This window comes from Agrobacterium radiobacter, from assembly GCF_040801995.1.
GTDB classification, from domain to species: Bacteria; Pseudomonadota; Alphaproteobacteria; order Rhizobiales; family Rhizobiaceae; genus Agrobacterium; species Agrobacterium radiobacter.
Genome location: NZ_JBEGHX010000001.1, coordinates 1,496,500 through 1,606,186 on the forward strand (window position 1 = coordinate 1,496,500; position 109,687 = coordinate 1,606,186).

General features: G+C 59.4%; 119 protein-coding genes, 1 tRNA gene and 1 riboswitch (2 of these 121 running past the window's edge). Of the genes, 42 read left to right on the forward strand and 78 right to left on the reverse strand.

The features are described 5' to 3' along the window. The 8 genes from rpe to MRBLRC7O_RS07570 all read left to right on the forward strand — a co-directional run. Positions 1-667: the 3' portion of a ribulose-phosphate 3-epimerase gene (gene rpe, locus MRBLRC7O_RS07535; protein WP_003507931.1), read on the forward strand. 11 nt of this gene lie to the left of the window's left edge; 667 of the gene's 678 nt are visible here — the last part of the coding sequence; its start codon lies beyond the left edge, outside the window; the stop codon is at positions 665-667. Between the two features lie 61 nt (positions 668-728). Continuing rightward, positions 729-1,235 carry a hypothetical protein gene (locus tag MRBLRC7O_RS07540; RefSeq protein ID WP_080866248.1) on the forward strand — a complete coding sequence of 169 codons (507 nt, stop codon included), beginning with the start codon at positions 729-731 and terminating at the stop codon, positions 1,233-1,235. An 81-nt stretch (positions 1,236-1,316) separates the two neighbouring features. Beyond that, positions 1,317-2,624, forward strand: a complete 1,308-nt coding sequence (purB, locus tag MRBLRC7O_RS07545; protein WP_003507924.1) for an adenylosuccinate lyase — start codon at positions 1,317-1,319, stop codon at positions 2,622-2,624. Positions 2,625-2,705: 81 nt separating this feature from the next. Then, complete coding sequence (locus MRBLRC7O_RS07550) at positions 2,706-3,269, forward strand: alpha/beta hydrolase (protein WP_003507920.1); 564 nt, start codon at positions 2,706-2,708, stop codon at positions 3,267-3,269. Positions 3,270-3,472: 203 nt separating this feature from the next. After that, a complete protein-coding gene (purC, locus tag MRBLRC7O_RS07555) occupies positions 3,473-4,237 on the forward strand; it encodes a phosphoribosylaminoimidazolesuccinocarboxamide synthase (protein ID WP_003507919.1) in 765 nt (254 codons plus the stop codon). A gap of 36 nt (positions 4,238-4,273) precedes the next feature. Further along, a complete protein-coding gene (purS, locus tag MRBLRC7O_RS07560; RefSeq protein WP_003507918.1) occupies positions 4,274-4,516 on the forward strand; it encodes a phosphoribosylformylglycinamidine synthase subunit PurS in 243 nt (80 codons plus the stop codon). A 20-nt stretch (positions 4,517-4,536) separates the two neighbouring features. Continuing rightward, entirely contained in the window at positions 4,537-5,208 is a 672-nt protein-coding gene (purQ, locus tag MRBLRC7O_RS07565) for a phosphoribosylformylglycinamidine synthase subunit PurQ (protein WP_003507917.1), read from the forward strand. Between the two features lie 33 nt (positions 5,209-5,241). Continuing rightward, the gene (locus tag MRBLRC7O_RS07570; protein WP_003507916.1) at positions 5,242-5,691 is read left to right on the forward strand and encodes a hypothetical protein; all 450 of its coding nucleotides are present in this window, start codon (positions 5,242-5,244) and stop codon (positions 5,689-5,691) included. Positions 5,692-6,049: 358 nt separating this feature from the next. On the opposite strand, the gene MRBLRC7O_RS07575 is transcribed toward MRBLRC7O_RS07570, so the two are convergent. Further along, complete coding sequence (locus tag MRBLRC7O_RS07575; protein WP_080866250.1) at positions 6,050-6,355, reverse strand: DUF1127 domain-containing protein; 306 nt, start codon at positions 6,353-6,355, stop codon at positions 6,050-6,052. 93 nt (positions 6,356-6,448) lie between these two features. On the opposite strand from MRBLRC7O_RS07575, the gene MRBLRC7O_RS07580 reads away from it, so the two are divergent. The 3 genes from MRBLRC7O_RS07580 (at position 6,449) to MRBLRC7O_RS07590 (ending at position 10,506) form a co-directional block, all read left to right on the forward strand. Further along, the gene (locus tag MRBLRC7O_RS07580; RefSeq protein ID WP_003507913.1) at positions 6,449-7,867 is read left to right on the forward strand and encodes an aminotransferase-like domain-containing protein; all 1,419 of its coding nucleotides are present in this window, start codon (positions 6,449-6,451) and stop codon (positions 7,865-7,867) included. Positions 7,868-8,021: 154 nt separating this feature from the next. Next, positions 8,022-10,256, forward strand: coding sequence for a phosphoribosylformylglycinamidine synthase subunit PurL (gene purL / locus MRBLRC7O_RS07585; RefSeq protein ID WP_003507910.1), 2,235 nt, complete (start codon positions 8,022-8,024; stop codon positions 10,254-10,256). Positions 10,257-10,272: 16 nt separating this feature from the next. Then, the gene (locus tag MRBLRC7O_RS07590; RefSeq protein WP_003507909.1) at positions 10,273-10,506 is read left to right on the forward strand and encodes a BolA/IbaG family iron-sulfur metabolism protein; all 234 of its coding nucleotides are present in this window, start codon (positions 10,273-10,275) and stop codon (positions 10,504-10,506) included. Between the two features lie 138 nt (positions 10,507-10,644). Here MRBLRC7O_RS07590 and MRBLRC7O_RS07595 read toward each other — a convergent pair whose 3' ends face one another. Beyond that, complete coding sequence (locus MRBLRC7O_RS07595; protein ID WP_003507908.1) at positions 10,645-11,793, reverse strand: hypothetical protein; 1,149 nt, start codon at positions 11,791-11,793, stop codon at positions 10,645-10,647. Positions 11,794-11,903: 110 nt separating this feature from the next. On the opposite strand from MRBLRC7O_RS07595, the gene MRBLRC7O_RS07600 reads away from it, so the two are divergent. From MRBLRC7O_RS07600 to MRBLRC7O_RS07615, 4 genes are all read left to right on the forward strand, one after another. Beyond that, a complete protein-coding gene (locus tag MRBLRC7O_RS07600) occupies positions 11,904-12,152 on the forward strand; it encodes a hypothetical protein (RefSeq protein WP_003507906.1) in 249 nt (82 codons plus the stop codon). Next, complete coding sequence (locus MRBLRC7O_RS07605) at positions 12,149-12,580, forward strand: hypothetical protein (RefSeq protein WP_003507905.1); 432 nt, start codon at positions 12,149-12,151, stop codon at positions 12,578-12,580. The genes MRBLRC7O_RS07600 and MRBLRC7O_RS07605 overlap by 4 nt, the downstream gene beginning before the upstream one ends. 154 nt (positions 12,581-12,734) lie before the next feature. After that, entirely contained in the window at positions 12,735-13,070 is a 336-nt protein-coding gene (gene grxD / locus MRBLRC7O_RS07610) for a Grx4 family monothiol glutaredoxin (protein WP_003507904.1), read from the forward strand. 137 nt (positions 13,071-13,207) lie between these two features. After that, the gene (locus MRBLRC7O_RS07615) at positions 13,208-14,416 is read left to right on the forward strand and encodes a multidrug effflux MFS transporter (protein WP_031234083.1); all 1,209 of its coding nucleotides are present in this window, start codon (positions 13,208-13,210) and stop codon (positions 14,414-14,416) included. 234 nt (positions 14,417-14,650) lie between these two features. On the opposite strand, the gene MRBLRC7O_RS07620 is transcribed toward MRBLRC7O_RS07615, so the two are convergent. From MRBLRC7O_RS07620 to rpsD, 5 genes are all read right to left on the reverse strand, one after another. Then, positions 14,651-15,475 (reverse strand): inositol monophosphatase family protein, encoded by an 825-nt coding sequence (locus MRBLRC7O_RS07620; RefSeq protein ID WP_003507902.1) that lies wholly within the window; start codon positions 15,473-15,475, stop codon positions 14,651-14,653. A gap of 30 nt (positions 15,476-15,505) precedes the next feature. After that, entirely contained in the window at positions 15,506-16,333 is an 828-nt protein-coding gene (locus MRBLRC7O_RS07625; RefSeq protein WP_003507900.1) for an inositol monophosphatase family protein, read from the reverse strand. 16 nt (positions 16,334-16,349) lie between these two features. Further along, on the reverse strand, positions 16,350-17,276 hold the full coding sequence (ttcA, locus tag MRBLRC7O_RS07630) for a tRNA 2-thiocytidine(32) synthetase TtcA (protein ID WP_003507898.1): 927 nt from the start codon (positions 17,274-17,276) through the stop codon (positions 16,350-16,352). A gap of 61 nt (positions 17,277-17,337) precedes the next feature. Continuing rightward, a complete protein-coding gene (locus MRBLRC7O_RS07635) occupies positions 17,338-18,267 on the reverse strand; it encodes a glutaminase (protein ID WP_003507897.1) in 930 nt (309 codons plus the stop codon). A 69-nt stretch (positions 18,268-18,336) separates the two neighbouring features. Further along, entirely contained in the window at positions 18,337-18,954 is a 618-nt protein-coding gene (rpsD, locus tag MRBLRC7O_RS07640) for a 30S ribosomal protein S4 (RefSeq protein ID WP_003507896.1), read from the reverse strand. Positions 18,955-19,405: 451 nt separating this feature from the next. Between rpsD and MRBLRC7O_RS07645 the strand changes: the two genes are divergently transcribed. Further along, complete coding sequence (locus tag MRBLRC7O_RS07645) at positions 19,406-20,389, forward strand: TerC family protein (RefSeq protein ID WP_003507894.1); 984 nt, start codon at positions 19,406-19,408, stop codon at positions 20,387-20,389. 39 nt (positions 20,390-20,428) lie between these two features. Here MRBLRC7O_RS07645 and MRBLRC7O_RS07650 read toward each other — a convergent pair whose 3' ends face one another. The 7 genes from MRBLRC7O_RS07650 to MRBLRC7O_RS07680 all read right to left on the reverse strand — a co-directional run bounded on the left by MRBLRC7O_RS07650 (position 20,429) and on the right by MRBLRC7O_RS07680 (position 26,750). Then, the gene (locus MRBLRC7O_RS07650) at positions 20,429-21,946 is read right to left on the reverse strand and encodes a helicase HerA domain-containing protein (protein WP_003507892.1); all 1,518 of its coding nucleotides are present in this window, start codon (positions 21,944-21,946) and stop codon (positions 20,429-20,431) included. 126 nt (positions 21,947-22,072) lie between these two features. After that, the gene (locus MRBLRC7O_RS07655; RefSeq protein WP_080866252.1) at positions 22,073-22,960 is read right to left on the reverse strand and encodes an EamA family transporter; all 888 of its coding nucleotides are present in this window, start codon (positions 22,958-22,960) and stop codon (positions 22,073-22,075) included. Between the two features lie 37 nt (positions 22,961-22,997). Further along, on the reverse strand, positions 22,998-23,636 hold the full coding sequence (locus MRBLRC7O_RS07660) for a LysE family translocator (RefSeq protein ID WP_003507888.1): 639 nt from the start codon (positions 23,634-23,636) through the stop codon (positions 22,998-23,000). Between the two features lie 187 nt (positions 23,637-23,823). Further along, a complete protein-coding gene (locus MRBLRC7O_RS07665) occupies positions 23,824-24,063 on the reverse strand; it encodes a hypothetical protein (RefSeq protein WP_003507887.1) in 240 nt (79 codons plus the stop codon). Positions 24,064-24,455: 392 nt separating this feature from the next. After that, complete coding sequence (gene murI / locus MRBLRC7O_RS07670) at positions 24,456-25,277, reverse strand: glutamate racemase (protein ID WP_080866253.1); 822 nt, start codon at positions 25,275-25,277, stop codon at positions 24,456-24,458. Next, positions 25,261-26,103 carry an RNA methyltransferase gene (locus tag MRBLRC7O_RS07675; RefSeq protein ID WP_020810916.1) on the reverse strand — a complete coding sequence of 281 codons (843 nt, stop codon included), beginning with the start codon at positions 26,101-26,103 and terminating at the stop codon, positions 25,261-25,263. Before MRBLRC7O_RS07675 ends, murI begins: the two co-directional genes overlap by 17 nt. 116 nt (positions 26,104-26,219) lie before the next feature. Continuing rightward, positions 26,220-26,750 (reverse strand): hypothetical protein, encoded by a 531-nt coding sequence (locus tag MRBLRC7O_RS07680; protein ID WP_031234015.1) that lies wholly within the window; start codon positions 26,748-26,750, stop codon positions 26,220-26,222. Between the two features lie 215 nt (positions 26,751-26,965). On the opposite strand from MRBLRC7O_RS07680, the gene MRBLRC7O_RS07685 reads away from it, so the two are divergent. Further along, complete coding sequence (locus MRBLRC7O_RS07685; protein ID WP_080866254.1) at positions 26,966-28,180, forward strand: NADP-dependent isocitrate dehydrogenase; 1,215 nt, start codon at positions 26,966-26,968, stop codon at positions 28,178-28,180. Positions 28,181-28,530: 350 nt separating this feature from the next. Further along, on the forward strand, positions 28,531-29,157 hold the full coding sequence (locus tag MRBLRC7O_RS07690) for a glutathione S-transferase family protein (protein WP_003507880.1): 627 nt from the start codon (positions 28,531-28,533) through the stop codon (positions 29,155-29,157). Positions 29,158-29,245: 88 nt separating this feature from the next. Here the strand turns inward: MRBLRC7O_RS07690 and alaS are convergent, their stop codons facing one another. Further along, on the reverse strand, positions 29,246-31,909 hold the full coding sequence (gene alaS / locus MRBLRC7O_RS07695; protein WP_003507879.1) for an alanine--tRNA ligase: 2,664 nt from the start codon (positions 31,907-31,909) through the stop codon (positions 29,246-29,248). A 230-nt stretch (positions 31,910-32,139) separates the two neighbouring features. Then, positions 32,140-33,231: a recombinase RecA gene (recA, locus tag MRBLRC7O_RS07700; protein WP_020012874.1), complete on the reverse strand. Its 1,092-nt coding sequence runs from the start codon at positions 33,229-33,231 to the stop codon at positions 32,140-32,142. 246 nt (positions 33,232-33,477) lie between these two features. On the opposite strand from recA, the gene MRBLRC7O_RS07705 reads away from it, so the two are divergent. Together MRBLRC7O_RS07705 and MRBLRC7O_RS07710 are read left to right on the forward strand one after the other, a co-directional pair. Continuing rightward, entirely contained in the window at positions 33,478-34,419 is a 942-nt protein-coding gene (locus tag MRBLRC7O_RS07705; protein ID WP_003507876.1) for a carbohydrate kinase family protein, read from the forward strand. Positions 34,420-34,448: 29 nt separating this feature from the next. Continuing rightward, on the forward strand, positions 34,449-35,372 hold the full coding sequence (locus MRBLRC7O_RS07710; protein ID WP_003507874.1) for a pseudouridine-5'-phosphate glycosidase: 924 nt from the start codon (positions 34,449-34,451) through the stop codon (positions 35,370-35,372). Between the two features lie 184 nt (positions 35,373-35,556). Here the strand turns inward: MRBLRC7O_RS07710 and MRBLRC7O_RS07715 are convergent, their stop codons facing one another. Beyond that, complete coding sequence (locus MRBLRC7O_RS07715) at positions 35,557-37,824, reverse strand: OmpA family protein (protein ID WP_080866602.1); 2,268 nt, start codon at positions 37,822-37,824, stop codon at positions 35,557-35,559. 341 nt (positions 37,825-38,165) lie between these two features. Here MRBLRC7O_RS07715 and MRBLRC7O_RS07720 point away from each other — a divergent pair, with 341 nt between their 5' ends. From MRBLRC7O_RS07720 to MRBLRC7O_RS07740, 5 genes are all read left to right on the forward strand, one after another. Continuing rightward, the gene (locus MRBLRC7O_RS07720; protein WP_003507867.1) at positions 38,166-38,939 is read left to right on the forward strand and encodes an ABC transporter substrate-binding protein; all 774 of its coding nucleotides are present in this window, start codon (positions 38,166-38,168) and stop codon (positions 38,937-38,939) included. Positions 38,940-39,051: 112 nt separating this feature from the next. Continuing rightward, positions 39,052-39,855, forward strand: a complete 804-nt coding sequence (locus tag MRBLRC7O_RS07725) for an ABC transporter permease (RefSeq protein ID WP_003507866.1) — start codon at positions 39,052-39,054, stop codon at positions 39,853-39,855. Beyond that, the gene (locus MRBLRC7O_RS07730; protein ID WP_003507864.1) at positions 39,852-40,682 is read left to right on the forward strand and encodes an ABC transporter permease; all 831 of its coding nucleotides are present in this window, start codon (positions 39,852-39,854) and stop codon (positions 40,680-40,682) included. Before MRBLRC7O_RS07725 ends, MRBLRC7O_RS07730 begins: the two co-directional genes overlap by 4 nt. A gap of 169 nt (positions 40,683-40,851) precedes the next feature. Further along, complete coding sequence (locus MRBLRC7O_RS07735; protein WP_060723297.1) at positions 40,852-41,118, forward strand: usg protein; 267 nt, start codon at positions 40,852-40,854, stop codon at positions 41,116-41,118. Between the two features lie 84 nt (positions 41,119-41,202). After that, a complete protein-coding gene (locus MRBLRC7O_RS07740) occupies positions 41,203-42,027 on the forward strand; it encodes a class I SAM-dependent methyltransferase (RefSeq protein ID WP_080866255.1) in 825 nt (274 codons plus the stop codon). Positions 42,028-42,297: 270 nt separating this feature from the next. On the opposite strand, the gene MRBLRC7O_RS07745 is transcribed toward MRBLRC7O_RS07740, so the two are convergent. The 4 genes from MRBLRC7O_RS07745 to MRBLRC7O_RS07760 all read right to left on the reverse strand — a co-directional run bounded on the left by MRBLRC7O_RS07745 (position 42,298) and on the right by MRBLRC7O_RS07760 (position 45,338). After that, positions 42,298-43,263: an aliphatic sulfonate ABC transporter substrate-binding protein gene (locus tag MRBLRC7O_RS07745; protein ID WP_003507847.1), complete on the reverse strand. Its 966-nt coding sequence runs from the start codon at positions 43,261-43,263 to the stop codon at positions 42,298-42,300. A 285-nt stretch (positions 43,264-43,548) separates the two neighbouring features. Beyond that, positions 43,549-44,037, reverse strand: coding sequence for an Lrp/AsnC family transcriptional regulator (locus MRBLRC7O_RS07750; RefSeq protein ID WP_003507846.1), 489 nt, complete (start codon positions 44,035-44,037; stop codon positions 43,549-43,551). A 70-nt stretch (positions 44,038-44,107) separates the two neighbouring features. Then, a complete protein-coding gene (locus MRBLRC7O_RS07755) occupies positions 44,108-44,752 on the reverse strand; it encodes a uracil-DNA glycosylase family protein (RefSeq protein ID WP_003507845.1) in 645 nt (214 codons plus the stop codon). Then, positions 44,745-45,338 (reverse strand): thermonuclease family protein, encoded by a 594-nt coding sequence (locus tag MRBLRC7O_RS07760; protein WP_003507843.1) that lies wholly within the window; start codon positions 45,336-45,338, stop codon positions 44,745-44,747. The genes MRBLRC7O_RS07755 and MRBLRC7O_RS07760 overlap by 8 nt, the downstream gene beginning before the upstream one ends. Positions 45,339-45,445: 107 nt before the next feature. On the opposite strand from MRBLRC7O_RS07760, the gene pdhS2 reads away from it, so the two are divergent. Beyond that, complete coding sequence (pdhS2, locus tag MRBLRC7O_RS07765; RefSeq protein ID WP_080866256.1) at positions 45,446-46,981, forward strand: two-component system sensor histidine kinase PdhS2; 1,536 nt, start codon at positions 45,446-45,448, stop codon at positions 46,979-46,981. Between the two features lie 39 nt (positions 46,982-47,020). On the opposite strand, the gene MRBLRC7O_RS07770 is transcribed toward pdhS2, so the two are convergent. Beyond that, positions 47,021-47,425 (reverse strand): diacylglycerol kinase, encoded by a 405-nt coding sequence (locus MRBLRC7O_RS07770; protein WP_003507839.1) that lies wholly within the window; start codon positions 47,423-47,425, stop codon positions 47,021-47,023. An 8-nt stretch (positions 47,426-47,433) separates the two neighbouring features. After that, the gene (gene cobT / locus MRBLRC7O_RS07775) at positions 47,434-48,468 is read right to left on the reverse strand and encodes a nicotinate-nucleotide--dimethylbenzimidazole phosphoribosyltransferase (RefSeq protein ID WP_020012887.1); all 1,035 of its coding nucleotides are present in this window, start codon (positions 48,466-48,468) and stop codon (positions 47,434-47,436) included. Between the two features lie 152 nt (positions 48,469-48,620). Between cobT and MRBLRC7O_RS07780 the strand changes: the two genes are divergently transcribed. The 4 genes from MRBLRC7O_RS07780 (at position 48,621) to ribB (ending at position 51,393) form a co-directional block, all read left to right on the forward strand. Further along, on the forward strand, positions 48,621-49,406 hold the full coding sequence (locus MRBLRC7O_RS07780) for an adenosylcobinamide-GDP ribazoletransferase (protein ID WP_080570344.1): 786 nt from the start codon (positions 48,621-48,623) through the stop codon (positions 49,404-49,406). Between the two features lie 19 nt (positions 49,407-49,425). Next, positions 49,426-49,617 carry a DUF1289 domain-containing protein gene (locus tag MRBLRC7O_RS07785; protein ID WP_003507833.1) on the forward strand — a complete coding sequence of 64 codons (192 nt, stop codon included), beginning with the start codon at positions 49,426-49,428 and terminating at the stop codon, positions 49,615-49,617. Next, positions 49,614-50,321 (forward strand): TIGR02281 family clan AA aspartic protease, encoded by a 708-nt coding sequence (locus MRBLRC7O_RS07790; protein WP_080866257.1) that lies wholly within the window; start codon positions 49,614-49,616, stop codon positions 50,319-50,321. Before MRBLRC7O_RS07785 ends, MRBLRC7O_RS07790 begins: the two co-directional genes overlap by 4 nt. Before the next feature lie 159 nt (positions 50,322-50,480). Then, a riboswitch (FMN riboswitch) is annotated at positions 50,481-50,631 on the forward strand. A gap of 120 nt (positions 50,632-50,751) precedes the next feature. Then, positions 50,752-51,393 (forward strand): 3,4-dihydroxy-2-butanone-4-phosphate synthase, encoded by a 642-nt coding sequence (ribB, locus tag MRBLRC7O_RS07795; RefSeq protein WP_080866258.1) that lies wholly within the window; start codon positions 50,752-50,754, stop codon positions 51,391-51,393. A gap of 75 nt (positions 51,394-51,468) precedes the next feature. Here the strand turns inward: ribB and MRBLRC7O_RS07800 are convergent, their stop codons facing one another. The 6 genes from MRBLRC7O_RS07800 to MRBLRC7O_RS07825 form a co-directional block, all read right to left on the reverse strand. Next, entirely contained in the window at positions 51,469-52,230 is a 762-nt protein-coding gene (locus tag MRBLRC7O_RS07800; RefSeq protein WP_003507827.1) for an ABC transporter permease, read from the reverse strand. Further along, a complete protein-coding gene (locus MRBLRC7O_RS07805) occupies positions 52,227-53,153 on the reverse strand; it encodes an ABC transporter ATP-binding protein (protein WP_060726423.1) in 927 nt (308 codons plus the stop codon). Before MRBLRC7O_RS07805 ends, MRBLRC7O_RS07800 begins: the two co-directional genes overlap by 4 nt. Positions 53,154-53,258: 105 nt before the next feature. Further along, positions 53,259-54,080 (reverse strand): sulfite exporter TauE/SafE family protein, encoded by an 822-nt coding sequence (locus MRBLRC7O_RS07810; protein WP_080866259.1) that lies wholly within the window; start codon positions 54,078-54,080, stop codon positions 53,259-53,261. An 86-nt stretch (positions 54,081-54,166) separates the two neighbouring features. Beyond that, complete coding sequence (locus MRBLRC7O_RS07815) at positions 54,167-54,370, reverse strand: hypothetical protein (RefSeq protein WP_035213155.1); 204 nt, start codon at positions 54,368-54,370, stop codon at positions 54,167-54,169. 206 nt (positions 54,371-54,576) lie between these two features. Beyond that, complete coding sequence (locus MRBLRC7O_RS07820; protein WP_003507821.1) at positions 54,577-55,860, reverse strand: extensin-like domain-containing protein; 1,284 nt, start codon at positions 55,858-55,860, stop codon at positions 54,577-54,579. Positions 55,861-56,199: 339 nt separating this feature from the next. Next, on the reverse strand, positions 56,200-58,014 hold the full coding sequence (locus MRBLRC7O_RS07825; RefSeq protein ID WP_035213153.1) for a methyl-accepting chemotaxis protein: 1,815 nt from the start codon (positions 58,012-58,014) through the stop codon (positions 56,200-56,202). Positions 58,015-58,256: 242 nt separating this feature from the next. On the opposite strand from MRBLRC7O_RS07825, the gene MRBLRC7O_RS07830 reads away from it, so the two are divergent. Further along, positions 58,257-58,571 carry a DUF1883 domain-containing protein gene (locus MRBLRC7O_RS07830; RefSeq protein ID WP_060723301.1) on the forward strand — a complete coding sequence of 105 codons (315 nt, stop codon included), beginning with the start codon at positions 58,257-58,259 and terminating at the stop codon, positions 58,569-58,571. Positions 58,572-58,683: 112 nt separating this feature from the next. Here the strand turns inward: MRBLRC7O_RS07830 and MRBLRC7O_RS07835 are convergent, their stop codons facing one another. Continuing rightward, the gene (locus MRBLRC7O_RS07835) at positions 58,684-60,000 is read right to left on the reverse strand and encodes a replication-associated recombination protein A (RefSeq protein ID WP_080866260.1); all 1,317 of its coding nucleotides are present in this window, start codon (positions 59,998-60,000) and stop codon (positions 58,684-58,686) included. Beyond that, on the reverse strand, positions 59,997-61,403 hold the full coding sequence (locus MRBLRC7O_RS07840; RefSeq protein ID WP_080866261.1) for a DegQ family serine endoprotease: 1,407 nt from the start codon (positions 61,401-61,403) through the stop codon (positions 59,997-59,999). Before MRBLRC7O_RS07840 ends, MRBLRC7O_RS07835 begins: the two co-directional genes overlap by 4 nt. Positions 61,404-61,589: 186 nt before the next feature. Between MRBLRC7O_RS07840 and MRBLRC7O_RS07845 the strand changes: the two genes are divergently transcribed. Then, on the forward strand, positions 61,590-61,940 hold the full coding sequence (locus MRBLRC7O_RS07845) for a lysozyme inhibitor LprI family protein (protein ID WP_003507804.1): 351 nt from the start codon (positions 61,590-61,592) through the stop codon (positions 61,938-61,940). 16 nt (positions 61,941-61,956) lie between these two features. On the opposite strand, the gene MRBLRC7O_RS07850 is transcribed toward MRBLRC7O_RS07845, so the two are convergent. Then, positions 61,957-62,958: a serine hydrolase domain-containing protein gene (locus tag MRBLRC7O_RS07850; protein WP_003507802.1), complete on the reverse strand. Its 1,002-nt coding sequence runs from the start codon at positions 62,956-62,958 to the stop codon at positions 61,957-61,959. Positions 62,959-63,187: 229 nt separating this feature from the next. Between MRBLRC7O_RS07850 and MRBLRC7O_RS07855 the strand changes: the two genes are divergently transcribed. After that, on the forward strand, positions 63,188-63,547 hold the full coding sequence (locus MRBLRC7O_RS07855; RefSeq protein WP_080570342.1) for a GNAT family N-acetyltransferase: 360 nt from the start codon (positions 63,188-63,190) through the stop codon (positions 63,545-63,547). Positions 63,548-63,732: 185 nt separating this feature from the next. Here the strand turns inward: MRBLRC7O_RS07855 and ilvD are convergent, their stop codons facing one another. Further along, complete coding sequence (ilvD, locus tag MRBLRC7O_RS07860; RefSeq protein WP_003507800.1) at positions 63,733-65,568, reverse strand: dihydroxy-acid dehydratase; 1,836 nt, start codon at positions 65,566-65,568, stop codon at positions 63,733-63,735. Positions 65,569-65,880: 312 nt separating this feature from the next. On the opposite strand from ilvD, the gene msrP reads away from it, so the two are divergent. Then, positions 65,881-66,822, forward strand: coding sequence for a protein-methionine-sulfoxide reductase catalytic subunit MsrP (gene msrP / locus MRBLRC7O_RS07865; protein ID WP_003507799.1), 942 nt, complete (start codon positions 65,881-65,883; stop codon positions 66,820-66,822). A gap of 2 nt (positions 66,823-66,824) precedes the next feature. Continuing rightward, positions 66,825-67,472, forward strand: coding sequence for a protein-methionine-sulfoxide reductase heme-binding subunit MsrQ (gene msrQ, locus MRBLRC7O_RS07870; RefSeq protein WP_003507797.1), 648 nt, complete (start codon positions 66,825-66,827; stop codon positions 67,470-67,472). Here the strand turns inward: msrQ and MRBLRC7O_RS07875 are convergent. After that, a complete protein-coding gene (locus MRBLRC7O_RS07875) occupies positions 67,426-67,854 on the reverse strand; it encodes a ribosomal maturation YjgA family protein (protein ID WP_035213151.1) in 429 nt (142 codons plus the stop codon). The two genes, msrQ and MRBLRC7O_RS07875, sit on opposite strands and share 47 nt — an antisense overlap. A 55-nt stretch (positions 67,855-67,909) precedes the next feature. Here MRBLRC7O_RS07875 and MRBLRC7O_RS07880 point away from each other — a divergent pair, with 55 nt between their 5' ends. After that, positions 67,910-68,782, forward strand: coding sequence for a DUF817 domain-containing protein (locus MRBLRC7O_RS07880; RefSeq protein WP_003507793.1), 873 nt, complete (start codon positions 67,910-67,912; stop codon positions 68,780-68,782). A 199-nt stretch (positions 68,783-68,981) separates the two neighbouring features. Here MRBLRC7O_RS07880 and rplQ read toward each other — a convergent pair whose 3' ends face one another. From rplQ to rpsL, 31 genes are all read right to left on the reverse strand, one after another. Then, complete coding sequence (rplQ, locus tag MRBLRC7O_RS07885; protein ID WP_003495230.1) at positions 68,982-69,407, reverse strand: 50S ribosomal protein L17; 426 nt, start codon at positions 69,405-69,407, stop codon at positions 68,982-68,984. Positions 69,408-69,525: 118 nt separating this feature from the next. Then, complete coding sequence (locus MRBLRC7O_RS07890) at positions 69,526-70,536, reverse strand: DNA-directed RNA polymerase subunit alpha (protein WP_003495228.1); 1,011 nt, start codon at positions 70,534-70,536, stop codon at positions 69,526-69,528. A 194-nt stretch (positions 70,537-70,730) separates the two neighbouring features. Beyond that, entirely contained in the window at positions 70,731-71,120 is a 390-nt protein-coding gene (gene rpsK, locus MRBLRC7O_RS07895; RefSeq protein ID WP_003495225.1) for a 30S ribosomal protein S11, read from the reverse strand. A 138-nt stretch (positions 71,121-71,258) separates the two neighbouring features. Next, positions 71,259-71,627: a 30S ribosomal protein S13 gene (gene rpsM / locus MRBLRC7O_RS07900; protein ID WP_003507791.1), complete on the reverse strand. Its 369-nt coding sequence runs from the start codon at positions 71,625-71,627 to the stop codon at positions 71,259-71,261. Positions 71,628-71,926: 299 nt separating this feature from the next. Next, on the reverse strand, positions 71,927-72,517 hold the full coding sequence (locus MRBLRC7O_RS07905) for an adenylate kinase (RefSeq protein WP_003507790.1): 591 nt from the start codon (positions 72,515-72,517) through the stop codon (positions 71,927-71,929). Then, positions 72,514-73,854, reverse strand: coding sequence for a preprotein translocase subunit SecY (gene secY / locus MRBLRC7O_RS07910; protein WP_003507789.1), 1,341 nt, complete (start codon positions 73,852-73,854; stop codon positions 72,514-72,516). The genes MRBLRC7O_RS07905 and secY overlap by 4 nt, the downstream gene beginning before the upstream one ends. 331 nt (positions 73,855-74,185) lie before the next feature. Next, complete coding sequence (gene rplO, locus MRBLRC7O_RS07915; protein WP_003507788.1) at positions 74,186-74,665, reverse strand: 50S ribosomal protein L15; 480 nt, start codon at positions 74,663-74,665, stop codon at positions 74,186-74,188. A gap of 16 nt (positions 74,666-74,681) precedes the next feature. Further along, positions 74,682-74,888, reverse strand: coding sequence for a 50S ribosomal protein L30 (rpmD, locus tag MRBLRC7O_RS07920; RefSeq protein WP_003495212.1), 207 nt, complete (start codon positions 74,886-74,888; stop codon positions 74,682-74,684). Positions 74,889-74,899: 11 nt separating this feature from the next. Further along, complete coding sequence (gene rpsE, locus MRBLRC7O_RS07925) at positions 74,900-75,469, reverse strand: 30S ribosomal protein S5 (protein ID WP_003495208.1); 570 nt, start codon at positions 75,467-75,469, stop codon at positions 74,900-74,902. A gap of 119 nt (positions 75,470-75,588) precedes the next feature. After that, complete coding sequence (gene rplR, locus MRBLRC7O_RS07930) at positions 75,589-75,951, reverse strand: 50S ribosomal protein L18 (protein ID WP_003507787.1); 363 nt, start codon at positions 75,949-75,951, stop codon at positions 75,589-75,591. Positions 75,952-75,963: 12 nt separating this feature from the next. Then, positions 75,964-76,497 carry a 50S ribosomal protein L6 gene (rplF, locus tag MRBLRC7O_RS07935; protein ID WP_003495204.1) on the reverse strand — a complete coding sequence of 178 codons (534 nt, stop codon included), beginning with the start codon at positions 76,495-76,497 and terminating at the stop codon, positions 75,964-75,966. Positions 76,498-76,540: 43 nt separating this feature from the next. After that, positions 76,541-76,939, reverse strand: coding sequence for a 30S ribosomal protein S8 (rpsH, locus tag MRBLRC7O_RS07940; protein ID WP_003507786.1), 399 nt, complete (start codon positions 76,937-76,939; stop codon positions 76,541-76,543). 12 nt (positions 76,940-76,951) lie between these two features. Continuing rightward, the gene (gene rpsN, locus MRBLRC7O_RS07945) at positions 76,952-77,257 is read right to left on the reverse strand and encodes a 30S ribosomal protein S14 (RefSeq protein ID WP_003507785.1); all 306 of its coding nucleotides are present in this window, start codon (positions 77,255-77,257) and stop codon (positions 76,952-76,954) included. Between the two features lie 33 nt (positions 77,258-77,290). Continuing rightward, positions 77,291-77,845, reverse strand: a complete 555-nt coding sequence (gene rplE / locus MRBLRC7O_RS07950; RefSeq protein WP_003507784.1) for a 50S ribosomal protein L5 — start codon at positions 77,843-77,845, stop codon at positions 77,291-77,293. Beyond that, complete coding sequence (gene rplX, locus MRBLRC7O_RS07955; RefSeq protein WP_367727407.1) at positions 77,838-78,146, reverse strand: 50S ribosomal protein L24; 309 nt, start codon at positions 78,144-78,146, stop codon at positions 77,838-77,840. Before rplX ends, rplE begins: the two co-directional genes overlap by 8 nt. A 12-nt stretch (positions 78,147-78,158) precedes the next feature. Further along, complete coding sequence (gene rplN, locus MRBLRC7O_RS07960) at positions 78,159-78,527, reverse strand: 50S ribosomal protein L14 (protein ID WP_003495199.1); 369 nt, start codon at positions 78,525-78,527, stop codon at positions 78,159-78,161. Positions 78,528-78,762: 235 nt separating this feature from the next. Beyond that, positions 78,763-78,999: a 30S ribosomal protein S17 gene (gene rpsQ / locus MRBLRC7O_RS07965; protein WP_003495195.1), complete on the reverse strand. Its 237-nt coding sequence runs from the start codon at positions 78,997-78,999 to the stop codon at positions 78,763-78,765. An 11-nt stretch (positions 79,000-79,010) separates the two neighbouring features. Beyond that, on the reverse strand, positions 79,011-79,211 hold the full coding sequence (gene rpmC / locus MRBLRC7O_RS07970) for a 50S ribosomal protein L29 (protein ID WP_003495193.1): 201 nt from the start codon (positions 79,209-79,211) through the stop codon (positions 79,011-79,013). A gap of 12 nt (positions 79,212-79,223) precedes the next feature. Then, positions 79,224-79,637 (reverse strand): 50S ribosomal protein L16, encoded by a 414-nt coding sequence (rplP, locus tag MRBLRC7O_RS07975; protein ID WP_003507774.1) that lies wholly within the window; start codon positions 79,635-79,637, stop codon positions 79,224-79,226. A 38-nt stretch (positions 79,638-79,675) separates the two neighbouring features. Continuing rightward, a complete protein-coding gene (gene rpsC / locus MRBLRC7O_RS07980; protein ID WP_003507773.1) occupies positions 79,676-80,407 on the reverse strand; it encodes a 30S ribosomal protein S3 in 732 nt (243 codons plus the stop codon). Then, positions 80,407-80,796, reverse strand: coding sequence for a 50S ribosomal protein L22 (gene rplV, locus MRBLRC7O_RS07985; protein ID WP_003495184.1), 390 nt, complete (start codon positions 80,794-80,796; stop codon positions 80,407-80,409). The genes rpsC and rplV overlap by 1 nt, the downstream gene beginning before the upstream one ends. A gap of 2 nt (positions 80,797-80,798) precedes the next feature. Next, the gene (gene rpsS / locus MRBLRC7O_RS07990) at positions 80,799-81,077 is read right to left on the reverse strand and encodes a 30S ribosomal protein S19 (RefSeq protein WP_003507772.1); all 279 of its coding nucleotides are present in this window, start codon (positions 81,075-81,077) and stop codon (positions 80,799-80,801) included. Positions 81,078-81,092: 15 nt separating this feature from the next. Beyond that, the gene (gene rplB / locus MRBLRC7O_RS07995; protein WP_003507771.1) at positions 81,093-81,929 is read right to left on the reverse strand and encodes a 50S ribosomal protein L2; all 837 of its coding nucleotides are present in this window, start codon (positions 81,927-81,929) and stop codon (positions 81,093-81,095) included. A gap of 43 nt (positions 81,930-81,972) precedes the next feature. Beyond that, on the reverse strand, positions 81,973-82,266 hold the full coding sequence (locus MRBLRC7O_RS08000) for a 50S ribosomal protein L23 (RefSeq protein ID WP_003495178.1): 294 nt from the start codon (positions 82,264-82,266) through the stop codon (positions 81,973-81,975). After that, a complete protein-coding gene (rplD, locus tag MRBLRC7O_RS08005; RefSeq protein WP_003495173.1) occupies positions 82,263-82,883 on the reverse strand; it encodes a 50S ribosomal protein L4 in 621 nt (206 codons plus the stop codon). Before rplD ends, MRBLRC7O_RS08000 begins: the two co-directional genes overlap by 4 nt. A 12-nt stretch (positions 82,884-82,895) precedes the next feature. Then, complete coding sequence (gene rplC, locus MRBLRC7O_RS08010) at positions 82,896-83,537, reverse strand: 50S ribosomal protein L3 (RefSeq protein WP_003507769.1); 642 nt, start codon at positions 83,535-83,537, stop codon at positions 82,896-82,898. A 204-nt stretch (positions 83,538-83,741) separates the two neighbouring features. Next, positions 83,742-84,050 (reverse strand): 30S ribosomal protein S10, encoded by a 309-nt coding sequence (gene rpsJ / locus MRBLRC7O_RS08015; RefSeq protein WP_003507767.1) that lies wholly within the window; start codon positions 84,048-84,050, stop codon positions 83,742-83,744. Between the two features lie 311 nt (positions 84,051-84,361). Then, entirely contained in the window at positions 84,362-85,537 is a 1,176-nt protein-coding gene (tuf, locus tag MRBLRC7O_RS08020) for an elongation factor Tu (RefSeq protein ID WP_003507684.1), read from the reverse strand. 65 nt (positions 85,538-85,602) lie between these two features. Next, complete coding sequence (fusA, locus tag MRBLRC7O_RS08025) at positions 85,603-87,702, reverse strand: elongation factor G (protein WP_003507762.1); 2,100 nt, start codon at positions 87,700-87,702, stop codon at positions 85,603-85,605. 34 nt (positions 87,703-87,736) lie between these two features. Further along, entirely contained in the window at positions 87,737-88,207 is a 471-nt protein-coding gene (gene rpsG, locus MRBLRC7O_RS08030) for a 30S ribosomal protein S7 (RefSeq protein ID WP_003507761.1), read from the reverse strand. A gap of 77 nt (positions 88,208-88,284) precedes the next feature. After that, a complete protein-coding gene (rpsL, locus tag MRBLRC7O_RS08035; protein ID WP_010969193.1) occupies positions 88,285-88,656 on the reverse strand; it encodes a 30S ribosomal protein S12 in 372 nt (123 codons plus the stop codon). 526 nt (positions 88,657-89,182) lie between these two features. Between rpsL and MRBLRC7O_RS08040 the strand changes: the two genes are divergently transcribed. From MRBLRC7O_RS08040 to MRBLRC7O_RS08050, 3 genes are all read left to right on the forward strand, one after another. Next, positions 89,183-89,476: a hypothetical protein gene (locus MRBLRC7O_RS08040; protein ID WP_003507722.1), complete on the forward strand. Its 294-nt coding sequence runs from the start codon at positions 89,183-89,185 to the stop codon at positions 89,474-89,476. Positions 89,477-89,487: 11 nt separating this feature from the next. After that, positions 89,488-89,838: a VOC family protein gene (locus MRBLRC7O_RS08045; RefSeq protein WP_003507721.1), complete on the forward strand. Its 351-nt coding sequence runs from the start codon at positions 89,488-89,490 to the stop codon at positions 89,836-89,838. Positions 89,839-89,936: 98 nt separating this feature from the next. Next, entirely contained in the window at positions 89,937-91,022 is a 1,086-nt protein-coding gene (locus MRBLRC7O_RS08050; RefSeq protein WP_080866262.1) for a helix-turn-helix transcriptional regulator, read from the forward strand. 154 nt (positions 91,023-91,176) lie between these two features. Here the strand turns inward: MRBLRC7O_RS08050 and rpoC are convergent, their stop codons facing one another. From rpoC to tuf (MRBLRC7O_RS08105), 11 genes are all read right to left on the reverse strand, one after another. Beyond that, complete coding sequence (gene rpoC / locus MRBLRC7O_RS08055) at positions 91,177-95,385, reverse strand: DNA-directed RNA polymerase subunit beta' (protein ID WP_080866263.1); 4,209 nt, start codon at positions 95,383-95,385, stop codon at positions 91,177-91,179. A 181-nt stretch (positions 95,386-95,566) separates the two neighbouring features. Next, positions 95,567-99,703: a DNA-directed RNA polymerase subunit beta gene (rpoB, locus tag MRBLRC7O_RS08060; protein ID WP_080866264.1), complete on the reverse strand. Its 4,137-nt coding sequence runs from the start codon at positions 99,701-99,703 to the stop codon at positions 95,567-95,569. Positions 99,704-99,966: 263 nt separating this feature from the next. Next, positions 99,967-100,344 (reverse strand): 50S ribosomal protein L7/L12, encoded by a 378-nt coding sequence (rplL, locus tag MRBLRC7O_RS08065; protein ID WP_003507708.1) that lies wholly within the window; start codon positions 100,342-100,344, stop codon positions 99,967-99,969. Between the two features lie 59 nt (positions 100,345-100,403). Then, positions 100,404-100,922, reverse strand: coding sequence for a 50S ribosomal protein L10 (gene rplJ / locus MRBLRC7O_RS08070; protein ID WP_003519348.1), 519 nt, complete (start codon positions 100,920-100,922; stop codon positions 100,404-100,406). Between the two features lie 355 nt (positions 100,923-101,277). Further along, complete coding sequence (gene rplA, locus MRBLRC7O_RS08075) at positions 101,278-101,973, reverse strand: 50S ribosomal protein L1 (RefSeq protein WP_003507704.1); 696 nt, start codon at positions 101,971-101,973, stop codon at positions 101,278-101,280. A 2-nt stretch (positions 101,974-101,975) separates the two neighbouring features. Then, positions 101,976-102,407, reverse strand: a complete 432-nt coding sequence (rplK, locus tag MRBLRC7O_RS08080) for a 50S ribosomal protein L11 (RefSeq protein WP_003507702.1) — start codon at positions 102,405-102,407, stop codon at positions 101,976-101,978. A gap of 144 nt (positions 102,408-102,551) precedes the next feature. Further along, on the reverse strand, positions 102,552-103,082 hold the full coding sequence (nusG, locus tag MRBLRC7O_RS08085) for a transcription termination/antitermination protein NusG (RefSeq protein WP_003507690.1): 531 nt from the start codon (positions 103,080-103,082) through the stop codon (positions 102,552-102,554). A gap of 23 nt (positions 103,083-103,105) precedes the next feature. After that, a complete protein-coding gene (gene secE / locus MRBLRC7O_RS08090; protein ID WP_003507689.1) occupies positions 103,106-103,306 on the reverse strand; it encodes a preprotein translocase subunit SecE in 201 nt (66 codons plus the stop codon). Positions 103,307-103,489: 183 nt separating this feature from the next. Further along, a tRNA-Trp gene (locus MRBLRC7O_RS08095) sits at positions 103,490-103,565 on the reverse strand. Positions 103,566-103,690: 125 nt separating this feature from the next. Then, on the reverse strand, positions 103,691-104,584 hold the full coding sequence (locus tag MRBLRC7O_RS08100; protein ID WP_060723319.1) for an NAD-dependent epimerase/dehydratase family protein: 894 nt from the start codon (positions 104,582-104,584) through the stop codon (positions 103,691-103,693). A 142-nt stretch (positions 104,585-104,726) separates the two neighbouring features. After that, positions 104,727-105,902 carry an elongation factor Tu gene (gene tuf, locus MRBLRC7O_RS08105; RefSeq protein WP_003507684.1) on the reverse strand — a complete coding sequence of 392 codons (1,176 nt, stop codon included), beginning with the start codon at positions 105,900-105,902 and terminating at the stop codon, positions 104,727-104,729. A 402-nt stretch (positions 105,903-106,304) separates the two neighbouring features. On the opposite strand from tuf (MRBLRC7O_RS08105), the gene MRBLRC7O_RS08110 reads away from it, so the two are divergent. Beyond that, entirely contained in the window at positions 106,305-106,937 is a 633-nt protein-coding gene (locus MRBLRC7O_RS08110) for a TerC family protein (protein WP_003507682.1), read from the forward strand. Positions 106,938-107,407: 470 nt separating this feature from the next. On the opposite strand, the gene MRBLRC7O_RS08115 is transcribed toward MRBLRC7O_RS08110, so the two are convergent. After that, complete coding sequence (locus MRBLRC7O_RS08115; RefSeq protein WP_003507680.1) at positions 107,408-107,776, reverse strand: MliC family protein; 369 nt, start codon at positions 107,774-107,776, stop codon at positions 107,408-107,410. Between the two features lie 640 nt (positions 107,777-108,416). After that, the gene (locus tag MRBLRC7O_RS08120) at positions 108,417-108,866 is read right to left on the reverse strand and encodes a hypothetical protein (protein ID WP_003507679.1); all 450 of its coding nucleotides are present in this window, start codon (positions 108,864-108,866) and stop codon (positions 108,417-108,419) included. A gap of 299 nt (positions 108,867-109,165) precedes the next feature. Between MRBLRC7O_RS08120 and MRBLRC7O_RS08125 the strand changes: the two genes are divergently transcribed. Both MRBLRC7O_RS08125 and MRBLRC7O_RS08130 read left to right on the forward strand, forming a co-directional pair. After that, the gene (locus tag MRBLRC7O_RS08125) at positions 109,166-109,492 is read left to right on the forward strand and encodes a BA14K family protein (protein ID WP_080866265.1); all 327 of its coding nucleotides are present in this window, start codon (positions 109,166-109,168) and stop codon (positions 109,490-109,492) included. A gap of 117 nt (positions 109,493-109,609) precedes the next feature. After that, positions 109,610-109,687: the 5' end (the start) of a hypothetical protein gene (locus MRBLRC7O_RS08130; RefSeq protein WP_003507677.1), read on the forward strand. It continues 117 nt past the right edge of the window; only the first 78 of its 195 coding nucleotides appear in the window; it begins with the start codon at positions 109,610-109,612; its stop codon lies beyond the right edge, outside the window.

A 109,687-nucleotide genomic window follows, 5' to 3' on the forward strand; every position in this document is an offset into this window, starting at 1 on the left:
CATCCGCATAGCCCCTTCCATTCTGGCCGCCAATTTCGCCAAGCTCGGACAGGAAGTCGCCGATGTCACGGAAGCAGGCGCGGACTGGATCCATCTCGATGTGATGGATGGCCATTTCGTCCCCAATATTTCCTTCGGCCCTGATGTCATCAAGGCGCTGCGCCCGCACAGCATGGCGTTCTTCGACTGCCATCTGATGATCGCACCCGTTGATCCCTATCTCGAAGCCTTCGCCAAGGCCGGCTGTGACAGCATCACCGTGCATGCGGAAGCAGGGCCTCACCTGCACCGCTCGCTGCAGACGATCCGCGGGCTCGGCAGGAAGGCCGGCGTGACGCTGAACCCCGCCACGCCGCTTTCGGTTATCGAGAACGTGCTTGATGATGTCGATCTCGTCCTGATCATGAGCGTCAATCCCGGTTTCGGCGGACAGAAATTCATTCCGGCCATGCTCGACAAGATCCGCGCGGCAAAGGCAATGATCGGCGACCGGCCGATCGAACTGGAAGTGGATGGCGGCGTGACGGCGGAAACCGCGGGCGCAATCGTTGCCGCCGGTGCGAATGCGCTGGTGGCCGGCTCGGCCGTCTTCAAGGGCGATGGCGTCGCCGACTACCGCAAGACCGTCGCTCAGTTGCGTGCGGCGGCGGAAGCCGGGCGGACGTAACCCGCCACCGCTGAATGCGGACAGGCCGGAGACGGCACAGCAAGGCGTTGGGGGGATTTTCATGGGAAGCGACAGGCGGGGTTTCCGTGACACGGCTTCGGCAGCGCTATTTAAGCTGCTCGGCGCGTTTGTCTGGGCCCTCTGCTCAGCCGCGGCCGCCGCCATCGGCCTCTATGTCAGGAACCGGCTGGAAACCGACCACGCCACCGACATAATCACGCTTTTCTTCGCGGGCGGCCTTTTCGGCTGGCTGCTGGCCATGGCCGCGTTGCACTTCCTCCCCCCGTCCACCGCCCTGCCGCTGCGTTTCGCGACGGCCTGTCTTGCCATCGCTTTTTTTACGCTGGCTGTCGCGGCGGCGTTCTTCGCTTTCGAGTACCGGATTTTCTATGCGCAATGGCACGCGCCGGCATTCTCCCGCATCTGGTTTTTCCAGCAGCTCTTCACATCGCTCGGCGCGATTTACCAGTTCTGCGTTCTGGGTCTTGGATTGTATTTACCCTTTGCCGCCGTTCCACTCCTGCCTGCGGGTGCATTCCTTTGCCGACGTGCGCAACGAGCAACATAGGCATGTGGCTTGATAGATTGAGATTACCGGAACACTTTGCTAAACGGGCAGCAAAATTCCTCCACAAAGAAAGTCATTGCCATGATCCCTCGTTACTCCCGGCCGGAAATGGTCGCCATCTGGTCGCCGGAAACAAAGTTCCGCATCTGGTTCGAGATCGAGGCACATGCCTGTGACGCGCTGGCCGAACTCGGCGTCATCCCCAAGTCGGCTGCCCAGACGATCTGGGAAAAAGGCGGCAGCGCCACCTTCGACGTCGCCCGCATCGATGAAATCGAAGCCGTCACCAAGCACGACGTCATCGCCTTCCTCACCCATCTTGCCGAATTTGTCGGCCCTGACAGCCGTTTCGTGCATCAGGGCATGACCTCTTCCGACGTGCTCGACACCACGCTCAACATCCAGCTCGTGCGCGCCGCCGATCTGCTGCTCGCCGATATGGACCGGGTGCTGACGGCGCTCAAGACCCGCGCCTTCGAACACAAGAACACGGTGCGCATCGGCCGCAGCCACGGCATCCATGCCGAGCCGACCACCATGGGCCTGACCTTTGCCCGCTTCTATGCCGAGATGCACCGCAATCGCGAGCGCCTCGTCAATGCCCGCGCCGAAATCGCCACGGGCGCGATCTCCGGCGCCGTCGGCACCTTCGCCAATATCGATCCGCGCGTCGAAGAACATGTCTGCGAAAAGCTCGGCCTCATCCCCGAGCCGGTCTCCACGCAGGTCATCCCGCGTGACCGCCACGCCATGTTCTTCGCGACCCTCGGCGTCATCGCCTCGTCGATCGAAAACGTCGCCATCGAAATCCGCCACATGCAGCGCACCGAGGTTCTGGAAGCGGAAGAGTTCTTCTCGCCGGGCCAGAAGGGTTCGTCCGCCATGCCGCACAAGCGCAACCCGGTTCTGACCGAAAACCTCACCGGCCTTGCCCGGCTGGTGCGCATGTCCGTCGTTCCGGCAATGGAAAACGTTGCACTATGGCACGAGCGCGATATCAGCCACTCCTCGGTCGAGCGCGCCATCGGCCCCGACACGACCGTCACGCTCGACTTCGCGCTGAACCGTCTGGCCGGCGTCATCGAAAAGCTGGTGATCTACCCGGACAACATGCTGAAGAACATGAACAAGTTCCGCGGCCTCGTGCATTCGCAGCGCGTTCTGCTGGCGCTGACGCAGGCAGGCGTTTCCCGCGAGGACGCCTATCGTCTCGTCCAGCGCAACGCCATGAAGGTGTGGGAACAGGGCGCCGACTTCCTTGAGGAACTGCTGGGCGACGAGGAAGTGCGCGCCGCACTTCCCGAAGAGGTCATCCGCGAAAAGTTCGACCTCGGTTACCACACCAAGCATGTCGACACGATCTTCACCCGCGTCTTCGGCAACGCCTGAGACTTGAGCTGAGTAAGAGACCTTGAAGTTAATGTCGCCGCGACCTTGATCGCGGCGGCATCACAACACAGATATGGGCGCATGAAAGTTTCAGAAGCAGATATCCTGATCGTCCCCGGTTATACCAATTCCGGCCCCGACCACTGGCAGAGCCGCTGGGAGCGCAAGCTTTCCACCGCCCGTCGCGTCGAGCAGGCCGAATGGGCCAAACCCGTGAAGGAAGATTGGGTCGCCCGGCTGGTGGAAGAGGTCAACGCCTCCACCAAGCCCATCGTCCTCGTCGCCCATTCCCTTGGCGTGCCGACCGTCATCCACGCCCTGCCGGAAATCGGCAAGAAGGTGTCCGGTGCGCTGTTCGTTGCGCCGCCCGATGTCGCCAATCCCGATATCCGGCCCAAGCACCTGATGACCTTCGGGCCTTACCCGCGCGATCCGCTGCCTTTCCCGACGATCACCATCGCCAGCCGGAACGATCCTTTCGGCTCCTATGAACACGCCGATGACATTGCCGCCGCCTGGGGTTCGTTGCTGATCGACGCCGGCATGTCCGGCCATATCAACAGCGAGTCCGGCCATGGTCCGTGGCCGGAAGGCGGCATGGTGTTCGCCCAGTTCCTGAGCAGGCTGAAGGCTGTCGAGCCCTGACGGCGGCGGCCGTGCGGGCCGCCTCCCCTTCGATCTGCCCCGGAAGCCTATTTTCCGGGTGCCGCGGTTTCTCCGGCCTGTCACAAGAATTGAAGGGAAATATGCGAGCCGCATTGTAGAATGCACTCTTTTCCTTTATGGGACCGCTTCAAAGACCAAACGCAACGCCACCAGAATCGGCGTCAACCAAGAGACCTGCAATTATGAACCGTCGCCGCCGTATTTACGAAGGCAAGGCCAAGATCCTCTACGAAGGTCCGGAGCCAGGCACGCTTATCCAGTTCTTCAAGGACGATGCGACCGCCTTCAACAAGAAGAAGCATGAAGTCATCGACGGCAAGGGTGTGCTGAACAACCGTATCTGCGAATATGTCTTCACGCATCTGAACAAGATCGGCATTCCCACCCACTTCATCCGCCGCCTCAACATGCGCGAGCAGCTGATCAAGGAAGTGGAGATGATCCCGCTTGAGATCGTCGTGCGCAATGTCGCCGCCGGCTCTCTCTCCAAGCGCCTCGGCATCGAGGAAGGCGTGGTGCTGCCGCGCTCGATCATCGAGTTCTATTACAAGTCGGATGAGCTGGAAGACCCGATGGTCTCGGAAGAACACATCACGGCGTTCGGCTGGGCCAATCCCGCCGAGCTTGACGACATCATGGCGCTCGCCATCCGCGTCAACGACTTCCTGTCCGGCCTGTTCCTCGGCGTCGGCATCCAGCTCGTCGATTTCAAGATCGAATGCGGCCGGCTCTTCGAAGGCGACATGATGCGCATCATCCTCGCCGACGAGATTTCGCCAGACAGCTGCCGCCTGTGGGACATCGAGACCCAGAAAAAGATGGACAAGGACCTGTTCCGCCGCGATATGGGCGGACTTGTGGAAGCCTATTCCGAAGTGGCGCGCCGTCTCGGCATCATCAATGAAAACGAACCGATCCGCGGCACTGGTCCGGTCCTCGTAAAGTAATATTGGCCTCGTAGGGTAAAATCAGGAGAAGATCAAGTGATCAAGGCACGGGTGACTGTTACGCTGAAGAACGGCGTTCTCGATCCGCAGGGCAAGGCAATCGAAGGCGCGCTCGGCAGCCTCGGTTTCGGTGGCGTCGGCCATGTCCGTCAGGGCAAGGTCTTCGACCTGGAGCTGGAAGGCGCCGACAAGGCCAAGGCCGAGACCGACCTGAAGGCGATGTGCGAAAAGCTCCTGGCCAACACGGTCATCGAAAACTACGCTATCGCCATCCTCTGAAGCCGCAGGAGCCGCCGTCCATGAAATCCGCTGTCGTCCAACTTCCCGGCCTCAACCGCGACCGCGACATGATCGCGGCGCTGACGAAAATCTCCGGAAGCGCGCCCGTCACCATCTGGCAGACGGAAACGGATATTCCCGATGTCGACCTGATCGTCATTCCGGGCGGCTTCTCCTATGGTGACTACCTGCGTTGCGGCGCCATCGCCGCGCGCATGCCGGTCATGCAGGCCATCCGCGAAAAGGCCGAAAAAGGCGTCAAGGTTCTCGGCGTCTGCAACGGCTTCCAGATTCTGGTCGAAGCAGGCATGCTGCCCGGTGCGCTGATGCGCAACGCCTCGCTGAAATTCGTCTGCCGTGAAGTGAAGCTCGAAGTCGCCAACAACGACACCGATTTCACACGCGCTTACGACAAGGGCCAGATCCTGCGCTGCCCAGTCGCCCATCATGACGGCAACTATTTCGTCGAAGCCGAAGAGCTGAAGGCGCTGGAAGGCAACGGCCAGGTGGTGTTCCGTTATGCCGAGGACACCAACCCCAACGGCTCGCTGAACGACATTGCCGGCGTCATCAACGCCAAGGGCAATGTTCTCGGCATGATGCCGCATCCGGAAAACCTCATCGAAGCCGCCCATGGCGGCAATGACGGCCGCGGCCTCTTCGCTTCGGCGCTCGGCGTCATCGCAGCCTGATAGACCGGGCGGGCTTCAGGCCCGCCTTTTTTGATGCCGGCTTTCGGCGCTGTTTCGGCTTTTCTTCTGGATGACCTGATGCCCCGTCTTCTTCGACACAATGCCTATAAAGCCGCCGGATTGATCCTTGCCGCGGCGGCGCTCGCCGCGTGCCAACCGAAACCGCAGCCGGCTGCCTCCGTCTCCCGCGCGGCCCTGCCGACCATGGAACGGATCGCGCTTGGCGCGAATGCCTGCTGGTTCAAGTCGGGCGATGCGGCCTTCAAGGCCTATCGTCTGGCCCCTGAACTCAACTCCTTCTCCGGCCGCCCGCGCATCCTGCTCGTGCCGCGCAACAGCCCGGAATCGCGCCCCATGCTGGTGGTTCAGGCCGAAGGCAATCCGGCAAAGCTCGACGCTTTCGGACCCGTGATGAACGAAGCCATTTCCGGCCGCATCGCAACCGACGTCAAGCGCTGGGCGAACGGCGGCAAGGGCTGCTGATCGACAAGCGCGGAAACGGTCCGCGGCGGGCGCATCGGTTAGTTCTTAGCTTGGGATGCATCGTTTCTATCCTCATCCCTGTGCTTGTCACAGGGATCCAGCCAGCCCAAGTCCCTGGGCTGAGGGGAGTCCTTCCGCCGCGCAGACGCGCATCGGCTGGATTCCAGTGACAAGCACAGGAATGAGGGAAACGGATGTGCCCGGCGCAAGAAATCCCTGTAACGTACTTGTCGATTTGGCAAAGAGGCTCTCGGCAAGCCAATAAAAAAACCCGCCAGCGCCGGTTGGGAGTGGCGTGGCGGGCTGCCGAATGGCTTGATGGCGCCGGGGAAAGAAGGCACCGCTCTCCGACAAAAAATCAAAGCGACTGGGAGGGCCAGGAGAGAAGTCGCGATTTTGCGGCCTCGTTGAGGGCCTCATCCCGCGTAACGCCGATATCCTCCAGAAGATCGTCGGACAATTCCCGCAAAGCGAGCCGTCCCTGCCGTTTCCGGTGCCAATTGAACATGCCCGCAATCAGGCGACCAATAAGCGTGTGACCGATCTTGGCCGGAAAGGGCGCCGGTGCGACCATGTCGCCGGCATCGCGGAACACGCGTTCCCGTTCGTAGCCATCAGGATAGAGTGTATCCGCTGTCGAAAGGTATTGATCCATCTTGCGCATATTGCACCTATTGTCTCCGTTCGTTGATCCTCAATTAATGCAGACAATAAATACAATTGACTTCCAGACAGATACAATGCATAAATTGTCACCATGACAAATTGGCTTCCCGACATCACCGAGGGCGACGGCCCGATTTATCTTCGCCTCGCCGACAGTATTGAAGGCGCGATTTCCGACGGCACCCTGCAGGCCGGCTCGAAACTGCCGCCGCAGCGCAATCTTGCTTACGATCTCGGTGTGACAATCGGTACAATCAGCCGGGCCTATGCGCTCATCCACGAACGTGGCCTCGTCAGCGGTGAGGTCGGACGCGGCACCTATGTCAATGAGCGCAAGACCCCTGCCCCCTCATTGCCCCTGGAACCGGCAGCGGCGGCCTTCGGCAGCACACGCCACGCCATCGACAGCAGCGCCGAATTCAGGCTGAACACGACGGCGGCACCGGATGTCGGCCAGAGCGGGCTGATCGCCCGGCACATCGAGGCCGTCACCCGTGAGCATGCGTACGATATCACCAATTACGCCCGCTCCTTCCCCGACAGCTGGTGCATGGCGGGCGTTCGCTGGCTTTCCCAGAACGGCTGGTCGCCGAAACCGGAAAACATCGTCTCGACGCTCGGCGCCCATGCGGCGGTGATGAGTGTGGTGACGGCGATGACCGCGCCGGGCGACCGTATCGTCTTCGAACCCGTCACCTATTCCCACATCAGCCGCAGCGCCGCCCTTGCCGGTCGGCGGGTGACGCTGGTGGAAGCGGATGAGAACGGCATTGTCCCTGATGATTTCGAGCGCGTCTGCGCCCAGCAGCATCCGAAGATGATCTTCCTGATGTCGGCCGGCCAGAACCCGACCTGCGCCACCCTGCCGGAAGAGCGCCGCCGCGCGATTGCCGATATTGCCCGCCGTTACGGCGTGTGGATCATCGAGGACAATCTCTACGGCGCGATGACCCGCGAGGCGATCCCGCTGATCGCCGAATTTGCGCCCGATATCACCTTCGTGGTCGGCGGCCTGTCGAAATCCGTCGCCGCCGGCGTGCGCGGCGGCTGGGTCGCCTGTCCAGCGCAATATTCCTCTCGTATCCGCATTTCCCACTCGATGCTGACGGGCGGCCTGCCCTTCATGCTGGCCGAGTTGAACGCGCGCCTCGTCAATAGCGGCGACGCCGATGACATTCGCAAGGACTGCATCGCAGAAATCAATCAACGCGAAGCGATTGCCCGGCGGGCCTTTGCCGGACTGGATTTCAATTCGCTGCCGGATATCGCCTTCCTGTGGCTGAGACTGCCCGAACCCTGGCTTTCCGGCACCTTCCGCAATGCGGCGATGAAGGAAGGCGTGCTGATCGACGACGAGGACGAGTTCAAGGCCGGACGGACGGACAAGGTTTTCCACCGCGTCCGCATCAGCTTTTCAGGCCCCTCCACCCGCGAGGAACTGACGCATGCCTTCGGCGTCCTCCGCCACCTGCTCGATAATGGCTCCGCCGGATATGAGAGCGTGGCATGACCCGATGTGCGTTGGCGCGCAGACCGTGCGCCGCCAGCGAATAACGGCATAAACCGCCAATTAACCGGCAAAACAGCGCATTTTCCTGTCGCGCCATTGAGCCTCTTGCGCTAAAGAACCGGAAACTTTCCTCGGCTCGAACCGCGTGAGACCTATGTCTATCTCAAACTCCATCAAGATCACCCCGGAACTCGTTGCATCCCACGGGCTGAAGCCCGACGAATACCAGCGTATCCTCGACCTGATCGGACGGGAGCCCAGCTTTACCGAGCTTGGCATTTTCTCGGCCATGTGGAACGAGCACTGCTCCTACAAGTCTTCCAAGAAGTGGCTGAAGACCCTGCCGACAACAGGCCCCCGCGTCATTCAGGGCCCCGGCGAAAACGCTGGCGTTGTCGATATCGATGATGGCGACTGCGTCGTCTTCAAGATGGAAAGCCACAACCACCCGTCCTATATCGAGCCCTATCAGGGTGCGGCAACCGGCGTCGGCGGTATCCTGCGTGACGTCTTCACCATGGGCGCACGCCCGATCGCGGCCATGAACGCGCTGCGTTTCGGCGCACCCGATCATCCGAAGACCCGCCACCTCGTGGCTGGCGTCGTCGCCGGTGTCGGCGGTTACGGCAACTCCTTCGGCGTGCCGACGGTTGGCGGCGAAGTGGAATTCGATCCGCGTTATAACGGCAACATCCTCGTCAACGCCTTTGCAGCCGGCCTTGCCAAGTCCGACGCGATCTTCCTCTCTGAAGCCAAGGGCGTCGGCCTGCCGGTCGTTTATCTCGGTGCAAAGACCGGTCGCGACGGCGTCGGCGGCGCGACCATGGCGTCTGCCGAATTCGACGAGTCGATCGAAGAAAAACGCCCGACCGTTCAGGTTGGCGACCCCTTCACCGAAAAGTGCCTGCTGGAAGCCTGCCTCGAACTGATGAAAACAGGCGCGGTCATCGCCATTCAGGACATGGGGGCCGCCGGCCTCACCTGCTCGGCCGTTGAAATGGGCGCCAAGGGCGATCTCGGCATCGAACTTGATCTCAACGCCGTGCCGGTGCGCGAAGAGCGCATGACGGCTTACGAAATGATGCTGTCGGAAAGCCAGGAGCGCATGCTCATGGTTCTCGAGCCCTCCAAGGAAGAAGTCGCCAAGGCGATCTTCGTCAAATGGGGCCTGGACTTCGCCATCGTCGGCAAGACCACCGACGACCTGCGCTTCCGCGTGCTGCACAATGGCGAGGAAGTCGCCAACCTGCCGATCAAGGATCTCGGCGATCAGGCTCCGGAATATGACCGCCCGTGGACGCCGGCCAAGGTTCAGGCACCGCTTTCGGAAAACGACGTACCTTCGGCCGATATTGCCGATGCGCTGGTGTCGCTGGTCGGTTCGGCCAACAACTCCTCGCGCCGCTGGGTCTACGAACAGTACGACACGCTGATCCAGGGCAACTCCCTGCAGCTGCCGGGTGGCGATGCCGGCGTGGTCCGTGTCGAAGGCCATGACAAGAAGGCGCTCGCCTTTTCCTCCGACGTGACCCCGCGTTACGTCGAGGCTGATCCCTTCGAAGGCGGCAAGCAGGCCGTTGCCGAATGCTGGCGCAACATCACCGCAACCGGCGCCCTGCCGCTCGCGGCCACCGACAACCTCAATTTCGGCAACCCGGAAAAGCCCGAGATCATGAGCCAGTTGGTCCATGCCATCAAGGGCATCGGCGAAGCCTGCCGCGTGCTGGAATTCCCGATCGTTTCCGGCAACGTCTCGCTCTACAACGAAACCAACGGTCAGGCGATCCTGCCCACCCCCACCATCGGCGGCGTTGGCCTGCTGAAGGATTGGGGCCGCATGGCGCGCATCCGTTTTGCTGCCGCTGACGAAGTGGTGCTGCTCATCGGCGCGCCTGCCGGTCTCGGCACCCACATCGCCCAGTCGGTTTACATGCGCGACATTCATGGCCGCATCGATGGCCCGGCACCGCATGTCGATCTGGCTGCCGAGAAGAAGAACGGCGATTTCGTCCGCACGCTGATCACCGATGGTCTTACGACAGCCGTTCACGATTGCTCTTCGGGCGGTCTGGCGCTTGCGGTTGCCGAAATGGCGATTTCTTCCGGCATTGGCGCCACGATCGATGCGGTCGAAGGCCATAATCCGATCCTCACCTTCTATGGCGAAGACCAGGGCCGTTACGTTCTGACGGTGAAGAAGGCCGATCTCGACAAGGTGCAGGCAGCGGCGAAGGCGGCGGGCGTTTCCTGCCCGGCAATCGGCGTTACCGGCGGTGCAAGCGTAAAGCTGGGCACGGCGCGGGCTGTCGAGATTAAAGAATTGCACTTGGCCTATGAATCGTGGTTCCCTCAATTCATGGACGGCGAAACTTTGCTCGCCGCAGAATGAATTAAGGAGAAACACCATGCCCATGAAACCCGGCGACATTGAAGACATGATTAAGGCGGGAATTCCCGGGGCAAAGGTCACGATCCGCGATCTGGCCGGTGACGGCGATCACTACGCGGCGGAAGTCGTTGCGGAAGCATTCAAGGGCAAGACCCGCGTGCAACAGCACCAGATGGTCTATGATGCGCTGAAGGGCAATATGGGCGGCGTTCTGCATGCCCTTGCCCTGCAGACTTCGGCTCCCGAATGATTGCGCCCGTGAAAGCGGTGTCGGCAACAGCACGTCTCTGTCCGATCTGCGGCAGAGCGTGAAGACTGCGGATTAAATCAAAGGCCCGCGTGCTCTCACGCGGGCCTTTTCATATTGGGCAGAATGCACGAACGCCGCTTACAAAGCGGGCGGGCTCTGCGAATCCAGATCGGCGAAGGATGCGGCCGGCAAAGGCCCCGCCGTCAGCAGGGTAAAATCGTAACCGGATTTGCGATCCGGCCCCAGAACATATTGCCGGTGCATGCGCAGGAAGTTGCGCTTGTTCTTTTTATAGCGTTCCGATGACAGCGAATGCTTGAAACGGATCGGTACGATTTTCGGCTGCGGCGCATCCTTATGGCCGGTCAGCGCAACCGTGTTGCAGCGGTAGAGGTGGATCGGATCGGTCAGGCACTGGATATCGAACCATGTCACCTCAGGGTGACGTGCAATCACGCCGACGCTCTCACGCAGCCTGTCCGCACTCGACAGGAACGCACATTGCAGCGCTGCGCCGCCCAGCGTTGCAAAGGACAGCTTCCGGCCATCCAGCGCATCCGGCCTGAGTTCCAGCACGCGGCCGATCACGGCGAGCGCAAGACTGGCGCCCATGCTGTGCGAAATGACCAGAACCTCGTCCGAGGGCTGCTCAAGCGCCGTCAGAACAAGTGCGGCCCTCTCTTCGATCCAGTCGCGGGCAATCGCTTCATCGCGGCCGACAGCGAGCGCGAAGCGCCAGTCCGCATAAAGATGCAGGGTGTGAAACCGCTCCGCAAAAGGCAGAAACGCCTTCACGAAAAACAGGGCGGCGGCGGGAAGGCTGATTGCGAAGAGCCAGAGAGGCAAACCGAGCAGCGAAGGCGAGAGCGCAATAGCCGCAGCAACAGCACCGCCGACCAGCATCAGCAGGAACGGGAAGATGAAGAACAGACCAAAACGCCAGGCATGGCGGAAGTAGCGCGCCGCACCGCCCTCGGCGATAATGCCTGCACCGGCTTTGAAACCAAGCCAGATCTGCTGCCGGACCGGCGCATCCCGTAACTGCGATATCACCGCATTATGATCGTAAACGAAAATGTCGGAGCGCGTCCGCCAGTCGCCCGCCGAAGCCTCCACCGTGAATGTTTCACCCGCCGGCGTGTTCGTGAGCGGTCCCACCGCATAGTCGACATCCCAAGTCTTGCCGGCCAGCGCCGCCGCCCGCTGGTAACGCAGATGATGGGCCGCCGCATCGAGCGGATCGAAACCGGGGAAATAAAGAACAAGGCGTGACTTGACGGTCGGCATGCATAAACCTTCGGGCTGGAGGCACCCGAAAGGATCGCTTGATACAGTGGGCGATGCACGTATAGTAAAAATCGCGACCGAAATATGATTTATTTATTGGCGAGGGAAATTTGTCTGGCATCGTCGATCAATTGCTCAACGGCGTCGTCAAGGGCGCTCTGGCCGAAGTGCTGACCAAGACCGGTATCCGCAAGACCCGAAGGGCCCGCCGGACGAAAAGCGCCGGTTCCCTTGCCGGCGGCATCGTCGGCTCGGTCCTGGAAGCCGCGATCAACGCAGCCGTCAAACCCAAGCCAGCCAAGAAGCAGGTGAGCAAAAGACGCACGGCCGCTGCGCGCAGCCGACAGAGATATCGATGATCCGCAACGAGCGGCTTTGCCTGTTTTTCGCCTGCGCCCTCCTGTTTCTTTCCGCAACACGCATGGGCTTCACCGACGACAGAAGTAACAAAGAGATCAAAATCGGCTTCGCCGTGCTGCTTCATGATGCTGATCCGATAGCCGGCACCGCGCTTTGCAAAATTGGTCAAACCTGCCGTCTGCTTAAACAGGAAGAGCCTAAATTAATTGTCGATCTCAAAATCGACCACCAAAACGACCGACTGGTGAGTGAAATGCAGGTGGATTGCGAACGAGATTGTTCGCTAGCGACCGGCCGCTCAGTGATGACACTCCAGAACCAGAAAGAACTCGATCTTTTCGCTGACGAGACAGGCATATTAGTCCCGCTCGTCTCCAGACCGCGAAAGACGATCGGCAAAATACTTCTGGTCTATCCCGACACCTGACCCGCTGCGACGTGGACGCGAAATTTCGATCCCTCTCCAATGATGCCACACCCGCAGTTTTTTACGCTTCCCGGGTGGAAATCGCGCCGCGACATGTTATCTAGGAACAAACGGAAAGCAGCGGCCTTGAACCGCATGTGAAAGGAATAGGCCTATGAGCGGCATTAACGACATGATCGACAGCGAAGTGAAGAGCAACGACATCGTTCTTTTCATGAAGGGCACCCCGCAATTTCCGCAGTGCGGTTTTTCCGGCCAGGTGGTACAGATCCTCGATTATCTCGGCGTCGACTACAAGGGCATCAACGTGCTTGCCGATGCCGACATCCGTCAGGGCATCAAGGACTATTCCAACTGGCCGACAATCCCGCAGCTCTACGTCAAGGGCGAATTCGTCGGCGGCTGTGACATCGTAAGAGAGATGTTCCAGTCCGGCGAACTGCAAAGCCACTTCCAAGAACAGGGTATCAGCGTCCGCGGCGCGGCCTGATTTCGGCCGGTTCATCCGGCCCACCCTGATTGTCAGAAAACTATGCCAGGCGTTGCTTCATGCAACGCCTTTGCCGTTCTTTTTGGGGCAATCCTGTGACAGAACTTTCACAATCCACCGCTTCGCGCGCAGGCTCGATGGGGCGCACGGAATTCATCGCGCTCGCCGCGATGCTGATGGCGCTGAACGCGCTTGCCATCGACATCATGCTGCCGGGTCTTCAGGAAATCGGCGCATCGCTTGGCGTCGTCAATGAAAACCACCGCCAATATGTCATTTCCACCTATCTTCTCGGCTTCGGCGTCGCGCAGCTTCTGTACGGTCCGATCTCGGACCGTTTCGGACGCCGCAAGCCGATGCTCGTCGGACTTGCGATCTATATCGTTTCAGCCCTCGCCGTAGTCTTCGTACCGTCATTCTCCGGCCTGCTGATCCTTCGTTTCATTCAGGGCATCGGCTCGGCGGCGACACGCGTCATCACCATCTCGATCGTGCGTGACATCTATGGCGGCCGCCAGATGGCGGAAGTCATGTCGCTGATCATGATGGTGTTCATGGTCGTTCCGGTTATCGCACCCGGCACCGGTCAGATCGTGCTGTTTTTCGGTAACTGGCATCTGATCTTCGCCTTCATGGCGGGAATTGCCGCCGTGGTGACGGCCTGGATGTATTTCCGCCTGCCGGAAACCCTGCATCCGGACGATGTCCGCCCCTTCACCGCCCGTTCTATCCTTGGCGGTTTCAAGATCGTGCTCACCAACCGCATCGCGCTTTGTTACACGCTCTCCAGCACCTTCATCTTCGGTGCGCTGTTCGGCTTCATCAATTCGGCCGAACAGGTCTACAAGGGCATCTACGGGCTGGGCGCATGGTTTGCGGCGGCCTTTGCGGGCGTGGCGCTGTTCATGGCCTTCTCGTCCTTCATCAATGCAAGGCTTGTCGGCCGGTTCGGCATGCGCAAGCTGTCGCACGGATCCCTGCTGGGCTTCATCGCCATCACCTTCATCTGGCTGGTGGTGCAGGTGCTTGGCCCGGAACCGATGCCCTTTGCGATCTTCATTGTGTTCTTCGCGCTCGCCATGTTCCAGTTCGGCTGGATCGGCTCGAACTTCAACTCGCTCGCCATGGAACCGCTCGGCCACGTCGCCGGCACGGCCTCGTCCGTTATCGGTTTCATGGGAACGGTCGGCGGCTCGCTGATCGGCGCCGCCATCGGCCAGGCTTTCGACGGCACCGCACTGCCCATGGTGGCCGGCTTCTTCGTCGTCTCCATCATCGGTCTGATCTTCGTGCTGATCGGGGAAAAGGGCGTGTTGTTTCAGGCCCACAACAAGCCGACACGGTAAGGGCCGTTAGAAAAATAAAAGGGCGCGGAATTTTGCTCCGCGCCTTTTTTGTTGACTACGAGTTCATGTCATCCGCAGCCCGTCACCCCGGACTAGATCCGGGGTCTAGCCAGCCCAAGTCTTTGGGCTGAGAAGACTCTTTCCACCGCGCAGACGCGCGGCTACTGGATGCGGGATCAAGTCCGGCATGACGGGAGAAAGCCTTCCCGCCCAGCCCCACATTAATTCGCCGCCTCAAACCGTAAAAATCTTCTCGCGCAGCAATTCCCACGTCTCCTGATTGGGTGCCAGCAACAGCCCGCCATCCACATGCCGCGGCAGATAGGGCGAGCCGTCGAGACGCGCCGCATAGGCGCCCGCTTCCTGCGAAAGCAGCGTGCCGGCCAGATGGTCCCAGGGCATCAGCTTGTTATACATCAGGAAATGCATGTGGCCGCCGCAGAACAGGCGGTATTCATGCGCCGCGCAGCGATAGCTGGTGAACAGCCGCACATCGGCGAGGTTCGTCAGAATCTTGCGCCGTGTCTCAACGTCGAAATAGCCGGTATTGGCGATGCCCACCATCTGCGACAGTTCAGGCGCCGGCACGACCGACATCTCGGTCTGCGAACCATCAGCACTGCAAAGCCATGCACCGGAGCCTTTTTCGGCGATCGCCCAGTCATTGCCCATCGGATCGAAGATGAGACCGGCAACGGTCTCGCCCTTCGAGATAACGCTCATCATCACGCCGAAAAGCGGCAGGCCGGAGGCGAAATTATAGGTGCCGTCGATCGGATCGACCACCACGGCAAGATCGGCATCGGCAAGCTTGCCGAGCAGCGAGGCGTCCGCCGCCACCGCCTCTTCGCCGATGAACAGCGCATCAGGCATGATTTCCTGTACACGGGCGCGGATAAGCCGCTCCGCAGCCTCGTCGGCCTCGGTCACAAGGTCGATCGCCTCGCTCTTTATCCGCACATCGCCCTCGCCCAGATTGCGGAACCGCGGCAGGATTTCCACTGCCGCCGCCTCCTGAAGCGCGTTGGCAAGAGAGGCGATGTCGAGTTCGAGAGCCATGGGCGATATCCTTCTTTCTGAGCGTAACGACTATAAAGCGACGATTTCCCGTCGCAGCATCTTCCAGCTTTCCTTGTCGGGAGCGGACAGGATGCCACCCTCCGTTTGTCCCGGCCGATAGGGCGTATTGTCGAAACGGGCCGTATAACCACCCGCCTCCTGATGAACAAGCACGCCGGCGAGATGATCCCACGGCATCAGCTTCTCATGGCCGATGAAATGCAGCTTGCCGGCCGAGGCGAGCCAGTATTCATGTGCCGAGCAATTGATTGAAAGCGCCATCTTTATCTTCGCCATATTGGCGGCGATCACCGGACGGCGATCCTGATGGCTGTGGCCCCAGGAGAAAATGCCGACCATTTCGGACAATGGCACGGGATCGGCGACCTTGAGCTTCGCCTGCGAACCGTTCCTGCGGTTGAGAAACGCGCCCTCGCCTTTCAGGGCGACGATGGTGTCACCCATGACAGGATCATGAATGAAACCCGCCACCGTCTCGCCCTTGACTGTAACCGCAAGCAGCGTGCCGAAAGCGGGAAAACCGGAAGCATAATTGAAAGTGCCGTCGATGGGATCGATCACGAAAGCAAGCGGCGCATCGGCAAGCGCCGGAATGACGGATTGGTCCGCCTCATAGGTCTCTTCGCCGACTATATGGGCCTTCGGGAACCGCTGCAGCAGAGCGGCTGTTATTGCTTTTTCAGCGAGAACATCCGCCTCGGTAACGAGATCGACGGCGGAGGTTTTTTCCGAGATAGCGCCGGCGCTCAGGTTTCGGAAGCGGGGAAGAATTTCGTTCGCGCCGGCAGCGGCAACGGTGGAAATGAGAAAGTCGATATCTTTATCGGAAAGGGTCATCGGGCGGGGCACTTCTTCATAAGGGGGAGTTGGCCTCCCTACGCTCTTCAGGTGACGCCCCGGTGACAGAAAGCGCCGAGAAATCAAAAAGCTTCGGATCGAGCAGATGCGACGGATTGACGTGGGCAAGCGCCCGCAGCATCACGTCCTTGCGGCCGGGCATACGCCTTTCGATGTCTGCCAGCATCTCCTTCATGGCATTGCGCTGAAGCCCGTCCTGCGAACCGCAGAGGTCGCAGGGAATGATCGGGAATTCCATCGCCGCCGCGAATTTCGCCATATCATCTTCGGCGCAATAGGCGAGCGGGCGCAGCACCATCAGGTCACCCTCGTCATTCATCAGCTTTGCCGGCATGCCTGCAAGGCGACCACCATGGAAGAAGTTCATGAAGAAGGTTTCGAGAATATCCTCGCGGTGATGGCCGAGCAGCAATGCGTCGCAACCCTCTTCCCGCGCGATGCGGTAAAGATTGCCGCGCCGGAGCCGCGAACAGAGGGAACAATAAGTCCCGCCCGAGGGCACCTTCTCCTTCACCACCGAATAGGTGTCGCGATATTCGATGCGATGGGCAACGCCGATCTTCGCCAGATATTCCGGCAGCACATGCTTCGGGAAATTCGGCTGGCCCTGATCGAGATTGCAGGCGATCAGCTCTACCGGCAGCAGACCGCGCCATTTGAGATCAAGCAGCAGCGCCAGAAGACCATAGCTGTCCTTGCCGCCGGAAAGGCCGACAAGCCAACGCTTCTGGCCCTTCAGCATGCCGAAATCTTCAAAGGCCTGACGGACATTGCGCAGAAGCCGCTTGCGCAGCTTGTTGAACGAGACTGAGCGCGGTGCATTGTCGAACAGGGGATGCGAGCTGCCGTTTTCTTCGGACGGGTCCTGATCTGCCCCGACCCTGTCGGCGATGTCATCGATCTTGGTGAGAATGTTCATCATCAGCTCGCTCCGGCACGACTGCCGTTCTTAGTGCAGGCAATGCCCCCATCCGCCGGCAATATCAAGCCCCGAATACGGACCAGCCGGTTTTCGTCGCCAGCATTTCCAGCGCCTGTGACCCGAGTGCCGAATTGCCGACCTTGTTGAGACCCGGCGACCAGACCGCAATCGACGCCTTGCCCGGCGCCACCGCCATGATGCCGCCGCCGACGCCGCTCTTGCCCGGCAGGCCGACATGATAGGCGAAATCGCCCGATCCGTCATAATGGCCGCAGGTCAGCATCAGCGCGTTGATGCGCCGCGCCCGCCGGTCCGAAACGACCGTGTGGCCGGTGAGCGGATTGCGGCCGCGATTGGCGAGAAATAGCCCGGCCCGCGAAAGCTGCGCGCAGGTCATGGACAGCGCGCATTGGTGAAAATAGACGCCCAGCGTATATTCGACGGGATGGTGCAGATTGCCGAAGGAGCGCATGAAATTGGCGAGCGCGAAATTGCGAAAACCCGTCGCCTGCTCGGATTTCGCCACCGTGTCGTCGATGCTGATCGTGTCATCGTCAGCGAGATAACGCACGAAACGCAGAAGCTCGCCGATTGCCTCACGCGGCTGGTGGCCGGAAAGAACGATATCCGTCACCACGATGGCACCGGCATTGACGAAGGGATTGCGCGGAATGCCGTGCTCGTGCTCCAGCTGGACGATGGAGTTGAAGGACGACCCCGACGGTTCGCGCCCTACCCGATTCCACACCGTTTCCCCCGCCTTGCCGAGCGCCAGCGTCAGCATGAAGACCTTGGAGATGCTCTGGATCGAAAACGGCGTGAGCGCATTGCCGGCCGTATAGGTGGTTCCGTCGACGGTGGTGATGGCGATGCCGAACTGGTTGGGATCGACCTTGGCAAGTTCGGGAATGTAATCCGCGACCTTCCCCTCACCCAGCCTGGGCACCATGCTGTCGTAAATGGAATCGACGATCGCCTGAATGTCCTGCATGCAAAGCCTTCCCCAGCAAACAAAAAAGCCGCCCCGAGGGGCGGCTTTCTCAATACTGAAACGCGTCGATTAACGCGAGTAGAATTCGACGACCAGATGCGGTTCCATGACGACCGGGTACGGAACGTCAGACAGAGCCGGGATGCGAGCATAGGTCGCAACCATCTTGTTGTGATCGACTTCGATGTAGTCAGGAACGTCGCGCTCTGCGAGCTGAACGGCTTCGAGAACGGTCACCAGCTGCTTGGACTTCTGGCGAACTTCAACAACGTCGCCCGGCTTGCAACGGTAAGAACCGATGTTGACGCGAACGCCGTTAACCGTGACGTGGCCATGGTTGATGAACTGACGCGATGCGAAAACGGTCGGAACGAACTTGGCGCGGTAGACGATGGCGTCCAGACGCGACTCGAGCAGGCCGATCAGGTTCTCGGAGGTATCGCCCTTGCGACGGTTTGCTTCGTCGTAGGTGGCGCGGAACTGCTTTTCGCGCAGTTCGCCGTAGTAGCCCTTGAGCTTCTGCTTGGCGCGCAGCTGCGTGCCGAAGTCGCTCATCTTGCCCTTGCGGCGCTGGCCGTGCTGGCCCGGGCCGTATTCGCGGCGGTTTACCGGGGACTTCGGACGGCCCCAGATGTTTTCGCCCATGCGGCGGTCGATTTTGTACTTAGCCGATTCGCGCTTGCTCATCGTATTTCCTTCTCAAAAGGTTATGCCGGCCTGTTGCCAAACCGGTTTAAGGAAACACGCCCTCCTCTGAAGCCCGTTTCAGGGCCTCTGACAGGCTTCTCACATGCAAATGGAGAAACCACGGGACATGTCGGTGATATTGACCGCCGAACGTCAGTTATTAAACTGCAGGGCAGTCAACAAAACACACCGGACATCACTGCCCGGCGTTGGGGCGGCTTCTAAACATGTTTTACAAATTTGTCAAACAAAGCCTGCCGCTTTTTTCTCGAACCGGCCCTTGAAAAGCCTGAAGGCTCTCCTATCTCTCCATCGTGATCAGAACTCGGGCCCCTCTGGCGTGTTACCGGACAACACGTGATGTCGAGTTTCTTTAGGTTGGGGCCCACGCATATTCTTCACGCACGTTCCCCATCCGCAAAGCCAACCTCGTCCGGCTAAAGGTTGACTGATGGAGTTCCTCCTCAACGATTTTCTCGGTACCCCCACATGGATGTGGGCGGTCTTCATTTCTCTCGTCCTTGGCCTCCTGGCGCTCGATCTTGGCGTATTGCACAAGAATTCCAAGGAAATCGGCATTCGTGAAAGCCTGCTGATGTCAGGCTTCTATATCGCCATCGGTTTGGCCTTCGGCGGCTGGATCTGGTACCAGTCCGGCCAGCAGTCGGCGATGGAATATGTCACCGGCTTCGTGGTCGAAAAAAGCCTGGCGATGGACAATATCTTCATCATCGCCATGATCTTCTCCTATTTCGCCATTCCCCGCCAATATCAGCACCGCGTGCTGCTCTGGGGCATCCTCGGCGTCATCGTCCTGCGCGGTATCATGATCGCCGGCGGTGCGGCCATCGTCGAAAACTTCCACTGGGTGCTTTATCTCTTTGCGGCCTTCCTCGTCTTCACCGGCCTCAAGATGCTGTTCTCGTCAGACCATGACGAATCGGACATCGGCAACAACCGCATCCTGAAATTCCTGCGCAGCCGCCTTCCGGTGACGGAGAAGCTGCATGGCGAGAAGTTCTTCGTCAAGGAAACGGATGCGACCACCGGCAAGCTGAAGACCTTCGTGACGCCGCTCTTCCTGGCGCTCATCATGGTCGAAATCGCCGACCTTATCTTCGCGGTCGATTCGATCCCGGCAATCTTCGCGATCACCACCGATCCGTTTATCGTCTATACCTCGAACATCTTCGCGATCCTCGGCCTGCGCGCCCTTTACTTCGCGCTTGCCGCCCTGATCCACCGATTTGCCTATCTGAAATATGCGCTGGCTGCGGTTCTGGTTTTCGTTGGTTCCAAGATTTTCGTCGCCGACATGCTCGGCATCGCCAAGATCCCGCCCGCCGTCTCGCTCGGCGTCACCGTCGCCATCCTCGCAACCGGCATCATCGGTTCGCTGATCGCGACACGCAAGGAAGCAAAGGCCGTAGAATAAGGCCTTCAACGGCAAGCGGCAGGGAAACCTGCCGCAACCTCACTCCGCCGCAAGCCTCGCATCATCCTCCGCCGCATCCGCATCGCCGGGTGCGGTTTTTGCATCGAGATCAGGGAAAGCCACGATGCGCTTGCCGGAGAAATCGGCATGTACCACCACAAGCTCCTTCTCCTCGAAATAACCGAGAAGACGGCGCGCGCGGCGGGCGGAATGGGTGCCATAGGCGCGGGCGATACGGGCGTCGGACGGGCAAGGCTCCTCCCCCAGCGCCGCCTTGACCAACAGCAGGAAAACCCCCTGCAGATCGTCGGAAACCGACATCGACAACTCCAGCGCCTTCTGCCAGCCTTCGCTTGCCGCCATCGTCGCATCCACGCCTGAGCGTGCAATCGCCACCTGCCGGCGGAAATCCGCCAGCGTCATCGGCGTGCCGGGAATGCGGCGCATGCGGGCGCGCACCAGAAAATCCTGATAAAGCACGGCGTCGGTGCGATAGGCCGATTGCGGATCGTCGAGAATTTCGACCAGCACAGCGGCGATCTTCTCCTCTCGCTCCTCCGGCGTCAGCTCCGGCTGACCTGCACGCGGCGATGGCTCCGGCGAAGGACCGACGGCGGCGGGCGTGGAACGGGAGAGCTCGGCGAGAATATCGGTCGTCGGACGTGGTGCTGGCGGCGTACGGCGCACGACAGCGCGCGTGAACTCTTCCGGATCAGGCGTGAAGATCAGGTCTTCCACATCCTGCGGCGCATCCGGCAGCGGCATCAGCTTCGGCGAGGACGAGCGCGCCGAGGTTTCCACCGCCCCGATGACGATGGGCAGCGGCCGGCGCGACAGCGCAGGTCCAAGCGCCACGAAATTGCCGCGCTGCAGATCGCGGAACATTTCCGCCTGTCGCCGGTCCATGCCGAGCAGGTCGGCGGCGCGCGCCATGTCGATATCGAGAAAGGTGCGGCCCATCAGGAAGTTCGAGGCTTCCGCCGCCACGTTCTTGGCGAGCTTGGCAAGCCGCTGCGTGGCGATGACGCCGGCAAGCCCGCGTTTACGGCCGCGGCACATCAGATTGGTCATCGCGCCGAGCGACGCCTTGCGCGCATCCTCGGTCACCTCACCGCCGACGGAGGGTGCAAACATCTGCGCCTCATCCACCACGACCAGCACCGGATACCAATATTCGCGATCCGCATCGAACATGCCGTTGAGGAAAGCGGCTGCGGCACGCATCTGCTGCTCGATATCAAGGCCTTCGAGCGTCAGCACGCAGGAGACGCGGTGCTGGCGAATGCGGTTGGCGATGCCCGCAAGCTCGGCTTCCGTGCGCTCGCCATCCACCACCACGTGTCCGAATTTATCGGAAAGCGTGACGAAATCGCCCTCGGGATCGATGATGACCTGCTGCACCCATTGCGCCGATTGCTCCAGCAGCCGGCGCAGGAGATGCGACTTGCCGGAACCGGAATTGCCCTGCACCAGCAAACGTGTCGCAAGCAATTCTTCAATATCGAGCTTGGCCTGTTGCCCGCCCGATAGGGTTCCCATGTCGATGCCGACCTGCAATGTTCCATTCCTCGTGCTGCATGTCATCCGGCCGATTCCCTTGGCGGCGGCCGAACATGCTCTTTACCAAAAAATCGCCTGTTGCGTCTGCCCCATGCCGATAATGCACAGGCAATTACGCCGCATCTATGCGGTCCCGGACGAGACCCGCAAAAATGAAAGCCGCCTGCCGAACACATTCAGCATCAGGCCGATGATGACCAATGCGGCGCCGACCACTTCGAAGACGGTGATATGCTCCGCAAAAGCGAGATAGGCGCTGATGAAACCGACAATCGGCACCAGCAGCGAAAACGGCGCTACCGTTCCGGCCGGATAACGCAGAAGCAGGTAACTCCAGATGCCCGCGCCGACAATGGTCGCTCCATAGGCCATGTAGATCACCACGAAAGCCATCGTCGACGTCGCATTGAGCAGGCCTTCCGCGATCGCATCGGGTCCTTCCACCACCAGCGAAAGCAGGATCAACGGCAGAACGGGTACAAGGCTCGTCCATGCAACGAAGGAAACCGCGTTCACCTGGCCGATACGGCGATTGACGATGTTGCCGCAGGCCCAGGCAATTGCCGAGCCGACCCCCATCAGGAGCGGTATCAGCGCTGCGGCCGTCATGCGCTCCACGCCGATGACCGCCAGCCCGCCAAAAGCGATGACCGCGCCGAGGATCTGTGAAGGCAGCGGCCGTTCGCCGAGGAACACCACGGCAAGCGCCAGCGTGAAGAACGCCTGCGACTGCATAACCAGCGAAGCAAGCCCCGCCGGCAGGCCGAGCTTGATGGCCGGATAAAGCAGGCCGAACTGCACGAAACCCATCGCCATGCCGTAAACGATCATATGCCGCCACGGCACATTGGGTTTTGGCAGGAAAAACACCAAAGGCACCGCCGCAAAGAGGTAACGCACCCCGGTCAGAAATAAAGGCGGCATATCGGCGACGCCCACCTTGATGACGACGAAGTTGAAGCCCCACAAAAACACGGTGATCAGGGCGAGAAGAATATGCGGCAATGCCATTTTGTTATGTCCGAATTTCAGGTGATCGAGACGTGCTTTACGCCGAAACCGCCCGCTTCCAGCCAAAGGTGATAAGACCGGCGCCGATCAGGAGACCGCCACCCGTTCGGTTGACGATGCGCTGGACCTTCGGCTTGCGGATCGTATTGCGGGCGGCACTTGCCAGCAGTCCATAAAGCGCCGCATTGCAGGTGGCAAGCACCAGGAATGTCGCTTCGAAAATCAGCACCTGCGGCCAGAAGGGCAGCGTCGGCACCAGAAACTGCGGCAGGAAGGCCACGAAAAACACGATGCTCTTGGGGTTCAGCGCCGTGACGATATAGGCATGCAGGAAGATTTTGAGCGGCCTTTCACGGCCCGTCACGCCTGTCCCCTCGGCACCTTCTCCGCCAACCGGCGAACGCCACAGCTTGATGCCGAGATAGATGAGGTAAGCCGCACCGATCCATTTCAGACCAGTGAAAAGCGCCGCCGATGTTGCAAGCAGCGCCCCGAGCCCCAGCATCGAGGCCGTCATGGCGGTGAAATCCCCAAGCGCCACGCCCGTTACCGTCGCGGTGCTCGCCTTGCGGCCGTGGCCGAGTGCGTAAGAAATTACCAGCAGGATCGTCGGTCCCGGAATGGCAAGCATGATGGCGGATGCGGCCACGAAGGCCAGCCAGTTCTCCAGTGGCATAATGAGTCTCCTTTATCCCGAGTCTTGAGCAAGCCACGGAAAATGTTTCGCTTCAAGCCGGATTTTACAAACCGTGCAGCTCTCTCGTAACAACCCGAAAAAACGTCTGTGCAGGATTTTCTCCGCCGTCGGCGGTCAAAGTTCGATACGGCCCCTCCCGCATGTCTGCGCGGGAGAGGCCATCACATCAAAACCGGGGCGCCCAGTGAGGAACCTCCCAATCCCGCCGCCGCTTTACGCGCGAGGGGTCAAGGCCGATGTCGACCAAAAGGCGCTCAGGCAGATCGGCAGGATCAGTCGGCGGCGCACGCGGCACCAGCGCGGCTGTGAGAACCGCTTTGAGAGTTTTCCAGACGCCGAATGTGACGAACAAGCGATCGACCGCATCCGGCAGCGCATATGCTACCAATGGTTGATTTTTCTGCATGGGAAATCCATCCCGGCGCGGCAAAGCGGCCAGGTCCTTTATCGATGGAAAACGACATGCCGAAACGGCGGGCGCAGCAGTCATGCCACGCGGACGCGCAAGTCACATGTCGGACGAAGTGAAAATGCCTAACGGCAGGGAAATCAGGCTTTAAGCCTTATCGGAGGGAGATGCCTCGCATCACATAACCACCGAAGACCATGCCGGAAAAGCCAGACATGCCGTTAAGGCGCATATTCATGTCATTGGTCATTCCACGCCTCCATTCATAGCGGTTACAGACGAGAAACATCTTACATAAGAAATCCGGCGCGACAAGAGGCCGCAATCTCGAATTGCAAAAGACGGGCAAAACAGATGCAAAAATACAACAGGCGGCTGGGCAGCGAAACTCAGGTCAACGAAACGCTGAGACCAAATCCCTGCATCAGCCGCCGGGTGGCAAAATCCGGCTTGCCTGATGTGAAGACGGCAAAATCGAAACCGTCAGGGTGCTCCGCATCCTGTGGCAGCGGCACCAGATGGCGGGCGCGCCTTGCGATCGCCTCGGCCGGGTCCAGCCAGTCCACCGGCCAGGGGGCCAGCCGGCGAAACACATTGGCCATGAAGGGATAATGGGTGCAGGCGAGAACGACGATGTCTGTGCGCTTGCCGTCGCTGTCGATGAAGCAGGGCTCTATTTCGGCCAGAACCGCCTCGTCCGAGACCGGCTCGCCCCTGATCCAGCTTTCCGCCATGCGTGCCAGATTTTCCGAGCCAACGAGACGGACATGACATTGGGTGGCGAAGGACTGGATGAGATCGCGCGTATAAGCGCGCTTGACGGTGCCCGGTGTCGCCAGCACTGAAACGAGGCCCGAACGGGTGCGCTCCGCCGCCGGTTTGATGGCGGGCACGGTGCCGACAAAAGTCATCTGCGGAAAGCGGGCGCGAAGATCGGCACCCGCGAGCGTGAAGGCCGTGTTGCAGGCGATGATGCAGACTTCCGGGCTGTAATCCTGCAGCAGCGTTTCGAAGAGCGAGAGAATGCGCGCCTTCAGCGCCTCCTCCTCCCAGCCGCCATAGGGAAAACCCGCATCGTCGGCCACATAGATGAAACCGCGCTCAGGCATCAGCACGCGCGCCTCGCGCAGAACCGTCAGCCCGCCAATGCCGGAATCGAACACCAGCACCGGTTTCAGTACATCGGCGGCCGCCTCACTCGTCTTCAGCATGCTCCCCGGTTCCCTTCGCCAATATTCCCTCTGCCGTTCCCGCCCGGCCTGCCTGCTTGGGCCATTGCCGGGGAAAACGGTCGAGCGAATTGATCACGCCACGGAAGACACTGATTTCCTGCTCGGAAAAGCCGCGTCTCGACAGCACCGCACGCAGATTGTCGACCATTTTCGGCTTTTTTTCAGGCGGATGGAAATAACCGCGCGCGTCCAGCGCTTCCTCGATATGTTCGAAAAGGCCGAAAACCTGTTCCTTGGTCGAAGGCCGCTGCTCGACCGATTGGAAAAGCGTCTCGCCCAGATCGTCCATGCCTGACTTCATCCACTCATAGGACATCAAAAGCACGGCCTGCGCGATGTTGAGCGAGGCAAAGGCGGGGTTGACCGGAAATGTCACAATCTCGTCGGCCAGCGCCACTTCCTCGTTGGTCAACCCCCAGCGCTCGCGCCCGAACAGGATGCCGGTTCTGTCGCCCGTCTTGAACTTTGCACGCAACGTCTCGGCAGCGGTAACGGGCGCACGCACCGGCTTGAAACCGTAACGCTCGCGCGCGGTCGTGGCATAAACGAAGTTCAGGTCCTTGATCGCCTCTTCCAGCGTCTCGAACACCTTCGTTGCATCGATGACATGATCGGCCTTGGAAGCGGCAGCGCGCGCTTTCTCGCTCGGCCAGCCGTCACGCGGATTGACCAGGCGCAATTCGGCGAGGCCGAAATTGGCCATCGCCCGCGCCACCATACCAATATTTTCGCCGAGCTGCGGTTCGACCAGAATGATCGCCGGGCCTTCCGCCACAAGTTCAAGCTCGCTGTTTGTGCCTGCCATCGTCTTTTGTCCGTTTTCTGAAGCGGCGCGTCGATTTTCGAACCGATACGCTAAAGCGCGCCTCACTGGCACAGATCGGCGCTAAAATCAAAGGCGGAGGGGTGTGAGCGTCCTCTTCACTCCCCCTTGATGATCGTCGCCATCTCTTCGCGCAGCGAATCCCTGCCCTCGTCGCCAACGCGATGAATATCGCTGATGACCGGCCGGCCATCCTCCTCGACGACGTCGAAATGCACTTCGTCAACCGTCGCCTTCATCTCCGCCTCGTCCATGCAGGCCCAGAGCTTGAATTTCGCCGTCACGTCAGTCACGCCGTCCTTCACCGCACCGGCCGTCACTGAAACTTCCTGCAGCGGGCAGCCATCCTGGGAGTTGGTCACGACATCGTAACCGAAGGGATCACCCTTCTCCCCGCTTTCTGCCTCGTAGGCCGGCTTCTTGGACGCTTCGTGATATTGTGCGACGAAATCCTTGCTGAACAGGCTGGTCAGCATGTCCTCATCAAAGATGTATTTCCAGTTCTCCGCATCGCCGGACCAGTTCTTGACGGTGATATCCATCACCTTCTGGACGGGATCGGCGGGCCCGGCAGCAAGGGCGCTGTGGGAAAAGAGGACGGCGGCAGTCAGAAGCAGAATATTCCGCATGATGTGATCCCGGGATAGGCCCGACAAGCGGGCGAAGCGATTCGCCTGACTGTATTCCGGCATTATGGTTTGGCAATGCGCAAAGCGTTATTGCGCTGCGCCAAAAAAGCGCCCCCTATGGCTTTGCCTCAGACGCTCGCAATGCTATAGCCGCACCGGATATTTTTCCGAATACCGGCGTTATCAGACGCCACAGCTTCGAAGGTGAGGAATTCATGGCAAAGATCAAGGTAGCCAATCCGGTCGTCGATCTCGACGGCGACGAAATGACCCGTATCATCTGGCAGCTCATCAAGGACAAGCTGATCCTGCCATACCTCGATCTCGACATCGAATATTACGACCTCTCGGTTGAAAACCGCGACGCCACCAACGACCAGGTCACGGTCGATGCGGCGCACGCCATCAAGAAGCACGGCGTCGGCATCAAGTGCGCCACGATCACCCCGGATGAAGCCCGCGTCGAGGAATTCGGCCTGAAGCAGATGTGGAAGAGCCCTAACGGCACGATCCGCAACATTCTGGGCGGCGTCATCTTCCGCGAGCCGATCATCTGCAAGAACGTTCCGCGCCTCGTTCCCGGCTGGACCAAGCCGATCGTTGTCGGCCGTCACGCTTTCGGAGACCAGTACAAGGCAACCGATTTCAAGTTCCCCGGCAAGGGCAAGCTGACCATCAAGTTCGTCGGTGAAGACGGTCAGGTCATCGAAAAGGACGTCTTCGACGCCCCGAGCGCCGGCGTTGCTTTGGCAATGTACAACCTTGATGAATCGATCCGCGAATTCGCCCGCGCATCCATGAATTACGGCCTGATGCGCAAGTGGCCGGTCTACCTCTCCACGAAGAACACCATCCTCAAGGCCTATGACGGCCGCTTCAAGGACATCTTCGAAGAAGTCTACCAGAGCGAGTTCAAGGCGCAGTTCGACGAAGCCGGTATCACCTATGAGCACCGCCTGATCGACGACATGGTCGCTTCCGCGCTGAAGTGGTCCGGCGGCTACATCTGGGCCTGCAAGAACTATGACGGCGACGTGCAGTCCGACACGGTTGCGCAGGGCTTCGGCTCGCTCGGCCTGATGACCTCAGTTCTTCTGTCACCGGACGGCCGCACAGTCGAAGCCGAAGCTGCGCACGGCACGGTTACGCGCCACTACCGCCAGCACCAGAAGGGTCAGGAAACCTCGACCAACTCGATCGCCTCGATCTTCGCCTGGACACGTGGCCTCGCCCACCGCGCCAAGCTAGACGACAATGCCGAGCTCGCAAAGTTCGCAACGACGCTCGAAACCGTCTGCGTCGACACCGTTGAAAGCGGCTTCATGACCAAGGATCTGGCCCTCCTCATCGGTCCGGACCAGCCCTGGCTCTCCACCACCGCCTTCCTCGACAAGATCGACGAGAACCTCAAGAAGGCGATGGCGGCTTAAGCCTGCTTTCCCAGCGACTTCAAAACCCGGCCTCAGCGCCGGGTTTTTTATGTGTACCGTAGAGCTGAAACGTCTGGTTTCTTTTTTGTTCACAGTATCTTGATTAGCTGTTGTACTAGGCGCAGACTTCGATTCCGCGTGCTGCGGCCAGTACAACAATAAGACAAAACTTAAATAGCATCTACTTGCACATAACTTGCCCGGCACAGTCAAACGTTCATCGGAGCATCAGCGCGGTCTTAGGGAACACGCGAAGGATGCTGCGGACTTAAAAAAAGCGAAGCGCAGGCGCGAAATCCGCATCGGTTTTCCCGGGATGCTTCGAGGATTTTGCTTGGGGAGGCAAAAGCATGAGTGAATTGATCTTCTACACCAACCCTATGTCGCGCGGACGCATCGCGCGGTGGATGCTCGAGGAAGTGGGCGTTCCATACCGAACGGAAATACTGGGTTTCGAGACCTCGATGAAATCGCCCGCCTACCGGCTGATAAATCCGATGGCGAAGGTGCCCGCCATCAAACACGGCGATACGATCGTCACCGAGGCGGCAGCGATCTGCGCCTATCTCGCCGATGCCTTTCCCGGCGCGAACCTTGCGCCCACGCCCAAGGCACGTGGGCTTTATTATCGCTGGATGTTCTTTGCCGCAGGCCCGCTGGAAATGGCGGCAAGCATGAAGGCGATGGGTTTCGAAGTGCCGAAGGAGAAGCTGCGCATGGCCGGCTGCGGCAGCTATGCGGATGTGATGAATACGCTTGAACGGGCCGTCAGCGAAAACCGCTTTATCGCCGGTGATCTCTTTACCGCAGCGGATGTCTATGTCGGTGCCCATATCGGCTGGGGGCTGCATTTCGGCACGATCGAAAAACGCCCGGCCTTTCTCGATTACATGGCCCATCTCACCGAACGCCCGGCCTTCAAGCGGGCCGCCCAGCTCGATGAGGAAGCGGCAAAGGACTTGCAGGCGACGGGCTGAAAGACGGGAACCGCTGTTCTGCGCCGGAGGCTTGAACCGGAATCAAAAGGGCGGGGGTAAAACCCCGCCCTTTTTGAATTTGCTCTCACTAGGCCGCCAGGGCCGCCGCCACCGCTTCGATGGCATCCTGCGCCTTGGCGCCATCCGGGCCGCCGGCCTGCGCCATATCAGGGCGACCGCCGCCGCCCTTGCCGCCAAGTGCGGCAGACGCGGTGCGGACGATATCAACGGCGCTGAAACGGGCCGTCAGATCTTCCGTCACGGCCGCAACAGCGCTTGCCTTGCCATCTTCGGAAACGGCAATCAAAAGCACGACGCCCGAGCCGAGATTGGCCTTGGCCTCATCGGCAAGGCCCTTGAGGTCCTTGGCATCGATGCCGGAGAGGGATTTCGCCAGGAAATTGACGCCCGCGACCTGCTGGACGTCGTTTGCACCGGCATCCGACGAACCGCCGCCCATTGCGAGTTTCTTGCGGGCATCCGCAAGCTCGCGCTCCAGCTTCTTGCGCTCGTCGAGAAGTCCCTCGACACGCGACAGTACCTCGCCCGGCTGAACCTTCAGCGACGAAGCCAATGCCTTTACGCGCTCATCCTGCTCGGCGAGATATGCAAGCGCGCCCTGACCCGTTACGGCCTCAAGACGGCGCACGCCCGCACCGACGGCACTTTCGCCGAGAATGCGGATAAGGCCGATCTGGCCGGTTGCGGCAACATGGGTGCCGCCGCAAAGCTCGACCGAGTACGGACGGTTGGCCTTCGCACCGTGAACGCCGGTGCCCATGGAAACCACGCGGACTTCATCGCCGTATTTTTCGCCAAACAGCGCCATAGCACCCTCGGCGATGGCGTCGTCAACGCTCATCAGACGCGTCACGACAGGCGAGTTCTGCAAGACGATCTCGTTTGCCATTTCCTCGACGACCTTCAGCTCCTCGGCCGACATCGGCTTCGGATGCGAAACGTCGAAGCGCAGACGCTCGGGTGCGACCAGCGAACCCTTCTGAGCAACGTGCGTACCAAGCACCTCGCGCAGCGCCTCGTGCAGCAAGTGGGTGGCGGAGTGGTTGGCGCGCAGACGCGAACGACGGTCATGATCGACCGTCAGCTGCACGGCTTCGTCGAGCTTCAATCCGCCCTTGGAAACGGTGCCGGTATGCACGAACAGGCCTTCGCCCTTTTTCTGGGTGTCGGAAACGGCAAAGGCGCCATTGTCGCCGGAGATCACGCCGGTATCGCCCATCTGGCCACCGGACTCGCCATAAAACGGTGTCTGGTTGACGACGATCTGGACCGTCTCGCCCTCGGCGGCGCTGTCCACCGACTTGCCGTCCTTGACGATCGCCTGAATGACGCCTTCGGCGGTTTCCGTATCGTAACCGAGGAATTCGGTCGCGCCGAACTTTTCCTTCAGTTCGAACCAGACGGTTTCGGTCGCCTTGTCGCCGGAGCCGGCCCAGTGCGAGCGGGCTTCCGCCTTCTGACGCTGCATGGCGTCCGTGAAGCCGGAAATATCGACGCCGATTTCGCGGGCGCGCAACGCATCCTGCGTCAGATCGAGCGGGAAACCATAGGTGTCGTAAAGCTTGAAAGCCGTTTCGCCGTCCAGCATGTCGCCCTTGTGCAGGGTCGAGGTGGCGTCGGAGAGAAGCGACAGGCCGCGCTCCAGGGTCTTGCGGAAACGGGTTTCCTCAAGCTTCAGCGTTTCGGAAATCAGCGCCTCGGCGCGAACCAGTTCCGGATAGGCGCGGCCCATCTGCTGTACCAGCGCTGGCAGCAGCTTGTAGATCAGCGGCTCGCGCGCGCCGAGAAGCTCGGCATGGCGCATGGCGCGACGCATGATGCGGCGCAGGACATAACCGCGGCCTTCATTGGACGGCAGGACGCCGTCGGCGATCAGGAAGGCGGAAGAGCGCAGATGGTCGGCGATGACCCGGTGGCTGGCGCGCTTTTCACCTTCGGCCGGAACACCGGTCGCTTCCACGGAAGCAGCAATCAGCGCGCGGAACAGATCCGTATCGTAATTGTCGTGCTTGCCCTGCAGCAGCGCGGAAATACGCTCAAGACCCATGCCCGTGTCGATCGACGGACGCGGCAGGTCGATGCGCTCTTCCTTCGTCAGCTGCTCATATTGCATGAAGACGAGGTTCCAGATTTCGATGAAACGGTCGCCATCCTCTTCCGGCGAGCCGGGCGGGCCGCCCCAGATATGATCGCCGTGGTCATAGAAGATTTCCGAACAGGGACCGCAGGGACCGGTATCGCCCATTGCCCAAAAATTGTCGCTGGTCGCAATGCGGATGATACGGTCGTCGGAGAAACCGGCAATCTTCTTCCAGAGGTTAAAGGCCTCGTCGTCGGTGTGATAGACAGTCACCAGCAGACGGTTGCGGTCGATGCCGAATTCCCTGGTGATCAGGTTCCAGGCATGGGTGATCGCTTCTTCCTTGAAATAATCGCCGAAGGAGAAATTGCCGAGCATTTCGAAGAAGGTGTGGTGGCGGGCGGTATAACCGACATTGTCGAGGTCGTTATGCTTGCCGCCGGCGCGCACGCATTTCTGCGCCGAAGCGGCCGTGGAATAAGGACGGCTTTCAAGACCGGTGAAGACGTTCTTGAACTGCACCATGCCGGCATTGGTGAACATCAGTGTCGGATCGTTGCGCGGCACCAGCGGGCTGGAGGGCACGATCTCATGTCCGTTCTTCTTGAAGTAGTCGAGAAAGGTCGACCGAATTTCATTCACACCGCTCATGCCCACACACCGCTCACAGCTGGAGTCCATCACCGCCACCGGAAATGATGGCTATATTGCAAAATCACTGGCTTTTATCGTCCGCATCCTGCCCTGTCCAGCCATGGAGGCGAAGCAAGACATATAGGCAAAGAAAAAGGGCCGCGCGAATAAAAATCGCGCGGCCCTCTTGATCTATACCATTTCAGCAAAAGCTCCGGGCGGCGACGCCCGGACCTTCGCGGAATGCATCAGCCCTCGTCGCTGCCGTCGTCGCCTTCACCGGCATCCGGGCCGCCATTCTGCAGGAAGCGGTCGGCGATCAGACCGGCATTCTGGCGCAATGCCAGTTCGATCTCATTTGCCGTTTCCGGATTGTCGCGCAGGAAGGTCTTGGCGTTCTCACGCCCCTGCCCCAGACGCTGGCTGTTATAGGAGAACCATGCACCGGATTTCTCGACGATACCGGCCTTCACGCCGAGGTCGACGAGCTCACCGGTCTTGGAAACACCCTCGCCATACATGATGTCGAATTCCACCTGCTTGAAGGGCGGAGCCATCTTGTTCTTGACGACCTTGACGCGGGTCTGGTTGCCGACAACCTCTTCGCGCTCCTTGACGGCGCCGATACGGCGGATGTCGAGGCGAACGGACGCATAGAACTTGAGAGCGTTACCGCCTGTCGTCGTTTCCGGCGAACCGAACATGACGCCGATCTTCATGCGGATCTGGTTGATGAAGATGACCATGCATTTCGACTTGGAGATCGAAGCGGTCAGCTTGCGCAGCGCCTGGCTCATCAGGCGGGCCTGAAGACCCGGCAGGCTGTCACCCATCTCGCCTTCGATTTCCGCCCGCGGCGTCAGCGCCGCAACGGAGTCAACCACGAGAACATCAACCGCACCGGAGCGCACCAGCGTATCGGTGATCTCAAGTGCCTGCTCGCCCGTATCCGGCTGCGAGATCAGAAGGCCCTGCAAATCCACACCAAGCTTGCGGGCATAGACCGGATCGAGCGCGTGCTCGGCATCCACGAAGGCGCAGATGCCGCCCTTCTTCTGGGCTTCCGCAATCGTCTGCAGCGCCAGCGTCGTCTTACCCGAGCTTTCCGGGCCATAAATTTCAACGATGCGCCCCTTCGGCAAACCGCCGATGCCGAGCGCGATATCCAGGCTGAGAGAACCCGTCGAAACGGTCTCCACCTCAACCACATTTTCATTGGAACCGAGCTTCATAATCGATCCCTTGCCGAACGACCGTTCGATCTGGGAGAGCGCCGCTTCCAGTGCCTTGCTTTTATCCACCGATTTATCCTCTACGAGACGCAAAGAATTTTGTGCCATCCGAACCACCTTTAGGTTATTGAAGCCGCACAGGCAATGAAGCAGTATGGAAACGGTATGTACTCTATTTGTTCTCATTTCGCAAGGCTGAGCCAGCATATTGAAAACAAATAGCGATAAGTAGTTTGTTCTGCTTTCGTTTTTCCGTGCCCGGCCCATCGCCGCAAACCGGATGCGAGGTCAGGAAGACGTCAGTTTAGGCCGAATCGTCCGGTCTTTCCATCCGCCAAAGAGGGAAACGCAAGCGTGAAGAAAATACTCGTTCTGGGCGGCGCACATATCGACCGGCGCGGCATGATCGAGACTGAGACGGCGCCCGGCGCGAGCAACCCCGGCTCGTGGATGGAAGAGGCCGGCGGCGGCGGTTTCAACGCCGCGCGCAATCTCTCCCGCCTCGGTTTTCAGGTCCGCATCATTGCTCCGCGCGGCGGTGACGTGACAGGCGAAGCGGTGGCGGAGGCTGCGAAGCAGGCGGGCGTTGAAGACACGCCCTTCACCTTCCTCGACCGCCGCACGCCGAGCTACACCGCCATTCTGGAGCGTGACGGCAACCTCGTCATCGCGCTTGCGGATATGGACCTCTACAAGCTCTTCACCCCGCGCCGCCTGAAGATACGCGCCGTGCGCGAAGCCATTACCGCCAGCGATATTCTGCTTTGCGACGCCAATCTGCCGGATGATACGCTGACGGCGCTCGGCCTCGTTGCCCGCGCCTGCGAAAAACCGCTGGCGGCCATTGCCATATCGCCCGCCAAGGCGGTGAAGCTGAAAGCGGCGCTCGGCGATATCGACATCCTCTTCATGAACGAGGCGGAAGCCCGCGCGCTGACCGGCGAGACGGCCGCCAATGTCCGCGACTGGCCGGATATTCTGCGCAAGGCCGGGCTTTGCGGCGGCGTCGTTACCCGCGGCGCAAGCGAAGTCGTTGCCTTCAATGGAACGGAAAAAGCAATCCTCCACCCGCCTCTCATCCGCGAGGTGAAGGATGTCACCGGTGCGGGCGACGCCATGGCCTCTGGTTATCTCGCCGCCATCGCCGAGGGAAAGACGATTGCGGAGGCCTTGCGACAGGGGGCGGCCGCGGCGGCCATCACCGTGCAGTCCCCCTTCGCCACCTCGCATGAACTATCAAAAGACAGTGTCGAAGCCATGTTGGGGCTTGTTCCCCAGGCTGAAATGCTGGCATGAACCCGCTTTTGAAAACTGGAACAGATGCCATGACCCGCCCCATCTCCCCGCTCCTGCCCATCGTCTATTCTCAGGAAGTCGCCGCAGCCAAGCAGCGCGGCGCGCCGATCGTGGCGCTTGAATCGACCATCATCACCCATGGCATGCCCTATCCCGGCAACATCGAGATGGCCGAAAGCGTCGAACAGATCATCCGCGATCAGGGTGCGGTTCCGGCCACCATCGCCGTCATTCACGGCACGCTGCATATCGGTCTTGAGAAGGACCAGCTTGAGGCGCTTGCCCAGACAACCGACGCCATGAAGGTCTCGCGCGCCGATATCGCCTTTGCCATCGCCGAGCGCCGCACGGGCGCGACCACGGTTGCAGCCACCATGATCGCCGCCGCCCGCGCCGACATCCGCGTTTTTGCGACAGGCGGTATCGGCGGCGTGCACAAGGGCGCGGAAGAGACCTTCGACATCTCCGCCGATCTGACCGAGCTTGCCAAGACCGGCGTGATCGTCGTCTGCGCCGGCGCGAAAGCCATTCTCGATATTCCGAAGACGCTGGAGGTTCTCGAAACCAACGGCGTGCCTGTCGTCACCTTCGGGTCGGAAGAATTCCCGGCCTTCTGGTCCCGCTCCTCCGGCCTTTCGAGCCCGCTTTCGCTCAATAGCCCGGCGGCGATTGCCAATTTCCAGGCAACCCGCGAACAGCTGGGCATCGAAGGCGGCATGCTGGTGGCCAATCCCGTGCCGGAAGCAGACGAAATTCCGCGCGAGGAGATGGAAATCTACATCAACCGCGCCATCTCGCACGCCGAGCGCGACGAAGTCACCGGCAAGGAAGTCACCCCCTACCTGCTCGGCGATATTTTCCGCCTCACAGATGGCCGCAGCCTGGAGACCAATATTGCGCTGGTGCGCAACAATGCGCAGCTTGCTGCTGAGATCGCCGTGGCGCTGAACTGAAGAAAAAATCGTCTTCTCAGTCATCCTCAGGCTTGATCCGAGGATCCACGATGCGCTCGCAGGAATGGATCCTCGCCTCAAGGGCGAGGATGACGGTGTGAAAGCAGAAGGCCTCGCAACCAACAAAAAAGGCCCGGAAAGCTTGCGCTTTCCGGGCCTTTTTCTTTTCAGTTCCTGAACCTGATCAGTTCTGGGCGACCGGCTTCACCAGCGGCGTCACGCGGCGGATGGTGACGCGGCGGTTCTGCTGTTCCGGGCCAAGTGTCTGAACCTTCAGGTAACGCTCGCCATAGCCTTGAGTCGCGAGGTTTTCCGGCGGAATACCGTAAACATCGGTCAGCACATTGGCGACGGAAGCGGCGCGCTCGTCCGAGAGAACGAGGTTGCTTTCATCCGAACCGACGGCATCGGTATGGCCTTCGATCAGGAAGGTTTCCCCCGGGTTCTTGTTGAGCGCCTTGTTGATGGCATCAGCCACCTTGCGCAGGGAGCGTGCCTGCGCCATCGGAATTTCCGCGCTGCCTGTGGCGAAGGTAATCGTATCGAGGTCGATACGGCGCACCTTGTCGCGGATACGGGCCGAATAACGCACTTCATCCAGCGAATAGACCCGCTCCACCGGTTCGACGGGCGGCTGTTCCAGGAAGCGATAATAATCGCGGTCCGGATCGCTCGACGTGTCGATGATGTAATCGGTCACGGGAATGCGCAGGCGCATCGGCGGCAGGTCGAGGCCGGGGTCGCGATAGACATAATCACGGTCCGGATCTTCCATCAGCTCCGGTGCATAGAACAGCACATATTCGCGGCCGCGATCATCGATGCGCGAGCGCTGGATCACGTCGCCATAACGGTTGCGGATCGTAACCACCTGCGTTCCATCGCGGCGCTCCACGGTTTCGCGGACACGGCCGCCGCCCAAGCGCTCGTAGTAGGGCTCACCACCATCGCGGATGAAGCGCTGGTTATCATCGCCGCGCACCACGACACGGTCGCCGAATTGCAGGATGATCGGCGCATCGCCGTCACGATCCCGATCGCGCGGGCGGCCTTCGCGCGGCTGCCATTCGCGCACACCTTCCGGCCGCTCATATTGCGGACGACGATCGACACGTTCGCCCTGCTGGGAGGTGATCGCCTCCATCTTGACGGGCGGTGGCGGAGCCTTGCCTTCGGCGGCGCCGGCGCGCTGCGCTTCGGCGTCCGATGTCGGAACCTTCACGTCGCCGGCCTGCTCGCGTTCACGACGGCGCTCCTCGCGGGTCTGGCGGTTGCCGGAGCGTTCCACTTCCTTGTCGCTGTCGAGAACGGCGGCACCCTTGTCGACCGGCAGAATGACGGTATCGGCGGTCTTGGACGGGTCCTTGGCAATGGCCTTGGCCTTGTCCAGCTCTTCCTTCGTCATCGGCGGCGCTTCCGTCTGCGGAACAGCGACCTGATTGGGCACGGGTTCGCCGGCCGGCGCCTGTCCGGTCGTCGTACCGCTCGGCGGCGGAGGCGTCGGCGCGCCTGGCAGCGGGGCTGCAGGTTCAGTTCTACCCTGGCCCTCTACCGGCGGCTGTTCGGAAGGCTGACGACCCGGTGCGGGATTGGGCTGGGCCTCGGGCGCCGGCGGACGTGCGGGCGTCGGGGCTTCGGTCGGAACCGGTGCTTCCTTCACTGCCGGCTCCGGGGCGGCAGGCTTTTTCTCCGGAACGGCTTTTTCAGCCGGTTCGGTTTTCTGTTCCGGGGCCTTTTCCTCTACCTGCGGCTTTTTGGAAGGCGCCGGCTCGCGAGGCTTGGCCGGCTGCTCGGCATTTTCAGGGCGTGCTGCGGGCTCCTGTTCGGCTGCAGGTTCTTTCGCGCGCTCCTTACGGGGACGCTGCTGCTCACCCTCACCTGCGGGCTGCTCGGCCCGTTCGGGCTTGCGCGGACGTTCCTTCGGCTGCTCCTCGGCAGGTGCGGCTTCGGGTGCCGCCTCGCGCTGGCGTGCCGGGCGCTGTTCGCCCTCGCCCTGCGGCTCCTGTGCGCGTTCTGGTTTGCGGGGACGCTCCTGCGGCTGTTCGGCCGGCACGGGCTCCGGGCGGGCCTCGCGCTGCTGCTGCGGTTCCCGCTGGGGTTCGGGCTGCGGCTCACGCTGGGGTTCCCTCTGCGGCTCGGGGCGCGGTTCGGCGGGCGCGGCTTCGCGTTTGGGCTCCGGCTCACGCGGCGGCTCCTGTGCACGCTCCTGGCGTTGCGGCTCGGCCTGCGGCTGCGCCTCTTCGGCCTGCTTGCGCCGCTTGCGCAGTTCTTCTTCCGGGTTCGGCTCTTCCGGCTGTGCCTGCGCCAGAATCACCTGACCGGTCGTCGCCTGTCCGGGAAGCGCCTGCGCCCGCGCGGCACCGGCAAAACCGGCCGCGGCCGGCTCCACCGCAATCGCCAGCGACATGAGGGGGAAAACCACCCCCGTCAGCAATGTGTTCTTCTTCAGCATCGGTGTTTCCTCATCTGCCATTATTGGTCGCCAGTCTTGCGACATCGTGATTCCGGCTGCGCGTGCAGGCGCTGGTCAACGCCCGGCACACACTTCGGTTCCCATGATGAACAAAGCGTTCTGTACCGGAAATGAACAGATCAAGGCCTTTTCGTGGAGGCTCTGCGGCACAAACGCGATGGCTAATATTGCAGTTGCATTTTTTGACCAACCGGATGAATAATTGCATCCGCGCTGAAGGCCACAGGCGGTATCCTCCGTCCTGCCGCGCCCAGCGCCCATGGCGTCCGCACTGAAAACAACAACAGACTGCGGATGAACGACCAAAAGAGAGGATCGAAATGCCTATTTCCACCCGTCTGCTCGCAGCCGTATCGATTGCCGCCATCTCGCTGTTGTCGGGCGCAGCCCTCGCGCAGGACAAGATCGTCATCGGCACCGAAGGCGCCTATCCGCCCTTCAACAATCTCGAAGCCGACGGCACGCTGACCGGCTTCGACATCGACATCGCCAAGGCGCTGTGCGAACAAATGAAGGCCGAGTGCACCTTCGTCACCAATGACTGGGACGGCATCATCCCCGCCCTGCAGGCCAAGAAGTTCGACGCCATCATCGCGTCCATGTCGATCACGCCGGAACGTCTCCAGAAGGTCGACTTCTCCAAGAAATATTACAACACCCCGCCGGCTATCGCCGTACCGAAGGATTCGCCGATCAAGTCCCTCGATGATCTCAAGGGCAAGTCGCTCGGCGCGCAGGGTTCCACCACCCACTCCAACTATGCCGAAAAGCATTTCCCGGATGCCGACGTGAAGATGTATCCGACCGCCGACGAATATAAGCTCGACATCGCCAATGGCCGCATCGACGCCGTCATCGACGACATCGTCGTGCTTTCGGAATGGCTGAAGACGGATGCCGGCGCCTGCTGCAAGATCCTGACGCCGCTCAAGGTCGACGTCGAGATCAACGGCAATGGCGCGGGCGTTGCCGTGCGCAAGGGTGACACGGCGCTCGCCGACAAGTTCACCGCCGCCATCGCCGGCATCCGCGCCAGCGGCAAGTATCAGGAGATCAACAAAAAATACTTCGATTTCGACGTTTACGGCGAGTAAGCCTGTTCGATCTGTTGAAATCTCGTGGCGGAAGGCTTGCCCTTCCGCCATTTTTGTTTGAAAACGTCACGATAACAATCACGGCGGCTTAAGACCGCAGGGGAAAACTGGCATGAGCGGAGCATTTTCCGCCATAGGTGCGTTCTGGACCTATGTCTCGACACTTCTCGATCCCTTCTGCGGGCCGGTCGGTCTCTTCTCGCTTTTCGGAAACGGCACCCTGGTCGCCTGCGGCGATGCTGGCTGGGGCGATGAGATCGCTTTCGGCGTCAAGGTCACGATCTCGCTGGCGCTTGCCACCCTGCCCGTCGGACTGCTGATCGGTTTTCTCATCGCGCTCGCTGCACAATCGGAAGAAAAATCGCTGCGGCTGGCGACCGGTATCTACACCACCATCTTCCGAGGTCTGCCGGAACTCCTGACGCTCTTCATCGTCTATTACGGCATCCAGATGCTGCTGCAATCGGTGGCCGGTTATATCGGCATCACCGGCCCGGTCGAGATCAACGCTTTCGTGGCGGGCATGGTGGCGCTGTCGGTGGTGTTCTCGTCCTATGCCTCTGAAGTGCTGCTCTCCGCCTTCAAGGCCATACCCAGGGGGCAATATGAGGCAGGTGCCGCACTTGGTCTTTCCCGCGGCCGCACCATGGTGCTCATCATCATTCCGCAACTCGTCCGCATCGCCCTGCCCGGCATGACCAATCTCTGGGTCATCCTGCTGAAAGACACGTCCTACGTCTCGATCATCGGCCTTGCCGATATCATCCGCCAGACCGGCATCGCCGCCCGCGTCAGCAAGGAAGCCTTCTTCTTTTACAGCATCGCCTGCCTGCTCTATCTCATTCTCGCGCTGCTTTCGTCCATCGGCATCGGTTTCATCGATCGCTGGTCGCGCAAGTCGGAGGTAAGCCGATGAGCCATGTTCAGGAACTCATTCCCGCGCGCCCTGCCCCGGCGGTAGCGGACAAGCCGCTCAATATTTCCCGCATCGTCGGCATCGCCGTCATCACGCTCTGGCTGCTGCTCGCCGCCGGGCTGATCTTCGCCATGATCGAAGGCTGGGACTGGGATAAATTCGGGCGTTACGGGCCGCGTTACATCGATGGTCTCATCACCACCATCACGCTGGTCGGCAGCTCGATCATTCTCGGCGCCATTCTTTCCGTGCCAATCGCCTTCGGCCGCATGTCGGAAAACCGCGTCATCGGCGCACTCGCCTATGCCTATGTCTATGTCTTTCGCAGCACACCGCTTCTGGCGCAGCTTTTCCTGATCTATTACGGCCTCGGCAGCTTCCGCCAGGGGCTGGAGACCGTCGGCCTGTGGTGGTTCTTCCGCGAGGCCTGGTATTGCGGCCTCCTGTCGCTCACTCTCAACACCGCCGCCTATCAGGCCGAAATCCTGCGCGGCGCGATCCGCAGCGTGCCGCGCGGCCAGCACGAGGGGGCCGCCTCGCTCGGCCTGTCGAAACTCATCACCTTCCGCAAGGTCATCCTGCCGCAGGCGCTCATCGTGGCGCTGCGTCCCTATGGCAACGAGATCATCCTGATGATCAAGGGTTCGGCGGTGGTCTCCATCGTCACGGTCTTCGACCTCATGGGGCAGACGCGTTACGCCTTTTCCCGCACCTTCGATTATCAGGCCTATCTCTGGGCGGCGATCTTCTACCTGACGATCGTCGAAACGCTTAGACATGTCTGGGCATGGCTGGAGGCCCGCCTGACGCGCCATCTCAAGCGCTAAGCGGAAAAGTTGGCAGCACTCATCAAGGAAGGCTGCTAACATTTTGAAAAATATAACTATTTTATGACAATCCATGTCCCTGGCAAGCTTGGATTAACCATGTCGTGTTCCCATATTCGATACAGCGGCAATGCTGTGATCGGCAATCATGGAAACGGGAACCGCCGTCATGAACAAGGACATGGAAATGATGCTGAGAGGCTACGGCCTCACCACCGCCCAGATTTTTTATCGCCTGCCGGACCATCCGCTGGTTCTCCAGACCTATGTCTGGCAGGACTATGATCTGGCCCCTGATTTCCCCGAAATGCACGGGTTCCTCAAATTCTGGCAGGAAAAGCTCGACGGGCCTTTGCACTCCGTCCGCTACGTGCACCGGCAGGTGATCTCGGCGCAGGAATGGCGCGCGCTCAAAGGGGAGTTCATCCTCCACTGAGCCATCGCGCCACATAAACATTGCGCCCGCCTCCGATGCGGCTTACAGCAAACTTCAACTGAAGACGCTGACGGATAAGGCACGATGACGAAGAACCAGAAAATCGACGAAGAGGCGCTTGCCGAGGCCTATAACCGCGCACTCGCGCTTGAAAAATCAGGCGATGTGGATGCGGCGGTGAAGGCCTATGAAGAAGTTCTCGCCATCGATCCGGAGGATCACGGCGGCGCGGCCGTTCGCATCGCCGCCATGGGCCGGGGCGAACAGCCATCGAAAGCACCTGATGCCTATGTCGAAACCCTGTTCGACCAGCATGCCGAAGCTTTCGAGGATATTCTTGTCGAGCAGCTCGGTTACGCCGTGCCGATGATGGTGCGCCAGCGGCTGCAGACCCTCAACCTCGGCCCCTTCAAGCGCCTGCTCGATCTCGGCTGCGGCACCGGCCTCACCGGCGAAGCGCTGCGCGATATGGCCGACGATATCACCGGCATTGATATTTCCGAAAACATGGTCGAGATCGCCCATGAGAAGGACCTTTACGAGACGCTCTACGTCGCCGAAGCCGAGGACTTTCTTGAAGATAATGACGACGAGCCCTTCGACATCATCACCGCAACCGATGTGCTGCCCTATCTCGGCGCGCTGGAGCCGCTGTTTTTCGGCGCTGCCGAAAACCTCAACGCCGGCGGCCTGCTGATCTTCTCGTCGGAAACTCTGCCTGAAGGGACGCTCGCCGGACGCCCCTATATGGTCGGCCCGCACCAGCGTTTCGCCCATGCGGAGAACTATATCAGGGAAAGACTGGCCGCGACCGGTTTCGAGGTTCTCGAAGTGACCGACATCAACGTGCGCATGCAGGACGGCAATCCGACGCCCGGTCATCTGGTGATTGCGAAGCTCAAGGGCTGATGCGACATCGGAGGCTTATGCCCCCGACATCTCGGCACCTTTCTTCTCCCCGCCGGGGAGAAGGTGGCCCGAAGGGTCGGATAAGGGGGGAAACGCCAGCGATAGACCGCACCCTTGCCCCCTCATCCCGCTGCCGCGGACTTCTCCCCGGCGGGGAGAAGAAACAAGCGGCACGCGCTCGCCCTGCATGCGACGAACACGGCTCCTGCCTGAATCAAGCTCTCAGCAACATCCGCCAGCGGGTTGAAGAGACTCAACTTTCCCGCCCTCTCAACTCGCCTTCGGACGCCAGACGATATCCGCCACCTTGAGTTTCTTCGGCACGATCTTCAGATCATAGAATTCGTCTGCAAGTGCCTGCTGATAGGCAATGGCTTCATCCGGAACCAGCGAGACCCGTCCGAGATCAGCCCCCGGTCGTGTCAGCGAGACCTTGGTGACATCCTCGGGAACGCCGGTGATCGACGCCAGCGATTTTGCCGTTGCGTCGATATTGGCCTGCGCCTTCGCACCCACATTCGCCAGTTCCTTGAGGATCAGCGGCACGAGATCGGGATTGCTCTCCACGAAATCGCCATTGGCGAGGAAGTAACTCCACGGATCGACGATGCCTTCGGCGGTCGAAAGAACCCGCGTCGTCGGCTCTTTTTCCGCCACGGCGAAATAAGGATCCCAGATCGACCAGGCATCGATGCTGCCGCTGCGGAAGGCGGCGGCCGCATCCGGCGGCGCAAGATCGACTGGGGTAATGTCGTTCAAGGTCAATCCCGCCTTTCGCAGCGCCTTGACGGTGACATTATGGGCGCTGGAGCCGCGCTTGAAGGCGACCTTCCTGCCTTTCAGGTCTTCCAGCGTCTTCAGTGGCGAATCCTTCTGCACAAGGATGGCCGATCCGCCGGCTGCCGCTTTATAAGTGCCCACATAACGCAGATTACCGCCGGCGGCCTGCGCGAAAAGCGGCGGCACATCGCCGGTCGGGCCGATATCCAGCGCGCCGGCACCCAGCGCTTCGAGAAGCGGCGGCCCGGAGGAGAATTCCGACCATTTGACCTCGATGCCGCGATCTTTCAGCAGCGCTTCGAGCGCGCCCTGGCTTTTCGCAAGCGCTATCACGCCATTCTTCTGCCAGCCAATCCGCAATGTGGTGGTTGCGGCGCTTGCCCGCCGGATATGCGGCAGAAACGCCGCCCCGGTCGCACCTGCGATCAGTCCCAATGTTCCGCGTCGTGTGAGCATATGGATATCCCTCGCTATTCCATCCTTCGACGGTAAAAGCGTAGATATTCGAGAGATTTTATCAAAATCCCAGTTTGCGCGGAGACGACGCCGAGAGAATTGAATGTGCGAATTTGCCATTCTGGGCGGAATAGAATTGTCGTGGCCTGGCGGCGGCTACCGGATGGACCTTCCTGCAGGATCAGCTTCCGGCGGGCCAGAGCGACGGAAAAAACGGCCCGCAAATGAAAATGCCCTCCCCGGCAACCGGAAAGGGCATTGATCAAAAACCTGGCCGGCGGCGGATCACTCCTCGCCGGATTTCGGATTGTCCAGCAGCATATAGTCGAGCGGCAGTTCCGTCGTATATTTGATCTGCTCCATCGCGAACGCGGAGGAAACGTCGCGAATTTCGATCTTGGCGATCATGCGCTTGTAGAAAGCGTCATAGGCGGCAATGTCAGGCACGACGACGCGCAGCAGATAATCGACGTCACCGCTCATGCGGTAAAATTCGACGACTTCCGGAAACTCGGAAACCACCTCGGAGAAACGCTTCAGCCATTCGATGGAATGGGAGGCGGTGCGGATGGAGACGAAAACCGTGACCTTGGTGTTGACCTTGACCGGATCGAGCAGCGCCACGCGCCGGCGGATGACGCCGTCTTCTTCCATCTTCTGGATACGCCGCCAACAGGGCGTCGTGGAAAGGCCGACCTTTTTCGCCAGATCGGCAACGGCCAGCGTGGAATCCTCTTGCAGAATGCGCAAAATCTTACGGTCTAGGCGATCCAATGCGTCTACCCTCCTGAATTAATTTCCTTTCAATACACTAATTTTCGCAGAAAAACAGAAAATTGTTTCACTAAAGCCGCATTTCCACATGTTGTCGCAGAACCGGCAGCAGCTCCTCCGCGAACCATGGGTTCTTTTTTAGCCAGCCGGTGTTGCGCCAGCTCGGATGCGGCAGGGGAAAAATGCCGGGACCGGAATTGGCATGGAGATAGCTGCGCCAGTTTTGCACCGTTTCGGTCATGGTTTTGCGCCGCCTTTCACCCAGGTGAAAAGCCTGTGCATATTGGCCGATGGCGAGGATCAGCTCCACCTGCGGCATTGCCACCATTACCCGCTCGCGCCAGTGCGGCGCACATTCGCGCCGGGGCGGCAGGTCGCTGCCTTTGTCGTCATAACCGGGAAAACAGAAGCCCATGGGCACGATGGCGAAACGATCCGGATCATAGAATGTCTCCCGATCGACGTTCAGCCACTGGCGCAGCCTGTCACCCGAGGCATCGTTGAAGGGCAACCCCGTTTCGTGCACACGAAGCCCCGGCGCCTGCCCGGCAATCAGGATACGCGCCTTGGTCGACATGACGACCACCGGCCGGGGTTCGTGCGGCAGGCGATCAGCCATTCCGTTGAGCGGCATATCGCGACAGAGACGACAGCGGGCGATTTCGCCGCGCAACCCGTCCAGCCCATCATCACGCACCAGCGCTAGCTCAACCATGGTCCCATCCCAGAAGATGGCGGATAATGGTGAGGAAACCCGCCGGCGGCGTTTCCAGATCCGCGGCACGGTGTTCCCGCCGCCATTGCGATGGTTTCTCGAATTCTCCCGCCCAGATGCCGCGCGCCTCCCTGCGCGCCGCCGACTGCTCGCTTGAGAACTGGAAATAACCTGATGCGACCGCAAAACCCGCCGACACCATTTCCGATGAGACATCCCTGCCGTCTGCGGAACAATAGACGAGCAGCCGCCCGTAACGGTCTCTGGAACTGCCGGAACAGGAAAAATCCGCCGGCTGGGCCAGCCGTTGCAGGACACGGCGCGCCTCCTCGCCGCACGGCCAGCTTTCGCTGCCGCGCAGACATGTCTGCGCAAGCTCCGGCGCATCGATACCGAGCAGCCGGAAACGTTCCTCACCCTTTGACAGCGTATCGCCATCGATCACGAAGAAGCGGCCGCTATAGGTTTCGCTGTTGATCTGATCGAGCTTGGCCGCGATCAGAATACCGAGAAAAACCGTGGCGAGAAAAAGCCCGCCATCGCGAAATGCCGAAAAACGCCTGCTTTTGCCTCCATTTCGTCTCATGTAACAACAAACCCTTGTCAGAAATGGCAAACAAATCCTTTAACGGCAGCATCTTCTTAAGATTTTGCGCGTAGTCTGCAAGGGTTCATGTCACCCGCGTTGTAACAATGAGTAAAAGCGTCAGCACGTCCACCGACAAGATCATCGTCGACCGCTCGAAAAAACACCGCAACAAGGCGGTTTTCGACACGGTGAAGACGACGCGTGAACGCCTGCAACAGGGTGCTGGCGGAACCGAAGCCTATGAACGCGAAATGCTGACCATGCACATCGCCGAGACCCTTCAGGGCGCGATGTTCATGCCGCTTTTCATCGTGCTCGCCTCCGTCATCGGTCTTTATATCACCCGCGACATCGGGCTGATCATCTGGTCGCTGATTGCGCTCAGCTTCCACGCCATCGCTCTGGTGCTGGCCAAGAAAGCGGCGAAACAGGAGATCACCGCCGAAAACCTCCAGCACTGGAAAAATCTGTTCCTCGGCATGCAGATCCTCATCGGCTGCGCATGGGCCATGTTCGCACTGGCCGAACCGGTGCGCAACGACCCGACGCTTGTTCTCTTCTTCAAGGGCGCAACGCTGCTGATCGCGCTTTCGCTGACCGCCATGGCCAATTTCATGCTGCGGCGGGCGACTTTCATGACCTTCCTGCCGGTTATGGCGGCGCTGTGCGTCACCTCGGCCATCTCTCGTGATCCATTCGATGTCGGCCTTGCATTGATGTTCGGCATGGCGATCCTCTTTTGTCATCGCATCACCAGCCGGCTCTACCAGACCAGCGTCAAGCTCCTGTCGTCCCAGACGGAAAAGGACGACCTTATCGCCGAGCTCGAAGTCGCCAACTCGGTTTCGGATGAGGCGCGACGCCGCGCCGAAGAGGCCAATCTGGCCAAATCACGTTTTCTCGCTTCCATGTCGCATGAGCTGCGCACCCCGCTCAACGCCATTCTCGGCTTCTCCGAGGTCATGGCGTCAGAAGTGCTCGGCCCGCTCAACAACCCGCTCTACAAGGAATATTCCGGAGATATCCACCGCTCCGGCCAGCACCTGCTCGATCTCATCAACGAAATCCTCGACCTCTCGCGCATCGAGGCCGGCCGCTATGACCTCAACGAAGAAGCGATCTCGATGCTGGAAATCGCCGAGGATTGCATCGGCATGATCCAGCTTCGCGCCCGCGCCAAGAATATCAGGATTTCCCAGCAGTTCGAAAACAGCCTGCCGCAGGTCTGGGCCGATGAAAAATCCATTCGCCAGGTCATCCTCAACCTGCTTTCCAACGCCGTGAAATTCACGCCGCAGGGCGGCGAAATCCTCGTGAAAGCCGGCTGGACCGCGGGCGGCGGCCAATATGTGTCGATCAGGGATAATGGCCCCGGCATACCCGAAGATGAAATTCCCGTGGTGCTGTCGGCCTTCGGTCAGGGCTCGATCGCGATCAAGAGCGCCGAACAGGGAACCGGTCTTGGCCTGCCCATCGTTCAGGCCATTCTCGCCAAGCATGACGGCCAGTTCATCCTGAAATCGAAACTGCGCGAGGGCACCGAAGGCATCGCCATCCTGCCGGCAAAACGCGTGCTGCAGAGCCTGCCGGCCGTGGAGGAAACCCACGCCATCCAGCCGCGCCGGCGGTCCTTCGCCTGAAAACCCTGAGCATTAGCCAAAAAAGCGGAGGCGCTCCGCTTAGAGGAACAGCGTCGTCACCAGCGAATACAGCACGAAAAATCCGTTCGCCATCAACAGGCAGAAGACGGCAAAGGAACCGAGGTCCTTGGCATGCCGCCCGACCGAGGAGATTTCCGGCGAAATGCGATCCACCAACTCTTCGATGGCGGTATTCAGCGCCTCCACCGAGAAAAGAAGCAGCATCAGCACCGTAAAGACGAGAAGATGCGCAAACGGCGCGCCCACGACCAGAAGCAGGGCGAGCCCGACGCCGAAGGCAAGAACCTCATGCCGGAACGCTGCTTCCTGCCACAGCCGGCCAAGCCCCTGCACGGAATAGCGGGCGGCGGCCAAAAGATGCCGCCAGCCTTTTTCCTTGCGAAAGACGGGTTCCGGTTGCTTCTTTTGCGGCGTCACGTCCATCTTCAGCCTCAATGATCGGTGCGGGAACTGATGCGGGTGTCCACACCCGCCGCTTCGAACGTCGCCATGCCGGAATGGCAGGCGGCAGCGGCCTTGACGATGCCGGCGGCAAGTGCTGCCCCCGTCCCTTCGCCAAGCCGCATGCCAAGCGCCAGCAGCGGCGTCTTGCCGAGCTTTTCAATGGCGGCCAGATGGCCGGGCTCGCCCGAGACATGGCCGATCAGGCAATGATCGAGCGCCGAAGGATTGGCGGCCTTGAGAAGAGCGGCAGCGGCCGTCGCCACATAACCGTCAATCAGCACGGGAATACGCTGCACGCGGGCGGCGAGGATGGCGCCGGCAATCGCCGCGATCTCGCGTCCGCCAAGACGGCGCATGATTTCCAGCGGATCGGACAGGTGGTCCTTGTGGAATTCCACGGCAGCTTTCACCGCCGCGATCTTGCGGGCCATGACCTCACCTTCCGAGCCGGTGCCCGGACCGGTCCACTCTTCTGCCGTGCCGCCATAAAGCGCGAGATTGATCGCCGCCGCAATGGTGGTGTTGCCGATGCCCATTTCGCCGACGCAGAGAAGATCGGTGCCGCCGGCAATCGCCTCCATACCGAAGGCCATGGTCGCGGCGCAGTCGCGCTCCGAGAGCGCAGGCTCGCAGGTGATGTCGCCGGTCGGGTAATCGAGCGCCAGATCGAAGATTTTCAGGCCAAGATCATTGGCGACACAGATCTGGTTGATCGCCGCACCGCCTGCCGCGAAATTTTCCACCATCTGCTGGGTCACGGATGTCGGATAAGGCGTAACGCCGTGCCGGGTAACACCGTGATTGCCGGCGAAGATCGCCACCAGCGGACGGGTGACGGCCGGAGAACGGCCGGACCAGGCAGCCAGCCACATGGCGATTTCTTCGAGACGGCCGAGCGAACCGGCAGGCTTGGTCAGCTGCGCATTGCGCTCCTTGGCCGCCACAAGCGCGTGCGTGTCCGGGCCGGGAAGCTCGCGCAGCAGCGCGCGGAAATCGTCGAAGGGCAATCCGCTCATGCTCATGATATCTGTCTTTCTCGTCGTCGGGTTGGCTGTCGCATCGGCTCATGCGTCCGGAACTTGTGTTTTCCGGCAAATCGGTCTTTGTTGCGCCTCTCATAATCGCGGATGCGCCGCGGAACAACCGGAAATGCAGCAACTGCAACGGAGAGAGCATGAAGGCCGGGGATTTTATAACAGATGTCATGCATTCCCTCGCCTTTCTGAGCCGCCTGCCCGTTCCCTCGCGTTTTTTTGATGATGCCGACAGTGTGTCGATGCGCCGCACTGCCCGCGCCTTTCCCGCCGCCGGTCTGCTGATCGCCCTGCCCGCCGCTTTCCTCGTTGTGGTTTTTGCGGCCTTCGACGCCTCTCCCCAGCTCACCGGCTGGCTTGTCATCGGCTTGACGGCGCTCGTGACAGGGGCGCTGCACGAAGACGGCCTGGCCGACATGGCCGACGGTTTCGGCAGCGGCAAGGACAAGGCGCGAATGCTTGAGATCATGAAGGACAGCCGCATCGGCAGCTATGGCGCCATCGCCATGATCCTGTCCTTTGCGCTTCGCGCCACCGCGCTCGCCTCGCTCATTGAGACGCTGCCGGCAAAAACCGCCGCCGCCGCCCTGATCGCTGTGCTTGTCATGAGCCGCGCCCTGATGGTTTGGCACTGGCAGTCCCTGCCCGCCGCCAAAACCTCCGGCATCGCCGCCAGCGCCGGTCAGCCGGGCACAAGCGAGCGCAACATCGCGCTTTTGATCGGGTTGCTGCTTTTCATACTATTTACGCTGCACGCCCTGCCGCTCCTGTCGATTGCCCTTGTGCTGGCGGCAGCCTTTCTGGCGGCCATGCTTTTCGGCAGGCTCTGCGACAGGAAGATCGGCGGCCATACCGGCGACACCATCGGCGCCTGCCAGCAGATCACGGAGATCGTGATTCTTGTCGCCCTTGCCCTTGCAGCATGACGGCCTGATATAAATCATCATGGAAACACCCTGCATCCACATCTGTCGCCTCGATGAAACCAGCAGCCTCTGCATCGGCTGTGGGCGAATGCTGGATGAAATTGGCGGCTGGGCAGGGTATAGCGACGAGAAGCGCCGCGAGATCATGCGGTTGCTGCCGCAAAGACTGGCAAACCTGCCCAAGACCGCCAAGGAGACGCATACCGCATGAACAGGCTGACCATCGTTCTCCTTCTGCTGGCCGTCGGCCTTGGCCTGCTGCTCATCAATCATGACGGTGGGCGAACGCTCGGCATCGATAATGATCAATTCGCCCATGTTCTCTATCTTCTGCCCATTGCCGCTCTCCTGTCCGCCGGCATATTGGCCGGAAGCCGCGGCAGTTTCGGCACCGTCATCCGCCAGCTCGCCGTCTGGCTTGTCATCATTCTCGGCCTCGTCTCGCTTTATCTCTATCGCTACGATCTGCAAACCTTCGGCGATCGACTGCTGGGCGGCCTCATACCCGGCCGCGCCGTAGTGGTCACCACATCGGGCGGTGAGCAGGAAATCGTGCTGCATAAATCGATGAGCGGCCATTTCGAGGCGAATGTCGGTCTCGAAGGCAAGACGATCCACATGCTGGTCGATACCGGCGCAAGCTCGGTGGTGCTCGCCAATGCAGATGCCGCCGCAATCGGCATCGACACCACAAACCTCCGCTATACCGTACCGGTCATGACTGCGAATGGCCGCACGGCGGCAGCTCCCGTCACCCTGTCGGAAATCAGCATTGGCCCGATCGTGCGGCGCAACATCCCGGCCCTCGTCGCCCAGGATGGCCAATTGGGCCAGAGCCTGCTCGGCATGAGCTTCCTGTCGACGCTCGGTTCGCTGCAGATGCAGACCGATGAACTGCGGCTGCGCGACCGGTAACCCCCTGCCCTTTGCGGTTCATTCTGCGGTTTTCCCGAGCCATTGGCCCCGGAAAGGAAATACCCCAATGCGACCGCAACGGGGATATTCTTTTCGCGCATAGGGGCCACGGACGGACCATTGCCCCTTGATTCCTTCCCATTTGATAATTTATGTTGGCCTTGTTCTCAGGGCGGGGTGCAATTCCCCACCGGCGGTATCGGGATTTTTCCCGGAGCCCGCGAGCGCTTCCGGTCTCCAAAGCCGGAAGGTCAGCAGATCCGGTGAGAGGCCGGAGCCGACGGTATAGTCCGGATGGAAGAGGACAAGGCATAGGACGCTGGCGCGTAAGCTGGCTTCGCATTGCATTGTTCGCCCAAGGGATATTTGGCGCTTCTTGAAGCGCGAAAATGCCGCAAAACGGCATAACCCTTGAAAGGCTTGAAAGAAAATGACCATTGCTAGAATTGAAGACGCCATCGAAGCCATTTCCCGTGGCGAGATGGTGATTGTCGTTGACGACGAAGACCGCGAAAACGAAGGCGATGTCATCGCCGCCTCCGACAGCATTACCCCGCAGCAGATCGCCTTCATGATGAACCATGCGCGCGGGCTGATCTGCGTCGCCATGCCGGGCGAGCGACTGGATGCCCTCGACATTCCCTTGATGGTGTCGCGCAATACCGAATCCCTCAAGACAGCGTTCACCGTCTCGGTGGACTATATTCCGGGCACCACGACAGGCATTTCCGCCGCCGACCGGGCAAAGACCGTGCGCGCGCTGGTATCGGAGGATTCACGCCCCGAAGACTTCGCCCGCCCCGGCCATATCTTCCCGCTGCGCGCCAACCCGCAAGGCGTTCTCGGCCGCACCGGTCATACCGAAGCGGCCGTCGATCTTTGCCGTCTTGCGGGCAAATTCCCCTGCGGCACCATCTGCGAAGTCGCCAATGACGACGGCACCATGGCCCGCCTGCCCCAGCTCGAAGTCTTTGCCGAACGCCACGGCCTGCTCGTCGTGACGATCAAGGATCTCGTTTCTTACCTCAAGGGCGAGGTTGTCGAGGAAGTGGTGCAGAAGCAGGTCGCCTGATCTGCGCTTCCTTGTTGTGAATACGAAAACGCCCGGTGCAAACCGGGCGTTAAATTTTAAAAAAAGCTTTTCCGGTCAGTTCCGCAACCGATACCCCGTCTTGAACATCCAGCTGACAACACCGAGGCAGAGCGCCAGAAACAGCGTGATCATCGCCAGACTGATGATCGGATTGACGTCGGCGATCTCATAGAAGCTCCAGCGGAAACCGCTGATGAGATAAAGCACCGGATTGAAGTGGCTGACCGTCTGCCAGAAGGGCGGCAGCATGTCGATGGAATAGAAGCTGCCGCCAAGGAAGGTCAAAGGCGGCACCACCAGCATGGGGATGAGGTTCAGCTGCTCGAAATTCGTCGCCCATATGCCGATGATGAAGCCGAACAGGCTGAAACTGACAGCCGTCAGCACGAAGAACAGCACCATCATGAACGGATGAGCGATGGTGATATCCACGAAGAAGGTGGCTGTTATCAGGATGATCGTCCCGATCATCAGGCCCTTGGTCGCCGCCGCCCCGACATAGCCGGCGACAATTTCCGTCATCGATACGGGCGCGGACAATATCTCATAGACCGTGCCGGTGAATTTCGGAAAATAAATGCCGAAGGAGCCGTTGCCGATACATTGCGTCAGCAGCGTCAGCATGATGAGGCCGGGCGTTATGAACGCGCCGTAGGAAACCCCGCCAACCTCCTGAATCCGCGAACCGATCGCGGTTCCGAAGACGATGAAATAAAGCGAGGTTGAGATGACTGGCGAGACCACGCTCTGCAGCAGGGTGCGCCGCGTGCGTGCCATTTCGAACAGATAGATGGCCTTGATGGCTTCGAAATTCATTTCTGACCTCCCACCAGCGAAACGAAGATATCCTCAAGCGAGCTCTGGCGCGTTGAAATATCCTTGAAATGGATGTTGGCGGCGGAAAGGGCGCTCAGAACATCGGCAATACGGCCCTGCTCGCCATTATCCTCGATTTCATAGGTGACGGTGCAACCGTCTTCAGAAAGCGTCAGACCGAAGGACGCGAGGCTTTCGGGCAATTGTTCCACCGGCTGGGCGAGTTCTAGGAAAAGCTGCTTGCGGCCGAGTTTCTTCATCAGCGCCGTCTTTTCTTCCACCAGCAGCAATTCGCCGCCATTGATGACGCCCACCCGGTCGGCGATTTCTTCCGCCTCCTCGATGTAATGCGTGGTGAGGATGATGGTGACACCCTTGGCCCGCAGCTCGGACACGACGTTCCACATGTCGCGGCGGAGCGCCACATCAACGCCGGCGGTCGGCTCGTCGAGGAACAGAACCTTCGGCTCATGCGCCAGCGCCTTGGCGATCAGCACACGTCGCTTCATGCCGCCGGAAAGCTCGCGCAGCATGTTGTCCTTCTTGTTCCAGAGCGACAGGGATTTCAGGATGCGCTCGATCAGTTCCGGGTTCTTCTTCTGCCCGTGCAGGCCGCGCGAGAAGCTGACGGTGTTCCACACCGTCTCGAACTGGTCGGTCGTCAGTTCCTGCGGCACGAGGCCGATCAGGGCGCGGGTCTGGCGAAAATCCTTCACCACATCATGCCCGCCGACAAGCACCGAACCTTCACCCGGATTGACGAGGCCGCAGACAATCGAGATCAGCGTCGTCTTGCCGGCGCCGTTCGGGCCGAGAAGGGCAAGGATTTCACCCTCCCTGATATCGAGGCTGACACCTTTGAGCGCCTGAAAGCCGTTTGCGTAGGATTTTGTCAGATTCCGTATCGAAACAATGGCATTCATGGCGAATTCTTTCGAAAAACCGAGTAAGATGAACGCCATATAGACCGCAGAGGTTGCAAATGCCACCCCAGCGGACCGAACACTGCGTTCGGCAGAGACGGAAAATCAGCTGTAGACGCTGTAGAAAAACTGCGCTGCGACGAAGACCAGAAACACCCCGAATGCCCGCTCCAGCTGCTTCTTGCTGAGCGCATGGGCGAGCCGAGCGCCATAGGGCGCAACGACAAGCGTGATGGGGATCAGCATCACCACGGCGATCCAGTTGATGAAGCCGGTGGAAAACGGCGGCAGGCCCGCATCGCCCCAGCCGGCCCAGATGTAACCCAGAAGACCCGGCAGCGAAATCAGCACACCGACACCGGAAGAGGTGGCGACCGCCTGATGGATCGTGCGTCCATAGAGCGTCATGAAGGTGTTGTTCATCACCCCGCCGCCCACGCCCATCAGGCCGGAAAAGAGCCCGATGCCGGTGCCAACAAGAAAACGGCCCGGATTTTGCGGCAGGTCGGAACCAAGATGCCAGCTCGCCCGGTTGAAGATCATCCGGAAGGCGAGCGCGAGCGCGATGAAAGCGAAGATCAACCGCAGTGCAACACTGGAGGCATAGGCGGCCACCACGGACGCAAGGATGGTGCCGAGCGGCACGGCAACGATCCAGCCCTTCAGCAGATCGATATCAACAGCGCCTTTCTGACGATGCGTGAGAAACGAACGGATGGAGGTGGGCACGATGATGGCAAGCGACGTGCCGAGCGAGAGATGCATGCGCACCGCCTCCGGCACATCCAGAAGCCCGAAGACCTGGTAGAAGACGGGCACCAGCACCGCGCCGCCGCCGATGCCGAACAGGCCGGCCAGAAGACCGGCGACCACACCCGCTACCGCAAGCGCCGCCGCAAAGACCATCAGCTCTGAAACAGGGGGCATAAAGGCAGGCTCCCGAAGGCCGTTGTCACAAACATGTGACCCTCATAGCGTATCAGAAGAGCGCGGCAAGCCATGTTGGCCGCAGGTCAGTACGGCGCGATGTCTTTTGCCGCATATCCGCGCCGGATGGACCACTCCATGGGATCGTTTTCCCATTGCATGCCCTTGCAAAGACGCCGATATCCCCCCGATAAGGCTGTCTTCTTCAACCGGCCTTCGGGCCGGTCTTTTTTTGTGGGAATGTGGCAGAAGAGTTGGAATTCCGGAAAGTGAATCCACACTTCCGTCATTCCGTCATTCCGTCATTCCGACATTGAGCCGGAATCCGGCCAACGCGCGTCGGCGCGACGGCAAGGCTCCTTTCAGCTCAAGGACTTCAGCTGGCTGGATTCCGGCTCAAGGCCGGAATGACGGAAGTTGCAAACATGACGCATTACAGCGAGCGTCTAAAACGCCGCCCGACTATCGCCCCGCCCAATCACGCCTTTCGCGTCTCCTAGTCACAATGCCTGTAACCTGACTTGCGCGTGCGCAGGTCGAAGTGAAAATGGTTCCAGTGGTTGGGATCGCTGCCCGGTCCGAGAACGGTCGAGAAATATTTGCAGCTGTCGGACCTCACCGCCTTCAGCAGCGCCTTTTCGCGGAAGGCGAAGAAGCTCTTGCTGCGCACGTCGATTTCCTTGCCGTTCTTCAGCGTGATGGTGCCGATGTCGATGGCGTTACCGCGCGCATGTTCCGACCAGGGATTGCTGGAACGCGAATTCATCTTGCGGCAGGAATAACCGCCCATCGGCGTGATACGGCCAACGCCGGAGAGATAACGGAAGCGCGAGGATGGCACGAGTTCGAACTTCACCCATTTGGCAAAGGCAAGCGTGACCTGGCAATTGAGCTTCACGGCCGGGCGGATGGCAACGCCGCTGGCGAGACCGCTAAGTTCGATCGGATAATCGATACCGCAGGTCGGACCATCGGCAATGCGCGCAACGTCCCGGAAAGCAACGCCGAGGCGGCGCAGTTCGGAGCGGCAGGCAACTTCGGAAGATGGCATGACGCCTGGTGGCATCGAGCGGTTGCTTTGCGGCCCACCGCCCGCCATCGGATTATCAGGCATGAGCATGGCGACTTCCTCCACTGGCTGGCGGCGCGAGGAGGAGCCAAGCGGCGGCGGCGGGATGAGCCGCGATTGGCTGGCCCGTTGCGGCTGGCGGGCCGGAGGCACGGCCATGGGATTATCCGTGCCGATGCCATCCACCACCGGCTGCGCGGAAGCACCCTCGGCAATCTCCGCATCCTGTTCTTCGGCAAGTCCGCGGACCGGCTCCACACCCAGCATGGAATCCATGTTCACGCCGCCTTCGCCTTCAGCGATCTGGTTGCCGGTCATCTGCTGCGCGGGCATGGTCTGGCTCTGCATGGTCTGCGCCGGCACAGTGGTATGGCCGCTGGCCGCCATGCGCGCCTGATGCTGGGAATCGAGTGTCGAATAACCCTGCCCGCCCTGCGGCGATTGCAGCAGGGGATCCTGCGAGGCGTAAGGTTCCGGCATCGGCTGAGAAACGGCCGCAGGATAGTCACCGCCCTGCCCGACCCGCTCCGCCTGATACACGGCACCCGCCGGCGCGCTGTAACCCTGCTGCCGCGAGGAGCGGATAGCGCTGACGCGCGTGGTGCCGTCCACTTCCGCCGGTGGCACGAGGCCCTCCGCCGAACACGACACCATGACCGTGGAAATCATCAGCAACGTCACAAGACGACGCGGAAGGGAAACATACGCCATACGAGAACCTGTACCTTCAGCGGCCGCTATTCGCGGCAATACAGGATAAATTTTAAAGAAATGAGGTAAACGAAACCTTATTGGTTACGGGAAATAACGAACCTGGTTGTTGCATGACGCTGCAAATGAAGAAGGCACGACCGAAATCGCGTCGAAGGTCACGACATAAACGCTGAAACCTCTCCTCCGACATCCTCGGGCTTGACCCGAGGATCAAGAGCCGCACGAGGAATGAATCCTCGGGTCAAGCCCGAGGATGACGTCGCGTGCTGGAAAAGCTTCTCATTCATCTAAGGGCGCAGCCATGGCCGCGCCCTCCACTTTACCCAAACGCATATGTCACGCGGCCCGCGAAACCTCGCGCGCAACCCCATGTCCAAGTTCGAAACGCGACAACAGCGAGCGCAGCTGGCGGCTTTCCTCAGCGAGCGTCTGGCTGGCCGCCGTCGTTTCTTCCACCATGGCGGCGTTCTGCTGGGTCATCTGGTCCATGTGGTTGACGGAGGTGTTGATCTCCTGCAGGCCGGTCGCCTGTTCGCGCGCGGCCGTGGCGATGGAGTTGACATGGCCATCGACACGGTTGACCAGCGCCACGATCTCCTCCAGCGCATCACCTGTCGAGCGCACGAGTGCGACGCCGCCGCCGACCTCCTCCGCCGAACGGTTGATGAGGGTCTTGATCTCCTTGGCTGCATTGGCGGAACGTTGCGCCAGTTCGCGAACTTCCTGCGCCACCACGGCAAAACCACGCCCGGCCTCGCCCGCACGCGCCGCTTCCACACCGGCATTCAGCGCCAGAAGATTGGTCTGGAAAGCGATCTCGTCGATAACAGAGATGATCTGCCCGATGCGCTTGGAAGAGTCCTCGATGCGGCCCATGGCGTCGACGGCATTACGCACGATCTCGCCCGAGCGGCCGGCGCTGGTTTTCGTGTCCTGCACCATCTGCCGGGCCTCGTTGGCACGCTCGGAAGCGGTGCGCACCGTGGCGGTGATTTCGTCGAGAGCGGCTGCCGTCTCCTCCAGCGCCGCCGCCTGCTGTTCGGTCCGGCGGGAAAGATTGCCGGTCGCGCCGCTGATGTCGGAGGCGCTGTCATTGACGACATGGCCAGTCCTGGCAATGGCCTCGATCGCACCATGCAATGCGCCGACCGCGCGGTTGAAGTCCATGCGCAGCTTTTCATAGTCCGCGCCGATATCGGTAAGCGAAACGGTCAGATCGCCATTGGCAAGCGCTTCGAGCGCATTGCCCAGTTGCTCCATGGCATGGGCCTGCCGCTCGGATGCGGAACGAAGCACCATCTCGTTGCCGTGCCGCGCTTCTTCCAGCGCCCGTTGCTGGTCGGCCTCGCGGGCCTGCAGCGCGCTGCGCTCATTGACGCTGTCGCGCAGTACCAGCAGCGTCTTGGCAATCGCGCCGATTTCATTGCGACGGTCGGCGAACTGGATATCCGCCGCGCCGTCACCATCGGCGATGCGCCGCATGCTCTGGCGGATGAGATCGATCGGCCGGGTCACGCTGCGCACGACGGCTGCGGCCACGCCGACAACCAGAAGGCCGGCCACGACACAAAGACCGCCATTAAAATAGACGTCGCGCCAGAACACCGCTTCAAGATCGTCAACATAAACACCGGTGCCGACAATCCATCCCCAGGGGGCGAAACCGGCGACATGGGAGAATTTCTCGACCGGTTCCGGCGCACCGGGCTTCGGCCAGTAATAATCGACAAAGCCCTTGCCGCCTGCCTTGACCGTGTTCACGAACTCGACGAACAGCGCCTTGCCGTTCGGGTCCTTGTTGGCGGTAAGGTCCGTGCCGTTCATCTCGGGCTTGATCGGATGCATCACCATTTTCGGATGCATGTCGTTGATCCAGAAATAGCCGCTGCCATTGCCGTAGCGCATTGCCGCAATGGTCGTCTTGGCCTGCTGTTGCGCCGCCTCCCGCGTCAGGCTTCCGCCCTGCTCCAGCCGGTAATATTGATCGAGAATGGCAACAGCGGTTTCGTTCATTGCCGCAAGCCCGGCTTTCCGTTCGCGCTCCATTTCGTGGTAGCTTTCAAACAGGCTGAATGTGAGAGCCGCGGCCAGTATTGCCAGAAACAATGCGACGAGCGCATACAGGCGCATAGATATTGTTACGTTTTTCATGTTCCCCCTCAACGTCGCTGATGCACTTCGACCAGCCGATGTTAAAGGCAAAAAATTTATTATTATTAAATACACATATTATACGTTGGTATTATTCTTATATGCTCACATTAATTCGCACCGCCATTCCAAACCGGTACAAAAAGCGTGAATTTTCAAACCGGCCGGCGGCATTTAAAGACAGCGTTAACCCTGCCACCCCTATCCTCCTTGACCGAAATTACACTGCAGGGAGGCGCGCGATGGCACGGCCCAATTTTCGCTATACGCATTATGACCTGAAGGAACTTCGGGCCGGCACGGTCATTGAAGTATCCCTGTCGGCCGTCAACAATGTCCGGCTGATGACGGGGGCGAATTTCCAGCGTTTTACCGAATTGCTCGACTTCAAATATCTCGGCGGCGTCGCGAAAAAATCGCCGATCCGCCTCGCCATTCCAGAGACGTTACACTGGCATCTGGTCATCGACGCCGAAGGCCATAGCGGCCTCGCCGAATCCTCGGTCAAGATGCTGCCCGCGCAGCCGCAGGCAGCACCACATCGCAAAGCATCCTGATCTTCTTTAAAAACAGTGAGTTGCCGCGGTTTTGCGACTCTTTTTGCCAACGACCTGAATCTTTTTCTCAAGATCGACCGCCATACGGTTTCGGCTCAAACCGCGCAAAAACCTAACGCGATCCCCGCTCGCGGCGCAGCTTCGCCCACCAGTCCAGACGCTTGCGGATTTCCCTTTCGAAACCCCGGTCCGGCGGATCGTAAAAGGTCGTGCGCCCCATTTTCTCCGGGAAATAATCCTGCCCGGAAAAGGCATCCGGCTCGTCATGGTCGTAGCGATAGCCATCGCCGTAACCTTCGCCCTTCATGAGCTTGGTCGGCGCGTTCAGAATATGTTTCGGCGGCACCAGCGAGCCGTTTTCCTTGGCCGCCCGCATCGCCGACTTGAAGGCGTTATAGACGGCGTTCGACTTCGGCGCGGTGGCGAGATAGACGCAGGCCTGAGCCAATGCGAGCTCGCCTTCCGGTGAGCCCAGATAATCATAGGCGTCCTTGGCGGTATTGCAGACGACGAGCGCCTGCGGATCGGCAAGGCCGATATCCTCAACCGCCATGCGCACCAGCCGCCGCCCGAGATAGAGCGGGTCTTCGCCGGCATCGAACATGCGGGCGAGATAATAAAGCGCCGCATCCGGGTCCGAACCGCGCACCGACTTATGCAGTGCGGAAATGAGATTATAGTGGCCGTCCTGGCTCTTGTCGTAAACCGGGGCGCGGCGCTGCACGATGCGCGTCAGCCCCTCGGTATCGAAGGTCTCATCCTTGCGCGCCGCACGCCAGACCTCTTCGGCAAGCGTCAGCACGGCGCGGCCATCGCCGTCGGCCATGCGGATGAGGCTTGCGCGCGCCTCCTCGGTGAGCGACAGGGGCTTACCCTCCGCCTCCTCGGCGCGTTTCAATAATTCGCTCAGGCTCTCCTCGTCATGCGAGCCGAACGTCAGCACGCGCGCCCGCGACAACAGAGCGGCATTCAGCTCAAAGGACGGGTTTTCGGTGGTGGCGCCCACCAAAATGATGGTGCCGTCTTCCATCACCGGCAGGAAACTGTCCTGCTGGGCGCGGTTGAAACGATGGATTTCGTCAACGAAAAGCAGCGTCTGCCGGCCATTCATCCGACGTGTGCGCGCTGCCTCGAAAACCTTCTTGAGATCGGCGACACCGGAAAAGATCGCCGAAATCTGCTCAAAGGCCAACCCCGCCTCGCCGGAAAGCAGCCGCGCAACGGTGGTCTTGCCGGTGCCGGGCGGGCCCCAGAAGATCATCGATCCCAACGACCCGCTATCGATCATGCGGCGCAGAACGCCCTCCTCGCCCGTCAGATGCGGCTGCCCGGTCACCTCCGCCAGCGTCTTCGGACGCAGGCGATCGGCAAGAGGCCGCCGGTTGGCGACCTCCACGGGCACTTGCGGAGCGAAAAGATCGTCGCTCATCGCAGGAACTGCCGAATGCGTTGCCCGTCACGCAGGATTTCCACGCGCCAGAAGCCGGGATTATCGTCCAGCGCCTTTTCGACCGCAGCGGTGGAGGCAACATCTGCGCCGTTCAGCGACAGGATCACATCCTTGGGCTGGAAACCGACACGATAGGCCGGCGAACCGCGCTTCACATCGGTGATCACAACGCCCGTCACCTGCGACGGCATCCGCAATTCATCGGCAAGCTTCGGCGAGAGATTGGCGACTGTCGCGCCGGCAAAGGGATTGCGGCCCTCGATCAGGCGCTCATCACGCGGCGCGGTTTCCGGCGCAGTATCGAGCGCAATCGTAACTTTCTTCTCTTTGCCCTTTTCCACCACCGTCAGTTCGGCGGATTTGCCGATACCGGCGGTGGTCACGCGATATCCCAGCGCATCCGGATGCTCCACCTCGAAGCCGTTGACGGCCGTAACAACCTCGCCGGGCTCGATGCCCGCCTTTTCGGCCGGTCCACCCTTGACGACGCTGACGACAAGCGCGCCGCGGGCCCGGTGCAGGCCAAGCGCTTCAGCAACGTCTGATGTCACGGGATCGAAGGTGGCGCCGATATAGGGACGCTCGAAGCTCGCGTCACCGCGTTCAGCAGCAGCGACGAAAACCCGGACGAGATTGGCGGGAATGGCGAAACCGATACCGTTCGATCCGCCGCCCTTGGAGAAGATCGCCGTATTGATGCCGATCAGCTCACCCGCCATGTTCATCAGCGCGCCGCCGGAATTGCCGGGGTTGATGGAGGCGTCGGTCTGGATGAAGAAGCCGAAATCACCCTGCGTTACCTGGTTGCGGGCGAGACCCGAGACGATGCCGCTGGTCACCGTCTGGCCGACGCCGAAGGGGTTGCCAATGGCAAGCACCAGATCACCAACTTCAATCGCGTCGGAATTACCGAGCGACAGCACCGGGAACTGTTCTTTCGCATCGATCTGCAGAATGGCAAGATCGACCCGGTCATCTTTCAGCAGCACCTTGGAGGAGAACTCACGCCCATCCGCCAGCGCCACCTTGATGTCGTCAGCACCGTCGATGACGTGATTGTTGGTCACCACGAGGCCGCCGGCGGTCACGATCACGCCGGAGCCAAGCGACGACTGTTTTTCCGTGCGGTTCGGCATCTGCTGGCCGAAGAACTGCTCGAAGAAAGGATCGCCGGCAAAGGGCGACAGACGCCGCTGCACGACGCGCTCGGCATAGACATTAACGACAGCGCCTGCGGTGCGCTTGACCAGCGGCGCAAAGGAAAGCTGCATTTCCGTGTGGCTTGAGGGCACGGTCCTGTTGTCCTGTGCGCCAGCGCCCACGGGCAGGAGAATGAGCGCGGCGAGAAAGCCGGTGGACAGATACTTCAACACGCTTCGCATGTGATTCCTCATCGTCATCAATATGATGGAGTTATAACGCCAAAGCCTGTAAAGCAAAGAGCGGCAAGATGATGGCTATCCTTTTCCCAAGTCGCGCCTTTTCCCAAATCATGGCAACAGCGAAATGGAACCAGCGAGCCGCCTTTCCGGTTTCATCCGCAACAGCATTTCTCAAAGAGACACGTCATGGATTTGAAAAAGCCCCTCCTCGCCTGCGGCCTGCTCCTCGCCTCCTCCCTCGTTTCGCCGGCCGCTGCTGCAAGCTTCGACTGCGCAAAGACCGATCTGGCCGCAGATGAAAAGGCGATCTGCGACAACCGTGCCCTCAACGATCAGGATGTGAAGATGGCCACCACCTTCGACATCCTCACCCAGCTGATGGCCATGGGTGCACGCGACACGCTGCGCGACGAACAGAGCAAATGGCTGAAGAAACGTCAGGAGTGTTCAGCCGACGTTGCCTGCCTGACAGCCGCCTATGAGGAGCGCATGAAACGTCTCGGAGAGGCGTTCCAGAGCATCAACAGGCCGCTCTGACCATTATCGCCTGCCCTTACACCGCACGGATGATGACTTCCATGAGGCCATGCAGCTGATCGCGATAACCGGTTCTGGCGGAAGGTGCATCCTCACGAGAGGTCATCACGACGGATAGCCGCCTCGTGGGAACGATATAGAGCATCTGCCCGCCATAACCCCAGGCGTAATAGACCGTTTCGCCCGCCATCTCCTTGATGAACCAGCAATAGCCATATCCGTCGCCGTTAAAGACCGAATTTGTGCGCTGCTGCCAGGACTGGTCTATCCAGCCTTGCGAAATCAGTCGCTCGCCCTCCGGTGTCGTCCCGCCGCGCCTATAAAGCTCGCCAAAGGCCAGCAAAGACCGCGCCGTCATCGCCATCTGGTTGCCGCCGAGATAGACACCCTGCGGATCACGCTCCCAGCCGCCGATCGCAAATCCCTTGAGCGGACGAAACCAGTCACGTGCCAGAGCAAGCGTCGAGCGGCCGGAGGCCCTGGTCAATATCGCCGAGAGCAGATGGGTGGAGGCGGTGGAATAAAGCATGCCGCCGCCCGGTTCTCCGGCAAAACCGGAACCCAGCGCCATCCGAACCCAGTTGCGGCTGGCGACCCAGCGGCCGTAATTCGGCCCGGACATGCGCTCCAGACCTGACTGCATGGACAACAGGTTGCCGATGGTGATCCGTTCCAGCCGGGGATCGGGACTTGGCGGAAAATCGCCGCGCAGAACTGTCGCAATCGGCTGATCGGCGCCCTCGATGATCTTCCGATCAATCGCCATGCCGACCAGCGCCGAAATGATCGATTTCGAGGCCGACTTGATATTGGTGGAGCCATTCACGCTGGCCCCATGATAGGCGCGGCTTGCGACCTCCTCGCCGTCAATGCTGACTAGGACCGTCCTGAGGCTGGAAAGCGCGTCCGCCTCCCTCAGCAACGGATCGAAACGGATGCCATTGCTGGAGCTTTGCGCGCGGGCAAGTTCAGCAAAAGGCAGGGACGCGATGAGGGCGAGTGCGGTTCGTCTTTTCATGTCACTGAGCTAGGAAGCCATACGGCGATGAAAAGAGGTAACTCCGCCAATCACTCCAATGTGACCATATTTCAAGTACCGCATTCCCATACCGCAATTTGATAGTCCACCGGAACCTTCATGAAAACAAGGCGTTGCCATGCATTCCGGAATCGAGATGCGAAGCGCTTGAATCAGTTTCTGATCTTGAGGACTATCGCCCTGCCACAAATGCAAAAGACGGGAAACGATGCCGCAATTGAAATCATCACGCCTTGTCCTCCGACCTTTTAAGATGACGGACTCGCCGCCGCTCGCCCGGCTGACGAACGACCTGCTCATATTGCGCAATCTGCTGCGCACGACCTACCCTTTCGAACCCGATGATGCACGGCGTCTAATCAGGCGCATTGCTGAGCGCCGGCTCCCGGTATGGGCGGTGGATGACGGCAGGCTGGTCGGTCTCATCGGCCTTTCAGGCGAATTCGGTCTTTGGCTTGATCACCGTGTTTGGGGAAAGGGCTACGGAGAAGAAGCCGGACGCCTCGTCATCGATTATGCCTTTCAGCACATGGGCATCAAGACCCCTGCATGCCAATCCCCTATTTGACAACAGGGCGTCGCACCGTCTGATGGACAAGCTGGGTTTTGTTGCGACCGGCCGTGCAACTGCCCTTTGCAGGCAACGGAGAAAAGTTGTGCCGCTTCGACCTTATCGGCTCGATAAAGAGTGATCGGCACAAAAAAGCCGCCGTTAATCAACGGCGGCTTTTTATCATCTCGCAGATCCGGAAATTACTCCGGCAGAATCCGCACGGCACCCTTGTCCGCGCTGGACGCAAAGGCCGCATAGGCCTTCAGCGCCGTCGTGACATTGCGCTTGCGCGGTGCTTCCGGCTTCCAGCCTAGCTCTTCCTGCTCAGCGCGGCGCGAGGCCAGTTCCGAATCCGCTACCCTGAGATTGATGGTGCGGTTCGGAATATCGATCTCGATCAGGTCGCCCTGACGCACGAGGCCGATTGCGCCGCCCTGCGCCGCTTCCGGCGAGGCATGGCCGATGGAAAGGCCAGAAGTGCCGCCCGAAAAACGACCGTCGGTGATGAGCGCGCAGGCTTTGCCGAGGCCCTTGGATTTCAGGTAGCTGGTCGGATAGAGCATTTCCTGCATGCCCGGGCCGCCCTTCGGTCCTTCATAGCGGATGACGACGACGTCGCCCGCCTTGACCTCGTTGCCGAGAATGCCCTTCACCGCTGCGTCCTGGCTTTCATAAACGACCGCCGGGCCAGTGAATTTCAGGATGGATTCGTCAACGCCTGCCGTCTTCACGATGCAGCCGTCGAGCGCGATGTTGCCGTAAAGCACAGCCAGACCGCCATCCTTGGAGAAGGGCTTTTCGACCGAGCGGATGACGCCGTTGTCGCTATCTGTATCCAGATCGTCCCAACGCGAGGACTGGCTGAAAGCCACCTGTGTCGGCACGCCGCCGGGGGCAGCCTTGAAGAATTCACGCACCGTCTCGCTGTTGGTGCGAGTGATATCCCAGCGGTCGATAGCATCGCCAAGCGTCGCTTCGTGCACCGTATAGGTATCGCGGTTGATGAGGCCGCCGCGTTCCAGCTCGCCGAGAATACGCATGATACCACCCGCACGGTGAACGTCTTCCATGTGCACGTCCTGCTTGGCAGGCGCGACCTTGGAAAGGCAGGGAACCTTGCGGGAAAGACGATCGATGTCTTCCATGCCGAAATCGACACCGCCCTCATGCGCCGCCGCCAGAATATGCAGCACCGTATTGGTGGAGCCGCCCATGGCGATATCCAGCGACATGGCGTTTTCGAACGCCGCCTTGTTGGCGATGGTGCGCGGCAGAACGGTCTCGTCGTCCTGCTCGTAATAACGGCGCGCCAGATCAACGATCAGGTGACCGGCCTCGACGAACAGCCGCCGGCGATCCGAATGGGTGGCGAGCGTCGAACCGTTGCCGGGCAATGACAGACCCAGAGCCTCGGTCAGACAGTTCATCGAATTGGCGGTGAACATGCCGGAGCAGGAACCGCAGGTCGGGCAGGCCGAACGCTCGATGACCTTCACGTCCTCGTCGGAAATCTTGTCATCTGCTGCCGCAACCATGGCGTCGACCAGATCAAGCGCGACCGTCTTGCCGTGCAGAACGACCTTGCCCGCTTCCATGGGGCCGCCGGAAACGAAAACGGCGGGAATATTGAGACGCATCGCCGCATTCAGCATGCCGGGCGTGATCTTGTCGCAGTTGGAAATGCACACCATCGCATCGGCGCAATGGGCATTGACCATATATTCCACGGAATCCGCAATGATTTCGCGCGACGGCAGCGAATAGAGCATGCCGTCATGGCCCATGGCGATGCCGTCATCAACCGCGATGGTGTTGAATTCCTTGGCGACGCCGCCTGCCGCCTCGATTTCACGGGCAACGAGCTGGCCAAGATCCTTCAGATGCACATGGCCCGGCACGAACTGCGTGAAGGAATTGACGACAGCGATGATCGGCTTGCCGAAATCGCTGTCCTTCATGCCGGTGGCGCGCCAAAGGCCGCGCGCGCCCGCCATGTTGCGGCCGTGGGTTGTCGTTCTTGAGCGATAGGCTGGCATGGTGTTTTCCTCGATCTCATGGCGAAGAGCGCATTGCCGCAAAGGCGGTAAAAATAGCTCCTGCCCTATTTTGCGGTTTTTCTAGCGCAAACCGCAAGCCCTGTCACTGTCACCTTCAGGCAAAACAGTACGGTTCGGTACGGTACGCCGCTTCCCGATGCAGCAATTCACGCGACCACTTATCACAAATGCGCGATTTCCGCCGCCCGGCCGTTGTTTTTGCACGACGCGCTGAAACATATCTGTGCAGCAGCCGTATAGCCTATCATAATCGATTTATCGCCGATGCACCCGGCTTTTGTGGAGGTTGAAATGCCCGCCTATCGTCCGCCCCTGATCGCGGCTACAGAAATCACGCCGAAGAATATCTACCTGTCCCGACGCGGCTTCCTCGGTACGGCGGCAGGACTTGCGGCAATCGGGCTTGGCGGCCGCGAGGCAATTGCCGCTCCGCTTACGGCGAAACCAGGCGCCTACAAGCTGGATGAAAAGCTCACCCCGCTCGACGCCGTCACCAGCTACAATAATTTCTACGAGTTCGGGGTGGGCAAATCCGACCCGAAGGAAAATTCCGGCAAGTTCAAGCCCACACCGTGGACCGTGAAGGTGGATGGCCTCGTCTCCAAACCGCAAGAATTTGGCATCGAAGAGCTGATGAAATATCAGCTCGAAGAGCGTACCTATCGCATGCGCTGTGTTGAGGGCTGGTCGATGGTCATTCCATGGATCGGTTTCCCTCTCGCCGCGCTTCTCGACAAGGTGGAGCCGCTTGGCAGCGCGAAATACGTCTCCTTCGAAACCGTGGTGCGGCCGGAAGAAATGCCCGGCCAGAGCGGTCTGTTCCAGCCTTTGTCCTGGCCCTATGTAGAGGGTCTGCGCCTCGATGAGGCCCGCCATCCGCTGACCATCCTCGCCGTTGGACTATACGGAGAAACGCTGCCGAACCAGAATGGTGCGCCCATCCGCCTCGTCGTGCCGTGGAAATACGGTTTCAAGGGCATCAAATCCATCGTCCGGATTTCATTGACCGAGAAACAGCCGGAAACGACCTGGAAAAACTCCAACGCCCGCGAATATGGTTTCTATTCCAACGTCAATCCGCATGTGGACCATCCGCGCTGGAGCCAGGCAACGGAACAGCGCATCGGCGAAGGCGGCTTTTTTGGCACCCAGAACCGCCCTACCCTGATGTTCAACGGTTATGACGAGGTAGCAGGCCTCTATACCGGCATGGACCTGAAAGCGAATTACTGACCATGGCCCTCGCCTTTTCGCTTCCGTCGCTGCCGAAGCGTTACCAGCCAGCGGCTATCTGGTCGCTTTATGCGATCGGCCTCTGTCCGGGCGTCTGGTATTTTTACCTCGCCGCTACCGGTGGCCTCGGCTTCAATCCGGTCAAGGATTTCGAGCACCTGCTCGGCATCTGGGCGTTACGCTTCCTCTGCCTCGGGCTTCTGGTGACGCCGCTGCGAGACCTGTTCAACATCAACCTCATCGCCTATCGCCGGGCGCTGGGGCTGATCGCCTTTTATTACGTGCTGGCGCATTTCACGGTCTATCTGGTGCTGGACCGTGGCCTGATCATCAGCTCCATCGCCGGCGATATTCTGAAACGGCCCTATATCATGCTCGGCATGGCAGGGCTTACCATGCTCATTCCACTTGCGCTCACCTCCAACCGCTGGTCGATCCGCAAGCTCGGCAGTAGCTGGAACACGCTGCACAAACTCGTCTATCTCGTGCTCATCGTTGGCGTGCTGCATTTTGTGCTGGCGCGGAAATCGATCACGCTGGAGCCGGTGTTTTATATCAGCACGATGGTGGTGTTGCTCGGATACCGGCTGGTGCGGCCATCGATCATGGCAATGAAGAGGGCAAAGCGCGCCAGACCCGTCCGGCCATAATGGGGGCGGCCCCAATTCCCGCGATATAACAGACTATATTCCACAGCGAAAAAACACGGCCGAGCAGCAAAGCGCCGGAGGTCGTTGCGCGAAACCCATCCAGCGCCGGGAAATGAACAAGCCGGACGAGTTCCACGAGGATAGCCGCAATAATGGCGGCATGGACCTCATAGCCACGCCAACGGTAGGGAAAGACGGTCGCCAGCAACAGATAAACCATCGCACCCCAGAGCACTGATCCGCCATATTTTACCGCCACGAACGGCAGTCCCACATCGTAACCGAAGGTGCGCAGGCAAAGGCCGCAGACGATCACCGCCATCGCCGCTGCCAGAAACCGGATGCGGGCTAAATAAGATGGGGATACGCGCGGCAGGCCCATACGGCTTCCTTCGGGTTTTCGTATGAAAGGTAACGAACTGAGATCGGGGACGGAAATGAGCACAGCAACAAGCCCGGCCGCAAGCCGCCTCTCCGTCTTGGACAATCTGCTCTGCGATACCTATCCCTGGGGCGAACTCAAGGGCATCAGGCGTTTTATCGTCGAGTTTCTGTATTTCGGCATCAAGGAGGCACGGGCCTGCATGTTCGCGGGCTTGTTCTTCGTCTCCATCTTCGTGGTGCCGCATGGCGGCGTGCTCGGCATTCCCCGATATGACGTGCTGCTGATCATTGCGCTCGGCATCCAGTTCTTCATGATCTGGAGCAGGCTCGAAACGCTTGACGAGGCCAAGGCCATCCTGCTGTTCCATATCGTCGGCTTCGCACTGGAAGTGTTCAAGACGTCGAGCGCCATCCAGTCATGGTCTTATCCGGATTTCGCCTACACCAAAGTGCTAGGCGTACCGCTCTTTTCCGGTTTCATGTATGCCGCCGTCGGCAGCTACATCATTCAGGCATGGCGGTTGCTGGATGTGCGCATTCGCCACTATCCCGCCTACTGGATGGCGACCCTGATCGGTATCGCCATCTACGCCAACTTCTTCACCCATCACTTCATCGGCGACTACCGCTGGTACATCGCCGCCTGCGCCATCGGCCTCTATTCCCGCGCCACCGTCGTTTACCGCCCCTATGATCGCGACCGCAAGATGCCTCTGCTTCTCTCCTTCGTCCTGATCGGTTTTTTTGTCTGGCTGGCGGAAAACATCTCCACCTTCTTCGGCATCTGGAAATATCCCGATCAGATCGGCGCGTGGTCCGTCGTGCATATCGGCAAATGGAGTTCATGGTCGCTGCTGGTCATCATGACCTTCACCATTGTCGCGCACCTCAAACACATCAAGGATCGCATCCACGTTCCGGAGTAAGAAAGGACTTTCCTCCAAGCTAACGTTTGAGTGGATGGTTCGGAGCCAGGGGGATGTCCGGGAAGAGAGATATCCCCTCCCCATCAAGCCTTTGCGAAGGCTGAAGTTTCAACTGCCCCATTCCCGATAGACAAACGCAAAAAAGCCGGGTGATCTCTCACCCGGCTTTTTAATTCACGACGCCTGAAGGCGTCAGAACTTATGCGGCTTCGGCAGCAGCAGCTTCTGCAGCAACGCGAGCCTTGTCGGCTGCGCCCTTGGCATCAACATCGCGCTCGACGAATTCAACAACGGCGAGAGCCGCGTTGTCGCCCTGGCGGAAGCCGGCCTTCATGATACGCAGGTAGCCGCCGTTGCGGGTTGCGTAACGCGAAGCGATCGCGTCGAACAGCTTGCGAACGGCGTCCTGATCCTTGATCTGCGAGATCGCCTGACGACGAGCGTGCAGGTCGCCGCGCTTGCCGAGGGTCACGAGACGCTCGACGATCGGACGGATTTCCTTCGCCTTCGGAAGGGTGGTGACGATCTGCTCATGGGTGATGAGCGAAGCAGCCATGTTGGCAAACATTGCCTTGCGGTGGCTGGCGGTTCTATTGAGCTTGCGGCCTGAATTTCCGTGGCGCATTGCTATTCTCCTTGTACGCAGGTTCCTATCCGGACCTGCCGTTTCCTGGCACATGCAGGTGACTTACCTGCTGTTTGACGGGGAAAGGCAGTCTTTAAAGGGTCTGCCTTTTTGATTGTTAGTACTGGTCTTCGTAACGCTTGGCGAGATCTTCGATGTTCTCAGGCGGCCATGCCGGTACTTCCATACCGAGGTGCAGACCCATGGAAGCGAGAACTTCCTTGATTTCGTTCAGCGACTTGCGACCAAAGTTCGGCGTGCGAAGCATTTCGGCTTCGGTCTTCTGGATCAGGTCGCCGATATAGACGATGTTGTCGTTCTTCAGGCAGTTAGCCGAACGAACCGACAGCTCCAGCTCGTCGACCTTCTTGAGAAGCGCCGGGTTGAACGCGAGTTCGGTAACCGATTCTTCTTCTGCTTCCTTCTGCGGCTCGTCGAAGTTGACGAAGACGCCGAGCTGGTCCTGAAGAATACGAGCGGCGAAGGCAACGGCGTCTTCGCCGGAAACCGAACCGTTGGTCTCGATCGTCATGATCAGCTTGTCATAGTCGAGAACCTGACCTTCACGGGTGTTTTCCACCTTGTAGGACACTTTCTTGACCGGAGAATAGAGGCTGTCCACCGGAATGAGGCCAATCGGGGCATCTTCCGCGCGGTTGCGCTCAGCCGGTACGTAACCCTTGCCGTTGTTGACGGTGAATTCCATGCGGATTTCAGCGCCATCATCCAGCGTGCAGATCACGTGGTCGGGGTTCAGGATCTCGATGTCGCCAACCGTCTGGATATCACCAGCTGTTACGGCACCTGGACCCTGCTTGCGCACGACCATGCGCTTGGAATCGTCACCATCCATCTTGATGGCGATTTCCTTGATGTTGAGCACGATATCCGTCACATCTTCCCGAACGCCGGGGATGGAGGAGAATTCGTGCAGGACACCGTCGATCTGCACGGCCGTTACAGCGGCGCCGCGCAGAGAAGACAACAGAACGCGACGCAGCGCGTTGCCGAGGGTGAGCCCGAAACCACGTTCCAGCGGCTCGGCAACGAGCGTTGCCTTGGTGCGGCTGGACGAGGTGAACTCGACCTTGTTCGGCTTGATAAGTTCCTGCCAGTTCTTCTGAATCATCTTTAAACCTTCCGTTCGCCGCCACCATCCAATCGTGACGGACCGAGCATGAAAACACCGAGAGGAACCTAATTCAGTGGTTCATCGGTGGGTTCTTGAGCGCAAGTCCGTCGATCGAAATCGACGCGCACACGCCAGATACACGAAAATTCCGCCTGACCGGGGAAAGGCGGAATTTCCGAACCACGGTCGCGTCAGACGCGGCGCTTCTTGCGCGGACGGCAACCGTTGTGCGGGATCGGCGTCACGTCGCGAATGGAGGTGATCATGAAACCGGCAGCCTGCAGAGCGCGAAGTGCCGATTCACGACCGGAACCCGGACCGCAAACTTCAACTTCAAGCGACTTCATGCCGTGTTCCTGAGCCTTCTTCGCGCAATCTTCAGCAGCGATCTGGGCAGCGAACGGGGTCGACTTACGCGAACCCTTGAAGCCCTTGGCACCAGCAGACGACCAGGCAATAGCATTGCCCTGTGCGTCGGTGATGGTGATCATCGTGTTGTTGAAGGTCGAGTTGACGTGCGCGACGCCCGACGTGATATTTTTGCGTTCGCGACGGCGAACGCGTGCGGCTTCCTTGGCCATTTTATACCTTTCATTGATCTCTTCACCGCCGTAACACCAGCGGCTACACCGGCGATCGACCCGTCTCCGAGCTTCACGCCAAACTCAGAAAGGCTGGCGCGGACTGCACCAGCCTCCCCTTTCCGGAGAACCGGAAAATTACTTCTTCTTACCAGCGATAGCCTTCGCCGGACCCTTACGGGTGCGGGCGTTGGTGTGCGTGCGCTGACCGCGGACCGGAAGGCCACGACGGTGACGCAGGCCGCGGTAGCAACCGAGGTCCATCAAACGCTTGATGTTCATCGACGTGTCGCGACGCAGGTCGCCTTCGACCTGGTAGTCGCGGTCGATGGCTTCGCGGATCTGAAGAACTTCAGCATCCGTCAGCTGATGAACGCGCTTGTCAGCCGGAAGACCGACCTTGTCCATGATTTCCTGCGCGAATTTCGGACCAATCCCGTGAATGTAGGTCAGCGCAATAACAACGCGCTTTGCAGTCGGGATGTTGACGCCAGCGATACGTGCCACGTCTTTTCTCCTTGGTTCCAGTTGCCATCCGGCAAGTGGTGATTCCATTCGAGCGGCCGAGACCGCCAGTTCAAAATTGATGTCCGTGACAAGTCAAAACGACCGAACCCGGATCTCCCTTCCCTTAGGGAAATCCGCGCCAGTCGCTTGGGATGTCGCGAGTTGGCGCGGTGTTTAACGGAATCAGCGCAAAAAAGCAACCGGCTCCGCCAAGATTCTTTTGCGATCCAAAGGATCAGTCGCCATGCGGAAGCGAGATATGGGCAAGAACACAACAGCCTCGCCCATCCGCTCCATGATCAGGCGGAGGCTTTCTCGAGAACGCGCTCGATGGCCTCGGTGACAGCATCGACGTCAGCCATACCGTCAAGCGTTACGAGTTCGCCCTGTTCGCTGTAATAGGCAGACAGCGGCGCGGTCTTCTCGCGATATTCCGTCAGGCGCTTGCGGAACGCTTCCGGATTGTCATCCGAGCGAACCGTGCCGCCGGCGGCAATGGTTTCAGCCACACGGTTTTCGATTCGGCGAATCAACGCCTCTTCGTCGACCTTGAGTTCGATAACGGCATCTAGGACCAGATTCTTCTTGCGCATGTTGTCTGCAAGCGCCTTGGCCTGCGGAACGGTGCGCGGATAGCCGTCCAGAATAAAGCCCTTGGCACAGTCCGGTGCTTCGATGCGTTCGGAAACGATCTGATTGACGATATCGTCGGAAACAAGCCCGCCGGCGTCCATGACGGCCTTGGCGCGTTTGCCGATTTCGGTGCCCGCGCTGACCGCAGCGCGAAGCATGTCACCGGTGGAAAGCTGCGGGATCCCGTACTTATCAGTCAGGCGCTTGGCCTGGGTTCCCTTGCCCGCACCCGGCGGACCCAAAAATATCAGTCTCATCGTCCCCTCTTTCCTCCACGCAACTTCGACTTCTTGATCAGCCCTTCATATTGCTGCGCGATCAGGTGGCCCTGAATCTGCGCAACCGTATCCAGAGTTACACTGACAACGATCAAAAGCGAAGTACCACCAAGGGCTAATGGAATGCCCGTGCGTGCGATAAGTGTCTCAGGAAGGATACACACGAAGACCAGATAAATCGCGCCGACCACGGTGATACGGGTCAGGACGTAATCAATGTACTCCGCGGTGCGCTCGCCCGGACGAATGCCCGGAATGAAGCCGCCATGCTTCTTGAGGTTATCTGCGGTGTCCTTCGGATTGAAGACTATCGCCGTATAGAAAAACGCGAAGAACGCGATCAGCAGGCCATAGAGCGCCATGAACAGCGGCTGTCCGTGCTGCAGCGACGCGATGATCGAAGTCGCCCAGGCCGGCAGGTTGGTGTTGCCGGCAAAACCAGCAGCCGTTGCCGGCAGAAGCAGCAGCGAAGATGCGAAGATCGCGGGAATGACGCCGGCCGTGTTGAGCTTCAGCGGCAGATGCGAAGTATCGCCCTGGAACATCCGGTTGCCGACCTGTCGCTTCGGATATTGAATGAGCAGACGGCGCTGGGCGCGCTCCACGAAGACGATAAGAGCGATGACACCGATGGCGACCACGACAACCATCAGGATGAGCGGGGTCGAAAGCGCACCGGTGCGGCCGAGTTCCAGCGTGCCGGCGAGCGCCTTGGGCAGGCCTGCGGCAATACCCGCGAAGATGATCAGCGAAATACCGTTGCCGATACCACGCGAAGTGATCTGCTCACCGAGCCACATCAGGAACATCGTGCCGCCGAGCAGCGTGATGACGGTGGAAACGCGGAAGAACCAGCCGGGATCGACCACAAGGCCGTTGCCGCTTTCAAGGCCGACCGCAATACCATAGGCCTGCAGCGTGCCGAGCAGCACCGTGCCGTAGCGGGTGTACTGGTTGATGATCTTGCGGCCGGCTTCGCCTTCCTTCTTCAACGCTTCGAGCGACGGCACGACCGACGTCATGAGCTGCACGATGATCGAAGCGGAGATGTAAGGCATGATGCCGAGGGCGAAGATCGCCATGCGCTCGACAGCGCCACCCGCAAACATGTTGAAAAGACCGAGAATACCGTTGGCCTGGCCACGGAAGGCCTGCGCATAGGCTTCGGGGTTCAGGCCCGGAAGCGGAATATGGGTGCCGAGACGGTAGACGAGAAGTGCGGCAAGAGTAAACCAGAGACGCTTTTTCAGATCCTCCGCCTTAGCGAAGGTCGAAAAATTCAGGTTCGAAGCCAGTTGTTCCGCTGCTGAAGCCATAAATTTCTCCGAATGACCCTTGCCAGCCAGCGCAACCGGCCGATGCGGAAAGGTCTAAAAGATACTGGTCAAAACCGGGCTTCGGACAAATGCGGCTCTCGACCGCCATCATGCCTCACCCTGTTTTTTATGTCCTATCCCCTCCCCTACGGAAGTTCAAGAACTGTGAGGCTCTCCCTGCAGCACTTTCTGCCGCAAGCGGGGCCAAGGAAGCACACCGCGAAGAGATTGCCCTGATGCTCTATAAATCGATTTAGATCGAAAGCACCATAGGCCAGGGAGCGCAAACGCCCGGAGCGACTATGCGCCCCGGGCGTCTGAAGTGTATATATTACTCGGAAGCTTCTACTGCAACAGCGAGAAGCTTGATCGAGCCGCCGGCCTTTTCGATCTTTTCGATTGCAGGCTTGGAAGCGCCGGCAACTTCGAAAGCGACCTTTGCCTTCAGCTCGCCGTCGGCGAGAATGCGAACGCCGTCCTTGGCGCGACGGATGATGCCGGCAGCCTTGAGAGCTGCAGCATCGATCGTTGCGGAAGCGTCAAGCTTCTTGGCGTCGATGGCGGTCTGAATGCGGCCGAGCGATACGACAACATATTCGGAAGCGAAGATGTTGTTGAAACCGCGCTTCGGCAGACGACGGTAGATTGGCATCTGACCGCCTTCAAAACCGTTGATGGCGACGCCCGAACGAGCCTTCTGACCCTTCACACCGCGACCACCGGTCTTGCCCTTGCCAGAACCGATACCGCGACCTACGCGGATACGGTCCTTGGAGGAGCCTTCGTTGTCTCTGATTTCATTGAGTTTCATGATAGGTTACTCCGTCTCACTTCTCGTCAACGACGCGAACGAGATGCTGGACCGCACGGATCATGCCGCGAACCGCAGGAGTATCTTCCAGGGTGCGCTGACGATGCATCTTGTTGAGACCCAGACCGACCAGCGTCTGACGCTGGATTGCCGGGCGGCGAATAGGGCTGCCGATCTGTTCGACCGTAACAGTCTTCTTGGCTTCAGTAGTCTTCTTGGCCATGATCCAGCTCCTTATTCTTCAGAAGCGTTGCCGGACGCGGCACGGCGAGCCTGAAGGGTCGCATACTTGAGACCGCGCTGTGCAGCGATGTCCTTCGGATGAACCTGATGCTTCAGAGCGTCGAACGTTGCGCGAACCATGTTGTACGGGTTCGAAGAACCGGTCGACTTGGCAACAACGTCGTGAACACCCAGCGTTTCAAAAACAGCGCGCATCGGGCCACCGGCGATGATACCGGTACCGGCCTTGGCCGAACGCAGCAGAACCTTGCCAGCGCCGTGACGGCCATTGACGTCATGATGCAGAGTGCGGCCATCGCGCAGCGGAACGAAGATCAGATCGCGCTTTGCGCTCTCGGTAGCCTTACGGATGGCTTCCGGAACTTCGCGAGCCTTGCCGTGACCGAAGCCAACGCGGCCCTTCTGGTCGCCAACGACGACGAGAGCGGCGAAGCCGAAGCGACGGCCACCCTTAACAACCTTTGCAACGCGGTTGATCGCGACCAGCTTGTCGACGAATTCGCTATCGCGCTCTTCACGGTTCTGGCGATCGTCGCGAGAACCTCTTTTTTCCTGTGCCATTGTCCTTGTCCTTTTTCTTTTACGGGTGGAACGGCAAACGAAAAGACCACCGGCCTCGATAAAGAGACCCGCATGGCCCGGTGAAATTCCGCCCGGATCGTTGTCCGGGCGGAAAAAAATCAGAAGTTCAGACCGCTTTCGCGGGCAGCGTCTGCCAGGGCCTTGATGCGGCCGTGATAGATGAACGCGCCACGATCGAATACGACATCCTTGACGCCAGCCTTGACGCCACGCTCGGCAACCAGCTTGCCTACGACAGCTGCTGCTGCAACGTCGGCGCCGGTCTTGAGCGAGCCGCGCAGATCTGCTTCGAGCGTGGAGGCAGACGCAAGCGTCTTGCCAGCAACGTCATCGATGATCTGGGCGTAGATGTTCTTCGACGAGCGATGAACCGACAGGCGCGGGCGGCCGTTGGCAACCGCCTTGATCTGGCGGCGCACACGGCTCGCGCGACGTGCAAGTGCTTCTTTCCTGCTAGCCATTTCGCGTGATCCTTACTTCTTCTTGCCTTCTTTGCGGACAATACGCTCTTCAGCGTACTTCACGCCCTTACCCTTGTAGGGCTCGGGACCGCGGTATTCGCGGATTTCCGCGGCTACCTGGCCAACCTGCTGCTTGTTGATGCCGGAAACGATGATTTCCGTCGGCTTCGGAACGGCAATGGTGATGCCGACCGGCGGCTCGTAAACCACGTCGTGGGAAAAGCCGAGAGCCAGCTGCAGGTTCTTGCCCTGCATGGCGGCACGGTAACCGACGCCGTTGATTTCGAGCTTGCGCTCGTAACCGTCCTTAACACCCTTGAAGATGTTCTCGATCATCGTGCGGGACATGCCCCACTTCGAACGAGCTTCCTTGGTGCCGTTAGCCGGCGTTACGGAAACGCCGTTATCTTCGAGCTTCAGCTGAATGTCGTCGTTAGCGACGAAAAACAGTTCACCCTTCGGGCCCTTCGCAGTGACCTTCTGGCCGTCGACATTGGCCGTCACACCTGCGGGAACCGGAACGGGCTTTTTACCGATACGAGACATTATTCAATCCTGTCTGTTCGTTATGGAGATCCTTGCTCGGGTCTTAGAAGACCGAGCAAAGAACCTCGCCACCAACGTTCTGTTCGCGAGCCTGGTGATCGGCCATCACGCCCTTCGGGGTCGAAAGGATGGTGATGCCGAGGCCGTTCGCGACCTGCGGAATGGACTTTACCGAGACATAAACCCGGCGGCCCGGCTTGGAAACGCGGCCGATCTCACGGATCACGGACGCGCCTTCGTAGTACTTCAGCTCGATCGTGAATTCGGACTTGCCGTTTTCGAAATCGACCTTGGAATAACCGCGAATGTAGCCTTCAGCCTGCAGCACGTCGAGAACGCGTGCGCGGAGGCTGGAAGCAGGCGTGCTTACCGCAGACTTGCGGCGAGCGGCACCATTGCGGATGCGGGTGAGCATATCACCCAAAGGATCAGTCATGGTCATGTGCCCGTCTCCTTACCAGCTCGACTTGACAATGCCCGGCACCTTGCCGGAATTGCCCAGCTCACGAAGCGCGATACGCGACATCTTGAGCTTGCGATAGAACGCGCGCGGACGGCCCGTTACTTCGCAGCGGTTGCGGATACGCGTCTTCGAGCCGTCACGCGGCAGCGAAGCGAGCTTCAGAGTGGCCTTGAACCGGTCTTCGATCGGAAGGGACTGGTTCATCACGATCGCCTTCAGTGCAGCGCGCTTGGCGGCCTGCTGGGCGACCGACTTGCGGCGGCGCTTGTTCTTTTCAACTGCGCTTGTTTTCGCCATATCGGAGTTCCTTTTCTACGCTCGTCGTTACGGTTAGTGACGGAACGGGAAGTTGAACTCTGTCAGCAGAGCCCGAGCTTCGTCGTCCGACGTCGCCGTCGTGCAAACGATGATGTCCATGCCCCACATCTGATCAACCTTATCGTAGTTGATCTCAGGGAACACAATGTGTTCCTTGATGCCCATGGCGAAGTTGCCACGGCCGTCAAAGCTCTTCGGGTTCAGGCCCCGGAAGTCGCGAACGCGCGGCAGCGCGATGTTGACCAGACGATCAAGGAATTCGTACATGCGTGCGCCACGAAGGGTAACCTTCGCACCGATCGGCATGCCTTCGCGAACCTTGAAACCAGCGATCGAGTTGCGAGCGCGGGTAACGACCGGCTTCTGGCCGGCAATTGCAGCCAGATCGGCGGCAGCAATCGTGGGCTTCTTGGAGTCGGCAGTTGCCTCGCCAACACCCATGTTGATCACGATCTTTTCAAGCTTCGGGATCATCATCACGTTGGCGTAGGAGAACTTCTCCTGCATGGCGCCACGGATACGGGAAACGTATTCCGTCTTGAGACGCGGCTCGTACTTATCAGCCATCGATCACTTCTCCCGAACGCTTGGCCACGCGGACCTTCTTGCCATCCACAACAGAGAAGCCAACGCGGGTCGGCTTGCCATCCTTGTCGACGATGGCGATGTTGGAGATGTGCAAGGATGCTTCCTTGTTGATGATGCCGGCTTCCTGTGCCTGGGTCTGGCGCTGGTGACGCCTCACCATGTTTACGCCACGCACAACGGCACGGTCTTCTTTCGGCATCACCTGGATTACTTCGCCGGTACGGCCCTTGTCCTTACCGGTCAATACGACAACCTTGTCGCCTTTACGAATTTTCTGCATCGCTATAGCTCCTTACAGCACTTCTGGAGCCAGCGAGATGATCTTCATGTGGTTCTTGGCGCGAAGTTCACGCGGAACCGGTCCGAAGATACGGGTGCCGATCGGCTCTTTCTTGTTGTCGATAAGAACGGCTGCGTTGTTATCGAAACGGATGACGCTGCCGTCAGCGCGGCGGATGTCCTTGGCGGTGCGAACGACAACCGCCTTCATCACGTCGCCCTTCTTGACGCGGCCGCGCGGAATAGCTTCCTTGATGGAAACGACAATAATGTCGCCAACAGAAGCATATTTGCGCTTCGAGCCGCCCAGCACCTTGATGCACATGACACGACGTGCGCCGGAATTATCCGCCACGTCGAGGTTTGTTTGCATCTGAATCATGTCAGGTCGCCTTCTTGTTGTTACCGGAACGGTTGGGCAAACTCTCCCGAGCGAGCCCCCTGCCCCAGCTTATGAATATATCTTCGTCTTGCGCGGAAATGTCGTGACAGGGTGGTTTCCCGAAGGACCTTCCGTGCGCATCAAAGCAAAAGACGCTCGATTCACGAGCGTCCTTGCGGTGCTTCATACAGGAATTCGCGCCAAGTTCAAGAGACCTGGCGCGATTCTGATGAAATTAAGCCTGGGCGGATACGACCGTCCAGCGCTTGTCCTTGGAGATCGGTGCGCATTCCTCGATGGAAACGACATCGCCGACCTTATACTGATTGTTCTCGTCGTGTGCCTTGTACTTCTTCGAACGACGAACGGTCTTCTGAAGCAGCGGGTGAGCGAATCGACGCTCAACACGAACTACGACAGTCTTCTCGTTCTTGTCGGACACAACGACGCCCTGCAGAATGCGTTTCGGCATATTATTTTTCCTTAGGCCTTGGCTTCTGCCGCCTTCTGGCGGGCAATGGTTTTAACGCGGGCGATATCCTTGCGGACTTCGTTGATGCGCGAGGACTTCTCCAGCTGACCAGTCGCCTTCTGGAAGCGCAGGTTGAACTGCTCCTTCTTCAGATCGGCGAGCTTGTCCTTGAGCTGGTCGGCGCTGAGGCCGCGAACTTCATCGGCTTTCATGTGCCTTGCTCCTTACTCTGCGATGCGCTGTACGAAGCGCGTCTTGACCGAGAGCTTGGCAGCGCCGAGACGAAGCGCCTCACGGGCGATCTCCTCGGTAACACCGTCGATCTCGAACATCATACGACCGGGCTTGACCTTGCATGCCCAGTAATCGACCGAACCCTTGCCCTTACCCATACGAACTTCGGTCGGCTTGGCCGTAACCGGAACGTCGGGGAATACGCGGATCCACACACGACCTGCGCGCTTCATGTAACGCGTGATCGCGCGGCGGGCCGCTTCGATCTCGCGTGCATTCACGCGGTTCGGTTCCTGCGACTTCAAGCCGAATTCACCGAATGCCAGGTCAAAGCCGCCCTTGGCGACGCCTTTGATGCGTCCCTTGAACTGCTTACGGTACTTAGTACGCTTTGGCTGCAACATTTTCTTACTTCTCCGAGCTTATCTTTCGCCAGCGTCAATCAAGCGTTTTCGCGACGACGATCGGAACGATCGCCACGCTCACGGCTTGCAGGGCCCTGTGCGTCGCCTTCGAGACCGCGACGCTCAGAAGCCATCGGATCGTGCTCAAGGATTTCGCCCTTGAAGATCCAGACCTTGATGCCGCAGATGCCGAATGCGGTTTCAGCTTCGGCTGTGCCGTAGTCAATGTCCGCACGCAGCGTGTGCAACGGAACGCGACCTTCGCGGTACCATTCGGTACGAGCGATTTCTGCACCACCGAGACGGCCGCCGCAGGTGATCTTGATGCCTTCGGCGCCAAGACGCATTGCGGACTGAACAGCACGCTTCATCGCACGGCGGAAAGCCACGCGGCGCTCGAGCTGCTGAGCGATCGACTGGGCAACCAGCGTCGCGTCGATTTCCGGCTTGCGCACTTCAACGATGTTGAGGTGCGTTTCGGAGTTGGTCATTTCGGAAAGCTTCTTGCGAAGCTTCTCGATGTCTGCACCCTTCTTGCCGATGATCAGACCCGGACGAGCCGAGTGGATCGTGACGCGGCACTTCTTGTGCGGACGCTCAATGACGACCTTGGCGATACCGGCCTGCTTGAGTTCCTTGATCAGGTAAGCCCGGATCTTCAGGTCTTCATGCAGAAGCTTGCCGTATTCTGCGGTGTCAGCGTACCAGCGGCTGTCCCAGGTACGGTTGATGCCGAGGCGGAAGCCGATCGGATTGATTTTCTGACCCATTATGCGGCCTCCCCTTTTTCCTCAACTTCACGAACAACGATCGTGAGGTGAGAGAACGGCTTTTCAATGCGGGAAGCACGACCACGGCCACGGGCGTGGAAACGCTTCATGGTGATGGACTTGCCAACATAGGCCTCGGCGACGACGAGAGCGTCGACGTCGAGGTCATGGTTGTTTTCCGCATTGGCAATTGCAGATTCGAGCGTCTTCTTGACGGTGCCTGCAATGCGCTTGCGGGAGAATTCGAGCTCGGCGAGAGCGCGATCAACCTTCTTGCCACGGATAAGAGCGGCAACCAGGTTCAGTTTCTGGGGGCTGACGCGGAGCGTACGGGCAATGGCCTGAGCCTCATTGTCCTTCAGCCGGCGTTCGGTCTTAGCCTTCGCCATGATTACTTCCTCTTTGCCTTCTTGTCCGCGCCGTGACCGTAATAGGTACGGGTCGGAGAGAATTCACCGAACTTGTGTCCGACCATGTCTTCGTTGACGGAGACGGGCACATGCTTGCTGCCGTTGTAGACGCCGAACGTCAGACCAACGAACTGCGGCAGGATCGTGGAGCGACGGCTCCAGATCTTGATTACTTCGTTACGTCCGCTCTCGCGCACCTTCTCAGCCTTGGTGAGAAGATAGCCGTCAACAAACGGACCTTTCCATACTGAACGAGCCATTAGTGACTACCTCTCTTACTTCTTACGCTGATGGCGCGAGCGCATGATGAACTTGTCGGTCGACTTGTTCGAACGGGTGCGCTTGCCCTTCGTGGGTTTACCCCACGGAGTAACCGGGTGGCGACCACCCGACGTGCGACCTTCACCACCACCGTGCGGGTGGTCGACCGGGTTCATGACGACGCCGCGAACGTGCGGACGCTTGCCACGCCAACGCGAACGACCGGCTTTACCGTCGTTGATGTTGCCGTGATCCGAGTTCGAAACAGCGCCGATCGATGCGAGGCAGGAGCCGTGCACCAGACGCTGTTCGCCCGAGTTGAGACGCAGGATGGCCATACCGGCATCGCGGCCGACGAGCTGGACATACGTACCGGCGGAGCGAGCGATCTGACCGCCCTTGCCCGGCTTCATCTCGACGTTGTGGATGATCGAACCAACAGGAATGTACTGAAGCGGCATGGTGTTGCCGGGCTTCACGTCCACTGCCTTGTCGGAGGCGATCACCTTGTCACCGGCAGCGAGACGCTGTGGCGCGAGAATGTAAGCCTGTTCGCCGTCGGTATACGTAACCAGCGCGATGAACGCGGTGCGGTTGGGGTCGTATTCCAAACGTTCAACGGTGCCTTCAACGTCGAACTTGCGACGCTTGAAGTCAACCAGACGGTAGGTCCGCTTGTGACCGCCACCCTGGAAACGGACGGTGATCCGGCCCTGGTTGTTACGGCCACCCTTGGAGCTGAGGCCCTGGGTGAGAGCCTTTACCGGCTTGCCCTTGTAGAGCGAAGCGCGGTCCACGATAACCAGCTGACGCTGGCTCGGCGTGGTCGGATTGAAACTTTTCAATGCCATATTCTTGTTCCCTTTTGGGTCTTTGCCCGCTTGGGCCTAACCTTTAGAGTCCGGTGGACACGTCGATGGATTGACCTTCGGCGAGCGTAACGACGGCTTTCTTGACGTCCTTCAGCTTACCGGCGAACCCACGGAAACGACGGGTCTTACCCTTGCGGATAAGCGTGTTCACAGCCGTGACTTTGACGCCGAAGAGAGCTTCCACGGCAGCCTTGATTTCAGGCTTGGAAGCGCTTTTGGCGACGTTGAATACGACCTGGTTCTGTTCGGATACCAGCGTCGACTTTTCCGTGATCGAAGGAGATACGATCACATCGTAGTGGCGAAGATCCGTCATTTGAACCGCTCCTCCAGAGCCTCTACAGCAGCCTTGGAAAGCACCAGCTTGCCACGGCGCAGGATGTCGTAAACATTGATGCCCTGTACCGGCAGAACGTCCACATTCGGGATGTTCTGAGCAGCGAGCTTGAAGTTGCCATCAAGTTCGGCGCCGCCGATGACGAGAGCGTTGGTCAGGCCAAGCGAAGCGAAGCTGCCCAGCAGAGCCTTGGTCTTTGCTTCGGACGCGACCAGCTGATCGACGATGATCAGTTCTTCAGCCTTCAGCTTTGCAGACAGGGCGTGACGCAGAGCAAGCGCACGAACCTTCTTGGGAAGGTCATGTGCGTGGCTGCGAACGACCGGGCCGTGGGCCTTGCCGCCGCCGCGGAACTGCGGTGCGCGAGCCGAATGGTGACGAGCGCGGCCCGTACCCTTCTGCTTGTACATCTTCGCGCCGGTGCGGGAAACTTCCGACCGGTTCTTGGACTTGTGGGTTCCCTGCTGCTTCTTTGCAAGCTGCCAGCGAACCATACGGGCCAGGATGTCCTGGCGGGGGTCGAGGCCGAAGATCTCATCCGACAGAGAAACCTTGCCGGCGTCTTTTCCCTCGAGGGTTTTGACGTTCAATTCCATGATAAGGCTCCCTTACTTCGCAGCCGACTTGACGGCGTCGCGGACGATGATCCAGGAACCCTTCGAGCCGGGAACTGCACCCTTCACGAGGATGAGGCCACGGTCTTCATCGGTCGAAACGACTTCGAGGTTCTGGGTCGTAACGCGCGTCTGGCCCATATGACCAGCCATGCGCTTGCCCTTCCAGACGCGGCCCGGATCCTGGTTGTTACCGGTCGAACCGTGTGCACGGTGCGATACGGAGTTACCGTGCGAAGCGCGGCCACCACCGAAGTTGTGACGCTTCATAGCACCGGCAAAACCTTTACCGATCGTGGTTCCAGTGACGTCGACCAGCTGGCCGGACTGAAAATGATTTGCGGTCAGTGTTGCACCGATGTCGATCAGGTTCTCGGGGGAAACCCGGAACTCGACGAGCTTGGCTTTCGGCTCGACGTTGGCAGCGGCAAAATGACCGCGAAGCGCCTTCGTCGTGTTCTTGACCTTGGACTGGCCGGCACCGAGCTGAACTGCGGTGTAGCCATTCTTGTCTTCCGTGCGCTGGGCAACGACTTGTACGTTATCCAGTCGCAATACTGTTACAGGGATATGTTCACCTGCGTCGTTATAGACGCGTGTCATACCCACTTTCTGTGCAATCACACCTGAACGCATTGGTTCATCCTCTTGCGAGCCTTGAAGGGAAAACCCTCTCTGGCCTTTGTTAAGGAGTGCCCTTCGACATCTCACGATGTTTCCGGTCTCCGGTTTGGAAGTCGTTGGATTTCTCCACGTACCTTCCTTGTTATTGGCCTTCACCCGAGGGTGAAGCCCGGCCTTGTTACTTCAGCCCTCACCTTGGATGGATCGGGCCGGGTCTTAGAGCTTGATTTCCACGTCAACGCCAGCAGCGAGGTCGAGCTTCATCAAAGCATCGACAGTCTGCGGGGTGGGGTCAACGATATCGAGAAGACGCTTGTGCGTCCGCATTTCGAACTGTTCACGGCTCTTCTTATCAACGTGGGGAGAGCGGTTGACGGTAAACTTTTCGATGCGGGTGGGGAGCGGAACCGGGCCGCGAACGCTGGCGCCGGTGCGCTTTGCGGTCGACACGATTTCACGGGTAGAGGCATCGAGGATCCGGTGATCGAACGCCTTGAGGCGGATACGGATATTCTGGCCGTTCATTCGTCTTGTCCTTGTTCTTTGTTATTCGTTTCCGCACGCGGAAACACATGAACTTCTATTGATCGTGGCGCCGCAGATTTTCAAAAATCGAGAGGGATGAGCGTTACACCCCAATCATTTCGGTAGTCTGTATTGCTAAAAACACCGCGCTCCGCAATCGCTTGCGAATCCAGCGGTGATTGTGAGTGCGCGTTTACGCGCTTTCACCGAATTTTTCAAGCACTAAAAATGCAACGCCGCCAGGCTTTTTACTAAAAGGCCGGCGGCGGTGTTGTTCACACCGCCGCCAGTCAGAATTTCAATGGTCGAAATTACTCGACGATCGAAGCCACGATGCCGGCGCCGACCGTACGGCCGCCTTCGCGGATAGCAAAGCGCAGCTTTTCTTCCATCGCGATCGGAACGATCAGCTCGACTTCAACGGTGACGTTGTCGCCAGGCATAACCATTTCCGTGCCTTCCGGAAGCGACACGATGCCGGTCACGTCAGTCGTACGGAAGTAGAACTGCGGACGGTAGTTCGTGAAGAACGGCGTATGACGGCCGCCTTCTTCCTTCGTCAGGATGTAGGCTTCTGCCATGAACTTCTTGTGCGGCTTGACCGAACCCGGCTTGCACAGGATCTGACCACGCTCAACGCCGTCACGGGTAACACCGCGAACGAGTGCACCGATGTTGTCGCCAGCCTGGCCCTGGTCGAGCAGCTTGCGGAACATTTCAACGCCGGTAACCGTCGTCTTCGACGTCGGACGGATGCCGACGATTTCGACTTCTTCACCAACCTTGACGATACCGCGCTCTACGCGACCCGTCACAACCGTACCACGGCCAGAGATCGAGAACACGTCTTCGATCGGCATCAGGAACGGCTGGTCGATCGGACGCTCAGGCGTCGGGATGTAGGCGTCAACAGCAGCCATCAGCTCGCGGATCGCGTCTTCACCGATCTTCTTGTCAGAATCTTCAAGAGCGGCAAGTGCCGAACCCTTGATGATCGGAATGTCGTCGCCCGGGAAGTCGTAGGACGACAGAAGTTCGCGAACTTCAAGCTCGACGAGCTCGAGAAGCTCGGCGTCGTCAACCTGGTCGACCTTGTTGAGGAACACGACGATCGCCGGAACGCCAACCTGACGGGCGAGCAGGATGTGCTCGCGCGTCTGCGGCATCGGGCCGTCAGCTGCAGAGCAAACCAGGATCGCGCCGTCCATCTGGGCAGCACCGGTGATCATGTTCTTCACGTAGTCGGCGTGGCCGGGGCAGTCGACGTGCGCGTAGTGACGGGCAGGCGTCTCGTATTCAACGTGTGCCGTCGAGATCGTGATACCACGAGCCTTTTCTTCCGGAGCCGCGTCGATCTGGTCATACGCCTTGAACTCGCCGAAGAACTTCGTGATTGCTGCCGTCAGCGACGTCTTGCCATGGTCAACGTGACCGATCGTGCCAATGTTGACGTGCGGCTTATTGCGCTCGAACTTGCTCTTTGCCATTAGTGGCTCTCCATTCTTGTCCCTTGACGGGAATAATCTTCAAAATTCGGTGGGGCGTACCCCGATCACTTCTGACCGGAGTACTTTGCCTGGATTTCCTGCGCCACGTTCGACGGAACCGGCGAATAGTGGTCGAACGTCATCGAGTACTGTGCACGGCCCTGCGACATGGAGCGCAGGTTGTCGACGTACTTGAACATGTTCGCGAGCGGAACATGCGCGTTGATGACGACGGCGATACCACGGCTTTCCTGGCCCTGGATCTGACCACGACGGGAGTTCAGGTCGCCGATAACGTCACCGACATAGTCTTCCGGCGTTACGACTTCGACCTTCATCATCGGCTCGAGAAGCTGTGCGCCAGCCTTCTTCGCTGCTTCACGGAAGCAGGCACGCGATGCGATTTCGAAGGCGAGAACCGACGAGTCAACATCGTGGAATGCACCGTCGACCAGCGTCGCCTTGACGCCGAGCATCGGGAAGCCAGCCAGCGGACCGGAAGACAGAACGCTTTCGATACCCTTCTGAACGCCCGGGATGTATTCCTTCGGAACAGCACCACCGACGATCTTCGATTCGAACTTGAAGTCTTCGCCTTCGGGGTTCGGTTCGAAGATGATCTTCACGCGAGCGAACTGACCGGTACCACCGGACTGCTTCTTGTGCGTGTAGTCTTCTTCGTGCTGACGCGTGATGGTTTCGCGGTAGGCAACCTGCGGAGCGCCGACGGTAGCTTCAACCTTGAACTCGCGACGCATACGGTCAACGAGAATGTCGAGGTGAAGTTCGCCCATGCCTGCGATGATCGTCTGACCGGATTCTTCATCCGTCTTGACGCGGAACGAAGGATCTTCAGCAGCCAGACGGTTGAGCGCGAGGCCCATCTTTTCCTGGTCGCCCTTGGTCTTCGGCTCGATGGCGATCTGGATGACCGGCTCGGGGAATTCCATGCGCTCGAGGATAACCGGCTTCAGCGGATCGCAGAGCGTATCGCCAGTGGTGGTTTCCTTGAGGCCAGCCAGAGCAACGATGTCGCCGGCAAAGGCTTCTTCGATGTCTTCACGGCTGTTGGAATGCATCTGCAGCATACGGCCGACGCGCTCGCGCTTGTCCTTGACCGTGTTGATGACCGACGTGCCCTTTTCGAGCTTGCCGGAGTAGATGCGGGCGAAGGTCAGCGAACCGACGAAGGGGTCGTTCATGATCTTGAACGCGAGCATGGAAAGCGGCTCGCTGTCATCGGCATGACGCTCGATTTCGGCTTCGGTCTTGAAGTCGATGCCCTTGATCGCGGGAATGTCCAGCGGCGAAGGCAGGTAGTCGACGACGGCGTCGAGAAGCGGCTGAACGCCCTTGTTCTTGAACGCGGTACCGCAGAACATCGGGTGGAACTTCACGTCGATGGTGCCGCGGCGAACGAGCGCACGGATCTTTTCGTTGTCGGGCATGATGCCGTTCAGGTAGTCTTCCATCGCTTCTTCGTCGATCTCGACAACGGTCTCGATCAGCTTTTCGCGATATTCGTCAGCCTTGGCCTTCATGTCTTCAGGAATTTCGACGACGTCCCACTGAGCGCCGAGCGATTCGTCGCGCCAGATGAGTGCGTTCATCTCGATCAGGTCGATAACGCCCTTGAACTCGGTCTCAGCGCCGATCGGCAGCTGCATGACAACGGCGATGGCGCCGAGACGGGTCTTGATCATTTCTACCGAGCGGTAGAAGTCAGCGCCGGTCTTGTCCATCTTGTTACAGAAGATCATGCGCGGAACATGATACTTCTCGGCCTGGCGCCAGACGGTTTCCGTCTGCGGCTCAACACCGGCGTTGGCGTCGAGCAGCGCGATGGCTCCGTCGAGAACGCGCAGCGAACGCTCAACTTCAATGGTGAAGTCGACGTGGCCGGGGGTGTCGATGATGTTGAAGCGGCGCATCTTGCCGTCGCGACCCTTCCAGAAGGTCGTGGTGGCAGCGGAGGTGATGGTGATACCACGCTCCTGCTCCTGTTCCATCCAGTCCATCGTGGCTGCGCCATCGTGAACTTCACCGATCTTGTGCGACTTACCGGTGTAATAAAGGATACGCTCGGTGGTCGTCGTCTTGCCGGCGTCGATATGCGCCATGATACCGAAATTGCGGTAGTCTTCGATTTTATATTCGCGAGCCATAATGGACTGCCTTTCGATATGCGACCGGTTAAGATTACCAGCGGTAATGCGAGAATGCGCGGTTGGCGTCGGCCATCTTGTGCGTGTCTTCGCGCTTCTTGACAGCAGAACCGCGGTTGTTCGCAGCGTCCATGAGTTCGCCGGAAAGGCGATCGACCATGGTCGTTTCGTTGCGCTTGCGGGCAGCCGTGATCAGCCAGCGAATAGCGAGGGCCTGACGGCGCTCGGGGCGAACGTCGACGGGAACCTGATAGGTGGCACCACCAACGCGGCGCGAACGCACTTCAACGTGCGGAGCAACGTTGTCGAGGGCGGAGTGGAACACGCCGAGCGGCTCCTGCTTCGTCTTGCCCTGAACGACGTCGAACGCGCCGTAAACGATGCTTTCTGCGACCGACTTCTTGCCGTGAAGCATGATGGCGTTCATGAACTTGGTGACGACCAGATCGCCGAACTTCGGGTCCGGGTTGATCTCACGCTTTTCTGCACTATGGCGACGGGACATATTTTTTGTCTCTCAATGTTATTGACGCTTTACCACGCGGAGAACCTCGCGCAGCGCCGGAATTTGTTAAACCCGAATTACTTCGGACGCTTCGCACCGTACTTGGAGCGGCGCTGCTTGCGGTTCTTGACGCCCTGGGTATCGAGAACACCGCGGATGATGTGGTAACGCACACCCGGCAAGTCCTTTACGCGGCCGCCGCGGATCATGACCACGGAGTGTTCCTGAAGGTTGTGACCTTCGCCCGGAATGTAACCGATGACTTCGAAGCCGTTGGTGAGGCGGATCTTGGCAACCTTACGCAGAGCCGAGTTCGGCTTCCTCGGGGTCGTCGTGTAAACGCGGGTGCAAACACCACGCTTCTGCGGGTTTTCCTGAAGAGCAGGAACCTTGTTGCGCTTTACCTGTGCCTGGCGAGGCTTGCGGATCAGCTGGTTTACGGTAGGCATATAACCATCCCTTGCAAAAACTACTTAAGCCACCCTCACGGGTGGCGGCTATGCCGTTGCCGGCGACGATGCACGCATATATCCTCATGCGCAAAACGTGGCCCGATCCGGTTTCACGGATGGACCACCAAGAGCAGAGGACACCGGATGAGGCGTCTTGCGTGCAACATTCGTGTCTTCTACGTGCAATGGAGACCCGTTTGAGATGATGTTCGGGAAAAAGCTTTCCGAACGGCCAGCACCCACAGAGGCTCCGATGGCGGGCGTACTACTGTTTTAGCCAGCTTTCGTCAAGGGCGAATCCACATTTTGCCCCCGCGCCCGCGGCCACGAAGCCCGCGTCCGGGCCATTTCCAGCCAGCTTTAACATAAGTCGGCGCAGAAGGCTGCGATTTCGACCTCCACGCTTTGGCTTTTCATAAAATCCGTCTATTGATTCCCTGTGGCGAGCCGGAGCAGCGCCGCCACGGGCGGAACCGATTCCATCGGCCCCCATTACAGCAACGAATGATCAAGGAACCGCGTCATGAGCACCCTCCCCGACAACGACAACGGACGCGAAGAGCCGATGGTCTTCATCGTCATCGGCAAGGCCTATGAGCACGACAATTCCGAAGGCATCGACATCCACGTCATTTTGCGGGCGCCGGACGACGATACCGCCGTGCGCGAAACGCTGAACGCGCTTTCCGAGGAAGGCTTCATCGAAGCGGACCTCGACCAGATCGGCATGCTGACCGAAGTTCCCGATGAAGAGCCGCACGCTTCCGCCTATCAGGGCGCGCTCGAAGGCGAAGTCGCCATCATCCGTTTCGCCTGAGGCGCAAATCCATGGCGGTAAGACGGGTCGTCGCCAATATAGAAACGCCCGACCCAGCGCGGGCGAAGGCGTTTTATTGCGATATTCTCGGCATGCCCGTCGCCATGGATCACGGCTGGATCGTCACCCATGCCAGCCCGCTCGAAGCAAGAGCACAGGTCAGCTTCGCAAGTGAAGGCGGCTCCGGCAATGATGTGCCGGACCTTTCGATCGAGGTTGATGATTTCGAGGAGGTCCACGCCAGAATCCTGAAGGCCGGGCTGCCCATCGAATACGGCCCCGCCGTCGAGGCATGGGGCGTACGCCGCCTTTTCGTGCGCGACCCCTTCGGCAAACTTATCAATATATTAAGTCACTCATAGATTATATACTTTTAATACAATAGTATTATTTCTTTATCCGTTGAACAATACCAAAATATGAGCTTACAATAGTACCGGCGCAAAATTCCGGTGGCGGGTTGGATAATATATCTTCAGCAGACATTATCGATGACATTTACGAGGCGGCACTTTTCCCTGATCGCTGGGCTGAGGTCATAGAGACAATCGGTAACCGCCTGGATTTCTGGGGCGGTGCGCTTACCTGGGGCAAGGGTGAGGAAGAGGCATGGCTCTTTACCCCCAATCTGCAGGACGTGATGCAGGCCTTCATGGAAGGCGGCTGGAACAGGCGCAACGATCGCCTAACCCGCGCAATCCGCGAAGGACAGTTTTCCTTCGTACAGGATTTTGACGTCTTCACCCATGACGAATGGGCCAGATTGCCGATCGTGCGTGACTTCCTGATGCCGCGCGGATTGGGATATGGCGCGGCAACGCAGATTGCGCCACCGGATCATCCGGAAATGACAGTGCTTTTCGAACGCAAACTCGATAGCGGCGTCATCGGGCCGGAAACCATGGCGGCGCTGGGCCGGCTGAGGCCACACATTGCCCGCAGCCTCACCCTCGCAACCCGGCTGCAGCGACAGAAGGCCGACGCCATGACGCTCGGGCTGAACGCCATAGGCGCGCCAGCGGCGGTGCTACAGGCGAGCGGGCGTATCCTCTCCGCAAACGACATGTTTCTCTCTCTCAGGAAATGTATTTCCACCCGTGCCCGCGACAGGATCGTGGTGTCAGACGAAAGAGTAAACCGGCTGCTCTATAAGGCGCTCGCCGGAGATAATGTCGGCTCTTTCCCCCTCCCGACCGGCGAAGATCGGTCCTGCATCCTCCACGTCATACCGTTGCGCAGGAACGCACTGGATTTGTCCCCGAAAGGTTCCGCCATCGTGCTGATATCGCAACCCATGGGCACCATCACCGATGCAACGTCACTGTTAAAAGGGCTATACGATCTCACCAAGGGCGAGGCCCGCGTGGCTCTGGAAATCATGAAGGGGCTCTCGCTTCCCGCCGTGGCGAAGCAATTGCAGATTTCCCATGAAACGGTGCGCAGCAACGCCAAGTCGATCTATGCGAAGACTGGCAGCACCGGCCAAACTGATCTCGTTCGCCGGCTCTCCGTTCTCACCCGCTATAACATCCGCGAACAGAGCTGACCCTCGCCGCGCGGCTGAAGATAATCTCAAAGACAAATCGTAAAATCGCGCTGACTCGCCGGTGGCTTCCACACAAACAAAAACGCCCGGATTGCTCCGGGCGTTTCCATTGAACCTTTGGCGGGGCTTCGTAAAGCCCCTGCCCTGTCTGACCTTATTCGGCGGCCGGAGCCTGGTCCGTCATGTCCTGCAGCATCTGGTTCGCAGAGCCTGCACCCGTACCCTTGCGGCGTTCCTCGAGGATGAGGTCGTCGCGCGAGGTGGCGATGCGGCGGATCTGCGTCATGGTGCCGCCGGTACCGGCCGGGATGAGACGGCCGACGATGACGTTTTCCTTGAGGCCCTGCAGCGTGTCCGTCTTGCCGGCGATCGCAGCTTCCGTGAGAACCTTGGTGGTTTCCTGGAAGGATGCGGCCGAGATGAAGGACGGCGTCTGCAGCGAAGCCTTGGTGATGCCGAGCAGAACCGGCTCGCCATAGGCAGGCTTCTTGCCTTCTTCGATCAGGCGGTCGTTGTTGTCGTCAAGCTCGATGCGATCGACGTTGTCGCCAACGATGTACTGGCTGTCGCCAGCATCGGTGATTTCAACCTTCTGCAGCATCTGGCGAACGATCACCTCGATGTGCTTGTCGTTGATCACAACGCCCTGGAGTCGATAGACTTCCTGGATTTCGTTCACGAGGTAGGAAGCCAGAGCCTCCACGCCCTTGATCGCCAGAATGTCGTGCGGCGCCGGGTTGCCGTCGAGAATGTATTCGCCCTTCTCGATGTAGTCGCCTTCCTGAAGATGGAAGGGCTTGCCCTTCGGGATCAGGTATTCGACCGGCTCGACGCCGTCTTCCGCAGGCTCGATCATCACGCGACGCTTGTTCTTGTAGTCGCGGCCGAGGCGGATCGTACCATCGATCTCGGCGATGATGGCGTGATCCTTCGGACGACGTGCTTCGAACAGTTCGGCAACGCGCGGCAGACCACCGGTGATGTCCTTCGTCTTGGCGCTTTCCAGCGGCGAACGTGCAAGCACGTCACCCTGGGAGACCTTGGAACCCGGCTCGACCGACAGGATCGCGTCCACGGACAGATGGAAGCGGGCTTCGCCACCACGGCTAAGCTTCGCCACAGCGCCGGAAGCGTCCTTGATGATGATCGCGGGCTTCAAGTCCGAACCGCGCGGCGTCGAACGCCAGTCAATGACCTGACGCTTGGTGATGCCGGTGGATTCGTCGGTCGCTTCCAGAACGGAGAGACCGTCGACGAGGTCTTCGAAGTGAACGGTACCTTCCACTTCCGTCATCATCGGACGGGTGTAGGGGTCCCACTCTGCAAGACGCTGGCCACGCTTAACCTTGTCGCCATCATCCACGAAGATCTTCGAACCGTAAGCGACACGCTGCGAGGAACGTTCCGCGCCGCGCTCATCAAGGATCGTAACGGACATGTTACGGCCCATGGCGATGAGAACGCCTTCCGAGTTCCGCAGGATGTTGCGGTTCTTGATCTGGATCGTGCCTTCATAAGACGCTTCGAGGAACGACTGGTCGACCACGTTCGCCGTACCGCCAAGGTGGAACGTACGCATGGTGAGCTGCGTGCCCGGTTCACCGATCGACTGTGCGGCGATGACGCCAACGGCTTCGCCCATGTTGACAGGCGTACCGCGTGCAAGGTCACGACCGTAGCAGACGCCGCAGACGCCGATCTGCACTTCGCAGGTCAAAGCAGAGCGGATGCGAACGGACTGGATGCCCGCCTTTTCGATGGCGGCCACATCGGCCTCATCGATAAGCGTGCCGGCCTTGACGATGTTCTCGCCGGAAACCGGATGATCGATATCGTCCAGAGCCGTACGGCCGAGGATACGTGCGCCAAGCGAGGCAACAACCTGACCGGCATCGACGATGGCGGTCATGGTGAGGCCCTTGTCGGTGCCGCAATCCACGGAGTTGACGATGCAATCCTGCGCGACGTCGACGAGACGACGGGTAAGGTAACCCGAGTTCGCCGTCTTCAAGGCGGTGTCTGCCAGACCCTTACGGGCACCGTGGGTCGAGTTGAAGTACTCGTTAACGGTCAGGCCTTCCTTGAAGTTCGAGATGATCGGCGTCTCGATGATTTCACCCGACGGCTTCGCCATCAGGCCGCGCATGCCGCCCAGCTGACGCATCTGGTTCGGAGAACCACGGGCGCCCGAGTGGGACATCATGTAGATGGAGTTCATCGGCTTCTGGCGGCCCGTTTCCGGATCGAACTCGACAGCCTTGATGCGTGCCATCATTTCTTCGGCGACCTTTTCGGTAGCCTTGCCCCAGGCGTCGACAACCTTGTTGTACTTTTCGCCCTGGGTGATGAGACCATCATTATACTGCTGTTCGTATTCCTTCACGAGAGCTTCGGTGTCACCGACGATCTTCACCTTGCTGTCCGGAATGACCATGTCGTCCTTGCCGAACGAAATGCCGGCGCGGCAGGCATGGGCAAAGCCGAGCTGCATGATGCGGTCGCAGAAGATGACCGTGTCTTTCTGGCCGCAATGACGGTAGACCGTGTCGATCATCTTGGAGATGTTCTTCTTGGTCATTTCCTGGTTGCAGACGTCGAAAGGCACGTTGACGTTCTTCGGCAGAAGTTCGCCAATCAGCATACGGCCAGGGGTCGTTTCATGGATCTTGGAAACCGGCTTGCCGTCGGCATCCACGGTCTTGAAGCGACCACGGATCTTGGCATGCAGCGTCACGACCTTGTTTTCAAGCGCGTGATGCAGTTCGCCGATATCCGAGAAGGCCATGCCTTCGCCCGGCTCGTTCTGGTTCATGATCGACAGGTAATACAGGCCGAGAACCATGTCCTGCGAAGGAACGATGATCGGGTGGCCGTTTGCCGGATGCAGGATGTTGTTGGTCGACATCATCAACACGCGCGCTTCCAGCTGGGCTTCCAGCGAAAGCGGAACGTGAACAGCCATCTGGTCACCGTCGAAGTCGGCGTTGAAGGCCGTGCAGACGAGCGGGTGCAGCTGGATGGCCTTGCCTTCGACCAGCATGGGTTCGAAAGCCTGGATACCCAGACGGTGCAGCGTCGGTGCGCGGTTCAGGAGAACCGGATGTTCGCGGATGACCTCGTCGAGGATATCCCAAACTTCAGGCTTTTCCTTTTCAACCAGCTTCTTGGCCTGCTTGACGGTCGAGGAGTAACCCTTGGCGTCGAGGCGGGCGTAGATGAACGGCTTGAACAGTTCGAGCGCCATCTTCTTCGGCAGGCCGCACTGGTGCAGCTTCAGCTCCGGACCGGTCACGATGACCGAACGACCGGAATAGTCGACGCGCTTGCCGAGAAGGTTCTGGCGGAAGCGGCCCTGCTTGCCCTTGAGCATGTCGGAGAGCGACTTCAGCGGACGCTTGTTGGCACCCGTGATGACGCGGCCGCGACGGCCGTTGTCGAACAGCGCATCGACGGATTCCTGCAACATACGCTTTTCGTTGCGGATGATGATGCCAGGCGCACGAAGCTCGATCAGGCGCTTCAGACGGTTGTTACGGTTGATGACGCGGCGATAGAGATCGTTAAGGTCGGACGTCGCGAAACGACCGCCATCCAGCGGAACCAGCGGACGCAGGTCCGGCGGAATGACCGGAACGACCTTCATGATCATCCATTCCGGACGGTTGCCGCTCTCCATGAAGTTCTCGACGATCTTCAGGCGCTTCATCAGCTTCTTCTGCTTGAGATCAGACGTGGTCTCAGCAAGTTCGGCACGCAGGTCGCCAGCGATCTTTTCGAGGTTCATCGAAGCCAGCATCTCATAGATGGCTTCAGCGCCGATCATGGCGGTGAACTGGTCTTCGCCGAACTCGTCGACGGCAATCATGTACTCTTCTTCGGACAGAAGCTGGTTCTGCTTCAGCGAAGTGAGGCCGGGTTCCGTGACGATGTAGTTCTCGAAATAGAGAACGCGCTCGACATCCTTCAGCGTCATGTCGAGCAGGGTCGAGATACGCGAAGGAAGCGACTTCAGGAACCAGATGTGGGCAACCGGCGCTGCGAGCTCGATATGGCCCATGCGCTCACGGCGAACGCGCGACAGCGTCACTTCGACGCCGCACTTTTCGCAGATGATGCCCTTGTACTTCATGCGCTTGTACTTGCCGCACAGGCACTCGTAGTCCTTGATCGGTCCGAAAATACGCGCGCAGAAAAGACCGTCGCGTTCCGGCTTGAACGTACGGTAGTTGATGGTTTCCGGCTTCTTGATCTCGCCGTAGGACCACGACAGGATTTTTTCCGGCGAAGCGATCGAAATCCGGATGGAATCGAAATGCTGCGCAGGCACCTGAGGATTGAAAAGATTCATGACCTCTTGGTTCATGCCTTGTCTCCTTGAGAGGCTAGCTGCTGCCCCTGTTTGCATCTGGACCGGCTTCTTCCCGGGTCACCGTCCAGAGCTTTAAATACGGATTAACCGCACAATGCGGCGAAAGTGTCCCTCGGCAACCGCAGGCTGCCGGAGGAACCGGCAGGCGCCCAAAAAGGCGCCCGCCTCTCTCATTTTATTCCGCCGCGTCGGGCAGCTGGTCGTCGGGCTGGTTCTCGATCTTCGAGTTTTCCAGTTCGACCGAAAGACCGAGCGACCGCATTTCCTTGACGAGAACGTTGAAGCTCTCCGGAATGCCGGCCTCGAACGTGTCGTCACCACGGACGATCGCCTCGTAGACCTTGGTGCGGCCCGCCACGTCGTCCGACTTGACGGTGAGCATTTCCTGCAGCGTGTAAGCCGCGCCGTATGCTTCCAGAGCCCAGACTTCCATTTCCCCGAAGCGCTGTCCGCCGAACTGCGCCTTGCCGCCCAGCGGCTGCTGGGTAACGAGCGAGTAAGGACCGATCGAGCGAGCGTGGATCTTGTCGTCAACAAGGTGGTTCAGCTTGATCATGTACATGTAGCCGACGGTGACCTTGCGGTCGAACGGCTCACCGGTACGACCGTCATAAAGGACGGACTGGCCGGATTCATGCAGACCTGCCTTCTTCAGCATCGCGGCGACGTCAGGCTCATGCGCACCGTCGAAGACCGGCGTCGCGATGGAAACACCGCGCTTGGCTTCTTCGGCAAGCTTGACCAGCGATTCGTCATCAAAGCGCTGCACCTCATCATGCGATTCACTCGCATAGATTTCGGTGAGCTCGGTGCGAAGCTCGCTGATGTCCATCGTCTTGCGATACTCTTCGAGCATCTCGCCGATCTTCTTGCCCATGCCTGCGCATGCCCATGCGAGGTGGGTTTCGAGGATCTGGCCGACGTTCATGCGCGAAGGCACGCCGAGCGGGTTCAAGCAGATGTCGACATGCGTGCCGTCTTCGAGGAACGGCATGTCCTCGACAGGAACGATACGCGAGACGACGCCCTTGTTACCGTGACGACCGGCCATCTTGTCGCCCGGCTGGATCTTGCGCTTCACAGCAACGAAGACCTTGACCATCTTCATGACGCCCGGAGGCATTTCATCGCCGCGCTGGACCTTTTCGACCTTGTCCATGAAGCGCTGTTCAAGGCGCGACTTGGATTCGTCGTACTGGCCGCGAAGCGCTTCCAGTTCGGACTGGGCCTTCTCGTCTTCGACTGCAAACATCCACCACTGCGAGCGGGGATATTCGGAGACGACGGCGTTGGAAAGCTCGACGCCCTTCTTGAAGCCCTTCGGACCGGCGATGGAAACGTGACCACGCAGCATGTCGATCAGGCGGCCGTAGACGTTACGGTCGAGAATTGCCTGTTCGTCGTCGCGGTCCTTTGCCAGACGTTCGATCTCTTCGCGCTCGATTGCCATCGCGCGCTCATCCTTCTCCACACCGTGACGGTTGAAGACGCGGACTTCCACAACGGTACCAAACGTGCCCGGAGGCATGCGCATGGAGGTGTCGCGAACGTCGGAAGCCTTTTCACCGAAGATGGCGCGCAGAAGCTTTTCTTCCGGCGTCATCGGGCTTTCGCCCTTCGGCGTGATCTTGCCGACGAGGATGTCGCCCGGCTGAACTTCCGCACCGATGTAAACGATACCGGCTTCGTCGAGGTTCTTCAGCGCTTCTTCCGAAACGTTCGGAATGTCGCGCGTGATTTCTTCCGGACCAAGCTTCGTGTCACGCGCCATCACTTCGAATTCTTCGATGTGGATGGAGGTGAACACGTCGTCGGAAACGATACGTTCCGACATCAGGATCGAGTCTTCGTAGTTGTAGCCGTTCCAGGGCATGAACGCGACGAGCGCGTTACGGCCGAGCGCCAGGTCACCGAGGTCGGTCGACGGACCGTCAGCGATGATGTCACCCTTGGAGATGAGATCGCCGACGGCGACCAGCGGACGCTGGTTGACGCAGGTGTTCTGGTTCGAACGCTGGAACTTCTGCAGACGGTAGATATCAACGCCCGACTTGCCGGCATCGAGTTCTTCCGTAGCGCGGATAACGATACGCGTCGCATCGACCTGGTCGACGACACCGCCGCGGCGAGCCGCGATGGCAGCGCCGGAGTCACGGGCAACGATCGGTTCCATGCCTGTGCCGACGAACGGCGCTTCCGCCCGCAGAAGCGGAACGGCCTGACGCTGCATGTTCGAGCCCATGAGAGCGCGGTTGGCGTCGTCGTTTTCCAGGAACGGAATGAGAGCCGCCGCGACCGAAACGAGCTGCTTCGGCGAAACGTCCATCAGGTTGATGTTGTCGCGCGGTGCGAGCATAACTTCGCCCGAGTGACGGCAGACAACGAACTCTTCAACGAAGGCGCCTTCGCCATCGAGTTCAGCATTGGCCTGTGCGACGTAGTACTTGGCCTCTTCCATGGCGGAGAGGTAGATAACGTCGGTCGTCACCTTGCCGTCGATGATCTTGCGGTACGGGCTTTCGATGAAGCCGTACTTGTTGACGCGGGCAAAGGTGGCAAGCGAGTTGATCAGACCGATGTTCGGGCCTTCCGGCGTTTCGATCGGGCAAATACGGCCGTAGTGGGTCGGGTGAACGTCGCGGACTTCGAAGCCGGCGCGCTCGCGGGTCAGACCACCCGGTCCAAGAGCCGAAAGACGACGCTTGTGGGTGATTTCCGAAAGCGGGTTCACCTGGTCCATGAACTGCGACAGCTGCGAGGAACCGAAGAATTCGCGAACGGCGGCAGCTGCCGGCTTCGCGTTGATCAGGTCCTGCGGCATCACGGTGTCGATTTCGATCGAGGACATACGTTCCTTGATCGCACGTTCCATGCGCAGAAGGCCCAGACGATACTGGTTTTCCATCAGCTCGCCGACCGAACGAACACGGCGGTTGCCGAGGTTGTCGATGTCGTCGATTTCGCCCTTGCCGTCGCGCAGTTCGACCAGCATCTTGACGACGGCGAGGATGTCTTCCTTGCGCAGCGTGCGCACGGTGTCTTCCGCATCGAGGTCGAGACGCATGTTCATCTTCACGCGGCCAACAGCCGAGAGATCGTAACGCTCTGCATCGAAGAACAGCGAGTTGAACATCGCTTCCGCGGAGTCCATGGTCGGCGGTTCGCCCGGACGCATGACGCGGTAGATGTCGAACAGCGCTTCCTGGCGGTTCTGGTTCTTGTCAACGGAGAGCGTGTTACGGATGTAGGCGCCAACATTGACGTGGTCGATGTTGAGAACCGGAATCTCATCGAAGCCGGACTGAAGGATCAGGCCAAGCGTCTTCTCGTCGATTTCGTCGCCGGCCTCGAGATAGATTTCACCCGTCTCGTAGTTGACGATGTCTTCGGCCAGGAAGTTGCCGTAGAGGTCTTCGTCAGTCGCCTTAAGCGCCTTCAGGCCCTTGTCGACGAGCTGGCGGATAAGGCGCGGGGTCAGCTTCTTGCCACCCTCGACAACAACTTCGCCGGTGTCGGCGTCGATCATGTCGGTGATGACCTTGGCATTCTTCAGCGCGTCAGGCTGGAACGGGATACGCCAGCCGTCACCGGCGCGCTCGTAGGTAGCCTTGGTATAGAAGGTCGACAGGATTTCTTCGCCGTCCATGCCGAGCGCCATCAGGAGCGAGGTCACGGGCAGCTTGCGGCGACGGTCGATACGCGCATAGACGATGTCCTTGGCGTCGAATTCGATGTCGAGCCAGGAACCGCGATACGGGATAACGCGGGCAGCGAAAAGCAGCTTGCCGGAAGAATGGCTCTTGCCCTTGTCGTGATCGAAGAACACGCCCGGCGAACGGTGCATCTGCGAAACGATGACGCGCTCGGTGCCGTTGACGATGAACGTACCGTTATTGGTCATGAGCGGCATGTCGCCCATGTAGACGGACTGTTCCTTGATGTCCTTGATGGACTTCGCGCCCGTATCTTCATCGATATCGAACACGATGAGGCGCAGCGTCACCTTCAGCGGCGCTGCATAGGTCAGATCGCGCTGACGGCATTCCTCTACGTCGAACTTCGGCGCTTCGAATTCGTAGGACACGAATTCGAGCATGGAGGCGCCGGAAAAATCGGTGATCGGGAATACGGACTTGAATACGGCATTCAATCCCTCGTCGGGACGGCCACCCTTGGGCTCGTCAACCATGAGAAACTGGTCGTACGAAGCCTTCTGAACCTCGATGAGGTTCGGCATTTCCGCTACTTCTGGAATTTTGCCGAAAAACTTGCGTACGCGCCTGCGACCGTTAAACGAAAGGGTCTGAGCCATCGTCGCTCCTTTAAAAATTGCATCCGGGCCTGCAACGGACGGGAACCGATGGCCAGTCGATCCCGTCAAGCAATGGGTGTCATCAATCTCGTTCCACATCCCGGATCGATCAGGCCGGATTGCCTAGATGAGCCGGTTCGGAACCATTCTCTTGAAGAACCCATTACCCAAAAGCCATTTTCACGCGGCTTTTGGGTAATGGGTTTTAAAAACGATGACGACGGAAAGGGGCATGAAGCCCCTTCCCGCCAGCAATCGCAAGATTACTTAACGTCGACCTTAGCGCCGGCTTCTTCAAGCTTCTTCTTGAGATCAGCAGCTTCAGCCTTGGAAACAGCTTCCTTGACAGCCTTCGGAGCGCCTTCAACGAGGTCCTTGGCTTCCTTCAGGCCGAGGCCCGTGATAGCGCGGACTTCCTTGATGACGTTGATCTTGTTGGCGCCAGCGTCAACCAGGATCACGTCGAATTCAGTCTTTTCTTCTTCAACAGCAGCAGCAACGCCAGCACCGCCAGCAGCAGCAACAGCTACCGGAGCAGCGGCGGAAACGCCCCACTTTTCTTCGAGAAGCTTGGACAGTTCTGCAGCTTCCAGAACGGTCAGGGTGGAGAGGTCTTCTACGATCTTTGCGAGATCAGCCATTTTGATAGTTCCTTTTGTTCAGTTCGAACCAGTTTGAATATTTACAGCGAAAAACCGCCTTAAGCGGCTTCGTCCTTCTTGGCGTAAGCCGAGAACACCCGTGCCAGCTGGCTTGCAGGTGCGGCGACAACCGTAGCGACGCGAGTTGCCGGGGCATTGAGAAGGCCCAGCAGCTTTGCGCGCAGCTCGTCCAGCGAAGGCAGGGTCGCAAGCGACTTGACTGCTTCGGCGTTGAGCGTGGTTGCACCCATGGAACCACCGAGAACAACGACCTTGTCGTTGGTCTTTGCGAAATCCATGACGACTTTCGGAGCGATCATAGGGTCGACGCTGTATGCAATCAGCGTCTGGCCCTTGAAGAGATCTGTCATCCCTTCCGACTCCGTGCCCTGAAGAGCGATCTTGGCCAGGCGGTTCTTCGCGACCTTGACGGTGCCTCCGGCAGCGCGCATCTTCGAACGGAAGTCGTTCATCTGCGCAACGGTGACACCAGCATAGTGGGCCACGACAACCGAACCGGAAGCCTTGAAGACTTCGTTCAGCTCCGTGACGAATTCGCGTTTTTCCGCTCTTTCCACTGTCTGTCTCCAGTAGACGGGACCACATGATTGTGAACCCGTCGGGTTTGCCTTTGCCCCAAGGGACCTTTTTACAAAGATCCCGAGCGACGCTCGAGGATCCTGTCCCCCGCTCTGTCGCCGCAAACGGCTTCAGGCACAGGCACACCAGGTTCGAACCGGACAGTCAGGCATCAGCAGATGCCTCAAATCCAGCCTCACCCGTCTCATGCAGGTTGAATGATTAAGGCCAGGCCCCGAAGGAAATGGCCACCCGCAATCTCGGACAGGAGTTCCGGGTTTCCCCGGAAATCTCCGGCTCCTGGGAGCCGGAAATTCTTTTATTCACACTTCCCTTGGGAAGCGCGAGAATTGATTAAGCCGTAACCGACGAAGGGTCGATCTTGACGCCCGGACCCATGGTCGAGGAAATGGCGACGCGCTTGACATAGTTGCCCTTGGCGCCAGCCGGCTTTGCCTTGATGACGGCATCGGCGAAAGCCTTGATGTTTTCCTCAAGAGCCTTGGCGTCGAACGAAGCCTTGCCAACGCCAGCGTGTACGATACCGGCCTTTTCGACGCGGAACTCGACAGCGCCGCCCTTGGACGCCTTGACGGCGCCGGCAACATCCATGGTCACCGTACCGACCTTCGGGTTCGGCATCATGCCACGCGGGCCGAGTACCTTGCCGAGACGGCCGACGAGCGGCATCATGTCCGGGGTCGCGATGCAACGATCGAAGTCGATCTTGCCGCCCTGAACGATTTCAACCAGTTCTTCTGCACCAACAACGTCAGCGCCAGCAGCCGTGGCTTCATCAGCCTTGGCGCCGCGTGCGAAGACGGCGACGCGAACGTCACGGCCCGTGCCGTTCGGCAGGTTGACAACGCCACGAACCATCTGGTCCGCGTGGCGCGGGTCAACGCCGAGGTTCATCGAAACTTCAACGGTTTCATCGAACTTGGCGACAGCACGTTCCTTGACCATCGAAATGGCGTCGGTGAGAACGTAAAGCTTGTTGGGATCCACACCTTCGCGGATCTTCTGAATGCGCTTTGCTACCTTGGCCATGATCAACCTACCACTTCCAGGCCCATGGCGCGGGCGGAGCCCTCAACCATTGCCATTGCGCCTTCGATGTCGGCTGCGTTCAGATCCTTCATCTTGGCTTCTGCGATCGTCTTGACCTGAGCCTTGGTGATGGAGCCGATCTTGGCGCCCTTGCCAGGCGTCTTGGAACCGGAGGTGATCTTGGCTTCCTTCTTCAGCCAATACGTCATCGGCGGCTGCTTCATGACGAAGGTGAAGGACTTGTCCTGGTAATAGGTGATGACGACCGGAATCGGCATACCCTTTTCCATTTCCTGCGTGGCGGCATTGAACGCCTTGCAGAATTCCATGATGTTAATGCCACGCTGACCAAGTGCCGGACCGATCGGCGGGGACGGATTGGCCGCCCCGGCCTTTACCTGCAACTTGAGCTGGCCTGCAACTTTCTTAGCCATATCTCTCTGCCTTTCAATTCAAACCGGTTACCCGGCTTCTCTTAAGCCGGATTGCTCCGGCGGCTGCGGTTGCGTGGTGCGGCGCCCTGCTCCGGCTTAAAGAGCCAGTTTGCCTTCCACGCGCTTGGGGTCTTGCCCCGCCAATCAGACCTTCTCGACCTGATTGTATTCCAGCTCGACCGGCGTAGCGCGGCCGAAAATCGAAACTTCCACCTTCAGGCGCGAACGCTCTTCGTCGACATCCTGAACCACGCCGTTGAACGACGCGAACGGACCGTCGGAAACGCGAACCTGCTCGCCGATCTCGAACGAAACCGAAGACTTCGGACGCTCGACACCTTCCTGAACCTGACCGAGGATACGCTCGGCTTCATAATCGGGAATCGGAACAGGCTTGCTGTCCGAACCGAGGAAACCGGTAACCTTCGGCGTGTTCTTGATGAGGTGATAGGCCTCATCCGTCAGGTTGGCGCGCACCAGCACGTAACCTGGAAAGAACTTGCGCTCGCTGTCGACCTTACGGCCACGACGCACCTCGACAACCTTTTCGGTCGGCACGAGGATTTTCTCGAACAGATGAGAAAGACCCTTCTGACGGGCCTTCTCTTCGATCGACTCAGCGACCTTCTTTTCGAAATTCGAATATGCGTGAACGATATACCAGCGCGCTGCCATTTTTTTATTCTCCGTTCAATCCGTTACCGGCCGACGTTCAGCACGAGGCTAAGCACCCAGCCGATGAGCTGGTCAGCAGCAAAGAAGAACAGAGCCGCAAAAATGACCATCACCAGCACCATAGCCGTCGAAATCATGGTCTCGCGGCGCGACGGCCAAGTGATTTTTGACGCTTCGGCGCGAACCTGCTGCAGAAACGTAAACGGATTGGTTTTGGATGCCATTGACTGCCCACGCAATTACGGCGCGTAAAGCCGAACTAATCAGCCCCACGCACCGCGTGTCTGTTTTGACCTTACATAAACACCGATTCCACTTTTAACAAGAGGAAATCGACATTCGGCGAAATTCGCCGGAAATCCGGCCCCATCTGCCATGCAGCGAAAACCGCGCTTGCGAATGGAAAGTGGCAGGGGCAGAGGGGCTCGAACCCCCGACCTGCGGTTTTGGAGACCGCCGCTCTACCAACTGAGCTATACCCCTTCAGCACCTGAATCGGCCGCGAAATCGCTTGGCCAATTCGGTATGCGCTCCTTTAAGGTGCAGGGAAAGGAATGGCAAGTGTGTTTTTTGTTTTTTCCACTCCGCCCCCGAAAATCCTGCGCCTCTCAGGTTTTAACGTATTTCCGCCAGTCATGTTCTTCGCTGAAGCCCAGGACCTCGCGAATCTTGCGGTTGGAGATCAACCCCTCATGATCCCCGATCTCGCGGCGGAATTGCACGTCAGGGAAATAAGTCTGCGCAAGCTCGCGCGTGGGGACCGTCGCTGTCGCTGTATCATTGACGGCGTTGAAGACCTGATAACCGAGGCCGTCCTTTTCGATGCACAGATGGCAGATCTGGCCAAGATCGCGCGCATCGATGTAACCCCAGGCATTGCGTTTGCGCGTTTCCGGACGGGCGAAGAAGCCGGGAAACTTCTCATATTCATGCGGCTCGATGACATTGCCGATTCGCAGCGCGTAAATGTCGCATCCGCTTCGCTCGGCAAATGCCCGTGCCGTCTTTTCGTTCACCACCTTCGACAGCCCGTAGGAATCCATCGGATCGACATCATAGTCTTCCTCAAGCGGGAAATGGTGGAAATCCTTCTCGCCCTCGGCAAAACAGACCCCGTAGGTGGTCTCGCTCGATGCGATGACGATCTTGCGGATACCAAGCTTCACCGCAGCCTCGATGACGTTGTAGGTTCCCATTGTATTGATGCGGAACGTCTCATTGTCGGGCTTTATCAGAATGCGCGGAACCGCGGCGAAGTGGATCACCGCATCATAGGGCAAAACACCCTTCCCGCTTTCGAGCTCTGCAAAGTTCCTGTGCATGGACAGGGCATTAAAGACCTGCCCACTGTCGGTGATGTCGACAATGAGATTGGTGACGCCCGGCCTGTCGAGCGGAACGAGATCGATGTTGTGGACCTCATAACCCTTGTCGATAAGCCACGGGATCACATGCCTGCCGGCCTTGCCGGAACCACCGGTAAATAGAACGCGCTTCTTCATGATACTCCTCATCATCTCCCCGGCAACGAAGTAGCAGCCCGGACAGGGAAGCGAAAGCCACCCTCCCCCTAACGCGCAATACAAAACAAAAAACCCCGCTGTCTCCAGCGGGGTTTCCGTCAAGCCTTTTCAGGCCCGAAGATTACTCGACGATCGAAGCCACGATGCCGGCGCCGACGGTACGGCCGCCTTCGCGGATAGCGAAGCGCAGCTTTTCTTCCATCGCGATCGGAACGATCAGCTCGACTTCAACGGTGACGTTGTCGCCAGGCATAACCATTTCCGTGCCTTCCGGAAGCGACACGATGCCGGTCACGTCAGTCGTACGGAAGTAGAACTGCGGACGGTAGTTCGTGAAGAACGGCGTATGACGGCCGCCTTCTTCCTTCGTCAGGATGTAGGCTTCTGCCATGAACTTCTTGTGCGGCTTGACCGAACCCGGCTTGCACAGGATCTGACCACGCTCAACGCCGTCACGGGTAACACCGCGAACGAGTGCACCGATGTTGTCGCCAGCCTGGCCCTGGTCGAGCAGCTTGCGGAACATTTCAACGCCGGTAACCGTCGTCTTCGACGTCGGACGGATGCCGACGATTTCGACTTCTTCACCAACCTTGACGATACCGCGCTCTACGCGACCCGTCACAACCGTACCACGGCCAGAGATCGAGAACACGTCTTCGATCGGCATCAGGAACGGCTGGTCGATCGGACGCTCAGGCGTCGGGATGTAGGCGTCAACAGCAGCCATCAGCTCGCGGATCGCGTCTTCACCGATCTTCTTGTCAGAATCTTCAAGAGCGGCAAGTGCCGAACCCTTGATGATCGGAATGTCGTCGCCCGGGAAGTCGTAGGACGACAGAAGTTCGCGAACTTCAAGCTCGACGAGCTCGAGAAGCTCGGCGTCGTCAACCTGGTCGACCTTGTTGAGGAACACGACGATCGCCGGAACGCCAACCTGACGGGCGAGCAGGATGTGCTCGCGCGTCTGCGGCATCGGGCCGTCAGCTGCAGAGCAAACCAGGATCGCGCCGTCCATCTGGGCAGCACCGGTGATCATGTTCTTCACGTAGTCGGCGTGGCCGGGGCAGTCGACGTGCGCGTAGTGACGGGCAGGCGTCTCGTATTCAACGTGTGCCGTCGAGATCGTGATACCACGAGCCTTTTCTTCCGGAGCCGCGTCGATCTGGTCATACGCCTTGAACTCGCCGAAGAACTTCGTGATTGCTGCCGTCAGCGACGTCTTGCCATGGTCAACGTGACCGATCGTGCCAATGTTGACGTGCGGCTTATTGCGCTCGAACTTGCTCTTTGCCATGTGAATTGCTTCCTGTGAACGTGAAGTAGTTTCCCCGGCGCACCGGTTTGGTGTCGCCGTTTAAGGCTTTGTAAGCGAATGCGCAAGACTTAATTATGAAAGCGTCTTCGCGCGCGCCTTAAGCGTGCCTTGAGGCCTGTATATGGTGTCTGGTTTGCGACATTTAAACCCTCGCGAGGGTGAGGCAGACGTCGGCCGGGAGCCCCCCTCCGTCAGCCTAGCTAATCACTAAACAAGATATTTCTATCACAACTTCTTTACCTGCACCGGCATGATGGCTTAAGTGCATTCCATCGCCGGGGGGAGACGGGCGATTGGAATCCGGCGCGCGCGCCATCCCATGCCATATCTCGATCCGTCGCTTTTCCCTCGCGACATCTCTATCCGTTTCAGGACTATCCCATGGAAATCTTCACAGCTGCCGGTTTCACGGCATTTTTGCAGGTCATTGCAATCGACCTCGTTCTGGCGGGCGACAACGCCATCGTCATCGGCCTTGCCGCCGCCGGTCTGCCTGCTCATCTTCGCCGCAAGGCGATCCTGGTCGGCATCATCGCCGCCACGGTTCTGCGCATCGGCTTTGCCGCCGTCACCGTCCAGCTTCTTGCCATTGTCGGCCTGCAATTATTCGGCGGACTGCTGCTCGCCTGGGTGTGCTGGAAGATGTGGACGGAACTGCGTGACGCCGCAGGTTCCATCGAAGACGAGGTGACCGACGAAGAGGCCGACCTGACCAAGGGTCACAAGACCTTCTTCCAGGCCGCGACCCAGATCGTCATCGCCGACGTCTCCATGTCGCTGGACAACGTCCTTGCCGTCGCCGGCGCTGCGCAGGAACACGTGACGGTGCTGATCATCGGCCTCGTCGTATCGATCGCGCTGATGGGCCTCGCCGCCAACTTCGTCGCCAAGCTCCTGCACCGCTATCGCTGGATTTCCTACCTCGGCCTCATGGTCATCATCTATGTGGCGCTCAACATGCTCTACCACGGCACGCTCGAGGTTCTGCCTTATATCCAGGCCTATCTCGGCTGACACCGCCAGTAGAAACGCTTTTGCACAAGGCCCGGAAACGCCAGTTTCCGGGCCTTTTTCGTGACCTGCGACCGTCAAATCCCTCACCCGGTTTCGCCGTTGCAGAACAGGAAGAATCAATCGTCGCAATTGCTGCAACATCAGGAGAAGACAGGGAAATCGTGAATTCTCGCTGGTGGTTTCTGACAGTTGAGGTCAGCCACGGGCAAGCCTAGGGAGCTAGTCAATAAGTCATAATAATAAAAAGAAAGGTAAAGCTGCCAATGGCTTATGACTGGAGCGGCGGTCGTACCCGCCGCCTTCGCAGGGTGAGGCTCGGTGTTGTCGCCAGCTCTCTTATCCTGCTGGCGCTTCTTGCGTCGCTCGTTCTTGGCTGAACGCGCCGCGCGCGCACTCCCACGCTGACCGGCGGCATGGCAAGGTTTTCAGGAACCGCCCTGCCGCCGCTCCTTTGAGGGAAAGTCCAGCGCTCAGGATTTCTTCACGTCCACGCAATGAACCGGCTTTTTCATCTCCGGGTCCGCCATCAGATCGTAAAGATCCGCCTCGTCACCCTTCGACCACCAGACATAAATACCGCCCTGATATTTGGCGCCCGAGGCCGAAATGACATTTGCGGCGACCGTCACGCCATCCTTCAGCCCCAGTCGCACGAGGCTGACCTCGCCCGCATTAAAATAGACGGCCTCCACCTTGTCGGCGACGCATTGATAGACGGTCTCCACCTTTTCGACCGTCGTGTCCTTCGGAAGCGGAATCACCAGGTCTTCAGCCATGGCGCCGGTAGCGAGCGATACGGAGAAAGCTGCAAGAGATATCGCGGCAACGGTTTTATTCATGATGATCCTTTCCTGATGTGACCGGATCATAAGGTCATGCCAGCAAAGCCGAAATGGGGCCGCCGCCTCGCGCCTATCAAATTTCCGGGAAAGCCAACCTTGCAAACATGCGGCAGATCTATCGCCGCACAGGCCATGCGGGTACCTTCATTCGGGCCGGCAAACTGCGGCGAAACCTATCGAAACAGCCAATAAACGACGCCAAGGATCACCGTCCACATCAGCAGCGATATGGCCAGCACCGTGAGATAGTTTCGAAATCGTCTGGTCATCCGCCCACATTGCCGGCGAGCCGTCATCGGACAGCCGTAGCCGTTGAATTGCTGGATGCGGATCAAGCCGCAGGGTCAACTCGTTCTATCAATAGATTGAATCGCAAGCCATTCGCAGTTTTTACCCGCCCTAAAACGGGGTTGCCTCATCTAGCGAGTTTCACCCCATCGAGAAACAGGTTCATCCGCGAACAGGTCCTGATCGCGGATGGGCCGTCATATCCTCACATGCCAGCAAGGGCAGCGAAGGAGCCATAGGCAAAGGCGATGCGGGGCAAACGATCGCGACCGAACGGCCTACGCGTTATCCGAATCTATCTCGGATAACGCGCCAATACCGGAGCAGCGGATCGGCCCGCCGCCCTGCCTCAGCTCTTCAGGGCCGTGTTGCACAGGCTCCAGTAACCGCCGCCCTTCTGGATCCATTTCAGATCGCCGAGCGTGCCGTCACTCTTGTTCTTGTGGTAGGAGTCGACGCAGGTTTTCAGGCGGGCCTTTCCGGGCGTCTCGCTTGAATATTTCTTATCGATAGCACTCGGGAAAGCGACGCCCTTCGGGGCTTTTATCGTCGCTTTTGCGGGTTCTTTTTCGGTGGTGGCCGCGACCTGCTTGTCGTCGGCCGCATCCTCAGCGGCCGCCTCGCTGCCGCAGAACTTGGCGCGATAGTCGTTCCACTTGACGTCCTTGGCGGACCCGTCGGCTTTCGCCGCCTGATACTTCACGCTGCACTCCTTCATGGTGAGTGCGGCTGCGGGGGAGACGAACGCCGCCGATGCCAGCAGCGCAAAGGATGAGAGAATGACAACCCTGTTCAACATTGAAGACTCCCGTGTGCATGATTGCCGGCCGACTATCTGACCGGATTTTCCGCTTGTCAACGAGCAGTGCGGTAGAGACGGAAACTCAGATCGACGGGGCACGGCACTTGCTCACCGGACACACCATCTTCGTGGTGAAGCCGGCACGGCGCCGTCATCTTGAAGACCCCGTCGCAGGAGCCGGATGCATCCCCAGCACCCAATCCCAAGAATCACGTGTTCGTGTGAGGTCAACCCTTCACCGGAACGAATTTCCTAAGTTTTCGTTAGCATACCGAACGAATAACGAGGATTTATCGATGTTGAGGATGCCGAAGACTATCTCCGCGCTCGCTCTTGGCGTCGCAATATCTGCCGCTTCCGTCGTGCCCGCCCATGCTCTGAGCCTCATACAGCCGGCCTATGAGACACAGGAACAGGCGCAGACTTCAGACCAGCGGGGCTATCCCGCCTCAGCCTTTGCGGCAGGAAAAGGCGAAGGGGCCACGCCCAACGGTTACGCCCTGTCGCAGGCCGAGATCAACCATGTAAAATGGTGTGCGACGCGTTACACATCCTACCATCCCACCGACAACAGCTATATGGCGGCTGGCGGCACACGGATGCAATGTCTCTCGCCCTATTGATTCGGCTGCGGCCCGGGCCGCGCCGTTTCCGACAAGATAAAATTTACCTTAAATTCTACCGGTTTGAACCTTTCTCCCATCTGGCCATTTGAACCGTGTGCCAACGGAGAAAACGCGATGTTGTGGAATCTGGAAAAGCTTGAGCAGGAACGAATTGACCTGATCGAGGTCATTACAGCCCTGCGTCGCGTGGAG

What these genes read in the sequence shown, in the direction of transcription:
- MRBLRC7O_RS07575 (WP_080866250.1), bottom strand. Translation starts at nt 6,355, where the DNA reads ATGCGCAAGATGGATCAATACCTTTCGACAGCGGATACACTCTATCCT.
- rplX (WP_367727407.1), bottom strand. Translation starts at nt 78,146, where the DNA reads ATGCAGAAAATTCGTAAAGGCGACAAGGTTGTCGTATTGACCGGTAAG.
- MRBLRC7O_RS07690 (WP_003507880.1), top strand. Translation starts at nt 28,531, where the DNA reads ATGAGTGAATTGATCTTCTACACCAACCCTATGTCGCGCGGACGCATC.
- rplF (WP_003495204.1), bottom strand. Translation starts at nt 76,497, where the DNA reads ATGTCTCGTATCGGTAAAAAGCCCGTTCCGGTTCCCGCAGGTGTGACG.
- MRBLRC7O_RS07855 (WP_080570342.1), top strand. Translation starts at nt 63,188, where the DNA reads ATGCCGCAATTGAAATCATCACGCCTTGTCCTCCGACCTTTTAAGATG.
- MRBLRC7O_RS07615 (WP_031234083.1), top strand. Translation starts at nt 13,208, where the DNA reads ATGGGGCGCACGGAATTCATCGCGCTCGCCGCGATGCTGATGGCGCTG.
- rpsN (WP_003507785.1), bottom strand. Translation starts at nt 77,257, where the DNA reads ATGGCGAAAACAAGCGCAGTTGAAAAGAACAAGCGCCGCCGCAAGTCG.
- tuf (WP_003507684.1), bottom strand. Translation starts at nt 85,537, where the DNA reads ATGGCAAAGAGCAAGTTCGAGCGCAATAAGCCGCACGTCAACATTGGC.
- MRBLRC7O_RS08125 (WP_080866265.1), top strand. Translation starts at nt 109,166, where the DNA reads ATGTTGAGGATGCCGAAGACTATCTCCGCGCTCGCTCTTGGCGTCGCA.
- MRBLRC7O_RS07835 (WP_080866260.1), bottom strand. Translation starts at nt 60,000, where the DNA reads ATGAGCGACGATCTTTTCGCTCCGCAAGTGCCCGTGGAGGTCGCCAAC.
- MRBLRC7O_RS07800 (WP_003507827.1), bottom strand. Translation starts at nt 52,230, where the DNA reads ATGAATTTCGAAGCCATCAAGGCCATCTATCTGTTCGAAATGGCACGC.
- MRBLRC7O_RS07580 (WP_003507913.1), top strand. Translation starts at nt 6,449, where the DNA reads ATGACAAATTGGCTTCCCGACATCACCGAGGGCGACGGCCCGATTTAT.
- MRBLRC7O_RS07825 (WP_035213153.1), bottom strand. Translation starts at nt 58,014, where the DNA reads ATGAAAAACGTAACAATATCTATGCGCCTGTATGCGCTCGTCGCATTG.
- MRBLRC7O_RS07660 (WP_003507888.1), bottom strand. Translation starts at nt 23,636, where the DNA reads ATGCCACTGGAGAACTGGCTGGCCTTCGTGGCCGCATCCGCCATCATG.
- MRBLRC7O_RS08040 (WP_003507722.1), top strand. Translation starts at nt 89,183, where the DNA reads ATGAGCACCCTCCCCGACAACGACAACGGACGCGAAGAGCCGATGGTC.
- MRBLRC7O_RS07740 (WP_080866255.1), top strand. Translation starts at nt 41,203, where the DNA reads ATGACGAAGAACCAGAAAATCGACGAAGAGGCGCTTGCCGAGGCCTAT.
- MRBLRC7O_RS08115 (WP_003507680.1), bottom strand. Translation starts at nt 107,776, where the DNA reads ATGAATAAAACCGTTGCCGCGATATCTCTTGCAGCTTTCTCCGTATCG.
- MRBLRC7O_RS07880 (WP_003507793.1), top strand. Translation starts at nt 67,910, where the DNA reads ATGAGCACAGCAACAAGCCCGGCCGCAAGCCGCCTCTCCGTCTTGGAC.
- MRBLRC7O_RS07810 (WP_080866259.1), bottom strand. Translation starts at nt 54,080, where the DNA reads ATGCCCCCTGTTTCAGAGCTGATGGTCTTTGCGGCGGCGCTTGCGGTA.
- nusG (WP_003507690.1), bottom strand. Translation starts at nt 103,082, where the DNA reads ATGGCAGCGCGCTGGTATATCGTTCACGCATATTCGAATTTCGAAAAG.
- rpsE (WP_003495208.1), bottom strand. Translation starts at nt 75,469, where the DNA reads ATGGCACAGGAAAAAAGAGGTTCTCGCGACGATCGCCAGAACCGTGAA.
- MRBLRC7O_RS07665 (WP_003507887.1), bottom strand. Translation starts at nt 24,063, where the DNA reads ATGCAGAAAAATCAACCATTGGTAGCATATGCGCTGCCGGATGCGGTC.
- MRBLRC7O_RS07655 (WP_080866252.1), bottom strand. Translation starts at nt 22,960, where the DNA reads ATGGCATTGCCGCATATTCTTCTCGCCCTGATCACCGTGTTTTTGTGG.
- rpsQ (WP_003495195.1), bottom strand. Translation starts at nt 78,999, where the DNA reads ATGCCGAAACGCATTCTGCAGGGCGTCGTTGTGTCCGACAAGAACGAG.
- rplL (WP_003507708.1), bottom strand. Translation starts at nt 100,344, where the DNA reads ATGGCTGATCTCGCAAAGATCGTAGAAGACCTCTCCACCCTGACCGTT.
- rplN (WP_003495199.1), bottom strand. Translation starts at nt 78,527, where the DNA reads ATGATTCAGATGCAAACAAACCTCGACGTGGCGGATAATTCCGGCGCA.
- purQ (WP_003507917.1), top strand. Translation starts at nt 4,537, where the DNA reads ATGAAATCCGCTGTCGTCCAACTTCCCGGCCTCAACCGCGACCGCGAC.
- grxD (WP_003507904.1), top strand. Translation starts at nt 12,735, where the DNA reads ATGAGCGGCATTAACGACATGATCGACAGCGAAGTGAAGAGCAACGAC.
- MRBLRC7O_RS07645 (WP_003507894.1), top strand. Translation starts at nt 19,406, where the DNA reads ATGGAGTTCCTCCTCAACGATTTTCTCGGTACCCCCACATGGATGTGG.
- MRBLRC7O_RS07590 (WP_003507909.1), top strand. Translation starts at nt 10,273, where the DNA reads ATGCCCATGAAACCCGGCGACATTGAAGACATGATTAAGGCGGGAATT.
- MRBLRC7O_RS07635 (WP_003507897.1), bottom strand. Translation starts at nt 18,267, where the DNA reads ATGCAGGACATTCAGGCGATCGTCGATTCCATTTACGACAGCATGGTG.
- MRBLRC7O_RS07875 (WP_035213151.1), bottom strand. Translation starts at nt 67,854, where the DNA reads ATGGGCCTGCCGCGCGTATCCCCATCTTATTTAGCCCGCATCCGGTTT.
- MRBLRC7O_RS07680 (WP_031234015.1), bottom strand. Translation starts at nt 26,750, where the DNA reads ATGCGGAATATTCTGCTTCTGACTGCCGCCGTCCTCTTTTCCCACAGC.
- purC (WP_003507919.1), top strand. Translation starts at nt 3,473, where the DNA reads ATGAACCGTCGCCGCCGTATTTACGAAGGCAAGGCCAAGATCCTCTAC.
- pdhS2 (WP_080866256.1), top strand. Translation starts at nt 45,446, where the DNA reads ATGAGTAAAAGCGTCAGCACGTCCACCGACAAGATCATCGTCGACCGC.
- rpmD (WP_003495212.1), bottom strand. Translation starts at nt 74,888, where the DNA reads ATGGCCAAGAAGACTACTGAAGCCAAGAAGACTGTTACGGTCGAACAG.
- purB (WP_003507924.1), top strand. Translation starts at nt 1,317, where the DNA reads ATGATCCCTCGTTACTCCCGGCCGGAAATGGTCGCCATCTGGTCGCCG.
- MRBLRC7O_RS07890 (WP_003495228.1), bottom strand. Translation starts at nt 70,536, where the DNA reads ATGATTCAGAAGAACTGGCAGGAACTTATCAAGCCGAACAAGGTCGAG.
- MRBLRC7O_RS07570 (WP_003507916.1), top strand. Translation starts at nt 5,242, where the DNA reads ATGCCGGCTTTCGGCGCTGTTTCGGCTTTTCTTCTGGATGACCTGATG.
- MRBLRC7O_RS07760 (WP_003507843.1), bottom strand. Translation starts at nt 45,338, where the DNA reads ATGAGACGAAATGGAGGCAAAAGCAGGCGTTTTTCGGCATTTCGCGAT.
- rplP (WP_003507774.1), bottom strand. Translation starts at nt 79,637, where the DNA reads ATGTTGCAGCCAAAGCGTACTAAGTACCGTAAGCAGTTCAAGGGACGC.
- MRBLRC7O_RS07540 (WP_080866248.1), top strand. Translation starts at nt 729, where the DNA reads ATGGGAAGCGACAGGCGGGGTTTCCGTGACACGGCTTCGGCAGCGCTA.
- MRBLRC7O_RS07820 (WP_003507821.1), bottom strand. Translation starts at nt 55,860, where the DNA reads ATGGCGTATGTTTCCCTTCCGCGTCGTCTTGTGACGTTGCTGATGATT.
- msrP (WP_003507799.1), top strand. Translation starts at nt 65,881, where the DNA reads ATGCCCGCCTATCGTCCGCCCCTGATCGCGGCTACAGAAATCACGCCG.
- rpmC (WP_003495193.1), bottom strand. Translation starts at nt 79,211, where the DNA reads ATGAAAGCCGATGAAGTTCGCGGCCTCAGCGCCGACCAGCTCAAGGAC.
- MRBLRC7O_RS07745 (WP_003507847.1), bottom strand. Translation starts at nt 43,263, where the DNA reads ATGCTCACACGACGCGGAACATTGGGACTGATCGCAGGTGCGACCGGG.
- rpoB (WP_080866264.1), bottom strand. Translation starts at nt 99,703, where the DNA reads ATGGCTCAGACCCTTTCGTTTAACGGTCGCAGGCGCGTACGCAAGTTT.
- alaS (WP_003507879.1), bottom strand. Translation starts at nt 31,909, where the DNA reads ATGAGCGGTGTGAATGAAATTCGGTCGACCTTTCTCGACTACTTCAAG.
- MRBLRC7O_RS07720 (WP_003507867.1), top strand. Translation starts at nt 38,166, where the DNA reads ATGCCTATTTCCACCCGTCTGCTCGCAGCCGTATCGATTGCCGCCATC.
- rplD (WP_003495173.1), bottom strand. Translation starts at nt 82,883, where the DNA reads ATGGAATTGAACGTCAAAACCCTCGAGGGAAAAGACGCCGGCAAGGTT.
- rpsG (WP_003507761.1), bottom strand. Translation starts at nt 88,207, where the DNA reads ATGTCCCGTCGCCATAGTGCAGAAAAGCGTGAGATCAACCCGGACCCG.
- MRBLRC7O_RS07685 (WP_080866254.1), top strand. Translation starts at nt 26,966, where the DNA reads ATGGCAAAGATCAAGGTAGCCAATCCGGTCGTCGATCTCGACGGCGAC.
- MRBLRC7O_RS07780 (WP_080570344.1), top strand. Translation starts at nt 48,621, where the DNA reads ATGAAGGCCGGGGATTTTATAACAGATGTCATGCATTCCCTCGCCTTT.
- MRBLRC7O_RS07850 (WP_003507802.1), bottom strand. Translation starts at nt 62,958, where the DNA reads ATGAAAAGACGAACCGCACTCGCCCTCATCGCGTCCCTGCCTTTTGCT.
- fusA (WP_003507762.1), bottom strand. Translation starts at nt 87,702, where the DNA reads ATGGCTCGCGAATATAAAATCGAAGACTACCGCAATTTCGGTATCATG.
- rpsL (WP_010969193.1), bottom strand. Translation starts at nt 88,656, where the DNA reads ATGCCTACCGTAAACCAGCTGATCCGCAAGCCTCGCCAGGCACAGGTA.
- rpsS (WP_003507772.1), bottom strand. Translation starts at nt 81,077, where the DNA reads ATGGCTCGTTCAGTATGGAAAGGTCCGTTTGTTGACGGCTATCTTCTC.
- MRBLRC7O_RS07675 (WP_020810916.1), bottom strand. Translation starts at nt 26,103, where the DNA reads ATGGCAGGCACAAACAGCGAGCTTGAACTTGTGGCGGAAGGCCCGGCG.
- MRBLRC7O_RS08100 (WP_060723319.1), bottom strand. Translation starts at nt 104,584, where the DNA reads ATGAAGAAGCGCGTTCTATTTACCGGTGGTTCCGGCAAGGCCGGCAGG.
- rpsC (WP_003507773.1), bottom strand. Translation starts at nt 80,407, where the DNA reads ATGGGTCAGAAAATCAATCCGATCGGCTTCCGCCTCGGCATCAACCGT.
- MRBLRC7O_RS07755 (WP_003507845.1), bottom strand. Translation starts at nt 44,752, where the DNA reads ATGGTTGAGCTAGCGCTGGTGCGTGATGATGGGCTGGACGGGTTGCGC.
- MRBLRC7O_RS07605 (WP_003507905.1), top strand. Translation starts at nt 12,149, where the DNA reads ATGATCCGCAACGAGCGGCTTTGCCTGTTTTTCGCCTGCGCCCTCCTG.
- secE (WP_003507689.1), bottom strand. Translation starts at nt 103,306, where the DNA reads ATGGCATCCAAAACCAATCCGTTTACGTTTCTGCAGCAGGTTCGCGCC.
- rplB (WP_003507771.1), bottom strand. Translation starts at nt 81,929, where the DNA reads ATGGCATTGAAAAGTTTCAATCCGACCACGCCGAGCCAGCGTCAGCTG.
- rpoC (WP_080866263.1), bottom strand. Translation starts at nt 95,385, where the DNA reads ATGAACCAAGAGGTCATGAATCTTTTCAATCCTCAGGTGCCTGCGCAG.
- MRBLRC7O_RS08000 (WP_003495178.1), bottom strand. Translation starts at nt 82,266, where the DNA reads ATGACGGATCTTCGCCACTACGATGTGATCGTATCTCCTTCGATCACG.
- rplC (WP_003507769.1), bottom strand. Translation starts at nt 83,537, where the DNA reads ATGCGTTCAGGTGTGATTGCACAGAAAGTGGGTATGACACGCGTCTAT.
- MRBLRC7O_RS07725 (WP_003507866.1), top strand. Translation starts at nt 39,052, where the DNA reads ATGAGCGGAGCATTTTCCGCCATAGGTGCGTTCTGGACCTATGTCTCG.
- rplE (WP_003507784.1), bottom strand. Translation starts at nt 77,845, where the DNA reads ATGGCTGATAAGTACGAGCCGCGTCTCAAGACGGAATACGTTTCCCGT.
- rplK (WP_003507702.1), bottom strand. Translation starts at nt 102,407, where the DNA reads ATGGCTAAGAAAGTTGCAGGCCAGCTCAAGTTGCAGGTAAAGGCCGGG.
- ilvD (WP_003507800.1), bottom strand. Translation starts at nt 65,568, where the DNA reads ATGCCAGCCTATCGCTCAAGAACGACAACCCACGGCCGCAACATGGCG.
- MRBLRC7O_RS07840 (WP_080866261.1), bottom strand. Translation starts at nt 61,403, where the DNA reads ATGCGAAGCGTGTTGAAGTATCTGTCCACCGGCTTTCTCGCCGCGCTC.
- MRBLRC7O_RS07805 (WP_060726423.1), bottom strand. Translation starts at nt 53,153, where the DNA reads ATGAATGCCATTGTTTCGATACGGAATCTGACAAAATCCTACGCAAAC.
- purL (WP_003507910.1), top strand. Translation starts at nt 8,022, where the DNA reads ATGTCTATCTCAAACTCCATCAAGATCACCCCGGAACTCGTTGCATCC.
- rpsJ (WP_003507767.1), bottom strand. Translation starts at nt 84,050, where the DNA reads ATGAACGGCCAGAATATCCGTATCCGCCTCAAGGCGTTCGATCACCGG.
- MRBLRC7O_RS07830 (WP_060723301.1), top strand. Translation starts at nt 58,257, where the DNA reads ATGGCACGGCCCAATTTTCGCTATACGCATTATGACCTGAAGGAACTT.
- MRBLRC7O_RS07815 (WP_035213155.1), bottom strand. Translation starts at nt 54,370, where the DNA reads ATGACGGAAGTGTGGATTCACTTTCCGGAATTCCAACTCTTCTGCCAC.
- MRBLRC7O_RS07620 (WP_003507902.1), bottom strand. Translation starts at nt 15,475, where the DNA reads ATGGCTCTCGAACTCGACATCGCCTCTCTTGCCAACGCGCTTCAGGAG.
- MRBLRC7O_RS07715 (WP_080866602.1), bottom strand. Translation starts at nt 37,824, where the DNA reads ATGCTGAAGAAGAACACATTGCTGACGGGGGTGGTTTTCCCCCTCATG.
- MRBLRC7O_RS08045 (WP_003507721.1), top strand. Translation starts at nt 89,488, where the DNA reads ATGGCGGTAAGACGGGTCGTCGCCAATATAGAAACGCCCGACCCAGCG.
- MRBLRC7O_RS07625 (WP_003507900.1), bottom strand. Translation starts at nt 16,333, where the DNA reads ATGACCCTTTCCGATAAAGATATCGACTTTCTCATTTCCACCGTTGCC.
- recA (WP_020012874.1), bottom strand. Translation starts at nt 33,231, where the DNA reads ATGGCACAAAATTCTTTGCGTCTCGTAGAGGATAAATCGGTGGATAAA.
- MRBLRC7O_RS07790 (WP_080866257.1), top strand. Translation starts at nt 49,614, where the DNA reads ATGAACAGGCTGACCATCGTTCTCCTTCTGCTGGCCGTCGGCCTTGGC.
- MRBLRC7O_RS07735 (WP_060723297.1), top strand. Translation starts at nt 40,852, where the DNA reads ATGAACAAGGACATGGAAATGATGCTGAGAGGCTACGGCCTCACCACC.
- rpsK (WP_003495225.1), bottom strand. Translation starts at nt 71,120, where the DNA reads ATGGCCAAGGAAGCCGCACGCGTTCGCCGTCGCGAACGCAAAAATATC.
- MRBLRC7O_RS07905 (WP_003507790.1), bottom strand. Translation starts at nt 72,517, where the DNA reads ATGAGACTGATATTTTTGGGTCCGCCGGGTGCGGGCAAGGGAACCCAG.
- secY (WP_003507789.1), bottom strand. Translation starts at nt 73,854, where the DNA reads ATGGCTTCAGCAGCGGAACAACTGGCTTCGAACCTGAATTTTTCGACC.
- tuf (WP_003507684.1), bottom strand. Translation starts at nt 105,902, where the DNA reads ATGGCAAAGAGCAAGTTCGAGCGCAATAAGCCGCACGTCAACATTGGC.
- msrQ (WP_003507797.1), top strand. Translation starts at nt 66,825, where the DNA reads ATGGCCCTCGCCTTTTCGCTTCCGTCGCTGCCGAAGCGTTACCAGCCA.
- cobT (WP_020012887.1), bottom strand. Translation starts at nt 48,468, where the DNA reads ATGAGCATGAGCGGATTGCCCTTCGACGATTTCCGCGCGCTGCTGCGC.
- rplQ (WP_003495230.1), bottom strand. Translation starts at nt 69,407, where the DNA reads ATGCGCCACGGAAATTCAGGCCGCAAGCTCAATAGAACCGCCAGCCAC.
- rplA (WP_003507704.1), bottom strand. Translation starts at nt 101,973, where the DNA reads ATGGCCAAGGTAGCAAAGCGCATTCAGAAGATCCGCGAAGGTGTGGAT.
- MRBLRC7O_RS08110 (WP_003507682.1), top strand. Translation starts at nt 106,305, where the DNA reads ATGGAAATCTTCACAGCTGCCGGTTTCACGGCATTTTTGCAGGTCATT.
- murI (WP_080866253.1), bottom strand. Translation starts at nt 25,277, where the DNA reads ATGCTGAAGACGAGTGAGGCGGCCGCCGATGTACTGAAACCGGTGCTG.
- MRBLRC7O_RS07770 (WP_003507839.1), bottom strand. Translation starts at nt 47,425, where the DNA reads ATGGACGTGACGCCGCAAAAGAAGCAACCGGAACCCGTCTTTCGCAAG.
- MRBLRC7O_RS07845 (WP_003507804.1), top strand. Translation starts at nt 61,590, where the DNA reads ATGGATTTGAAAAAGCCCCTCCTCGCCTGCGGCCTGCTCCTCGCCTCC.
- rplO (WP_003507788.1), bottom strand. Translation starts at nt 74,665, where the DNA reads ATGAAACTCAATGAAATCAGAGACAACGAAGGCTCCTCCAAGGACCGT.
- ttcA (WP_003507898.1), bottom strand. Translation starts at nt 17,276, where the DNA reads ATGATGAACATTCTCACCAAGATCGATGACATCGCCGACAGGGTCGGG.
- ribB (WP_080866258.1), top strand. Translation starts at nt 50,752, where the DNA reads ATGACCATTGCTAGAATTGAAGACGCCATCGAAGCCATTTCCCGTGGC.
- MRBLRC7O_RS07785 (WP_003507833.1), top strand. Translation starts at nt 49,426, where the DNA reads ATGGAAACACCCTGCATCCACATCTGTCGCCTCGATGAAACCAGCAGC.
- rpsD (WP_003507896.1), bottom strand. Translation starts at nt 18,954, where the DNA reads ATGAGCAAGCGCGAATCGGCTAAGTACAAAATCGACCGCCGCATGGGC.
- MRBLRC7O_RS07550 (WP_003507920.1), top strand. Translation starts at nt 2,706, where the DNA reads ATGAAAGTTTCAGAAGCAGATATCCTGATCGTCCCCGGTTATACCAAT.
- rplR (WP_003507787.1), bottom strand. Translation starts at nt 75,951, where the DNA reads ATGGCTAGCAGGAAAGAAGCACTTGCACGTCGCGCGAGCCGTGTGCGC.
- MRBLRC7O_RS07595 (WP_003507908.1), bottom strand. Translation starts at nt 11,793, where the DNA reads ATGCCGACCGTCAAGTCACGCCTTGTTCTTTATTTCCCCGGTTTCGAT.
- MRBLRC7O_RS07730 (WP_003507864.1), top strand. Translation starts at nt 39,852, where the DNA reads ATGAGCCATGTTCAGGAACTCATTCCCGCGCGCCCTGCCCCGGCGGTA.
- MRBLRC7O_RS08120 (WP_003507679.1), bottom strand. Translation starts at nt 108,866, where the DNA reads ATGTTGAACAGGGTTGTCATTCTCTCATCCTTTGCGCTGCTGGCATCG.
- rpsH (WP_003507786.1), bottom strand. Translation starts at nt 76,939, where the DNA reads ATGACCATGACTGATCCTTTGGGTGATATGCTCACCCGCATCCGCAAT.
- MRBLRC7O_RS07710 (WP_003507874.1), top strand. Translation starts at nt 34,449, where the DNA reads ATGACCCGCCCCATCTCCCCGCTCCTGCCCATCGTCTATTCTCAGGAA.
- rplV (WP_003495184.1), bottom strand. Translation starts at nt 80,796, where the DNA reads ATGGCGAAGGCTAAGACCGAACGCCGGCTGAAGGACAATGAGGCTCAG.